This is a genomic window from Novosphingobium sp. BL-S-20 (genome assembly GCF_055521635.1).
The window spans coordinates 677,937-791,123 of sequence record NZ_CM145494.1; the positions used below are offsets into that span (position 1 = coordinate 677,937).

The 113,187-nt window shown below is 66.3% G+C and carries 95 protein-coding genes, 1 tRNA gene and 1 riboswitch (2 of these 97 running past the window's edge); of the genes, 48 read left to right on the top strand and 48 right to left on the bottom strand.

All coding sequences use genetic code 11. The features are described 5' to 3' along the window. Both ACZ1II_RS10900 and ACZ1II_RS10905 read left to right on the top strand, forming a co-directional pair. Positions 1-1,123, top strand: partial view of an NAD(P)/FAD-dependent oxidoreductase gene (locus tag ACZ1II_RS10900; RefSeq protein WP_465146451.1) — the 3' portion only. The gene continues 536 nt to the left of window position 1, outside the view; 1,123 of the gene's 1,659 nt are visible here — the last part of the coding sequence; the start codon falls outside the window, past its left edge; its stop codon occupies positions 1,121-1,123. Beyond that, positions 1,120-2,295 (top strand): BaiN/RdsA family NAD(P)/FAD-dependent oxidoreductase, encoded by a 1,176-nt coding sequence (locus ACZ1II_RS10905; protein WP_465146452.1) that lies wholly within the window; start codon positions 1,120-1,122, stop codon positions 2,293-2,295. The genes ACZ1II_RS10900 and ACZ1II_RS10905 overlap by 4 nt, the downstream gene beginning before the upstream one ends. Positions 2,296-2,299: 4 nt before the next feature. Here ACZ1II_RS10905 and ACZ1II_RS10910 read toward each other — a convergent pair whose 3' ends face one another. The 4 genes from ACZ1II_RS10910 to ACZ1II_RS10925 all read right to left on the bottom strand — a co-directional run bounded on the left by ACZ1II_RS10910 (position 2,300) and on the right by ACZ1II_RS10925 (position 8,384). After that, on the bottom strand, positions 2,300-4,018 hold the full coding sequence (locus tag ACZ1II_RS10910) for a hypothetical protein (RefSeq protein ID WP_465146453.1): 1,719 nt from the start codon (positions 4,016-4,018) through the stop codon (positions 2,300-2,302). Beyond that, a complete protein-coding gene (locus tag ACZ1II_RS10915) occupies positions 4,015-5,721 on the bottom strand; it encodes an Hsp70 family protein (protein WP_465146454.1) in 1,707 nt (568 codons plus the stop codon). Before ACZ1II_RS10915 ends, ACZ1II_RS10910 begins: the two co-directional genes overlap by 4 nt. Positions 5,722-5,871: 150 nt before the next feature. Further along, on the bottom strand, positions 5,872-6,963 hold the full coding sequence (locus tag ACZ1II_RS10920) for a LacI family DNA-binding transcriptional regulator (protein ID WP_465146455.1): 1,092 nt from the start codon (positions 6,961-6,963) through the stop codon (positions 5,872-5,874). Between the two features lie 62 nt (positions 6,964-7,025). Beyond that, a complete protein-coding gene (locus ACZ1II_RS10925) occupies positions 7,026-8,384 on the bottom strand; it encodes an MFS transporter (RefSeq protein ID WP_465146456.1) in 1,359 nt (452 codons plus the stop codon). Between the two features lie 249 nt (positions 8,385-8,633). Between ACZ1II_RS10925 and ACZ1II_RS10930 the strand changes: the two genes are divergently transcribed. Continuing rightward, the gene (locus tag ACZ1II_RS10930) at positions 8,634-9,794 is read left to right on the top strand and encodes a glycoside hydrolase family 68 protein (RefSeq protein ID WP_465146457.1); all 1,161 of its coding nucleotides are present in this window, start codon (positions 8,634-8,636) and stop codon (positions 9,792-9,794) included. A gap of 231 nt (positions 9,795-10,025) precedes the next feature. Next, complete coding sequence (locus tag ACZ1II_RS10935; protein ID WP_465146458.1) at positions 10,026-14,783, top strand: NAD-glutamate dehydrogenase domain-containing protein; 4,758 nt, start codon at positions 10,026-10,028, stop codon at positions 14,781-14,783. A gap of 373 nt (positions 14,784-15,156) precedes the next feature. Here ACZ1II_RS10935 and ACZ1II_RS10940 read toward each other — a convergent pair whose 3' ends face one another. After that, on the bottom strand, positions 15,157-15,618 hold the full coding sequence (locus ACZ1II_RS10940; protein WP_465146459.1) for an Lrp/AsnC family transcriptional regulator: 462 nt from the start codon (positions 15,616-15,618) through the stop codon (positions 15,157-15,159). Between the two features lie 107 nt (positions 15,619-15,725). On the opposite strand from ACZ1II_RS10940, the gene phhA reads away from it, so the two are divergent. The 4 genes from phhA (at position 15,726) to maiA (ending at position 18,945) form a co-directional block, all read left to right on the top strand. After that, positions 15,726-16,583, top strand: a complete 858-nt coding sequence (phhA, locus tag ACZ1II_RS10945) for a phenylalanine 4-monooxygenase (RefSeq protein ID WP_465146460.1) — start codon at positions 15,726-15,728, stop codon at positions 16,581-16,583. Then, a complete protein-coding gene (hppD, locus tag ACZ1II_RS10950; protein ID WP_465146461.1) occupies positions 16,580-17,680 on the top strand; it encodes a 4-hydroxyphenylpyruvate dioxygenase in 1,101 nt (366 codons plus the stop codon). Before phhA ends, hppD begins: the two co-directional genes overlap by 4 nt. Before the next feature lie 61 nt (positions 17,681-17,741). Next, positions 17,742-18,308, top strand: a complete 567-nt coding sequence (locus ACZ1II_RS10955) for a VOC family protein (RefSeq protein WP_465146462.1) — start codon at positions 17,742-17,744, stop codon at positions 18,306-18,308. Positions 18,309-18,312: 4 nt separating this feature from the next. Then, the gene (gene maiA / locus ACZ1II_RS10960) at positions 18,313-18,945 is read left to right on the top strand and encodes a maleylacetoacetate isomerase (protein ID WP_465146463.1); all 633 of its coding nucleotides are present in this window, start codon (positions 18,313-18,315) and stop codon (positions 18,943-18,945) included. 166 nt (positions 18,946-19,111) lie between these two features. On the opposite strand, the gene ACZ1II_RS10965 is transcribed toward maiA, so the two are convergent. The 6 genes from ACZ1II_RS10965 to ACZ1II_RS10990 form a co-directional block, all read right to left on the bottom strand. Continuing rightward, the gene (locus ACZ1II_RS10965) at positions 19,112-19,324 is read right to left on the bottom strand and encodes a hypothetical protein (protein WP_465146464.1); all 213 of its coding nucleotides are present in this window, start codon (positions 19,322-19,324) and stop codon (positions 19,112-19,114) included. Positions 19,325-19,394: 70 nt separating this feature from the next. Continuing rightward, complete coding sequence (locus ACZ1II_RS10970; protein WP_465146465.1) at positions 19,395-20,096, bottom strand: HAD family hydrolase; 702 nt, start codon at positions 20,094-20,096, stop codon at positions 19,395-19,397. A gap of 69 nt (positions 20,097-20,165) precedes the next feature. Continuing rightward, complete coding sequence (locus ACZ1II_RS10975; protein WP_465146466.1) at positions 20,166-21,185, bottom strand: arginine N-succinyltransferase; 1,020 nt, start codon at positions 21,183-21,185, stop codon at positions 20,166-20,168. Continuing rightward, complete coding sequence (locus ACZ1II_RS10980) at positions 21,182-22,405, bottom strand: hydrolase (RefSeq protein WP_465146467.1); 1,224 nt, start codon at positions 22,403-22,405, stop codon at positions 21,182-21,184. The genes ACZ1II_RS10975 and ACZ1II_RS10980 overlap by 4 nt, the downstream gene beginning before the upstream one ends. Further along, complete coding sequence (astD, locus tag ACZ1II_RS10985) at positions 22,402-23,835, bottom strand: succinylglutamate-semialdehyde dehydrogenase (protein ID WP_465146468.1); 1,434 nt, start codon at positions 23,833-23,835, stop codon at positions 22,402-22,404. The genes ACZ1II_RS10980 and astD overlap by 4 nt, the downstream gene beginning before the upstream one ends. Next, positions 23,832-24,863, bottom strand: coding sequence for a 2-oxoadipate dioxygenase/decarboxylase family protein (locus ACZ1II_RS10990; protein ID WP_465146469.1), 1,032 nt, complete (start codon positions 24,861-24,863; stop codon positions 23,832-23,834). The genes astD and ACZ1II_RS10990 overlap by 4 nt, the downstream gene beginning before the upstream one ends. Positions 24,864-25,169: 306 nt before the next feature. On the opposite strand from ACZ1II_RS10990, the gene ACZ1II_RS10995 reads away from it, so the two are divergent. Then, positions 25,170-27,557: a glycosyltransferase family 4 protein gene (locus ACZ1II_RS10995; RefSeq protein WP_465146470.1), complete on the top strand. Its 2,388-nt coding sequence runs from the start codon at positions 25,170-25,172 to the stop codon at positions 27,555-27,557. Next, on the top strand, positions 27,529-28,839 hold the full coding sequence (locus ACZ1II_RS11000; protein ID WP_465146471.1) for a glycoside hydrolase family 130 protein: 1,311 nt from the start codon (positions 27,529-27,531) through the stop codon (positions 28,837-28,839). Before ACZ1II_RS10995 ends, ACZ1II_RS11000 begins: the two co-directional genes overlap by 29 nt. A 242-nt stretch (positions 28,840-29,081) precedes the next feature. On the opposite strand, the gene ACZ1II_RS11005 is transcribed toward ACZ1II_RS11000, so the two are convergent. From ACZ1II_RS11005 to zwf, 5 genes are all read right to left on the bottom strand, one after another. Continuing rightward, a complete protein-coding gene (locus ACZ1II_RS11005) occupies positions 29,082-31,880 on the bottom strand; it encodes a phosphoenolpyruvate carboxylase (protein ID WP_465146472.1) in 2,799 nt (932 codons plus the stop codon). Beyond that, positions 31,877-32,503 carry a bifunctional 4-hydroxy-2-oxoglutarate aldolase/2-dehydro-3-deoxy-phosphogluconate aldolase gene (eda, locus tag ACZ1II_RS11010; protein WP_465146473.1) on the bottom strand — a complete coding sequence of 209 codons (627 nt, stop codon included), beginning with the start codon at positions 32,501-32,503 and terminating at the stop codon, positions 31,877-31,879. The genes ACZ1II_RS11005 and eda overlap by 4 nt, the downstream gene beginning before the upstream one ends. Beyond that, the gene (locus tag ACZ1II_RS11015; protein WP_465146474.1) at positions 32,500-33,504 is read right to left on the bottom strand and encodes a glucokinase; all 1,005 of its coding nucleotides are present in this window, start codon (positions 33,502-33,504) and stop codon (positions 32,500-32,502) included. The genes eda and ACZ1II_RS11015 overlap by 4 nt, the downstream gene beginning before the upstream one ends. Beyond that, positions 33,501-35,315 (bottom strand): phosphogluconate dehydratase, encoded by a 1,815-nt coding sequence (edd, locus tag ACZ1II_RS11020; RefSeq protein ID WP_465146475.1) that lies wholly within the window; start codon positions 35,313-35,315, stop codon positions 33,501-33,503. Before edd ends, ACZ1II_RS11015 begins: the two co-directional genes overlap by 4 nt. A gap of 220 nt (positions 35,316-35,535) precedes the next feature. After that, on the bottom strand, positions 35,536-36,993 hold the full coding sequence (zwf, locus tag ACZ1II_RS11025) for a glucose-6-phosphate dehydrogenase (protein ID WP_465146476.1): 1,458 nt from the start codon (positions 36,991-36,993) through the stop codon (positions 35,536-35,538). Positions 36,994-37,461: 468 nt separating this feature from the next. On the opposite strand from zwf, the gene ACZ1II_RS11030 reads away from it, so the two are divergent. Next, on the top strand, positions 37,462-38,505 hold the full coding sequence (locus tag ACZ1II_RS11030) for a sensor histidine kinase (protein WP_465146477.1): 1,044 nt from the start codon (positions 37,462-37,464) through the stop codon (positions 38,503-38,505). Positions 38,506-38,886: 381 nt separating this feature from the next. Here ACZ1II_RS11030 and ACZ1II_RS11035 read toward each other — a convergent pair whose 3' ends face one another. Then, on the bottom strand, positions 38,887-40,311 hold the full coding sequence (locus ACZ1II_RS11035) for an OprO/OprP family phosphate-selective porin (RefSeq protein ID WP_465146478.1): 1,425 nt from the start codon (positions 40,309-40,311) through the stop codon (positions 38,887-38,889). A gap of 627 nt (positions 40,312-40,938) precedes the next feature. On the opposite strand from ACZ1II_RS11035, the gene ACZ1II_RS11040 reads away from it, so the two are divergent. From ACZ1II_RS11040 to phoB, 6 genes are read left to right on the top strand one after another with little or no spacing between them, the layout of a single operon-like run. After that, on the top strand, positions 40,939-41,982 hold the full coding sequence (locus ACZ1II_RS11040; RefSeq protein WP_465146479.1) for a substrate-binding domain-containing protein: 1,044 nt from the start codon (positions 40,939-40,941) through the stop codon (positions 41,980-41,982). Between the two features lie 37 nt (positions 41,983-42,019). Next, positions 42,020-43,393 (top strand): phosphate ABC transporter permease subunit PstC, encoded by a 1,374-nt coding sequence (pstC, locus tag ACZ1II_RS11045; protein ID WP_465146480.1) that lies wholly within the window; start codon positions 42,020-42,022, stop codon positions 43,391-43,393. Next, positions 43,386-44,303 carry a phosphate ABC transporter permease PstA gene (pstA, locus tag ACZ1II_RS11050; protein ID WP_465146481.1) on the top strand — a complete coding sequence of 306 codons (918 nt, stop codon included), beginning with the start codon at positions 43,386-43,388 and terminating at the stop codon, positions 44,301-44,303. The genes pstC and pstA overlap by 8 nt, the downstream gene beginning before the upstream one ends. Before the next feature lie 4 nt (positions 44,304-44,307). Continuing rightward, positions 44,308-45,069 carry a phosphate ABC transporter ATP-binding protein PstB gene (pstB, locus tag ACZ1II_RS11055; RefSeq protein ID WP_147218531.1) on the top strand — a complete coding sequence of 254 codons (762 nt, stop codon included), beginning with the start codon at positions 44,308-44,310 and terminating at the stop codon, positions 45,067-45,069. Between the two features lie 48 nt (positions 45,070-45,117). Next, on the top strand, positions 45,118-45,813 hold the full coding sequence (gene phoU, locus ACZ1II_RS11060) for a phosphate signaling complex protein PhoU (RefSeq protein WP_465146482.1): 696 nt from the start codon (positions 45,118-45,120) through the stop codon (positions 45,811-45,813). Continuing rightward, positions 45,810-46,496, top strand: coding sequence for a phosphate regulon transcriptional regulator PhoB (phoB, locus tag ACZ1II_RS11065; RefSeq protein WP_465146483.1), 687 nt, complete (start codon positions 45,810-45,812; stop codon positions 46,494-46,496). The genes phoU and phoB overlap by 4 nt, the downstream gene beginning before the upstream one ends. Positions 46,497-46,646: 150 nt before the next feature. On the opposite strand, the gene ACZ1II_RS11070 is transcribed toward phoB, so the two are convergent. The 3 genes from ACZ1II_RS11070 to ACZ1II_RS11080 all read right to left on the bottom strand — a co-directional run bounded on the left by ACZ1II_RS11070 (position 46,647) and on the right by ACZ1II_RS11080 (position 49,222). Beyond that, positions 46,647-47,126 (bottom strand): outer membrane protein, encoded by a 480-nt coding sequence (locus tag ACZ1II_RS11070; protein ID WP_465146484.1) that lies wholly within the window; start codon positions 47,124-47,126, stop codon positions 46,647-46,649. 123 nt (positions 47,127-47,249) lie between these two features. After that, positions 47,250-48,320, bottom strand: coding sequence for a glycosyltransferase family 4 protein (locus tag ACZ1II_RS11075; protein ID WP_465146485.1), 1,071 nt, complete (start codon positions 48,318-48,320; stop codon positions 47,250-47,252). Next, positions 48,317-49,222: a UDP-2,3-diacylglucosamine diphosphatase gene (locus ACZ1II_RS11080; RefSeq protein ID WP_465146486.1), complete on the bottom strand. Its 906-nt coding sequence runs from the start codon at positions 49,220-49,222 to the stop codon at positions 48,317-48,319. The genes ACZ1II_RS11075 and ACZ1II_RS11080 overlap by 4 nt, the downstream gene beginning before the upstream one ends. 368 nt (positions 49,223-49,590) lie before the next feature. Between ACZ1II_RS11080 and ACZ1II_RS11085 the strand changes: the two genes are divergently transcribed. Continuing rightward, positions 49,591-50,265, top strand: coding sequence for a response regulator transcription factor (locus ACZ1II_RS11085; protein ID WP_465146487.1), 675 nt, complete (start codon positions 49,591-49,593; stop codon positions 50,263-50,265). 9 nt (positions 50,266-50,274) lie between these two features. On the opposite strand, the gene ACZ1II_RS11090 is transcribed toward ACZ1II_RS11085, so the two are convergent. From ACZ1II_RS11090 to ACZ1II_RS11105, 4 genes are all read right to left on the bottom strand, one after another. Beyond that, complete coding sequence (locus ACZ1II_RS11090; RefSeq protein ID WP_465146488.1) at positions 50,275-51,588, bottom strand: chloride channel protein; 1,314 nt, start codon at positions 51,586-51,588, stop codon at positions 50,275-50,277. Between the two features lie 262 nt (positions 51,589-51,850). Next, positions 51,851-52,441: a TMEM165/GDT1 family protein gene (locus tag ACZ1II_RS11095; protein ID WP_465146489.1), complete on the bottom strand. Its 591-nt coding sequence runs from the start codon at positions 52,439-52,441 to the stop codon at positions 51,851-51,853. 59 nt (positions 52,442-52,500) lie between these two features. After that, positions 52,501-52,661: riboswitch (yybP-ykoY riboswitch) on the bottom strand. A 110-nt stretch (positions 52,662-52,771) separates the two neighbouring features. Then, positions 52,772-55,474: a TonB-dependent receptor domain-containing protein gene (locus tag ACZ1II_RS11100; RefSeq protein WP_465146490.1), complete on the bottom strand. Its 2,703-nt coding sequence runs from the start codon at positions 55,472-55,474 to the stop codon at positions 52,772-52,774. 87 nt (positions 55,475-55,561) lie between these two features. Then, positions 55,562-57,166, bottom strand: coding sequence for a hypothetical protein (locus tag ACZ1II_RS11105; protein WP_465147282.1), 1,605 nt, complete (start codon positions 57,164-57,166; stop codon positions 55,562-55,564). Between the two features lie 305 nt (positions 57,167-57,471). Here ACZ1II_RS11105 and ACZ1II_RS11110 point away from each other — a divergent pair, with 305 nt between their 5' ends. The 8 genes from ACZ1II_RS11110 (at position 57,472) to virB11 (ending at position 65,444) form a co-directional block, all read left to right on the top strand. Next, positions 57,472-57,846: a hypothetical protein gene (locus tag ACZ1II_RS11110; RefSeq protein WP_465146491.1), complete on the top strand. Its 375-nt coding sequence runs from the start codon at positions 57,472-57,474 to the stop codon at positions 57,844-57,846. Between the two features lie 254 nt (positions 57,847-58,100). Continuing rightward, a complete protein-coding gene (locus tag ACZ1II_RS11115) occupies positions 58,101-58,454 on the top strand; it encodes a TrbC/VirB2 family protein (protein ID WP_465146492.1) in 354 nt (117 codons plus the stop codon). Positions 58,455-58,464: 10 nt separating this feature from the next. After that, positions 58,465-58,746, top strand: a complete 282-nt coding sequence (locus tag ACZ1II_RS11120; RefSeq protein ID WP_465146493.1) for a VirB3 family type IV secretion system protein — start codon at positions 58,465-58,467, stop codon at positions 58,744-58,746. Between the two features lie 25 nt (positions 58,747-58,771). Continuing rightward, positions 58,772-61,189, top strand: coding sequence for a VirB4 family type IV secretion/conjugal transfer ATPase (locus tag ACZ1II_RS11125; protein ID WP_465146494.1), 2,418 nt, complete (start codon positions 58,772-58,774; stop codon positions 61,187-61,189). Between the two features lie 5 nt (positions 61,190-61,194). Next, complete coding sequence (locus tag ACZ1II_RS11130; RefSeq protein ID WP_465146495.1) at positions 61,195-62,472, top strand: TrbL/VirB6 family protein; 1,278 nt, start codon at positions 61,195-61,197, stop codon at positions 62,470-62,472. Then, on the top strand, positions 62,469-63,314 hold the full coding sequence (locus ACZ1II_RS11135) for a TrbG/VirB9 family P-type conjugative transfer protein (protein WP_465146496.1): 846 nt from the start codon (positions 62,469-62,471) through the stop codon (positions 63,312-63,314). The genes ACZ1II_RS11130 and ACZ1II_RS11135 overlap by 4 nt, the downstream gene beginning before the upstream one ends. A gap of 3 nt (positions 63,315-63,317) precedes the next feature. Beyond that, a complete protein-coding gene (locus tag ACZ1II_RS11140) occupies positions 63,318-64,406 on the top strand; it encodes a TrbI/VirB10 family protein (protein ID WP_465146497.1) in 1,089 nt (362 codons plus the stop codon). A gap of 6 nt (positions 64,407-64,412) precedes the next feature. Then, positions 64,413-65,444 (top strand): P-type DNA transfer ATPase VirB11, encoded by a 1,032-nt coding sequence (gene virB11 / locus ACZ1II_RS11145; RefSeq protein ID WP_465146498.1) that lies wholly within the window; start codon positions 64,413-64,415, stop codon positions 65,442-65,444. Positions 65,445-65,744: 300 nt separating this feature from the next. Here virB11 and ACZ1II_RS11150 read toward each other — a convergent pair whose 3' ends face one another. Both ACZ1II_RS11150 and ACZ1II_RS11155 read right to left on the bottom strand, forming a co-directional pair. After that, positions 65,745-67,226, bottom strand: coding sequence for a Ppx/GppA phosphatase family protein (locus ACZ1II_RS11150; RefSeq protein ID WP_465146499.1), 1,482 nt, complete (start codon positions 67,224-67,226; stop codon positions 65,745-65,747). A gap of 47 nt (positions 67,227-67,273) precedes the next feature. Further along, on the bottom strand, positions 67,274-69,457 hold the full coding sequence (locus ACZ1II_RS11155; protein ID WP_465147283.1) for an RNA degradosome polyphosphate kinase: 2,184 nt from the start codon (positions 69,455-69,457) through the stop codon (positions 67,274-67,276). A 136-nt stretch (positions 69,458-69,593) separates the two neighbouring features. Between ACZ1II_RS11155 and ACZ1II_RS11160 the strand changes: the two genes are divergently transcribed. Continuing rightward, a complete protein-coding gene (locus ACZ1II_RS11160) occupies positions 69,594-69,872 on the top strand; it encodes a DUF1294 domain-containing protein (RefSeq protein WP_465146500.1) in 279 nt (92 codons plus the stop codon). Between the two features lie 147 nt (positions 69,873-70,019). Here ACZ1II_RS11160 and ACZ1II_RS11165 read toward each other — a convergent pair whose 3' ends face one another. From ACZ1II_RS11165 to ACZ1II_RS11185, 5 genes are all read right to left on the bottom strand, one after another. Continuing rightward, positions 70,020-71,600, bottom strand: a complete 1,581-nt coding sequence (locus ACZ1II_RS11165) for a carboxylesterase/lipase family protein (RefSeq protein WP_465146501.1) — start codon at positions 71,598-71,600, stop codon at positions 70,020-70,022. Further along, positions 71,563-72,573: a sugar kinase gene (locus ACZ1II_RS11170; RefSeq protein WP_465146502.1), complete on the bottom strand. Its 1,011-nt coding sequence runs from the start codon at positions 72,571-72,573 to the stop codon at positions 71,563-71,565. The genes ACZ1II_RS11165 and ACZ1II_RS11170 overlap by 38 nt, the downstream gene beginning before the upstream one ends. 10 nt (positions 72,574-72,583) lie before the next feature. Then, positions 72,584-73,339, bottom strand: a complete 756-nt coding sequence (gene kduD / locus ACZ1II_RS11175) for a 2-dehydro-3-deoxy-D-gluconate 5-dehydrogenase KduD (protein WP_465146503.1) — start codon at positions 73,337-73,339, stop codon at positions 72,584-72,586. A gap of 106 nt (positions 73,340-73,445) precedes the next feature. Further along, positions 73,446-74,282, bottom strand: coding sequence for a 5-dehydro-4-deoxy-D-glucuronate isomerase (gene kduI / locus ACZ1II_RS11180; protein WP_147218575.1), 837 nt, complete (start codon positions 74,280-74,282; stop codon positions 73,446-73,448). 135 nt (positions 74,283-74,417) lie between these two features. Beyond that, complete coding sequence (locus ACZ1II_RS11185) at positions 74,418-75,452, bottom strand: LacI family DNA-binding transcriptional regulator (protein WP_465146504.1); 1,035 nt, start codon at positions 75,450-75,452, stop codon at positions 74,418-74,420. Positions 75,453-75,745: 293 nt separating this feature from the next. On the opposite strand from ACZ1II_RS11185, the gene ACZ1II_RS11190 reads away from it, so the two are divergent. The 3 genes from ACZ1II_RS11190 (at position 75,746) to ACZ1II_RS11200 (ending at position 79,549) form a co-directional block, all read left to right on the top strand. Continuing rightward, positions 75,746-77,248 (top strand): UxaA family hydrolase, encoded by a 1,503-nt coding sequence (locus ACZ1II_RS11190; RefSeq protein ID WP_465146505.1) that lies wholly within the window; start codon positions 75,746-75,748, stop codon positions 77,246-77,248. Between the two features lie 86 nt (positions 77,249-77,334). Then, positions 77,335-78,150 carry a 2-keto-4-pentenoate hydratase gene (locus ACZ1II_RS11195; RefSeq protein WP_465146506.1) on the top strand — a complete coding sequence of 272 codons (816 nt, stop codon included), beginning with the start codon at positions 77,335-77,337 and terminating at the stop codon, positions 78,148-78,150. Between the two features lie 64 nt (positions 78,151-78,214). Next, positions 78,215-79,549, top strand: a complete 1,335-nt coding sequence (locus tag ACZ1II_RS11200; RefSeq protein WP_465146507.1) for an MFS transporter — start codon at positions 78,215-78,217, stop codon at positions 79,547-79,549. Between the two features lie 231 nt (positions 79,550-79,780). Here ACZ1II_RS11200 and ACZ1II_RS11205 read toward each other — a convergent pair whose 3' ends face one another. Beyond that, on the bottom strand, positions 79,781-80,470 hold the full coding sequence (locus ACZ1II_RS11205; protein ID WP_465146508.1) for an extensin-like domain-containing protein: 690 nt from the start codon (positions 80,468-80,470) through the stop codon (positions 79,781-79,783). A gap of 271 nt (positions 80,471-80,741) precedes the next feature. Between ACZ1II_RS11205 and ACZ1II_RS11210 the strand changes: the two genes are divergently transcribed. Together ACZ1II_RS11210 and serA are read left to right on the top strand one after the other, a co-directional pair. Then, a complete protein-coding gene (locus ACZ1II_RS11210) occupies positions 80,742-81,908 on the top strand; it encodes a phosphoserine transaminase (protein WP_465146509.1) in 1,167 nt (388 codons plus the stop codon). 106 nt (positions 81,909-82,014) lie between these two features. Next, a complete protein-coding gene (gene serA / locus ACZ1II_RS11215) occupies positions 82,015-83,601 on the top strand; it encodes a phosphoglycerate dehydrogenase (RefSeq protein WP_465146510.1) in 1,587 nt (528 codons plus the stop codon). A 255-nt stretch (positions 83,602-83,856) separates the two neighbouring features. Here serA and ACZ1II_RS11220 read toward each other — a convergent pair whose 3' ends face one another. After that, the gene (locus ACZ1II_RS11220; protein WP_465146511.1) at positions 83,857-84,594 is read right to left on the bottom strand and encodes an EF-hand domain-containing protein; all 738 of its coding nucleotides are present in this window, start codon (positions 84,592-84,594) and stop codon (positions 83,857-83,859) included. Between the two features lie 274 nt (positions 84,595-84,868). On the opposite strand from ACZ1II_RS11220, the gene ACZ1II_RS11225 reads away from it, so the two are divergent. The 4 genes from ACZ1II_RS11225 (at position 84,869) to ACZ1II_RS11240 (ending at position 89,229) form a co-directional block, all read left to right on the top strand. Then, positions 84,869-85,993: an ATP phosphoribosyltransferase regulatory subunit gene (locus tag ACZ1II_RS11225; RefSeq protein ID WP_465146512.1), complete on the top strand. Its 1,125-nt coding sequence runs from the start codon at positions 84,869-84,871 to the stop codon at positions 85,991-85,993. Between the two features lie 189 nt (positions 85,994-86,182). Then, positions 86,183-87,472 carry an adenylosuccinate synthase gene (locus ACZ1II_RS11230; protein WP_465146513.1) on the top strand — a complete coding sequence of 430 codons (1,290 nt, stop codon included), beginning with the start codon at positions 86,183-86,185 and terminating at the stop codon, positions 87,470-87,472. A gap of 4 nt (positions 87,473-87,476) precedes the next feature. Continuing rightward, on the top strand, positions 87,477-87,977 hold the full coding sequence (locus ACZ1II_RS11235) for a L,D-transpeptidase family protein (RefSeq protein ID WP_465146514.1): 501 nt from the start codon (positions 87,477-87,479) through the stop codon (positions 87,975-87,977). 424 nt (positions 87,978-88,401) lie between these two features. Continuing rightward, positions 88,402-89,229, top strand: coding sequence for a GGDEF domain-containing protein (locus ACZ1II_RS11240; RefSeq protein ID WP_465146515.1), 828 nt, complete (start codon positions 88,402-88,404; stop codon positions 89,227-89,229). A gap of 204 nt (positions 89,230-89,433) precedes the next feature. Here ACZ1II_RS11240 and ACZ1II_RS11245 read toward each other — a convergent pair whose 3' ends face one another. Next, positions 89,434-90,222, bottom strand: a complete 789-nt coding sequence (locus ACZ1II_RS11245; RefSeq protein ID WP_465146516.1) for a DODA-type extradiol aromatic ring-opening family dioxygenase — start codon at positions 90,220-90,222, stop codon at positions 89,434-89,436. A 27-nt stretch (positions 90,223-90,249) separates the two neighbouring features. Further along, complete coding sequence (locus ACZ1II_RS11250; RefSeq protein WP_465146517.1) at positions 90,250-90,678, bottom strand: DoxX family protein; 429 nt, start codon at positions 90,676-90,678, stop codon at positions 90,250-90,252. A gap of 92 nt (positions 90,679-90,770) precedes the next feature. Between ACZ1II_RS11250 and ACZ1II_RS11255 the strand changes: the two genes are divergently transcribed. Both ACZ1II_RS11255 and ACZ1II_RS11260 read left to right on the top strand, forming a co-directional pair. Beyond that, positions 90,771-91,676 carry a LysR family transcriptional regulator gene (locus tag ACZ1II_RS11255; RefSeq protein WP_465146518.1) on the top strand — a complete coding sequence of 302 codons (906 nt, stop codon included), beginning with the start codon at positions 90,771-90,773 and terminating at the stop codon, positions 91,674-91,676. A gap of 159 nt (positions 91,677-91,835) precedes the next feature. Beyond that, complete coding sequence (locus tag ACZ1II_RS11260) at positions 91,836-92,780, top strand: alpha/beta hydrolase (protein ID WP_465146519.1); 945 nt, start codon at positions 91,836-91,838, stop codon at positions 92,778-92,780. Between the two features lie 7 nt (positions 92,781-92,787). On the opposite strand, the gene ACZ1II_RS11265 is transcribed toward ACZ1II_RS11260, so the two are convergent. Next, positions 92,788-92,964, bottom strand: coding sequence for a DUF1674 domain-containing protein (locus ACZ1II_RS11265; protein WP_465147284.1), 177 nt, complete (start codon positions 92,962-92,964; stop codon positions 92,788-92,790). Between the two features lie 54 nt (positions 92,965-93,018). Here ACZ1II_RS11265 and ACZ1II_RS11270 point away from each other — a divergent pair, with 54 nt between their 5' ends. After that, a complete protein-coding gene (locus ACZ1II_RS11270) occupies positions 93,019-94,248 on the top strand; it encodes an RsmB/NOP family class I SAM-dependent RNA methyltransferase (RefSeq protein ID WP_465146520.1) in 1,230 nt (409 codons plus the stop codon). 193 nt (positions 94,249-94,441) lie between these two features. Here the strand turns inward: ACZ1II_RS11270 and ACZ1II_RS11275 are convergent, their stop codons facing one another. After that, positions 94,442-95,512: a choice-of-anchor A family protein gene (locus ACZ1II_RS11275; protein ID WP_465146521.1), complete on the bottom strand. Its 1,071-nt coding sequence runs from the start codon at positions 95,510-95,512 to the stop codon at positions 94,442-94,444. A gap of 176 nt (positions 95,513-95,688) precedes the next feature. Beyond that, on the bottom strand, positions 95,689-96,234 hold the full coding sequence (msrA, locus tag ACZ1II_RS11280) for a peptide-methionine (S)-S-oxide reductase MsrA (protein ID WP_465146522.1): 546 nt from the start codon (positions 96,232-96,234) through the stop codon (positions 95,689-95,691). A 118-nt stretch (positions 96,235-96,352) separates the two neighbouring features. Here msrA and ACZ1II_RS11285 point away from each other — a divergent pair, with 118 nt between their 5' ends. The 4 genes from ACZ1II_RS11285 (at position 96,353) to ACZ1II_RS11300 (ending at position 98,757) form a co-directional block, all read left to right on the top strand. Further along, positions 96,353-97,213: a class I SAM-dependent methyltransferase gene (locus ACZ1II_RS11285; RefSeq protein WP_465146523.1), complete on the top strand. Its 861-nt coding sequence runs from the start codon at positions 96,353-96,355 to the stop codon at positions 97,211-97,213. Positions 97,214-97,226: 13 nt separating this feature from the next. Continuing rightward, positions 97,227-98,090, top strand: coding sequence for an N-carbamoylputrescine amidase (gene aguB / locus ACZ1II_RS11290; RefSeq protein ID WP_465146524.1), 864 nt, complete (start codon positions 97,227-97,229; stop codon positions 98,088-98,090). A 41-nt stretch (positions 98,091-98,131) separates the two neighbouring features. Next, a complete protein-coding gene (gene folK / locus ACZ1II_RS11295; RefSeq protein WP_465146525.1) occupies positions 98,132-98,641 on the top strand; it encodes a 2-amino-4-hydroxy-6-hydroxymethyldihydropteridine diphosphokinase in 510 nt (169 codons plus the stop codon). A gap of 40 nt (positions 98,642-98,681) precedes the next feature. Further along, positions 98,682-98,757: transfer RNA gene (locus ACZ1II_RS11300), tRNA-Lys, on the top strand. A 128-nt stretch (positions 98,758-98,885) separates the two neighbouring features. Here the strand turns inward: ACZ1II_RS11300 and ACZ1II_RS11305 are convergent. Then, positions 98,886-99,185, bottom strand: a complete 300-nt coding sequence (locus ACZ1II_RS11305) for a YdaS family helix-turn-helix protein (RefSeq protein WP_465146526.1) — start codon at positions 99,183-99,185, stop codon at positions 98,886-98,888. A 50-nt stretch (positions 99,186-99,235) separates the two neighbouring features. After that, the gene (locus ACZ1II_RS11310) at positions 99,236-100,162 is read right to left on the bottom strand and encodes an EamA family transporter (RefSeq protein ID WP_465146527.1); all 927 of its coding nucleotides are present in this window, start codon (positions 100,160-100,162) and stop codon (positions 99,236-99,238) included. Positions 100,163-100,277: 115 nt separating this feature from the next. On the opposite strand from ACZ1II_RS11310, the gene ACZ1II_RS11315 reads away from it, so the two are divergent. Continuing rightward, positions 100,278-100,736, top strand: a complete 459-nt coding sequence (locus tag ACZ1II_RS11315) for an Lrp/AsnC family transcriptional regulator (protein ID WP_465146528.1) — start codon at positions 100,278-100,280, stop codon at positions 100,734-100,736. Positions 100,737-100,741: 5 nt separating this feature from the next. Here ACZ1II_RS11315 and map read toward each other — a convergent pair whose 3' ends face one another. Then, on the bottom strand, positions 100,742-101,512 hold the full coding sequence (map, locus tag ACZ1II_RS11320) for a type I methionyl aminopeptidase (protein WP_465146529.1): 771 nt from the start codon (positions 101,510-101,512) through the stop codon (positions 100,742-100,744). Continuing rightward, entirely contained in the window at positions 101,509-101,745 is a 237-nt protein-coding gene (locus ACZ1II_RS11325) for a ParD-like family protein (protein ID WP_465146530.1), read from the bottom strand. Before ACZ1II_RS11325 ends, map begins: the two co-directional genes overlap by 4 nt. Before the next feature lie 126 nt (positions 101,746-101,871). Between ACZ1II_RS11325 and ACZ1II_RS11330 the strand changes: the two genes are divergently transcribed. Beyond that, on the top strand, positions 101,872-102,294 hold the full coding sequence (locus ACZ1II_RS11330) for a Rap1a/Tai family immunity protein (RefSeq protein WP_465146531.1): 423 nt from the start codon (positions 101,872-101,874) through the stop codon (positions 102,292-102,294). Here the strand turns inward: ACZ1II_RS11330 and ACZ1II_RS11335 are convergent. From ACZ1II_RS11335 to ACZ1II_RS11360, 6 genes are all read right to left on the bottom strand, one after another. After that, on the bottom strand, positions 102,291-103,463 hold the full coding sequence (locus ACZ1II_RS11335; protein ID WP_465146532.1) for an acyltransferase family protein: 1,173 nt from the start codon (positions 103,461-103,463) through the stop codon (positions 102,291-102,293). The genes ACZ1II_RS11330 and ACZ1II_RS11335 overlap by 4 nt on opposite strands. Before the next feature lie 7 nt (positions 103,464-103,470). Next, entirely contained in the window at positions 103,471-104,514 is a 1,044-nt protein-coding gene (locus ACZ1II_RS11340) for a hypothetical protein (protein ID WP_465146533.1), read from the bottom strand. A gap of 260 nt (positions 104,515-104,774) precedes the next feature. Further along, positions 104,775-105,077, bottom strand: a complete 303-nt coding sequence (locus ACZ1II_RS11345; protein ID WP_465146534.1) for a hypothetical protein — start codon at positions 105,075-105,077, stop codon at positions 104,775-104,777. A gap of 115 nt (positions 105,078-105,192) precedes the next feature. Then, a complete protein-coding gene (locus ACZ1II_RS11350; RefSeq protein ID WP_465146535.1) occupies positions 105,193-106,284 on the bottom strand; it encodes an AI-2E family transporter in 1,092 nt (363 codons plus the stop codon). A gap of 93 nt (positions 106,285-106,377) precedes the next feature. Next, positions 106,378-107,013 (bottom strand): glutathione S-transferase family protein, encoded by a 636-nt coding sequence (locus ACZ1II_RS11355; RefSeq protein ID WP_465146536.1) that lies wholly within the window; start codon positions 107,011-107,013, stop codon positions 106,378-106,380. A gap of 229 nt (positions 107,014-107,242) precedes the next feature. Beyond that, positions 107,243-110,428, bottom strand: a complete 3,186-nt coding sequence (locus ACZ1II_RS11360) for an autotransporter outer membrane beta-barrel domain-containing protein (protein ID WP_465146537.1) — start codon at positions 110,426-110,428, stop codon at positions 107,243-107,245. Positions 110,429-110,971: 543 nt separating this feature from the next. On the opposite strand from ACZ1II_RS11360, the gene rpsL reads away from it, so the two are divergent. The 3 genes from rpsL to fusA all read left to right on the top strand — a co-directional run. Next, positions 110,972-111,343: a 30S ribosomal protein S12 gene (rpsL, locus tag ACZ1II_RS11365; RefSeq protein WP_007011879.1), complete on the top strand. Its 372-nt coding sequence runs from the start codon at positions 110,972-110,974 to the stop codon at positions 111,341-111,343. A gap of 92 nt (positions 111,344-111,435) precedes the next feature. Further along, positions 111,436-111,906 (top strand): 30S ribosomal protein S7, encoded by a 471-nt coding sequence (gene rpsG, locus ACZ1II_RS11370; protein WP_086490061.1) that lies wholly within the window; start codon positions 111,436-111,438, stop codon positions 111,904-111,906. 116 nt (positions 111,907-112,022) lie between these two features. Continuing rightward, a protein-coding gene (fusA, locus tag ACZ1II_RS11375) for an elongation factor G (protein ID WP_465146538.1) crosses the window boundary here: on the top strand, positions 112,023-113,187 show its 5' portion. The gene runs 908 nt beyond the window's last position; only the first 1,165 of its 2,073 coding nucleotides appear in the window; its start codon is at positions 112,023-112,025; its stop codon lies off the right edge, out of view.

Genomic DNA, 113,187 nt, shown 5'->3' on the forward strand with positions numbered 1-113,187 from the left:
CGGGCGCAAGGTCCTGACCGAATTCGTCAAGGCCGGCGCGCCCGACGACATCCTTACCGAGGCGCACCCGCATATCGGCACCTTCCGTCTGGTAACGATGGTGATGTCGATGCGCGAGACGATCGAGCAGCTCGGCGGCGAATACCGCTTCGGCACCCGCGTCGACGACTTCGAGATCGCCGCGAGCGATGACGGCGAGCGCCGGATCACCGGCCTGCACCTGTCGAACGGCGAGTACCTGCCTGCCAGCCACGTCATCATGGCGGTTGGCCACTCGGCGCGCGATACATTCGAGGTGCTGCACGAACGCGGTGTCTATATCGAAGCCAAGCCCTTCGCGATCGGCGTGCGCATCGAGCATCCCCAGAGCTGGATCGACACCGCGCGCTACGGCGACAATGCGGGCAACAAGATCCTCGGTGCGGCGGCCTATTCGATCGCGCACAAGGCCTCCAACGGGCGCACCGTCTACAGCTTCTGCATGTGCCCCGGCGGGCGCGTGGTGGCGGCGGCGAGCGAGCCGGGCCGGGTCGTCACCAACGGCATGAGCCAGTATTCGCGCGCCGAGTTCAACGCCAATTCCGGCCTTGTCGTCGATATCGATCCGGACAAGGACTACCCCGGCGATCCGCTGGCGGGCGTGGCCTTCCAGCGCAAGTTCGAGGAACTGGCCTACAAGGCGGGCGGCGAGAACTACAAGGCGCCGGGTCAGAAGCTGGGCGACTTCCTGGCCGACCGCCCCTCGACCGAGTTCGGCGAAGTGATCCCCAGCTATCAGCCGGGCGTCCACCTGACCGAACTCAAGCAGTGCCTGCCCGACTTCGTGGTCGATGCCATCCGCGAGGCGCTGCCGGTGTTCGGCCGTCAGGTGCCGGGCTACGACCATCCCGACGTTGTGATGACGGGCGTGGAGACGCGCACCTCCTCGCCGGTGCGGATCACCCGCGGGCGGGACCTGCAAAGCCTCAACACACGGGGGCTTTACCCCGCGGGCGAGGGTGCGGGCTATGCGGGCGGTATCCTCTCGGCGGCGGTGGACGGCATCCGCGTGGCCGAGGCGCTGGCGCTGGAACTGGCCCCGACCCCGACCTCGACACAAACCGGGATTGCATCCGACCAGTGACCGAGACTTACGACGCCATCGTCCTCGGCGCGGGCGCCGCCGGGCTGTTCTGCGCGGCGACCGCCGGGCAGCGCGGCAAGCGGGTGCTGCTGCTCGACCATGCCGACCAGCCGGGCAAGAAGATCCTGATCTCGGGCGGCGGGCGCTGCAACTTCACCAATATCCACACGGCGCCTGACCGCTACCTCTCGGGCAATGCCCATTTCGCCAAGTCGGCGCTGAGCCGCTACACCGCCGCCGATTTCATCGCGATGGTGGATGCCTACGGCATCGCCTGGCACGAGAAGACGCTGGGCCAGCTTTTCTGCGACGGCTCGGCGAAGCAGATCGTCGCCATGCTGCTGGAGGAATGCGCCAAGGGCGGCGTCGAGGTGAACTGCGGCGATGCCCTCGGTGAGATCGGGCATGGCGACGGCCTCTACCGCGTGGCTTTCGGTACACGGGTCGCCACGGCGCCGGCACTGGTGATCGCCACCGGCGGGCCGTCGATCCCCAAGATGGGCGCGACCGGGGTGGCCTATGACCTCGCGCGAAAGTTCGGCCTCAAGGTCGTCCAGCCGCGTCCGGCGCTGGTGCCGCTGACGCTGGCGGGCGAGGAGGCGCTGTTCCGCGATCTTTCCGGCGTCTCCACCGAAGTGGTGGCCCGGTGCGGCAAGGCAGCGTTCCGCGAGGCGGCGCTGTTCACCCACCGCGGGCTTTCCGGCCCGGCGATCCTCCAGATTTCGAGCTACTGGCAGCGCGGCCAGACGGTGACGACCCAGTTCCTGCCGGACCGCGCCGAAGGCTGGCTTCGGGAAGCCAAGCGCGAACGTCCGCGCATCAGCCTGCGCAAAGTGCTCGGCGAAGGCCTGCCGGAGCGACTGGTGGACGTGCTCTGCGAGAGGCTCGGCCTCTCCGGCGAACTTGGCGCGATGTCCGACAAGGCGCTGGCCGCCGCCGAAGCCCGGCTGGCGCGCTGGCCGTTCGTGCCGGACGGTTCCGAAGGTTTCGCCAAGGCGGAAGTGACGGCGGGTGGGATCGATACCGCCGGTCTTTCGTCGAAGACCATGGAAGCGCGCAAGGCTCCGGGGCTTTACGTGATCGGCGAGGCGGCGGACGTGACCGGCTGGCTCGGTGGTTACAACTTCCAGTGGGCCTGGGCCAGTGCGCGGGCGGCGGGACTGGCGCTCTGACGCCTTAGAGCGTCATCAAAATCTCGCGGCGGTTCTCGCCTTCCCAGACAAGCGTGCGGTCCAGTAGGGCGATCGTGACCGCGCAGCCGGCGGCATCGTCGCCCTTGCCCGACATCGCCTGTTGCACGGTATCGCGGCTGAGCCGGGTGGCGGCGACGACCTGATCGATCAGCTTGCCTGGCACCCTGGCCGAACGCTCGCCGTGGTCCTCGGGGCGGCCCAGCTTGCCGGTTTCCGCGAGATGCGCCGCGAAGGCGCGTTCCTGTCCGCGTAGTTCCTCTGAAAGCGGGATCGCGCCGTGGAGCACGCCGGTCTTGCGCACATCGATACAGGTGGCGGCGCTGCGGCTCTGTGCCGCCCTGAGCTGGGCGAGGCGCAGATGCATCGCGGTGTCGAGGTCGCCGCCCGCCAGTTCGCGTCCGTTGAAGAAGCTGCGCCCGCGCACGATCTCCACGACCTTGTCCACGACCGCCGCCTTGCTATCGCCGTTTTCCAGGAGGGTACGGGCCTGGGCGTTCAGCACGCCTGCCAGTTCCGGCTGCTTGTCCCAGAGCCAGGACGAATCGTGGCCTTCCCCGAAAGCCTCGGGAACGGCGGCCTGCATCGCCTGCCAGGTGTCGTGCTCCAGTGAACCGCCTCCGGAAGAGCTGTTGGCCAAGGCGATGACGACGCCGAGCGCGATCACCCCGAAGAAGATCAGCAGGCCCGAGGCGAAAGGATTTCCGCCCTCCCAGGAAGCGACACGTTCCGGTGCGAAATGGGTCTCCAGTTCGGGGAAGTTCTGCCGCACGCCGCGCAGCAGGCTATCGACTTCGCCCTGCGCCGGGCCGCGCAACAGGCGAAAGCGGCTGGCCCGGCCAGGGCGGACGAGTTCGTTCCACGCCTTGTGATAGCGATGGCCGGGCTGGAGCACGCTTTGCTGGAAGCGATAGCCGCGCAGGCGCGCGCCGAGGAAGGCGACACCGGCGCGCGCGTCGTGGGCGGCCCATTCGCGCTCCCAGCCGAAGGCGGCATTGGCGTCCTCCAGCAGCGGTGCCGAACGCGGCCAGCCGCGCGCGAGCACTTCGGCCAGCCAGTCCTCGATCTGCTGGGCGCGGGTGATCTGCGCCTGCGCGGCATCGTCCAGGATCTTGCGCAAGGCGCGGGTCGCCTGCCGGGCCTCGGCCTCGGTGAGCGGTTCGGCGGCGGTCTCACGCTCGGGATCGAGCAGGATCGCCAGTCGTTCCGCCGGAGTCTCGCCCGGACGCAGGCCCAGCGTGTCGTCGGCGGCGTGATTGCCATGCAGCAAGGGGGCGGTGAAGGGGTCGATCGTGGTGAGCGGAATGCCCGCGCCGCTCACGCCCTCGCGCACGGCGGCGGCGGCCCAGGCCATGCGGCCGAGCATCGTCGTGTCGTCCGGCTCGCCGGGGCGGGCGGCCAGATCGGCGCGGCTCCAGTCGCCGGAGAGCTGCGGCGCGGCATAAGTCCAGCGCGGCGGCGCATCGGGCGAGGGGCCGAATTCCGGTTCTTCCTCCGATTCCGGTTCCGGTTGGGCGGGCTCTTCCGTGGCGGCGAGGTTTCGCGCCAGCCGCAGAGCCTGGTCGCGGGCCTGACGCAGCTGCGCGAAGCCCTCGACATCTTTGTCCACGTCCATTGCTTTCAGCCGCACGGCATAGGCCTTGCGGATCGCGGCGGCGTCGGCGGTTCTGCCGATGCCGAGGATGGACCAGGGCGTCCCGCTCATAGCGGCGTCACGCTTTCCACTTCGTCGAGCCGGGCGACCAGCATCGCGCGGGCATCGGCGATGCGGCGCGGGTCCTGCGTGTCGAGCGCGCCTGCGAACAAGGTGATCCAGTGGCCGATCGCCTGCCGGACATCGCCGATATGGTCTTCGTAGCAGCGCTCGGCGCGGGTCATGACTGCGACGTTCCCGGCGTCCTCGCGCGGGTGGAACTTGAGCTTCGCCAGCGCGGCGCGGCGGCTATCCAGTTCCTTGCGGCCGGGACGGTCTTCCTCGTCGACGATCACGAGATTGCGCTCGACACCGCTCGCCGGGACATGAACGTCGATCTCCAGCAGGCCGGAACTGTCGTAGGAGAAGCGCACTTGCGCCGAGACTTCCCCCGCTGGACGCGGCGGCACCGGAATGGCGATATGGCCGAGCTTCACATTGCCGCGCACTTCGCGGGCCTCGCCCTGATAGATGCCGAATTCCAGCGTCTTCTGGTTGTCGCCCAGCGTGGAATACGTGTTCATCCGCGAGACCGGAACGGGGGTGTTGCGCTCGATCACCGGCGAGAACAGCCCGCGCTGGAGGCCGCCGTGGCCGTCCTGCTCGGCCACTTCGACGCCAAGGGTGAAGGGGCAGACGTCGGTGATGCGGATCTCGTCGAGCGCAGCGTCGCGTCCGACCAGCGCCGCCTGCATCGCCGCGCCGAGCGCCACCGCATGGTCGGGGTGGACCGAGGCATTGGGAAAGCGGCCGAACAGGCGGGTGATCGCGCGGCGTACCACCGGCATGCGGGTGGCGCCGCCGACGAGCACGATTTCGGACAGCTCCGAGGCATCGATCGCGCAGTCGCGCAGGGCACGCACCACGGGTTCGCGCAGGCGCCGCAGCAGCGGTTCGCAGGCGCTTTCGAATTCGGCTTCGGTGATGGTGGCGGCAAGGCGCTCCTCGCCGAGAACCAGGGCGAACTCCGCCTCGCCCGCGGTGCTGAGCGCGCGGCGGCAGGTTTCGGCGGCGCGCTTGAGCAGGGCCTCGCGCTGGGCTGCGGGCAGGGCGTCCAGACGGTGGCCTGGATCGATGCGCGGCCCGGCCATGGCGGCCAGCGCATGGTCGAAGTCGTCGCCGCCGAGCCGGTTGTCGCCCGCCGAGGCGCGGACTTCGACCACGCCGTCGAACATCTCGACCACGGAAACGTCGAAGGTGCCGCCGCCGAGGTCGAAGACCAGGAACGGCTCGCGGTCGCCCTTGTCCTGAAGGCCGAAGGCGAGCGCGGCGGCGGTCGGCTCGTTGATGAGGCGGCGGACGGTCAGACCTGCCAGTTCGCCCGCGCGGCGGGTGGCCTTGCGCTGGCGGTCGTTGAAATAGGCGGGCACGGTGACGACCGCTTCGGTGGGTCGCTCGCCGGTCAATGCCTCGACATCGCCGGCCAGCGCGCCGAGCACGAGGGCGGAGAGGTCCTCGGCCTTGTAGTCCTTACCGCCGAGGCGCGTGGCGCTGGCCGTGCCCATCAGGCGCTTGAAGCTGGTGGCGGTGTCCTGCGGGTGGGTGGCCAGCCGGTCCAGCGCGGGGCGGCCGATCCAGGCCTGCCCGTCCCGCGCGATCGAGACGGCGGAAGGGGTGAGGAAATCGCCGAGGGCATTGGGAACGAGAACGGCCTCGCCATCGCGCCAGATCGCCACGGCACTGTTGGTGGTGCCCAGATCGATACCGATCAGCATGGCGCCGCCCCGCTTACGTCCCCGAACACCGAAATTTCCCCCTCATCCTCGCCGTTACCGCCGATTCGGCCTAGCGATTCAGCCAGGCATTCGAAAGCGGGAAGTAGAGAGGACGGCGCGGTTTGCAAGTCCGCAGCGGGTGCGGCGCCTTCAGCTTCGGGTGGTCTGGCGCACGACGAGGCGGGGCGGCATCACCAGGCTTTGCACCGGCTGCCCCTCGATCCGGGCTTTCAGCCTGTCGACCAGAGCGCGGGCACCTTCGGCGATTTCCTGGCGGATGGTGGTGAGCGGCGGTGTCGTCTGGGCGGCGAGCGGGAGATCGTCGAAGCCGACGATGCGGACATCGCCGGGCACCGCGTGGCCCATGTCGTGCAGCACCCGCAGCGCCGACATGGCGAGCAGGTCCGAGGCGGCGACGATCCCGTCGATCGCCCGATCGCGCTGCGCCAGCGCCTGCTCGATCTGGGGACCCATCGCTTCGCTGGCCAGTTCGACCGCAAGGTGGGTAAACGGCGCCCCGGCGGCTTCGGCAGCCATGGCCGCGCCGCGATAGCGGGTAGCGATCTCGATTCCGCCGGTCTGGCCCAGGAACGCAAGATTGCGCGCGCCGGAGGCCAGCAGATGCTCGACGGCGATGCGGCCGCCTTCTTCGTTGTCGGTGCCGACCGCGCAGTGGGTCTGGCCGCTGCGGTAATGGCCCCAGACGACCATGGGGCGATAGCTCTGGGCCACGCTTTCTATGACGTGGAACTGGTCGGACTGGCCGATGACGATGATCCCATCCACCATGCCCGAGCCGCTGATCCGTTCCAGCCAGTCGGCAGACCCGTCGGGCAGGGCGCGGCTGAGCATCATGTCGTAGCCGCTTTCGGTCAGTTCGTCGGCGAGGTGACCGAGCAGAGTGAGGAAGAACGGGTCGGAAATCTGCTGGCGCTTTTCGTGGCCGAGCGGGATCACCACGCCGATCACCCCGGTGCGGCCGGTGCGCAGCTTGCTGGCCATCTGGTTCGGCTTGAAACCGTGGTGACGGGCGAGGGCCTGGATGCGGTCGCGCGTTTCGGCGTTGACGAGGGTCTTGCCGGCAAGGGCGCGGGAGACGGTTCCAGCCGAGACCCCGGCCAGGCGGGCGAGATCGGCGAGCGTGCGGACATGCCGTTCCGCCGCTGTGGAGGCGGTACCGGCTTTCTCCCGGCCGTCCTCAGTGCCTCTGGTAGTGACCGTCTGATCGTCGTTATCCGCCATCCCATCCTCTTTTTGTTTCCGGCCGCGGACGGTTTCAGTCTCGCGGCCCTATTCCCCCGGCCTCATGCCCCCGGCGGTGACGGGTGATCTGTTGAAAATACACGTTCTTCGCAATGCCGATGATGCGGATGCGTGACGAAAAGCATCGCACCGGCACCCGCCAGCATCAGGATTCCGCTCAGGGCCAAGGCATTGCGCGGATCCGAGGCCAGAAGCGATTCATAGAACAATGGCATCGTTACCGTCTCGATCAACATGGGGATCACGATTAAAATATTGAAAAGGCCGATGTAGAGGCCGGTGCGCTCGGGCGGCAGCGCGCTGGTCAGGATCACATAGGGATTGCCCATCATGGCGCCCCAGCCCAGACCTATACCGATCATCAACAGGGCCAGTTGCCCCATCGACCCTGCCGCCGGGATCAGCAGCATGGCCAGACCCGAAGCGCAGAGGCAGGCCAGGTGAACCCATGCCGCGCCCAGTCTGCGGACGAGCGGGATCATCGCCAGCGCGGCGATGAAGGCGACGACATTGTAGAGCGCGCCGAGCTGCTGTGCGGTCAAGGTCGCGGCCCGATAGGCGGGGCCGGAGGGGTCGGCATCGCTGTGCAGGGTGCGGGCGAGAGCGTCGGTGATGAACTGCCAGTAGACGAACATCGCATACCATTGGCAGAGCATGGCCGGCGCCAGTCGCCGCATCGTCGGCGGCATCGCGCGCAGCGCCGCGACGATTTCACCGAGCAGGGCGGCGGGCGCGAGCGGCCGCGCGGCCAGGGCGGTGCGCCGGCTTTCCGGCAGCGGCAGTTCGGGCACCCGCAGCAGCGACCAGATCGCCGTCGACAGCGAGAGCACCGCGCCGATCGCGAAGGCGGCGCGGATCACGATCGGCACGCCGTTGCCGCCCAGCAGATCGCGGTCGATCAGGATCGCGAGAAACGACGGCGTGAGGTACGAAAGGGTCTGGGCGAGGCCGGTGAATGCGCTCTGGGTCAGAAATCCGGTGGCGCGCTGGTCCGGTGCGAGTCGATCCGCCACATAGGCGCGGTAAGGCTCCATGGTCGCGTTGTTGCCTGCATCGAGCAGCCAGAGCAGGGCCGCGGCGGCCCAGAGCGCGGGCGAATGCGGGATCGCGAGCAGGCAGAGCGAGCAGATCACTGCGCCGATCAGCAGGTAGGGCACGCGCCGCCCGAAGCGCGAGACCGTAAGGTCGCTCATCGCCCCGATCACGGGCTGCACGATCAGCCCGGTCATCGGCCCCGCCAGCCAGAGCAGGGGAAGGTGGGCCTCGGACGCGCCGAGCATGCGATAGATCGGACTCATGTTCGCCTGTTGCAGGCCGAAGCTGAACTGCAGTCCGAAAAAGCCCAGATTCATCTCGCAGATGCGCAGCAGCGGCAGTTTTGGCTGACCTCCTCGATCCATGGGCATCCTTTCGAACTGGCCGAGTCCATTTGTGTCTGCCTGTGTTACGCTTTCGCGGAATGCTTCCCTTAAAACGGAACGAGCGCCGCCGGAATCCGGGAATACCCTGCCTTGCCGGCCTCTTGCGCGTGAGGGCTAAGGTATTGTGCGGACTTGACGAAGTTTCGCATTTCCCCTGCAATCCATTGCTAATCTTTTCCGGATATTCCCGTTCTCGACCAGTCCGTTCTCAAGCAGGGGGGATCGTTCATGTCTATCGCCGGACTTGCCCATGTGCCGCTGCGCTGGACCGCTGCCGACCTCGCCCGGTTGCAGGAAGGCGCTTTCGACCGGGCGCCGAGGATCGAGGCATCGGAGGTGCGCCGCATCGCGCCCGGTCTCGACGTCTGGGATGCCTGGCCGCTCGCCGATGTCGAGGGGCAGCCCTGCCGCTGGCGCAGCGGGGAACTGTGGTTCGCGCTTGCCGCGCCTGCCTTCGATGATCCGGAGATGCGCCACGACCATGCGCGCATTCACCACTTCCACCGCAAGGACGGGCGCTTCCGGCATCTCGGACCGACATTCCACGAGGGTTTCACGCCGGGCAGCCGCGAGTGGTCCGGCTCGGCCACGCTGGAGCGGGGCCTCGTCACCTTGCGCTTCACGGCAGCGGGGGAGCGCGGCGAGACAGGCCGCTCGTTCCGCCAGCGCATAATCGAGAGCACCGCGCGGCTGGAGGATGGCGAGGCGGTCTTCGCGGCATGGTCCGCGCCGCGTGAGATCGTCGCGCCGGCTGACCGTCATTACATGACCCGTCACGAGGGCGAGGGGCGAGGAGGCGCGATCAAAGCCTTCCGCGATCCTTCGCTGTTCCGCGCTGCGGACGGCGCGCGCTACCTGCTGTTCACGGCCTCTGCGGCGGCGGACCAGGGCGCCTTCAACGGCGTGATCGGGCTGGCGCGGGAGCAACCGGACGGGCATTTCCGGAAGCTTCCGCCGATCGTCGAGGCCGGCGGCGTGAGCAACGAGCTGGAGCGGCCTCACGCCGTCTTCCACCGGGGCCTGTGCTACTTGTTCTGGTCCACCCAGTCTTCCGTCTTCGCGCCGGGGATTACCGCGCCGACCGGGCTTTACGGTGCGGTGGCAGCCGGGATCGGCGGTCCCTGGCGGCTGCTCAACGGCCATGGGCTGGTTCTTGCCAATCCGTCGGAGGCGCCGTGGCAGGCCTATAGCTGGTGGGTCCTGCCCGATCTCCAAGTGGCCAGTTTCGTCGATTATCGCGGCGGCGCCGGGGTGGGAGCGTCGCCTGCGAAGCCGCGTGGCCGCAGCCTGTTCGGGGGCACTTTCGCGCCGTTCCTGCGGCTCGCCCTGGACGGCGACAGGGCCGGGCTGGACAGCTCGGTGCGGCATCGATGGTCAGGTGCAAATTAATCAATTTCGCGCGGTTAAACGAATGTTGCGCGGCAGAGAAATCCCGTTACAACCCCGCCGAACACCGAACGGACCGGTCGGTCGCTTCGGGGCGTAATGCCGTCCCGAGTGTCGCCGAAAAGGCACCATCGCTTCTTTTCACATTTCGTGACGGGTTGTGGGTGCCGGATCGCTCGACCGGTCCTATATCGTCTTGTGGCAGCAGGCGACCTGCGACGTCGACGCTGCCGCATGCCGTTGATTTGCGGGAGAATACAGTTGAGCGCAGACGATCTGACCGCCGCCCTTGGGACTTCCATCAAGCCGGGCGGGAAGACCTCGGCCCTTCAGCCCGCGATTGCCCGGCGCATTCGCGATTCGCTGCTGCCCGACGATGCTTCGGGCGAGGGCGCCTGGATCGATGAGGCCGCACAGGTTCTGCTCGCTGCCGCCGCGCGCCGCGAAGTCGGGGTGCCGGTGATCGACATGGCTTCCGAGAACGAGGAGCGCCGCTACCTGCGCATTGCCATCGTCAACGACGACATGCCGTTCCTGGTCGATTCGGTTGCCGCCGTGATCGCCGAGGCCGGTCTGGTGATCGATCGTCTGGCGCACCCGGTGCTCCCCGTGGAGCGCGATGCCGAAGGGCATCTCGTCGCGCTTCCGGAGACCGCCGACAAGAGCGTCCGCCGCGAATCGATGATCTATCTAGAGACCGACCGCGCCGATGCCCGCCAGCGCCGCGATCTTCAGGCTGCGCTCGAAACCGCGCTGGCCGATGTGCGCGTGGCCGTGGCCGACTGGCCGAAGATGGTCGCGGCGATGGATGCCGACGCCGACCGCACCGAGGATGCCGAGGGCGCGGAACTGCTGCGCTGGTTCGCCGGCGGCATGCTGACCCTGCTCGGCCATGTCACCCGTCGCCGCGACGGCGGCCATGATGAATTGCTGGGCATCTGCAAGCGCGATGCCCGCGACTTGCTGTCCGATGCCAGCTACGAACGCGCTTTCGCGGCCTTCGATGCGCAACTCGCCTCCGGGGAAGTCCGCGCGCCGATGGTCATCAAGGCCAATGTCATCGCCCGCGTCCATCGCCGCGTCCCGCTCGACCTGTTCCTCGTGCCGATGATCGAAGGCGGCAAGGTCATCGCGCTGTCGGTTCATGCCGGCCTGTGGACGAGCGCCGCGCTGGCCGTCGCGCCCGACCGCGTGCCGCGTCTGCGCCGCCTGCTTGCGGGCCTTGGCAGCAAGCTCGGCTTCGATCCGGGCGGCCATACCGGCAAGGCGCTGGCCCATGCCATGACCAGCCTGCCGCACGACCTCGTGCTCGGCTTCGGTGAGGCCGATGTCGAGCGTCTGGCGACGACGATGACGGCGCTGGTCGATCGCCCGCGCCCGCGCTTGGTGGTCACTGCCTCGCCGCTCTCGCGCCACTTGTTCGCCTTCGTGTGGATCGCCCGCGACACCCTTTCGACCCAGATGCGCAAGCGGATTCAGGCGATGATCGAGGAGGCCGCACAGGCCCCCACGCTCGACTGGTCGCTCAGCGTCGAAGCGGGCAATCTCGCCATGCTGCGCTACACCCTCGACATCCGCGAGGGCGGACACGCGCTCGACGAGGCCGCGCTGGACCACAGCCTCCAGGTCATGCTGCGCGGCTGGGGCGAGGCGGTCGAGGCCGGTCTGGCCCAGACGCTGGAGCCGGGCCGCGCCGCCGCCATCGCCGCGCGCTATGCCGAGGCTTTCCCGATCTCTTATCGCAGCGACTACGGCCCGGCCGAAGCCGCGATCGACATTTCCCACATGCGCAGCCTCGTCGTCGGCGATGCCGGGACGGACCTGCGCGGCAGCCGCGGCGTGCGCCTCTACCGGCATGAGAACGGCGATGCACCGGAGCTGCGGCTGAAGATCTATCAGGCGGAAGGCAGCCTGCCGCTGTCCGACGCCGTGCCCGCGCTGGAGAACTTCGGCTTCCGCGTCCTCGCGGAAATGCCGACCCCGCTCGACAAGGGGCGCATCGGTACGATCCACGACTTCACTCTCGCCCTGCCGACCGGCAGCGATGCGGGCGAAGTCCTGAAGCTCGCGCCGATGATCGAGGATGCGCTGGCGGGCGTGCTCAACAACCTCGGCGAGAACGACCCGTTCAACCGCCTCGTCCCCGGCCTCGGCCTGTCCAAGCGCGAGGCCGACTGGCTCCGCGCCTGGTATCGCTATCTGCGTCAGGCGGGCATGCACTTCGGCATCGATACCGTGGTGGACGCCCTGCTCGGGGCGCCTGCGGTGACCCTGGGCATCGTCGACTTGTTCCGCGGTATTCACGACCCCGCGTTCAAGGGCGACCGCGCGGCGGCCAAGGCGCAGGCGCAGGAAGCGATCCGCGCCGGTCTCGCCAATGTCAGCGCGATCAACGACGACCGCGTGCTGCGCGCCTTCCGCGATGTCGTGGCGGCGATGCTGCGCACCAATGCCTTCGCCCCCGCCGGGCAGACGGCACTGGCCTTCAAGTTCGATTCCGCGCTCGTCCCCGGCCTGCCCAAGCCGCTGCCCTGGCGCGAGATCTTCGTCTATTCGCGCCGGGTGGAGGGCATCCACTTGCGCGCAGGACCCGTCGCCCGCGGCGGCCTGCGCTGGTCCGACCGCCGCGACGACTACCGCACCGAGATTCTCGGCCTGATGAAGGCGCAGCGCGTGAAGAACGCGGTGATCGTGCCGACCGGCGCCAAGGGCGGCTTCTATCCCAAGCAGCTTCCCGACGCCGCGCTCGACCGCGCCGGTTGGGCCGCCGAAGGACAGGCGAGCTACGAGATCTTCATCGGCACCCTGCTGTCGATCACCGACAACATCGTGGCGGACAAGGTGGTCCACCCCGAAGCGGTGGTGATCCTCGACGGTGAGGACCCCTACTTCGTGGTCGCCGCCGACAAGGGCACTGCCAAGTTCTCTGACGTCGCCAACGGCATCGCCGAATCGCGCGACTTCTGGCTGGACGACGCTTTCGCCAGCGGTGGCTCCAACGGCTACGACCACAAGGCCATGGGTATCACCGCCAAGGGCGCCTGGCTCTCGGTGCAGCGCCACTTCCTCGAAATGGGCGTGGACGTGCAGAGCGACCCGGTCCGCGTGATCGGCTGCGGCGACATGTCGGGCGACGTCTTCGGCAACGGCATGCTGCTGTCGCAGTCGCTGAAGCTGGTGGCCGCCTTCGACCATCGCCATATCTTCCTCGACCCCGATCCCGACGCCGCCAAGAGCTGGGCCGAGCGCAGGCGCATGTTCGACTTGCCGCATTCGAGCTGGGACGATTACGACAAGGCGCTGATCTCCAAGGGCGGCGGCGTCTTCTCGCGCAAGTCCAAGTCGATCCCGCTGACCGACGAAGTGCGCGCGGCGCTCGGCATCGAGGCGAGTGAGCTCGATCCGGAATCGCTGATCTCGGCGATCCTCTGGGCGCCGGTGGACCTGCTGTGGTTCGGCGGCATCGGCACTTACGTGAAGTCTTCCGGCGAGAACAACGCCACCGTGGGCGATCCGGCCAACGACGCCCTGCGCGTCAGCGCCAACGAACTGCGCGTCCGCGTGATCGGCGAGGGCGCCAACCTCGGCGTCACCCAGGCCGCCCGCATCGAGTTCGCCTCACGCGGCGGGCGCATCAACACCGACTTCATCGACAACTCGGCGGGCGTCGACTGCTCGGATAACGAGGTCAACATCAAGATCGCGCTGGCCGCCGCCAAGCGGGCCGACAAGCTCACCGAGGAAGAGCGCGTCGAACTGCTGCGCGAGATGACCGACGAAGTGGCCGAGCTGGTGCTGGAGGACAACCGCCTCCAGGCCCTCGCGCTATCCATCGCCGAGCGCGGCGGGGCCAGCGCCATGCCCTCGCACGTCCGCCTGATCGAGACCCTGGAGGAAGGCGGCAACCTCGATCGCAAGACCGAGGGCCTTGCCGACAACGAGTCGCTGGGCCGCCGCGCGCAGGACGGTCGCGGGCTGACCCGCCCCGAACTCGCGGTGCTGCTCTCCAGCGGCAAGCTGGTGCTGCAGGCCGCGATCGAGGCGTCCGATCTCGCCACCGACGCCACGCTCCAGCCCATGCTGCTCGCCGCCTTCCCGCAGCCGATGCAGGCGAAGTATGCGCGCTTCATCGAAGGCCACCGTCTGGCGGGCGAGATCATCGCCACCAAGCTCGCCAACCGCATCGTCAACCGCCTCGGCATCGTCCATCCCTTCGAACTCGCCGAGGAAGAGGGCGCGGACCTCTCGCAGGTCGCCGCCGCCTTCGCGCTGGCGGTGCAGCTCTTCGATCTCGATGCGCTCTGGGAACGGCTCGAAGTCGCGCCGATGACCGAGGACGCGCGCATCGCCCTGTTCGACCGCACCGCGGGCGTCGTGCGCGGCCATATGGCCGACCTGCTGCGCGCCGGAGCCGGACAGGCGGCGCCTGCCGAAGTGCTCGCCCGGATCGGCAAGCCGGTCGCCGCGCTCTCGGTGGACACCCATGAACTGCTTGGCGAAAGCATCGCCGCGCATTCGCGCAAGCTGCGCAGCGGGCTGCTCGAACTCGGCGCGCCCGAGGCGGAAGCCGCCATGGTTGCCAACCTCTACGACCTCGACGGCGCTGTCGGCATCGCCGCACTCGCCGCCGATACCGGGATCGATCCGCGCCAGATGGTCGGGGCCTTCACCCGCATCGGCGCGGGCCTCGGCCTCGACTGGGCCCAGGCCAGCGCGACGATCATGAACCCCTCCGATCCGTGGGAACGCCTGCTTGTCGCCGGCCTCGCACGGGACTTCCAGCAGATGCGCCTAGACTTCCTGCGGCGCCTTGCCGGGACGAAATCGGGCAAGGCCGACCCGGCTGCGGCTGCCGAGGAATGGGGCCGCGCGCATCTCGCCGCGATCCAGACCTTCCGCGGAATGGTCCAGCGGGCGGAGAATACCGTGCCGCTCAGCCCAGCCATGCTGGCGCAGATCGCCAGCCAGGCGCGGAACTTGCTCGGGAGGTAAGAGGGCAGGGGAAGAGCAGGGGTTTACCACCCCTGCACCCCGTGTACTGGCGGCCTTGCGGGGGCCGGGGCCCTTGGGCGCTCTTGAGGGGTGTCTGAGGTCTCCCGGCGCAACCCTTGGCGCGATTACGCGGTCGCCCCACTACACCCGTCATCCTGAACTTGTTTCAGGATCCATTCCTCCGAACGACCGGCCGTTTCGGTGGCGAGATGGATCCTGAAACAAGTTCAGGATGACGAAGCGAAAGAGCGGGACAGTCCGTTCTTCGATCAACCTAAGCGCCAACACCCCCGTCGTCCCCGCGAAGGCGGGGACCCCGCTTGTTCTTCCGGCCTCCCGCGAGAACGCAGAAGAATGCGGAACCCCGCGCCCCTCACTCGAGCGGCAAAGCACGCGTTTCCTTGATCGCCTCCAGCACGATGCTGGACTTCACATCCCGCACGCCGGGAAGACGCACCAGCGTCTTCAGCGTGATCTGCGAGAGATGCTCCACATCCCGCGCGATGATGTGGACGATATAGTCCATGTCCCCCGTCACCGCATGGCAGGCGATCACATAGGGATTGTCGCGGATCGCCTGTTCGAAGCGCGTGATGTTCTCGTCGATATGGGCATTGAGGTTGATGAGGACATAGGCCTCCAGTTCAAACCCCAGCTTGCGAGGATCGAGCACCGGCGCATAGCCGAGGATCACCCCGTCGTCCTCCAGCCGCTTGATCCGGCGGCTGACCGGAGTCGCCGAGAGCGCCGTGCGTTCCGCCACTTGCGCCACCGGCATCCGCGCATCTTCCTGCAAAGATGCGATGATCTTGCGGTCGAATAGATCCAGCTGCATGAATCGCCTGCCCTGAGCATGGTTTCTGGTGAAAACCACTCTTATCGCGTCTCTAGGCGCGCGCAAATGCATGAATCTGGCGTGAGGCTTGTGATAATCTCGCGGGAATGAAGAAGCCGTCGACCGAGACATCATCGAGCGAGCTTCGGGGAGAGTACGAACTGGCCGCCGACGATTACACCGTCCGGCAGGACTGGCAGGCCTATACCCCGGAGATGCACGAACGCTGGCGCCGCCTCCATGCTCGGCAGTCGGCGCTGGTGGCGACCCATGCCTGCGCGGCCTTCCGCGAGGGGCTGGCCCGGCTCGACTGCGCCGGGGGCATTCCCCGTTTTGAAGATGCCAATGCGATCCTCGGCCCGGCGACCGGCTGGCGGCTCGTCGCGGTGCCGGGCTTCATCCCTGACGCGGTGTTCTTCGACCATCTCGCCCATCGCCGCTTCCCGGTAACACGCTGGCTGCGCGAGGAGCACGAACTCGACTATCTCGTCGAACCGGACGTGTTCCACGACTTCTTCGGCCATGTGCCGATGCTGCTGGACCCGACGATCGCCGATTTCCTGGAGCTTTACGGCCGGGCCGGGGCGCGGGCCATGGCGATGGACGCGCTCGACATGCTGGCGCGGATATACTGGTACACCATCGAGTTCGGCCTCGTGCGGGAGCAGGGCGGCCTGAAAGTCTTCGGCGCCGGTATCATCTCCTCCTCGGGCGAGACGCGCTTCTCGCTGGAGGACCCCAAGGTCCTGCGCCTGCCTTTCGAGGCCGTCCGCGTCATGCGCACCGGCTACATGATCGACTCCTTCCAGAAGACCTACTTCGTCCTCGAAAGCCTGCCCCAGCTGATCGAGGACCTCGTCTCGCGTGACTTCGGCCCGGTCTACGAATCCTGGCGCGCGGCGCCGCCCATTCCCGCCGGAGACCTGCTTCCCGGCGAAACCCCCTTCGGAGAACTGACTTCATGACCGATATCTTCGACAATCCCATCGGACTCGACGGTTTCGAATTCGTCGAATTTTCGGCGCCGGAAAAGGGCGTGCTGGAGCCGGTGTTCGAAGCCATGGGCTTCACGAAGATCGCCCGCCACCGCTCGAAGGACGTGGAACTCTGGCGCCAGGGCGGGATCAATTTCATCACCAATTATGAGCCGCACAGCCCGGCCTGGTTCTTCAGCCGCGAGCACGGCCCCTCGGCCTGCGGCATGGGTTTCCGGGTGAAGGACGCGCGCGCGGCCTATGCCGAACTGCTCGCCCGCTCGGCGGAGCCGGTGCAGGTCGCGACCGGCCCGATGGAACTCCACCTTCCCGGCATTCGCGGCATCGGCAATTCGATCATCTACCTGATCGACCGTTACGAGCGTGACGGGGATGGGGCGCTGTCGATCTACGACATCGACTTCGACTACCTGCCCGGCGTCGATCGCCATCCGGTGGGCGCGGGCTTCGACCTGATCGACCACCTGACCCACAACGTCTACGGCGGCCGCATGGCCTATTGGGCGGACTATTACGAGAAGCTCTTCAACTTCCGCGAGATCCGCTATTTCGACATCAAGGGCGAATATACCGGCCTCACCTCGAAGGCGCTCACCGCGCCGGACGGCAAGATCCGCATCCCGCTCAACGAGGAAGCCGAGGGCGGAAAGGGCCAGATCGACGAATTCCTGCGCGCCTTCAACGGCGAGGGCATCCAGCATATCGCCCTCATCTGCGACGATCTCATCGGTGCCTGGGACCGGCTGAAGTCGCTCGGCGTGCCGTTCATGACCGCGCCGCCGGAAACCTACTACGAGATGCTCGACGAACGCCTCCCCGGTCACGGCGAGCCTGCCGAGGAACTCAAGATGCGCGGCATCCTGCTCGACGGCACGGTGGATGGCGGGCAACCGCGCCTGCTCCTCCAGATATTCGCGGAAGCCCGCGTCGGGCCGGTGTTCTTCGAATTCATCCAGCGCAAGGGCGATGACGGCTTCGGTAACGGAAACTTCAAGGCCTTGTTCGAAAGCATGGAGCGTGACCAGATTCGCCGCGGCGTGTTGAAGGTGGATGAGCCCGCGGAGTAAACAGGTTGGGAGAGAGGGGCAGGCCCACGCAGGTCTGCCCCCAATTCCCGGGAGAGTGAAGATGACTGAAAAGACCCCCGTGGCGGTCCCGAAACTGGGTGGAATCCACCATGTCGCCTACCGCTGCCGCGACGCCAAGGAGACCGTGGAGTTCTACCGCGAGGTGATGGGCATGGATTTCATGCTCGCCATCGCCGAGGACAAGGTGCCCTCCACCGGCGCGCCCGATCCCTACATGCACGTCTTCCTCGACTGCGGCGGCGGCAATGTTCTGGCCTTCTTCGAACTGCCCAACGCACCGGAAATGGGCCGTGACGAGGCGACTCCGGCCTGGGTCCAGCACATCGCCTTCAAGGTCGAGAGCGAGGAAGGCCTGCTCGCGGCCAAGGAACGTGCCGAGGCGCGGGGACTGTCGGTGGTCGGCCCGGTGCACCACGGCGTGTTCAAGTCGATCTACTTCTTCGACCCCAACGGCCACCGTCTGGAACTGGCCTGGCAGTTCGGCACCTCGGGCCAGATGGCCCAGCTCAAGGCCGTGGCCGAGGAGATGCTGGAGGAATGGTCGCGCACCAAGAAGGCCCCGCGCCACGCGGCGTGGCTGCACGAGAAGATCGCGGCGGAGACGTAAGAGCGTGAAGCTCTACGGCTACTGGCGCAGCTCCACGAGTTATCGCCTGCGCATCGCGCTGGGTCTCAAAGGGCTTGAATACGAGCAGGTTGCGATCAACCTGCTCGACGGGGAGCAGCGCTCCGCGGAATATCGCCGCCTAAACCCCTACGGCGGTGTTCCGGCGCTGGAGATCGACGGGCGCGTCTACGCGCAGTCGATGGCGATCCTGGAATGGCTCGACGAGAGCTTTCCCGATCGGCCGCTGCTCCCCCGCGATGTCGAGGACCGCTTCGCCTCGCGCGAGCTGGCGATGGCGATCGCCACCGAACTCCATGCGCCGCTCAATCTGCCGGTGCTGAAGTACCTGAAGCACGATCTCGGCCATGGGCAGGAGGCGGTGGACGCCTGGTATCGCCACTGGATCGCCCGCACGTTCGAGGGCGTGGAGGCGCGGCTTGCTCAGCGAGGGGCAGGGGATTTCCTGTTCGATGCGCCCGGATTGTTCGAATGTGTGCTGGTGCCGCAGCTCTACAATGCGCGGCGATTTTCCTGCGATCTCGATGCCTATCCGCACCTGACCCGGATCGAGGCGGCTTGCCGGGAGCACCCGGCATTCGTCGCCGCCCATCCCGACCATCAGCTGGACCGGGTTTGACGAGCGACTGGGCGCCCCGTCGTCCCCGCGAAGGCGGGGACCCCGCTTGTTCTTCCGGCATAGCGCGAGGACGCATAAAAAAGCGCGGCCCCCGCCTTCGCGGGGGCGACGATGATAGGGCTGATAGGGCCGATAACGTAAGTAGGGCTCGGTAAGGCTCTACGCCTCAGGCTGCCGGATCAGCCTTGGGCGTAACCCAGACCTCGACCGGCGCCACGAACTTGCCCGGCGCGGGCTTGCCGACATGGACGCGGTCGGCGGTGACGAGTTCGCCGCTGGCGAGGTTGAAGCTGGCCCAGGGCTTGGGCATGCGGCCGAAAGTCATCTTCTGGATGGGCTGGCCGGTGGTCGAATTCATGATGGTGGCGATGATGCTCATCCGCCCGCCCGTAGCGAGATCGGGGAGATTCGGTCCAGCGTGCGAGCCGAGCTATGCCCCATCCAATTTTTCAGCCCTCTGCAGGCGCCAGCAGCAGGTCCCGCAGCGCGTGGAGGCTCGGCAGCACTTCCGCGCAGAGCAGGGTCTGCTCCTCGGTTGCGGGCAGCAGGTCGGGCACCATGACCGTGGCGATCCCCGCCGAAGTGGCTGAACGCACCCCTGCCGGACTGTCCTCGATGGCGACGCAGTGCGCCGGATCGACGCCGAGGCGGCTGGCGGCGAGCAGGTAGGGCTCCGGATGCGGCTTGGCCTGGGTCACGTCGTTGCGGGTGACGACGACATCGAAGTAGTGCAGCAGTCCTGCCTTCTCCAGTCGCTGCTGCGCATAAGGCGCTTCCGAGGAGGTGGCGATCGCCATCGGTATGCCCGCCTTGGCGAAATGGTCGAGAATGACCTCGGCGCCGGGCCGCAGCGGAATTCCGGCATCGAGCATGGCCGCGAAAGCCACGTCGCCCTCGTCGAAGAAACTGTCGAGCGGGAAGTCCGGCCCCATGTGCTCGGCGACGAGACGGCGCGAACCATCGCGGTGGACGCCGACCATCGCATTCTGAAGCTCCGCCGGGAGCGGATAGCCCAGCGCCTTGCCGGTCACCGCGAAAGCCTTGCCGTGCAGGGCTTCGGTATCGAGCAGGGTCCCGTCCATGTCGAAGATCGCCGCGCGGATCGGGTCGGGCAGCACGGCGGAGCGAAGCGTGTCGGGAAGCGAGGTCATGGGGTTAATATGCCCCCTGACCGTGGCGGAACCATTGCAAAACGGGAACGGGCAGTTGCGTGAAGCGCCTCAGGCGTTGACGTAAGTCACAGTATCCCCCGGCCCGACGCCCAGCAGCGCGGCGGCGGCGGCATCCAGCGTGACGCCGCCGTCCGCTGCGTCGATCTTGCCGAGGCAGGCGCGGAATTCGGCGAGGCGGCCGGTGGCGACGAGGTGGCTGGCTTCGGTGTCGTCCGCTGCGGCGATCGCGGTGATCGCGGCGGTGCGGGCTTCCTGCACGGTGCGGATCTGGTCGGTTCTGGCGATCATCGTCGGGCCGCCGTCGAAGATATCGACGTAGTTCTGGAACGCGAAGTTCTCGTTCTCCAGCATGCGCATGGCGGGCCGCCCGGAATAGTGCGGCTGGCCCATCACCTGGCGCGCCGCTTCGGAGAGCAGGGCGCAGTAGATCGGGTGCTTGGGCATGAGATCGGCGATGAACTGGTTGCCGTGCTTGGCGTTGAACTCGTCGGCATCGCGGAAGCTCATGTCGAAGAAGCGCCCGGCAAGGCCGTCCCAGAACGGCGAGTTGCCGGCATCATCGATGGCGCCGCGCAATTCGGCCAAAGTGGTATCGCCGAAGCGCGAACGGTGCGCCTTGATGAATAGATAGCGGCTGCGCGCGAGCAGCTTGCCGACACCCGCCGAACGCTCGGTGGCATCGAGATAGAGGCCGCCGACTTCGCTCGCCCCGTCGAGATCGGTGCAGAGTGTCAGCATCTCGGCGCGGAAGGTGCGGTCCAGTTCCTTGGAATGCTGGGTGATCCGCCCGAGGCGATAGGAGTAGAACGGAAACTCGGTGCCGACCTGCGAAAAGGCCTGGCAGGTGCCGCGCACTTTGCCGGTCTCGGTATCTTCGAGGATGAAGACGAAGAGGTCGTTGGCGATCTCGTCGCTGTCGCGGGCGAAGCTCTTGGCGGTGCGCTTCAGTTTGGCGTCCAGCGTCGGCTTGTCGGGCGGCAGGTTGGTGAAGCCGCCGCCGGTGCCCTTGGCCATGCGGTAGAGGGCTTCCAGGTCCTTTTCCTGTGCGGTGCGCAGGAGGAATGTCATGCGGGCAGAACTCCGTGGCGGTCCAGTCTGTGGAGGACGAGAGCGGTGAGGCGGGCGCGGGCGTCGAGTGAATCGGCCAGCAGGTACTCGTCCGGCGAATGAATCGATCCGCCGAGCGCGCCCATGGTATCGAGCACCGGCACCCCGCAGGCGGCGATATTGTTGCCGTCGCAGACGCCGCCGGTGTCCTTCCAGCTCATCGGCTGGCCGAGGTCGGCGGCGGCCTTGCTGACGAGGCCGTAGAGCGCCTCGGTCTTGTCCGAGATCGCCTTGGGCGGGCGCGAGACGTGGCCGTGGATGTGCATGTGCACTTCGTGCGCGGCCGAGACTTCGGCGACGGCGGCCTTGATAGCGGCCTGCGCCTTGGCGGCGAGTTCGGGCGTGGCCGGGCGCATGTTGAAGTGCAGCACGGCGAGGTCCGGCACGGTGTTGTTGGGCGCGCCGCCTTCGATCTTGGCGGGGTTCACCGAAAGTCCGGGGCGGCGCATCGCGGCAAGCCGCAGGGCAAGGTCGCTGGCGGCGAGGATAGCGTTGCGGCCTTCCTCGGGATTGCGACCGGCATGGGCGGAGCGGCCATGGACGACGACGGCGTAATTGCCCGAACCGGGCCGCGCGCGCGCCATCTGGCCGCCGGGGAGCGCCGGTTCGTAGGTCAGCGCGGCCAGCTTGCCTTGTGCCAGTTCCGCGATCAGCGGGGCGGAGGAGAGCGAGCCGGTTTCCTCGTCGCTGTTGATGAGGACGTCGTAGCCAAGCGTCGGACCGGCGCGCTCGTAAGCGGCCCTTTCGTATGCCTTTAGGCCCGCCAGCATGACGGCGAGGCCGCCCTTCATGTCCGCAGTGCCGGGGCCGTGGAGGGAGTTTTCGTCCAGCCAGTCGCAAGTCTGGAAGGGGTGATCGGCGGGATAGACGGTGTCCATATGACCGGTGAGGATCACCCGCCGCTCCGCTTCGGGCCGCACCGAGAGCACGAGGTGGCGTCCGTGGACGACCTCGCGCGTCTGGCCCTGGCTGTCGACTTTCTCGACCGGGGCGGGATCGATCAGCCGTATCTCGCCCGGCAGCGCCGCGAAGGCATCGGCAAGGCGGCTCGCCATCGCGGCCAGTCCCTCAAGGTTCGTGGTGCCGCTGTTGATCGCCGCCCAGTCGAGCGTGTGGGCAAGGATCGGCGCGCGCTCGACCGGGGCGAGCAGGTCCTGTTCGGCTCCGGTCAGGCCTGTCATCCGCTGAGCTTGCCCGCCAAGAGTTTACCAACCAGCGCGCCGCTGTTGCCGTCCACGCTCGCCGCCTCGAAGCTGGCGACCGGATAGGCGCAGTAGTCGGCGGCGTAATAGGCGCTGGGGCGGTGGTTGCCGCTCTCGCCAAGGCCGCCGAACGGCATCGAGCCTGCCGCGCCGGTGGTCGGGCGGTTGCGGTTGACCACGCCCGCGCGGCTTTCCAGCACGAAGCGGTCCCACAAGGCGTCGTCCGTGCTGACGAGGCCCGCCGAAAGGCCGAAGCGGGTGGCATTGGCGGCGGCGATGGCGGCGTCGAAGTCGGGCACGCGGGTGACTTGCACGATAGGGGCGAACACTTCCTCGTCGGGCACGTCCACGCCGGTCACGTCGAGAATGCCGGGGGTGACGAAGGCGCTGCTGCGGCCTTCCACGCCTTCGAACGCCCGGATCACCGTGGCGCCGCGCTCGACGAGGTCGGCAAAGCGCGCCTTGGCGGCCTCGGCGGCCTCGGCCGAGATCAGCGGGCCGAACCACGGCTCGGGCGTCTCGTGCCATTCGCCGATGGTGACGCGATCCGCCAGCGCGGCGACGGCATCGACCAGCGCGGAGCCGAAGTCGTTGTCCGGCACGATCAACCGACGCGCGCAGGAGCAGCGCTGGCCGGTGGTGATGAAGCTCGATTGCACGACGACCGAGGCGGCCTCGTCCACGTCGCCGTCCCACGCGACCAAGGGATTGTTGCCGCCGAGTTCGAGGGCGAGGATCACGTCGGGCCGGTCCGCGAAGATGCGCCGGAAATGCGCGCCCGCACCCGCCGAGCCGGTGAACAGCAGCCCGTCGATATGGCCCGCAACCAGTGCCTCGCCGGTGGCGCGTGCGCCGTGGACGATCTGGAACACGCCGTCCGGAAGGCCCGCTTCGGCCCATGCATCGGCCATGGCTTGCCCGGTTGCCGGGGTCATTTCGGAGGGCTTGAACACCACCGTATTGCCTGCCAGCAGCGCAGGGACGATATGGCCGTTGGGCAAGTGACCGGGGAAGTTGAACGGCCCGAGCACCGCCATCACCCCGTGCGGGCGGTGGCGCAATACGGCGGCACCGAAGGGCATGTCCTGCCGCTTCTCGCCCGCGCGCTCGGCCTGCGCGGCAATCGAGAGGCCGACCTTGCCGATCATCGAGGCGAGTTCGGTGCGCGTTTCCCAGAGCGGCTTGCCGGTCTCGCGGGAGATCACCTCGGCGATCGCGTCCTTGCGGGCTTCCAGCACCGCCTTGTAGCGCAAGGCCGCTTCGACCCGCGCGGTGACCGGCAGGGTGGCCCAGGCCGGAAACGCCGCGTGGGCGCGCTCCAGCGCGGCATCGACCGCGGCGCTATCTGCCACTTCGCCTTCCCAGACCAGCGCGCCGCTGGCCGGATCGAACGACTGGAGCAGGCTCATGAACCTCTCGTCACCGCGAAGATGCCGGTGGCATTGCCGGAATCGAACGTGAGATCGAGCTTGCCGGTCTCCGGATCGATATCGCGGGTGATGAATTCGTAGAACGAGCCGGGCACCGGCAGCGGCACTTCGCTGCCGTCGGCCTCGCGGAACGGGCGCACCACCTTGTCGGCGAGGATCGCGGTCTGGCGCACGCGGCCGTTCTGCGAGATCTCGACCGAGGGCTTCATCGGATAGCCGTCTTCCTTGAGTTCCTCGGCCAGCGCCGCGACATTGGCGGTGCGGGTGGTCGCGTGGTTGAAGGCATTGCCCTCGGTGGCGATCCAGGCGCCTTCCTTGGTCTCGGGCAGCAGGACTTCGTAGTCGGCCAGCGTCGGCGGCTCATGCTGACGCTCGAAGCAGGCGAGCGCGCCCTTGAGCGCGATCACGGCCTGGTCGAACGGGCAGCTGCCCTGTGCGGCCAGCGTATCGAGCGCGGCCCATTCAGCCTCGCCCAGCGGGTCGGTCGACGTGCCGAAAACATTGGCGCAGGCGGCCTGCGCGCCCTCGGAAAGCTGATGGACATGGAGTTCGGAAACGAAGAACTGCGGAATCGTCTCCGGCAGGTCGCGCTGGACATAGGCGCGGCCAGTCATGCGCAGCTTGGGCAGCGGATAGAGCCCGCCCACTTCGTAGCCGAGCGGCACCAGGAAGCGTCCGAAGGCCTCCTGACCGCGCGGCAGGTCGCCGGTCTCGCCGTCGATCGTGCGCAGGGCGCCGTGGTCGAAGGCGATCGTCTCGCCCGTCTCGCGTACGGACTGCACATAGCGCGCGGCGGTCGGCACGCGCTCCAGCAGATCGGCGAAGAGTGCGGCGTTGAGCGCCATCGCGACTTGCGCGCGGCTGACGGTCTCGCCGCTGCCCGAGAGCGCGGGATCGATGGTGAGGACGGTGAGGGCGGAACTCGCGGCATCGGCGCCGATCGCCGCCGAGACGAGGCGGAAGAGCGTCTGATCCTGATCTGCGAAAAGGCTGGAGGCGGAGGGCATCGTATTCCCGTCGTTTCTCTGTTGCGCGTAGATCGGACATAGGAAAGCCCCCGGTCCAAGTCCATGCCGCGCAGAAGCGGGCCTCGCTTTTTTGTCTATACTTTTAGGCGCGATCCGATGGCGCGGAGATGCGATTCGCAACTGCACAAATGTGAACGTAACGGATTTCTGCGCTCCGCACGGCTTCGAGGGCGGGCGTCCTGCCGCTTTATGACGAATATTTTGCAGTGCAGCGGGAAACTCATGGCACTCTAGGGCTTTAATCGAGCATTCTCCTCCCATCGATGCGGGGTGCGCATGAGCCTGATGCCTCGTGAACAAGCGCGTGACCTAGAACGTGAATCGGATTCCGATAAAGTTCGTTCGATCTTTGGCGCCATCCCTGCCGACAGCGAGCCGGTAGAGAAAGCCCCGAACAAGCCGCTCCACATCGCGCTGGTCGGCAATTTCGCGCCGCGAAAGTGTGGCATCGCCACTTTCACCACCGACATCTTCGAGAAGCTGGGTCAGTTTCATCCCGAGACGACTATCGACGTCTATGCACTCGACGATCCCGCGCAGCATCTGGACTATGGCGACCTCGCCGGAACCATCGCCTGCAACGATCCCGAAGACTACGCGCGCGCCGCCCGCCGGATCAACGAGGCGGGGGTGGATGCGGTCTGGCTCCAGCATGAGTACGGCATCTTCGGTGGCCCCGACGGTGAGATGGTGCTGGGCTTCGTGGACCGGCTTGCGGCGCCGCTGGTGCTGACCTTGCACACCGTTTTGTCCGACCCTTCGGAACGCCAGCGCGCGATCCTGCGCCACCTGATCGCGCGTGCGTCGCGGATCATGGTCATGTCCCGCCACTCGCGCGACCTCCTGGAAAGCGACTACGGCGCCCCCGCGCACGTGCTCGAAGTGATCGAGCACGGGGCGCCCGACCGTCCCTTCGGTCGCCATGACGAATTCAAGGAAAAGCTGGGGCTGGAAGGCCGCAAGGTGCTGATGACCTTCGGGCTGCTCAGCCGGGGCAAGGGGCTGGAGCATGCGATCCGCGCGCTGCCCGCGATCGTCGCCCGCCATCCGGAGGCGGTCTACCGCATCGTCGGCGCGACCCACCCCAACCTTGTCGCGCACGAGGGCGAGGCTTACCGCGAGGAGTTGCAGGCGCTTGCCGAAAGGCTCGGCGTCTCGGCGCATATCGCCTGGGAAAACCGCTTTCTGGAGACCGACGAACTGCTGGACCAGCTCGAAGCCTGCGATATCTATCTCACGCCCTATCTTGGCCTTCAGCAATCGACCTCGGGCACGCTCAGCTATGCAGTGGCGCTGGGCAAGGCGGTGGTCTCGACGCCTTATGTCCATGCCCGCGAACTGCTGGGTGAGGATATCGGCCGCCTGATTGAGCCGGGTTCGAGCGAGGCCATCGCCGAGGCCGTGAATGCCCTGTTCGACCGCCCGGCGGACCTCTCAGCCATGCAGCGCCGCGCCTGGGCGCGGGGTCGCGAGATGATCTGGCCGCGCTTTGCCGATGCCGGGCTGCGCCTCGTCGCGCGTGCCTGTGCTCCCGAGCCTGCGATCCCCCCGATCACCGCGACGCCCGGTCTCGCCGCGGTGCTGGCGATGAGCGACGGCACCGGCATGCTCCAGCACGGGGTCGGCGTCGTGCCGGACCGGCGCCACGGCTATTGCCTCGACGACAATGCCCGCGCGCTCATGCTGATGAATGTGGCGCGGGGCCTGCCGGTGGCCGAGCGGATGAAGTGGAGCCTCGTCTATGCCGCCTTCGTGCAGTCGGCGTGGAACCCGGAACTTGGCCGCTTCCGCAATTTCATGCGCTTCGACCGCAGCTGGTGCGAGGATGAGGGATCGGAGGACTCGAACGGCCGCGCGGTCTGGGCGCTGGGCCAGACGTGCGAGCGGGCGCCGGACCAGAGCCTGTCGGACTGGGCGCTCCAGCTGTTCGAGGACGTGCTGCCGACGCTCGCCGCGATCGAGTCGCCGCGCGCGCGCGCCTTTACGATGCTCGGCGCCTGCGCGGTGCTGCGCCGCGATCCGCGCCACGCGGCGGCGCTCGACTGCGTGCGGCAGGGCGGCGACTTCCTGATGCGCCTGCTCGGCCATGGTCGCCGTCCCGACTGGGCCTGGTTCGAGGCGGTGCTCGGCTACGACAATCCCCGCCTGCCGCAGGCGCTGATCGAGGCCGGACTGGCGCTCGGCGAAGAGGACTGGATCGCCGCCGGGCTGGAAACGCTGGAATGGATCTGCAAGCAGCAGGTTTCGGCGCGTGGGCAGTTCCGGCCGATCGGCTCGGAAAGCTTCGGAAAGCCCCATGCCTATCTGCCGTTCGACCAGCAGCCGCTGGAAGCGCAGGCGGCCATCGAGGCCGCCTGCAGCGCCTTTACCGCGACGCATAGTGCGTGTTGGGGCGAACATGCCCTGACCGCGTGGCACTGGTTCTTCGGCGGCAACGATCGCGGGGTAGTGCTCGCCGATATTGCGACGGGCCGTTGCCGGGATGGGGTCACACCGAGGGGCGCGAATGCCAATTGCGGTGCGGAATCCATTCTCGCCTTCCAACTTTCGCATTATGCTCTGGCCGAGCTTGCCGTTTCGGCACCGCTGGGACGTGGAAGTGGCCTAGGGGGCGGATCAGGCGGCGGATTCGGAGGAGGATTGCTTGAATCGGCCCGAGAACGTCTGGTCTGAACCGCTCCATATCTTCGAGACTCGCCTCTACGCCGATCCGGCGCGAGTCGTGCTGCGGCCCTTCCACCTCGGCTGGCAGGGCAAGAACGCGCCCGGCGACCGTGCCACCCGGCTGGTCGAGGATGTCGCTGGCCTCAGCGAGGAGCAGGTGGCGAGCGAGTACGAACGCGTGCTGCGCGACTTCAAGGAGCGACACTGGCAGACCGAGAAGATTTTCGCCGAGCGCTTCGACGAAGTGGCGAAGAACCTCGAACTCGATCCCGCCCAATTTTCCGAGACCCGCCAGCGGCTGATCGGCGCCTATTTCTGCCATGAGTACACTTTCGCGGCGGCGGCGCTGATGAATCCCTCGATCGTCCCAGCGCCCGACCAGTCGGGGATGCAGGGCGATTCGGTGCGCTTCATCATGAGCCTGCGTGCGGTGGGGGAAGGGCACATCAGCTCGATCGCCTTCCGCGAGGGCATCGCCGAGGCGGACGGCACCTTCTGCCTCTGGCCCCAGGCTTCGTTCGCGACGTCGGTAGAACTGGACCGGGAGGAGGAGGTCGATTGCGAGGAGACCGTCTGGGTCCATCGTCATGCCGAATCGAACCTGTCGAACACGGTGATCTTCCCGATCACCGAGCAGCAGCGCGGCGGGCTGGAGGACTTGCGGCTCGTGCGCTTCGATCACGGCGGCGGCGATTATGAGTGGATCGGGACTTATACCGCCTATTCGGGCACCTCGATCCGCTCCGAACTGCTGCGCACGCGCGATTTCCGCCGCTTCGAACTGGAGCCGATCCGGGGGCGCGCCGGGCGCAACAAGGGCATGGCGCTGTTTCCCGAGAAGATCGACGGCCGCTTCACGATGGTCGGGCGGCAGGACGGCAAGAACCTCTTCCTGCTGCGCTCCGACGCGCTCGACACCTGGGACGACGACGGCGTGCTGCTGATGGAGCCGAAATATCCCTGGGAGTTCATCCAGATCGGCAATTGCGGCAGCCCGATCCCGACCGAGCACGGCTGGCTGCTGTTCACCCACGGCGTCGGTGCGATGCGCAAATATGCGCTGGGCTGCGCGCTGCTCGACCTCAAGGACCCGTCGAAAGTGCTTGCCCGTACGGTGGAGCCGGTGCTGACGGCGGAGAACGCTGATCGCTCGGGTTATGTGCCGAACGTGGTCTATACCTGCGGCGCGCTGAAAGTGGGGGAGCGGTTGCTGCTGCCTTACGGCATTTCCGATAGCACCGTGGGTTTCGCGACTTGCGAGATCGAGAATTTACTGAAGCTGATGGTTTGAGGGGCTTTGAGAGAGGCCCATTCTCGTCGTCACCCTGAACTTGTTTCAGGGTCCTTCAGGCCGCAAGCGCAGTTTCATGATCGGCTAGCCGACGACGCGGCTTGCTTACGAGCCTGCGGGATGGATCCTGAAACAAGTTCAGGATGACGGAGTGGGTGGGGCAGGGGTGTGCTACCTATCGTTTCCGTCTGTAAGTCCGCGGCGGGGCGACGACCGATCTGGCCGCCGCCCTGCCAAGCCCGTCAGCCGTGGGCGCCGAACTCGTTCGCCAGCGCCGTGGTGATCCGCAAAGACAGCGCATAGCACCGCGCGATCGGGTCGATGAATTCGCGGTGGATCTGCGCATAGCCGGTCGCGCTCGAATCCGGATAGTCGCTGGGCTTGTCCACGGTGAAGTCGTCGATCGAGGGGAAGCTCGTCGGGAAGGCGCGGCGGAGCTGGGCGAGGCCGTCCTCGACGCGCAGGGTGAAGAACATCTCCAGCACGTCGTCGCGGCTGATGTCGTTCGCGCGGCTGAACTGCGGGACCATGACGGCGCGCAGGAACATGTGCTTGAACAGGGCGATACGCAGCGATTGCAGCACGCCGAGGCTGCGGCGGGTGTGCTCGCGGTCCGGCAGCGGGGTTTCGTCCGGCAGCAGGTCGAGCAGGAAGTGCAGCTTCATTGCATCGACGCGAAGGCGCGAGGCGAGGCGGCGATAGACGCCGGTGCGGTCGTCCTTGGTCAGGTATTCCGCCAGCTTGAGGCAGGCCCCGGCGATGTGCTTCTCGTCGCCGCGATAGGGGCGGCTGGCCCAGTAGGCTGAGTTGAACAGCTCGCCATAGGCCGCCACCGTCTTGATCGAGGCCAGCGCATTGGCGTGCCGGGCAAGGCGCATCAACTGCTGCCCGCGCTCGCTCTCGCGCAGCAGGCCCGCGATTTCCTCGCGGTTACCGTCGGACGCGGTGCCGATGCCCGCGATCACGTTCACCGGATAGCCGAGTTGCTGGAGGATCGCGTTGTGCGGGATCGCGCGAATCTGGCGCAGGCTCATCGAGCGGTCGGAGGCAAGGTCCGACTGGCGGCGCGACTTGCGGCTGCCGGTATCGTTGAGCAGGCCGAGGCCAAAGGCGGTGATCGCCCGGCTGTAGGTGGCCGATTCCAGATGCTCGTGCTGCACCCCGCGGATCGCGCGGTAGAAGTCGAGGCTGAGGTCGGTGCGGCGATAGAACAAGTCGGTCGGCGCATCGGCATCGGCGCCCCACAGCGGCATTTCGGCCATGCGGGTGAGCGTGGCCAGCGCCAGTTCGTCCGAGCCGAACCAGAGGTAGCCGTCGCCGCCCTGGAACGAGACTTCCGGCTCCAGCCGGATGCCCGCGCGCAGGAAGCGGCGGCGCGCCCAGGGGCTCATCGGCCACTGGAAGCGGTCCTCGAGGCTGGAGGGATGGGCGCCGCGGCCCATCGATTCGCCGTGGGTGTTGAAGATCAGCGCCGAAACGTCGGTCAGGCCATTGGCCACCATCGCTTCGGACAGGCGGCCTTGCAGACGCTCGATGGCGAGCGCGGCAGGCACTTGCCCGACGAAGCGGCCCGCGTCGGAAAAACCGGTCTGGATCGAGACGCGGCCGCGCTTGTGGGCGTAGTCGCGGTAGGCAGGCTCGGCCAAGACCGCATCGAGGAAGCGGCCGCCGTGTTCGAGCGCCGTCTCGGTCTCGAACAGCGGCGAGACGTCGACTTTCTCGTCGATCCCGAACATCCGCGCGAAGTAGAGCGCGGCGAGGATCGTGGTCGGTTCCTCGCATTCGGCCACCAGCATGCGGATCGGTGCGTCGGCATCGATATGGCCGAGGATCTGCGCCATTGCCAGGAACTGGCGGACGGCGGTGGAATTCTCGATGGCGAGGGCCGCGAAGTTGGACTTGAGCGGTGTGACTTCGGCCAGCAGCTCGCGCATGCGGACCAGCGCGGCCTGGCTGGCGAGGTTCAGCTTGCCTTCCGGATCGATGCGCAGGCGGATCGCGTTCTGCAGCTGCGATGCGTTCACGCGGAAGTGAATCCAGCCCATGCCGAGGCCGTCTGCGCGCATGGCGGCAGCGGCCACGAGCAGCGTGCGCGCCTGATCCTGATCGGCGTGGCGCGCCTCTTCTTCCAACCGGGCGATCACGCCTTCGAGGCTGACGAGGCGGTCGGGATGCTCGGCGGTCAGGGCATTGGCGGCTTCGGACAGGGCTTCGGGCGAGGACAGGTCGGCGGCGAAGCGGCGAACCATGTCCTGCGTCAGCGCGGCGGCGCGGGAGAGCTGCTGCGAAATTTCCGGCGCGGCCTGCGCGAGGCTTTTCGCATAGCGGCCAAGGCGCTCGGCCTTTTCCTCCAGCCGGTAGCGGATCGAGGTGGACCAGCCGATATCGGTGCGGCCGTCCATGTCGTAGCCGACCCACGAGGCGAAGCGCGCGGGCATCGGATTGAGGCCCTTCCAGCGCTTGGGCCAGCGGGCGGCGGCAATATCGAACAGGCGTTCGTTGATGCGGTCGCGGGCCTTCTGGCCCCGCGCGATGGCCTCCATCGCCTTGCCGTGCTCGTAGTCGAGCGTGATCGTGTCGCGGTCCGGCGAGGCGGCGCAGACGGTGGCCTCGCTGTGATCGCCGGTGGAGGCGGCGTGGGTCACGGCCTCGGTCTGGGCGGTGGAGAGCAGGAACGTCGGGTGCCCGGTGAAGACGACATGGGCGGCGGGGCGCTGCCAGCGCACGGCGAAGGCGGTGAAGTCTTCCCCCGTTTCGGTTGCACTGGCGGCGGCATCCAGCCGCTTTTCGTTTTCGGCCGGGGCGATGGGGGCGAGCATGCGGTCAAGCCGCGCGGCGCGGGCGCGCAGCCCTTCGCACTCCATCTCGGCGACGAGGGCCTCGATCTGGTCGAGGCCCATTTCGCCGTTTTCCAGCTGGCGCGACAGTTCGAGCCCAAGCTGGAAAACCGGATTGTAGAGCGGCGTCTGGGCGGTCAGGACATGGAGTTCCTGAAGCCTGCGGTCGAGATCGTCGACCGTGGTCAGCGCCGCCCGGCTCAACGTGCGAGTCCCGCAGCAGCGCGGGCTGCCGCCTCGATCCTGGCGACATCCGGCTTGCCCTTGGGGACCATCCAGCTTCCGCCGACGCAGAGCACGGCATCGAGACCGAGCCATTCCGGCGCGTTCTCGGGGGTGACGCCGCCGGTCGGGCAGAACTTGGCCTTGAACAGCGGCGCGGCGATGGCCTTCAGTGCCGGAGGTCCGCCCGCCGCCATGGCAGGGAAGAACTTCAGACGGTCGAACCCGCATTCGAGGGCAAACATCACGTCGCTGGCATTGGCGGTGCCGGGCAGGAACGGAATCTGCGACTTGTAGGCCGCTTCGGCGAGCATCGGGGTGAGGCCGGGCGAGACGATGAATTCGGCGCCTGCGTCGATCGAGCGCTTCAGGTCGTCGGGCGAGAGCACGGTGCCCGCGCCGACCACGGCGCCGGGAACCTGCTTCATCACCTTGATCGCCTCGATCGCGCATTCGGTGCGCAGCGTCACTTCGAGGGCGGGCAGGCCCCCTGCGACGAGCGCTTCGGCGATCGGCAGGGCGTGTTCGATATCCTCGATCACCAGCACCGGGATCACCGGGGCGAGACGCATGACCTTTTCGACGGCTTCAGACGGGCTGCTCATTGGACGTGCTCCCTGACATAGGCGGCAGCCGCGCCGAACAGGCCGGGCTGCGGATGGGTAATGAGCTTGACCGGCATCTGCGCCATCATGCCGGCAAAGCGGCCCTTGGCGCAGAATCGCTCGGCAAAGCCCGAGGACAGAATGGTTTCGCGGATACGGTAGCCGAGGCCTCCGGCGATCACGACGCCGCCGGCGCCATGGGACAGCGCGCAGTCGCCCGCCGCGCTGCCGAGCGCGAGGCAGAAGCGGTCGACGGCGGCGGCGGCCAGCGGGTCCGAATGGTTGGTGCCGGCGGTCCAGATTTCCACGTCGGTCACGTCGTGCACCGCGCGGTTCTCCATCGCGGCCAGCGTCTGGTAGATATCGACGATGGCCGGGCCGGAGACGACGCGCTCGGTGGAGACGCGGTTGTGGCGCTTGCGCAGGCGGGCGAGGATCGCGTCCTCGATCAGGTCGAGCGGGGCATAGTCGGTATGGCCGCCCTCGGTCGCCTGGACATGATAGAAGCCACCCTTGCCGTGGGGCAAGCCGTTGCGCCACAAGTGCGCGACGCCGAGGCCAGTGCCCGGCCCGAGCACGCTGAGCGTGCCCGCTGCGGGCAGCGGCACGTCCGGCCCGGCGAGGTGCAGGAACTGGTCTTCCGGCGCCAGCGCCACGGCATAGGCGACCGCCGCGAAGTCATTGACCACGGTGTAGCGTTCCACGCCCAGCTTTTCCTGGATCAGGCCGGGGCGGATGATCCAGGGGTTGTTGGTGAAGCGGATCACTTCGCCGCCGACCGGCCCGGCGATCGCGATCGATACGGCGGGGGGCAGGGTGCCGCCCATGCGCTCGCGGAAGGCCTGCCAGGCGAGCTGGAAGCTGCCGTGGTCGCTGGTGTGCAGGGTGACGGGTTCGCCCAGCGTGATCTGCCCCTCGGCGCTGACCGAAGCCAGCGCGAAGCGGGCGTGGGTGCCGCCGATATCGACGGCGACGAGCTGCGTGCTCCCGGAGTCGTTCACAATCCGGCGACCTCCAGCATCGACGAACCGCCCTGTTCGGCGCCGCCCGCATTGATGCGGAACATCGCGAAGAGTTCGCGGCCCATACCCTCAGCCGGAGCGGGCAGCGGGGCGGGGGTGCGGCCGGAGAGATTGGCGGTGGTCGAAAGCGTGCCGTCTTCAGCCGAGAGGCGCACGATGTCGCCGTCCTGGAGATAGGCGATCGGGCCATCGGCCAGCGCTTCCGGGGTGACGTGGATCGCCGCGGGCACCTTGCCCGAAGCGCCCGACATGCGGCCGTCGGTGACGAGCGCAACCTTGAAGCCGCGATCCTGCAGCACGCCGAGCGGCGGGGTCAGCTTGTGGAGTTCGGGCATACCGTTGGCGCGCGGGCCCTGATGGCGCACGACCACCACGACATCGCGGTCCAACTCGCCCGCCTTGAAGGCGTTGATGACGCCTTCCTGCGTCTCGAACACGCGGCACGGGGCCTCGATGGTCCAACGCTCCTGATCGACCGCGCTGGTCTTGAAGGTGGCGCGACCGACATTGCCGGAAACGAGGCGCATGCCGCCGTCGGGCAGGAAGGGCTTGGCCACCGTGCTCAGCATGGTGTCGTCGCCGCTGACCGCAGGCGCGGGCTTCCACTTGAGTTCGCCGTCATCCATCGTCGGCTCGGTCGCATAGTCGCGCATGCCGCCCTTCGAGACGGTGAGGATGTCCTCATGGGCAAGTCCCGCGTCGAGCAGTTCGCGCACGACCCAGCCCATGCCGCCCGCGGCGTGGAAGTGGTTCACGTCGCCCGAACCGTTGGGATAGACACGGGTGATGAGCGGGACGGCGGCGGAAAGCTCGTCGAAGTCCTGCCAGTCGATATGGATACCGGCGCAGCGGGCCATGGCGGGCAGGTGGATGGCGTGGTTGGTCGAGCCGCCGGTGGCCAGCAGGCCGACGATGGCGTTCACGATCGCCTTCTCGTCGACGACATGCGCCATCGGGCGGAAGTCGTCGCCCTTGCGGGTCATTTCGGTCACGCGGTGGACGGCGGCGCGGGTCACGGCCTGACGCAGCGAGGTGCCGGGCGGCACGAAAGCGGCGCCGGGCATGTGCAGGCCCATCATCTCCATCATCATCTGGTTGGAGTTGGCGGTGCCGTAGAAGGTGCAGGTGCCTGCCGAGTGATAGCTCGCGCTTTCGCTGGCCAGCAGTTCCTCACGCCCGACCTTGCCCTCGGCATAGAGCTGGCGGACCTTCTGCTTCTCCTTGTTGGAGATGCCGCTCGGCATCGGGCCGGAGGGGATGAACACGGCGGGCAGATGGCCGAAACGCAGTGCGCCCATGACGAGGCCGGGCACGATCTTGTCGCAGATGCCCAGCAGGGTCATGCCGTCGTACATCGCGTGGCTCAGCGAGACGGCGGTGGAAAGGGCGATGGTGTCGCGGCTGAACAGCGAGAGTTCCATGCCGTCGAAGCCCTGAGTCACCCCGTCGCACATGGCGGGCACGCCGCCTGCGACTTGCGCCGTCGCGCCCACTTCGCGGGCATAGAGCTTCATCTGTTCCGGATAGCGGCCATAAGGCTGATGCGCCGAGAGCATGTCGTTGTAGGCGGTGACGATGCCGACGTTGATCGCCTTGCCGGTGGCGATGGCGGACTTGTCCTCGCCGCTCGCCGCAAAACCGTGCGCGAGGTTGGAGCACGAAAGGAACGAGCGGTCGGAATGACGGCCGGCTTCACGCTCGACCATGGCGAGATAGCGTTCGCGGGTGGGCTTCGACCGCTCGATGATGCGATCGGTGACGCGGGCGACCACCGGGCTGAGATTGCTCATGGGGTTACTCCTGCACTTTCCGTCTGTCTTTTTTTGTCTCAGCCTCCCGAAGCCGCCGCCACGGGATCTCCCGAGCGAGGCTTGAAGGCGTTCAGGTAACCGGTGTCAACATCTATCTTCCACCGGTTTGCGGGGAATTTCGCGCGGCCGGGCATGAGGGGGCGCCCACGCACCCAAGTCATATAGGGTGCGTGATGCGTTCATGCCCGTTCCAGCCTGCTTATTCGTGCCACGTCACGCCGTCGCGCTCGGCGAGGGCGATGGCGGCGGAGGGACCCCAGCTTCCGGCGGTGTAGGTCTTCGGCTCCTGTGCCTGTTCCTCCCACCCGGCCCGGATCGCATCGATCCAGTCCCACTGCGCTTCCACTTCGTCGCGGCGGACGAACAGCGTCTGCTCGCCCTCGATCAGGTCGAGCAGAAGGCGCTCGTAGGCGATGCGGCGCTGCGGACCCGCGAAAGCGTCAGGCATGGCGATGTCGAGCGGGATCGAGCGCAGGCCGAAGCCGTTGCGATCGAGGCCCGGCACCTTGGCCATGAGCGAGAGCGTGATGTTCTCGCTCGGCTGGATGCCGATTACCAGGCGATTGGGCACGGTGCGCGCGCCGCGGCCATGGAAGATCGAGTGCGGCACGTCGCGGAACTGCACGACGATCTCGGTCGTGCGCTTGGGCAGGCGCTTGCCGGTGCGCAGATAGAAGGGCACGCCCTGCCAGCGCCAGTTGTCGATATGCGCCTTGATCGCAACGAACGTTTCGGTGTTCGAATCCTTGCCGAGTTCGTCGTCGTAGCCCGGCACGGCCTGTCCGCCGATGGCCCCGGCGCGGTACTGGCCGGTCACGGTCTCGTTGGCGGCGACCTTGCGCAGACTGCGCAGGATCTTCACCTTTTCGTCGCGGACGCTGGTGGCGTCGTAGCTGACCGGCGGCTCCATCGCGACGAGCGCGAGTAGCTGGAGCATGTGGTTCTGCACCATGTCGCGAAGCGCGCCCGAATCGTCGTAATAGGCGACGCGCGATTCGAGGCCGACGGTCTCGGCCACGGTGATCTGCACATGGTCGATATGCGCCGCGTTCCACAGCGGTTCGAACATCAGGTTGGCGAAGCGCAGCGCCAGCAGGTTCTGGACGGTTTCCTTGCCCAGATAGTGGTCGATGCGGTAAATCCGGTCTTCCGGGAAGGCGCGGGCGACGGCGTCGTTGATGACCTTGCTGGAGGCAAGATCCACGCCGAGCGGCTTTTCCAGGCCGATGCGCACATTGTCACCGGCAAGGCCACTGGCCTGAAGCCCGCGAATGGTCGGTTCGAACAGGCTGGGCGCGGTGGAGAGGAAGATCGAGAGGCCGTCCTTAGGCTCGCCAACTTTGGCCGCCAGTGCGTTGAAGCCTTCCATCTGGTTGGCGTCGAGCGTCTGGTACGTCAGGCGGTTGAGGAAGCGGGCCATGCCGCCGCGCCGTTCGGCGGGCAGGAACTGTTCGAGCGATGCCCGCGCGAAGTTGCGGAACTCGGCATCGTCATGCTCGGAGCGGGCGGTTCCGACGATCTCGATCTTGGGATCGAGCAGGCCTTCGGCATCGAGCGCGCAGAGCGAGGGAAGGAGCATGCGGCGCGAAAGATCGCCGGTGGCGCCGAACAGGAGCAGGCGGTCGGACGTGAATGGGGCCGAAATCGAATTGGTCACTGGGCGCAGTCCACCTTCTGGGGGTTATCCACCTATATGGTCATTTTCCGCCGGGGATCGACGGGCTCCTCCTCCTGTGCACTCCTGACATGCGCCCCGCGAGGAATAGATGCCTCTTCGCGGTTGCAGCATGACACGAACTGCGTGGGTCGTGCTAGGCGAGAGTGCGCGAAACCTCAACCTCGTTTGCACGGATTGAACGGGAGAAGTGGGTGCATACGTATTTAAAGATTGTTTGAAAAATGCCCGAAAGGCATTTTCTTGCGGCACCAGCCCACTCCCCCACCCTGCCACCCGCAGGATACTACCGTTGGGTGGCAGGGTGGGGGAGTGGGCTGGTGCCGCGAAATTCGCCTTCAGCGAATTTCCAAAACGGACTCTTTAGAACCGTAGAGAATGCGATTTTCCGCAAGTTCGTTGCGGCGGCGTCTTTGTCCTGTCGTCAGGTGCGGGCATGGAGAAGGATCGATGTCGCGCGAAACGGCGGCTCCGAAGGACAAGAAGGCGAAGATCATGGCCGGTGACGGCGTCCACCTCCTCGAACATCTCCAGACCCCCGCGATGATGGTCTCGCGCGGGCAGGTGCGCTTCGCCAACGGCGCGGCGCGGGCGCTGCTGGGCGCGCACATCGTCGGCCAGGACGTGCGCATCGCCATCCGCGAGCCGCGCGCGGTCGCCGCGATCCTCAGCGACGAAGGCGGGATCGCCCGCGTCACCGGGCTTTCGACCGGCGGCAGCGTCTGGGAAGTCGATTGCCGGGTGGTCTCGCCGGCCGACCGGCTGGTCAGCCTCTACGATCTGTCGGAGCGGGTCAGCGTGGCCAAGTCGCATGCCGATTTCGTCGCCAATGCCAGCCACGAGCTGCGCACGCCGCTGGCCAACGTGCTCGGCTATGTCGAGACCCTGCACAACCCCAAGGCGGGCGGTGACGAGAGCGTGCGCACGCGCTTCCTCGACACCATCCGCCACGAGGCGCAGCGGATGCAGGCGCTGATTTCCGACCTCATGTCGCTCTCTCGCATCGAGGCGGTGAAGCACGAAGTGCCCTCCGAGCGGGTCGAGATGGTCTCGCTGGCGCGCGAGATCGCGGGCGAGGCGCGTGGTGACGCGCAGATCGATGTCCAGTCGAACTGCGAGCAGGCGGTGGTGACCGGCGATCGCGGCCAGCTGGCGCAAGTGCTGCGCAACCTCATCGACAACTCGCTGAAGTACGGCAAGGCGGGCGGGCCGGTGGATGTCAGCCTGGAGGCGACCGCGACCGGCTGGGTGCTGGTGACGGTGCGCGACCACGGCGAGGGCATTGCGCCCGAACACCTGCCGCGCGTGACCGAGCGCTTCTACCGCGCCGATACCAGCCGCAGCCGCATGGTCGGCGGTACCGGGCTGGGGCTGTCGATCGTCAAGCACATCGTCGAGCGCCACCGGGGCCGTTTCGATATCGACAGCCGTCCGGGACAGGGCACCACCGCCTCGCTGATGCTGCCGCTGCGCAAGGAAGAGGCGGCGGGCTGAGGGAGGGGCGCTTTGGGTTGCTCTTCGGCTTCTGCGCGACCGTTCCCCAATACGCTTCGTCATCCTGAACTCGTTTCAGGATCCATTTCGCCTCCCCGCACCGTCGGGGCGTGCTGGGCAATGGATCCTGAAACGAGTTCAGGATGACGTGGGTGTTTGGAGGAGAGGACAGCTCGGGGCAGGAGAGGGCAGGACTGGCAAAACATGCCCGAGGCACCGCACCCCCCTCTCGTCGTCCCCGCGCAGGCGGGGACCCCGCTTTCTTCCTTGTCCCCGCGCAAGGCCGCAAGAACAAGCGGGGCCCCCGCCTGCGCGGGGGCGACGGGCTTGGTGGGGCAATTGGTAGTCTGACCGAGCGCTCTTGCCTGCTCGCCAGCGCCCTCAGAAGTCCAGCTCGAACCGGGTGCCGATCACTTGCGCGCTGTAGTCGGTCTTGCCCGAGGGCAGGGCCTTGGCGCCGGTGTAGTCCATCAGCGCATAGTTCACGTTGAAACGCAGGTTCTGGATCGGCTCCCACACGAGCGCGGCGATGTAGCCGTTCTGGGTGCCGCCGCGAATGTCGCGGTCGTTGAGGTCCAGCCAGTCGTAGCGCAAGGTGAACAGCAGCGAACCCATGCCGCCCTCGCCCATCGGATGGGCGGGCTTCTCGACGCGGAAGATGCCGTCCTTGTAGCCGCGATGGTCGCCCTTTGTCAGGAACAGGCCGGTTTCGGCATAGGCGCCGCGGAAGGTGACGGTGGAGGCATCGACGCGGTTGGCGGTGAGCGCGTGGTATTCCGCCGCCGCATGCCAGCGGCCGCGAATGGCGGCGAACTCGACGCCGTAGTGATCCTCTTCCGAGACGTTCATCACCGGTGTGCCGATCAGGCGGGTATTGGTGGAATGGATATAGGGGCGCTGGCGATAGCGGGTGTCGCTTTCCGCCAAGCGGCCGAGGCGGCGCCAGTGGGCCGAGCCGCCGAAGTGCAGCTGGAGATCGCCGAGCTTCGGCGCGAAGACGAGGCGGCCGTCGAGGCCGTAGCTGTTGTTCTCGTCGCCGCCGTCCACGCCGTCGCTGTCGTTGGCGAGGGCGCCGATATCGTCGGTGAACACGCCCGCCTGCGCCAGCCACGGTCCCTTGCCGTACTGGACGGCGAGGCCGAGGCGGCGCTCGAAGTTGAAGGCGTCGGTGAAGGCGGCGCGCTCCATCACGCTGCCGCTGGTGTCGCCGGTGAGTTCGTCGAGCGACTGGAACGAGTTCTGGTTGCCGAGCCGGACCTGCCACGGGCCATTATGGTAGCCGACATAAGTATCGACCAGATCCACCGCATTGTCGGAGAGTTCGAGTTCCAGCTTGTAGTCGAACCCGGCGCCCAGCGCGCCCTCGGCGCCGAGGCGGATGCGGCGCATCTCGTTGGAGAAGCCGAGGCCCTTGTCGTTGAGGCTGCCCGGACCCTTCACGTAGTTGGCGTCGGCCTGGATGCGACCCTTGACCTTGAACAGGCGGTCGCCCTGCGCGAATTGCGGGCTGCCCTTCCAGTCGATCGTGGTGTCGTCCTTGGCCTTTTCCTTGGTGACGGGAGCGGCGGTCCCGGCGGCAAGGGCGGGCGTTCCGGCCGGGGCAGGGGCCTGCGTCGAGGCGGCAGCCGCATCCGCAGCCGGAGCGGCGGCGTTGAGCCGGGCCTCCATCGCTTCCATCTGCGCCTTCATCGTGCGGATTTGCGCGCGCAGGGCTTCGGCCTCTTCCGCCGAGATCGCCTGTGCATGGGCGGCGGAAGCGGAAAGAACGACGGCGACGGCAGTTGCGCAGGCCATGACGAGGCGCATTCGGGCATTCTCCAGTGCGCAGTACCGACGGGCCGGGTGCGACGGGGGCCGACTATTGCCGTCCAATGACACTTTGATGACGAATGTGACTGTCGTTATGACAAATATGACGACGGGAGCGCGCCCTCCGGCGGGGCGTTGACGGCCGGGATCGGGACTGTCGGATCGTCCGGCGCGAGGTCCGCGCCATCGGTGCTTTCGGCTCGTCGTCCATGAGGCCATGCGTAAGCCTTTCTGACATATCGAAAACGACTGTCGCACGGAGCCGGGCGTCGTCCCGGAGCCGAGGAGGATGTGCCTACCCTCGGCAATGGGAACCGGGGCACGGGCACCTGCCCGAACCCGGCGCGCCGGACACGATATGCGGGTGTCTGTTCGCGACAGAATGCAGACGTAATGTTGCTGTCAGAAGACTCGTCGAAGGGAGTCGGGGAATCACGGCGGGCGATTCGCCGTTGTCGTATCACCGTCATGTTTGCCCGCCGCGAGGTCCTTCGCGGCATTGTCGGACACTGCCGAAAACCCAGCATTTGCGCGGCTTCGCGAGTTATGTCACTTCATTGTCATGGAAGTGTCATCCTACCCCAATAGGGGCGTCGCAGAGAGAAAACCCAAGGGGTTAAATTCATGCGTTCGACCAAGACCATCATCTTTGCTGCCGTATCCGTCCTCGCCCTGAGCGCCTGCGGCGGCTCGGGCGGTTCGAGCGCGGGTTCGCGCGACTTCGTGCGGGCCGTCGGCTCCTCCACCGTCTATCCCTTCGCCACCGCCGTCGCCGAGCAGACCGCGAAGGCGGGCGGCAAGTCGCCGGTCATCGAATCGACCGGCACGGGCGCGGGCATGAAGCTGTTCTGCGCGGGCGTCGGCGCCCAGCACCCGGACATCGAGGACGCCTCGCGCCGGATGAAGAAGTCCGAATATGACGAATGCGTGAAGAACGGCGTGACCGAGATCGTCGAGATCCAGGTCGGCATCGACGGCATCGCCTTCGCCGAGGGCAAGAACGGCCCCAATATGAAGCTGACGCCGCTCGACATCTACAAGGCGCTGGCCGCCAATCCCTTCGGCAAGCCGAACACCGCCAAGACCTGGAAGGACGTCAACCCGTCGCTCCCGGCCGAACCGATCCTCGTCTACGGTCCGCCCTCGACCTCTGGCACGCGTGACGCGCTGAAGGAACTGATCCTCGAAGCGGGCTGCAAGACCGACGCCGCCACCAAGGCGCTCAAGGACAGCGACAAGGACAAGTACGAGGCGATCTGCCACGATATCCGTGAGGACGGCCCTTATGTGGACGCCGGTGAGAACGACAACCTGATCGTCCAGAAGATCTCGCAGAACCCCAAGGCGATCGGCATCTTCGGCTTCTCGTTCCTCGAATCGAACGCGGGCACGATCAAGGGCATCCCGATGTCGGGCATCGAACCGACTTACGCCTCGATCTCGGACTTCTCGTACCCCGGCGCGCGCCCGCTCTACATCTATGTGAAGAAGCAGCACCTCGCGCCGATCAAGGGCCTCCAGGCCTATGTCGCCGAATGGGCCAAGTCGTGGGGTCCGGACGGATACCTCAAGGCCAAGGGCATGGTCATCTCGCCCGAGGACGTTCGCGCCAAGAGCGCCGACATCGTCGCCAAGATGACTCCGCTCGATCCCTCGGTTCTGAAGTAATCCCCTTCGCGGGCAGGGACGCAAAGGGCGGCCATACATGATTCTCACCGGAGTTCTTCTGGCCGTCCTCGGCCTCGGCCTCGTCGGCTGGTTTGCCGCGCGGGGCCGGGCCCGGCTGCTCCATACCGGCCGCGGCACGATGCATTCGATGCCGGGCTATCACGCCTGGCACGTCGCGCTGTGGATCGTCTTCCCGGCGCTGATCGCCTGGGGCGCATGGCAGGCGGCGATGCCGGGGCTGGTCGACGGGGCGGTCATGGCCGACCCCGTGGCGGCGCAGCTTCCCGCCGACGCGATGAGCCGCGCGGCGATCCTGGCCGAAGCCAAGACCATTGCCGACAATCCCGAGGCGGTCGCCTTCAACCCGCTGGCGAACACGCTGGCCGGGCCGGTGCGCGATGCCCATGGCCGCTTCGGCCTGATCGGCGCGCTGCTGGTGGCGGTTGTGGCCATCGCGGGCGGCGGCTGGGCCTTCACCCGAATCCGCGCGAACTATCCGGCGCGCACCCGCGTCGAGCGCGGCGTGCTCGGCCTGCTGCTGGCCGCCTCGCTGATGGCGATCCTGACCACCTTCGGCATCGTCGCCTCGCTGCTGTTCGAGGCGGGGATGTTCTTCAAGGACGTCTCGCCGATCGACTTCCTCACCGGCACCCACTGGTCGCCCGGCTCGGCACGCGGCGACAACCTGGGCGAGAGCTTCGGCGCCGTGCCGCTGTTCTGGGGCACGATCTACATCGGCGCGATCATCGCCATGATCGTGGCGATCCCGCTCGGCCTGATGAGCGCGGTCTACCTCACGCAATATGCCTCGCCGACGATCCGCAAGTGGCTGAAGCCCATGCTGGAAATCCTCGCGGGCATTCCCACCGTGGTCTACGGCTACTTCGCCGCCCTGACCGTGGCGCCGATCTTCCGCGACTTCGCCGCCTCGCTCGGCATGGCCAATCCCTCGACCGAGAGCGCGCTGGCTGCCGGTGTCGTCATGGGCGTGATGATCATTCCCTTCGTCTCCTCGATGGCCGACGACGCGCTCGCCGCCGTGCCCCGCGCGATGAGCGACGGTTCGCTGGCGCTGGGCGCCACCAAGTCGGAGACCATCAAGAAAGTGCTGCTCCCCGCCGCGCTCCCCGGTATCGTCGCGGGCGTGATGCTGGCGATCAGCCGCGCCATCGGCGAGACCATGATCGTGGTCATGGCAGCCGGTGCCGCCGCCAACCTTTCCGCGAACCCCTTCGCCTCGATGACCACCGTCACCTATCAGATCGTCCAGATGCTGACCGGCGACCAGGAGTTCAACAGCCCCAAGACGCTCTCCGCTTTTGCGCTGGGCCTGGTGCTGTTCATCGTCACCCTCATCCTCAACATCATCGCCCTTCGCGTGGTGAAGCGCTTCCGGGAAGCTTATGAGTAACGCATCTCTCAGTGCCGCGCGGGATGGCAATGCCCGCTGGCAGACGCCGGAGGCCCTGCGCCGGATTTCCCGCCGCAACGCCGCCGAACGCCGCTTCAAGCTGATCGGCCTCGGTGCGATCGTCCTCAGCCTCGCCTTCCTGGCGCTGCTGCTGGTCATCATGCTGAAGAACGGCCTCTCCGGGCTCGACTGGTCGTTCTTGACCGGCTCGGACTCGACCGATCCCGACCTCGCGGGCGTCTGGGGCGCCACCAAGGGCTCGCTGCTGACGATGCTCGTCACCCTGCTGCTCTCGTTCCCGATGGGCGTGCTGGCGGCGATCTACCTGGAGGAGTTCGCTCCCAGGGCGCGCTGGATCGAATGGGTCGAAGTTTCGATCAACAACCTGGCCGCGGTGCCCTCGATCATCTTCGGCCTGCTCGGCCTGGCGGTGTTCATCAACACGCTCGGCATGCCGCGCAGCTCGCCGCTGGTCGGCGGGTTGACGCTGGCGCTGATGACGATGCCGGTCATCGTCATCTCGGGCCGCAATGCGATCAAGGCGGTGCCGCCCTCGATCCGCGACGCAGCGCTGGCGATCGGCGCGAGCAAGATGCAGACCGTGTTCCACCACGTCCTGCCGCTGGCGCTGCCGGGCATCCTCACCGGCACCATCATCGGCATGGCCCGCGCGCTGGGCGAGACCGCGCCGCTGCTGATGATCGGCATGCGCGCCTTCGTCGTCACCCCGCCGGGCGGGATCACCGATCCCTCCAGCGTGCTGCCGATGCAGATCTTCCTGTGGTCCGACGAGATCAATTCCGGTTTCGTGCAGAACACTTCCGCCGCCATCATCGTGCTGCTGGTCTTCCTGCTGGCGATGAACGGCCTTGCAATCTACCTTCGAAACAAGTTCGAAGTGCGCTGGTAGGACTATGACAAACGCCAAACTAACCGCCCGCAACGTCGACGTTTTCTACGGCGCGAAGAAGGCCATCAACGATGTCTCGATCGAGATCGACAACGGCATCGTAACCGCCTTCATCGGTCCGTCGGGCTGCGGCAAGTCCACGTTCCTGCGGTCGCTCAACCGCATGAACGACACGATTGCCGACGCCCGCGTCACCGGCGAGATCCTGCTCGACGGCGAGAACATCTACTCGCCCGACATGGACCCGGTGGCCCTGCGCGCCCGCGTCGGCATGGTGTTCCAGAAGCCGAACCCGTTCCCCAAGTCGATCTACGAGAACATCGCCTATGGCCCGCGCATCCACGGCCTGGCGCCGTCGAAGGCGGACATGGACGGGATCATCGAAAGCTCGCTGACCAAGGCGGGCCTGTGGGACGAAGTGAAGGACCGCCTGAATGAGCCGGGCACCGCGCTGTCCGGCGGCCAGCAGCAGCGCCTGTGCATCGCCCGCGCCATTGCCGTCAGCCCCGAAGTGATCCTGATGGACGAGCCGTGCTCCGCGCTCGACCCGATCGCCACCGCCCGCATCGAGGAACTGATCGACGAGCTGAAGGAAAGCTTCGCCATCGTCATCGTCACCCACTCGATGCAGCAGGCCGCCCGCGTCTCGCAGCGCACCGCTTTCTTCCACCTCGGCAACCTGGTGGAATATGGCGATACCAGCCAGATCTTCACCACCCCGCGCGAGGAAAAGACCAAGGACTATATCACCGGCCGCTACGGATGATCCGTAGGCAGAAGGTGCTATAGAACAGGGAAATTCAGGGAACACCAAATGGTCGATCATACAGTCAAGGCCTTCGACAGCGAGATCGGGCAGCTTCGCGGCCTCGTCGCCGAAATGGGCGGTCTCGCCGAAGTCGCGATCCGCGACGCCATCGTCGCGCTGACCCAGCATGACGAGGAACTCGCCGCACAGGTCGTCGCCGCCGATGCGCGTCTCGATGCGCTGGAAGCCGAAGTGGACCGCCTCGCGGTGCGCACCATCGCCCTGCGCGCGCCGATGGCCGACGATCTGCGCGACGTGATCGCCGCGCTCAAGATTTCCGGCGTGATCGAGCGCATCGGCGACTATGCGAAGAACATCGCCAAGCGCGTCAATGCCCTCGAAAACCGGCTCAAGATCGAGCCGCTCGAACTCGTGCCGATGATGGCCGAGATCGCCGAGGGCATGGTCCGCGACGTGCTCAACGCCTATGGCTCGCGCGATGCCGCGCTGGCGCAGGAAGTGATCCGCCGCGACGAGAAGCTGGACCAGTTCTACAACACGCTGTTCCGCTCGCTGCTGACCCACATGATGGAGAACCCGGCGACGATCACCAGCGCCGCGCAGCTGCTGTTCATCGCCCGCAATCTCGAACGCATCGGCGACCACGCCACGAACGTCGCGGAAATGGTCTACTACGCCGCGACCGGCGAATACCACGCCGAGCGCGACAGCCAGACCGACGATACGAGGAACCTGCCGTGAACCCTTCCGTCCTCGTCGTCGAAGACGACCGCGCGCTCTGCGAACTGCTCACCTGGAACCTCAGCGCCGAAGGCTACAACGTGCGCAGCACGGGTGACGGCGAGGAAGCCCTGCTGATGGTGCAGGAACAGACGCCCGACGCCATCATCCTCGACTGGATGATCGAGCATGTCCCCGGCATCGAGGTCTGCCGCCAGCTCCGCAAGGACAAGGACACGGCGCAGATTCCGATCCTGATGCTGACGGCGCGCGGCGAGGAGGAGGACCGCATCCGCGGCCTCAAGACCGGCGCCGACGACTATGTGACCAAGCCGTTCTCTCCGCGCGAGCTGCTGGCCCGCATCGAGGCGCTGCTGCGCCGCGCGCGGCCTTCGCTGGCGGGCAACGTGCTCCAGTGGGGCGATATCGAGCTGGACGCCACCAGCCACCGCGTCCGCCGCTCGGGCGAGGCGCTGCACCTCGGCCCCACCGAGTTCCGCCTGCTGCGCTACTTCATGGAGCGCCCGAACCGCGTGGTCTCGCGCCAGCAGATACTCGACGGGGTCTGGGGCATGGACTCCGACATCGACGAGCGCACCGTGGACGTCCACATCCGCCGTCTGCGCAAGGCGATCAACCGCGACGGCGACACCGATCCCATCCGCACCGTCCGCGCGGCGGGCTATGCGATGGATGTGACTTGATTTGAAAATCCGCCGCAGGCGGATTTTAGCGGCACCGGCCCACGCCCCCACCCGACCTCCCATCTAGGATACACTGAGTGGGAGGTCGGGTGGGGGCGTGGGCCGGTGCCGCTCTGAAAATGCCCTTTTCGGGCATTTTCCAAGCAGACCTCAGAACTTGTAGCCGAGGCCGACCGCGATGATATCCGAATCCGGTTCGCTGTTGCTGACCAGAACGTGCTTGTACTCCAGCTTGGCGTAGACGTTCTCGTTGAGGTCCTGCTCCCAGCCGGTGCTGAGGCCGACCGCGTCGCTGCACTCGCGGCAGTCCTTCGACTGCCAGTTGGCAGCGGCATAGAGCTTGGCGCCCGGCAACACGCGCGCGCCGGCACGGCCGCCCACGCCCCAGACCACGCGGGTATCATCCGCCAGGACCTTTTCCGCGATGCCTTCCACGCCCACGAAGAAGCGCTCGTTCAGATCGACGTCGTGGCCGACCGTCACGGCGGCCACGGCATTGGTCTCGCGGTGGTTCCAGATCACGCCGCCAGTGCCTTCGATATAGGTTTCATCGGCCAGCGCGGGCGTTGCGGTGGCAGCGAGAGCGGCGGAAACCAGGACGACGGGCAGCAGGATAGGCAGAAGACGCATGACGGGACCTCGGATGGAAACAGCGCCACCCAGAGCAGGCAGCCCTTTGTGCCGCCGCCATAGTCCTGCCAATTATGTTATAACATTGCTGATCCGTGTCTCTAGGTTGCGATTTTTGCAACCTCAGGCCGCCACGCGGGCCGGGCGTTCGCTGGCTTCGAGGGCCATCCCGATCGTCGTCAGGAACTGGTCGGTGGCGCGCTGCCAGGAAAAGCGGGCGCCGAGCCGTGCCGCATCCTCGCGCCGCACGGTGAGTGCCGAAACGATGGCGCTTTCAAGCACCCGGTCCACCGCGCCGGCCGGGGCGTCCAGCCCTTCGTCCACCCCGCACCCGTCCGGGCCGAGGATGTCGATGGGACCCGTCACCGGAAAAGCCGCTACGGGCGTGCCGCAGGCCAGAGCCTCGATCACCACGAGGCCGAAAGTGTCGGTGAGGCTGGGGAACACGAAGCAGTCGGCGGCGCGATAGGCGCTCGCCAGCTTCTCGCCCGAGAGCGCGCCGAGGAACAGCACTTCCGGATAGCGCCGCTTCAGGCTTTCCAGCGCGGGACCGTCACCGACGACGACCTTGCTGCCCGGCACCTCGGCGTCGAGGAAGGCTTCGAGGTTCTTCTCCGGCGCCACCCGGCCGACGTTGAGCAGCACCGGGCCGGGCAGGGCGGCCATCGCCGGATGGCGCGCGCCTTCGGGCCTGAACTGGGCATGGTCGATGCCCCGGCTCCAGCGGCGGGTATGGGCGATGCCGCGCCCGGCGAGTTCCTCCGCAAGGCTGTCGGTGGAGACCAGCACCGCCTGGCTGGGCGCATGGAAGCGCTGCATGATCGGCCAGAAGCGCTCGGCGCTGAGGCCGGTGCGCACGGCGGCATATTCGGGAAAGCGCGTGTGGAAGGCCGAAGTGAACGGCACCCCGCGCGACAGGCACCAGCCGCGCGCCGCCCAGCCGATCGGGCCTTCGGTGGCGATATGGACGATCTCCGGCCGTGCCCTGTCGAGCATCCGCCGCACTCCGAAGCGCGGCGCCATGGCCAGCCGGATCGAGGCATAGCCCGGCATCGGCACGGTGAAGAAGCGGTCGGGGGTGAGCGTCTCCACTTCGTGCCCGCGCCGGGTCAGCTCGTCGAGCGTGGCCGAGAGCGAGCGGACGACACCGTTCACCTGGGGCAGCCAGGCGTCGGTCGCCAGGGTAAGCCTCACTCGGCTGCCTCGGCGTGATGGGCAGGAACCCCTTCCGCTGTATGGCCGCCGGTCTCGGCGATCCAGTCGATGATCGCGATATGGCCCTGAAGGTCCTCGACCAGCGCGGTGCAGCTCTCCACCCAGTCGCCGTCGTTGTAGTAGGTGATGCCGCTGAACTGGCGGATCTCGGCGCAGTGGATGTGGCCGCAGACGACCCCGTCGTAGCCGCGCGAGATGGCCTCGTTGGCGACGGCCTCCTCGTAGCTGCACACGTACTGGACGGCGTTCTTGACCTTCTTCTTCATATAGGCCGAGAGCGACCAGTAGGGCATCTTCAGCTTGCGGCGCACTGCGTTGAACACGATGTTCGCCCGCAGCAGCGCGCCGTAGGCCTTGTCGCCGAGGAAGGCGAGCCACCTGGCGTAGAGCACCACGCCGTCGAAGGCATCGCCGTGCGTGACCAGCAGGCGGCGGCCGTCGAGCGTCTCGTGCACCGCTTCCAGCACCAGTTCCACGCCGCCGAAAGTCAGCCCGGCATAGTCGCGCAGCATCTCGTCATGGTTGCCTGCCACGAAGACGACGCGGGTGCCCCGGTGCGCCATCTTGAGGATGCGGCGGATCACTTCGTTGTGGGCGTCGGGCCAGTACCAGCCCTTGCGCAGGCGCCAGCCATCGACGATGTCGCCGACGAGATAGAGCGTCTTGCATTCCACCGAGCGCAGAAAATCGACCAGCATCTCGGCATTGCAGCCGCGCGTGCCGAGGTGGACGTCGGAAATCCAGATCGTCTCGTACTTGCGCTTGGGGCGGAAGCCCTTGGGATCGGGCAAGTCGAGCCAGGCGGGAATGTTGGTTCCGGCAAATCCGGCACTGTTGCCGCCGGTGGTCCGTTCGAGAAGGGTGTCCAGATCTTTACGCATCGTTGCGCCCCCGTTCCAGTTATGGCCCGTTCCAGTTTCGCGGAGAATCGCATTTCCGCGTTGCGCGCCCGTGACGGTTGCGGGTCACTTCGATGACAGGGTTGTTTGAAAATCCGCCGCAGGCGGATTTTGGCGGCACCGGCCCTCTTCCCCACCCGACCTCCCACTCAGTGTATCCTTGATGGGAGGTCGGGTGGGGGAGAGGGCCGTGCCGCAAGCCTTCGAGGGATGTCGAAGGCGCACCCAACAAAGACTTCATCGGAGCGGCTTTTCTTGGCGCGATCTTTTCATCCGCAAGTCATCGATATGTCACTTGTTCGTCACACTGGCACGGCAAGTAGCCGCGCGTAGTAACCGCGCAGGGGGCCATGCGACGTATCGATATCCTGCTGGCTAGCGAGCTTTCCGGTGGCCTTGCGGCCTTCCGGCACGACGATTTCGACGTGGTGCTCCATCGCTGGACCGACTTTGCCGAACTGCCGCTGATCGAAGGCGCGCTCTGGGTCTTCATCGACTGGGTGCTGCCCGAGATGTCCGGTCTCGAACTCTGCCGCCGCCTGCGCGCCGACAGCCTGACCAGCCATGCCCATGTCACGATCGTCCTCGAAGAGGACAATATCGACGACCGCAAGCGGGCGCTGCGCATGGGTGCCGACGATTACATCGTCGGCCCGCTGACCCGCTCGGCCCTGCTGGACCGGGTGCTCGGCGCCAATATCAGCGAGCAGGACGTCGCCAATGGCCGTCTGCTGGCCCAAGGCGACCTCTCGGTGGACGTCGCCGCGTTCCAGGCGCGCTGGCAGGGACGTCCGATCTCGCTGATGCCGAACGAACTGCGCCTGCTGCGCTATTTCATCGAGCATCCGGGCCGCGTCTTCACCCGCACCCAGCTGATCGCCGCGCTCGGCAAGCAGGAACCGGCGGTGGACGAGCGCACCGTGGACGTCTGGATCGGTCGCCTGCGCCGCGCGCTCAAGGGCGTGGGCGCGGGTAATCCGCTGCGCACCGTGCGCTCGCTGGGCTACGTGTTCGACGCGATCTGAGCGGGAGCCTCAGGTCGCCTTTTCGGCCTGTCCGCGCAGGAAGCGCTGGGACAGCCCGTGATAGAGCTTCTCCTTGCAGACGGACTGAGCGGCGAAATCGCCGATCAGGGCCGAGGCGAGGAGCGGCATCATCAGTCCGCGCCCGGCGGTCGTTTCCGAGATGATGATGACCGCCGTCAGCGGCGCCCGCACGACGCCGGTGAAATAGGCGACCATGCCGAGCAGCACGACGGCGCCGGGCGAATAGCCGGGAAACAGGCTGCGCAGCAGGTCGCCGATGCCCGCGCCGATGGCCAGCGAGGGCGCGAAGATCCCGCCGGGGATGCCGGAAACCGCCGTCGCCAGCGTTGCCGTGAACTTGGCGGCGCCGAACCAGATGGGCACGTCCTCTCCGGCGATGATGCCGTGGGCGGTGTCGTAGCCGGTGCCCCAGGTCAGGCCGGTAACCGTGCCGAGCACGGCGACGACCGTGCCGCAGGCCGTTGCCAGCATGATCGGACGGGCGCGCAGCCAGGCCATCGGCCGCAGCGGCGTGGTTCCGGCTGCCAGCATCAGCCGCGAGAACAGCCCGCCGATCACCCCGCCGAGGATTCCGGCGACCGGCGTGACGAGAAGCGCTTCCTGGAAGCCCAGGGTCTGGCGCATGGCGCCGAAATAGATGTAGTCGCCCGCAATGCCGAGGCTGACCATGCCCGCGATCAGCACGGCGGCCATGACCAGCAAGGTCAGGCGCTGCTCATAGGCGGCGGCCAGTTCCTCGATCGCGAAGGCGACACCGGCCAGCGGGGTGTTGAATGCCGCTGCCACGCCCGCGGCGCCGCCCGCGATATAGACCGAAGAGCGGATCGGGATGCGCATGAGCCGGTGCATCCGGCCCATGACCGCGGCGGCGATCTGCACCGTCGGCCCCTCGCGCCCGACCGAGGCGCCGATCAGCAGGCCGCCGATGGTGAGGAAGAACTTGGCGATGGCGGCCCTTGCCGAGACCAGCGTGGACAGCGCGGCCTCCGGATTCTTGGTTGCCGCCATGACTTGCGGGATGCCGGAGCCTTTGGCCAGCGGCGCAAAGCGCACCGTGAGCCAGGCGATCGCGGCGAAGCCTGCCGGGGTGGCGATCAGCGGCGCCCACCACCAGCGGCCCACGAACTGGTGGAACAGCGCATTCGCCCGGTCGGCGAGTTCCGCGAAGGCCAGCGCGATCAGACCGACCAGCACGGCGCCGCCGAAGATCGCGACCCGTCGCCGCCAGACCAGCGCTTCGGGTCCATGGCGGCGCAGGGCCACGCGGGCGCGTCGGGGCAGCAGACGGCTCGGCAGGATCACGGCGGGCGACTCTCGATTGGCGGCGGAGCGGGGACAGGTGCCTATTGCAGCCGATTGTTCGGCCTGTCCACCGCGCAGGAACCGGGAATTTCGGATTTTCCTACAGGTTGCGGGGCCGGTAAAATCGCGCTCATGACCTGCTTCCGCCGCCTTTCGTCCCAGCCGGGCACCGTGCTTTGCGCAAGGCGCAAGGTGACACTTTTTTCCTCTCAGGACCGTGTCAACTGTGTCAACCTGAGTGTCACCTTGCGCCGATGGAGGATCAGCCGAGCCAGCCTGCGGTCTGGGCGACCAGCCAGAGGCCGATCACCAGGAACAGCAGCGCGGCGATCGTGCGCACGACGCTGAGCGGCACGCGCTTGATGAGTTCGTTACCGAGGAACACCGCGGGCACGTTGGCCAGCATCATGCCGATAGTGGTGCCCACCATGACCGGAACCACGCTCTGGAAGCGGGCGCCGAGCGCGATCGTGGCGAGCTGGGTCTTGTCGCCCATCTCGACCAGGAAGAAGGCGATGGCGGTGGCGACGAAAGGCCCGAAGCGGCTGGGCTTGGGCTCGTCGTCCTCGTCGAACTTGTCGGGGATCAGCGTCCAGGCGGCCATGGCGATGAAGCTGGCGGCGATGAGGTAGCGGAACCACAGGCCGTCGAGGAAGGCCGAGGCCTGCTCGCCCACCAGCGCGGCGAGGAAGTGGTTGGCAAGCGTCGCCACGAAGATGCCGCCGACGATCGGCCAGGGCCGCTTGAAGCGCGTGGCAAGGACGATGGCGAGGAGCTGGGTCTTGTCGCCGATCTCGGCAAGCGCCACCACGGCAGTGGAGGTGAGCAGGGCCGATGAAAACAGAACTGGCAACGTAATTCTCCGGGGCCGGGCGACAGACAAGACAATAGCGCGGCAGAACCCGCCCGGCCGGACGGAACTGCAACGCCATTGGTCTCGCCCGGACGGTCTCTTCCGTCCTCCTGTGCGCCATGGTCTCTCGACCAAGTGTGTTGACGACAGGTCCTGCTGGTCTTGTCCGGCGGTGCCGGGACAAGGGGGCGCAGGCGGCTACTCCCCAGATGACCCGGCGCCTTTAGCGTGGGCGGGGCGGGATGGCAAAGGCAAAAAAAGGCCGGCCGCATTGCTGCGACCGGCCGTGAGTTGCCGTCGGGAGGGCAGGGCGCCTCCCTGGTGAGATCGTCAGAACTTGGCCGTCGCCGAAAGCGAGAAGACGCGGCCGAGGGCATAAGTGTTGAAGTCCACGCGGCCGTCCTCGAAGGTCTGGTATTCGAGGTGCTTGCGGCCGGTAAGGTTGCGGCCTTCGGCCTTCAGCTCGATTTCCTTGCCCGCGACCTGGATGCCCTGGCGCAGCACCAGGTCGATGCGCAGGCCCGGATATTCGATCACGTCCGGCTGGCGCACGCTTCCGACCAGACCGCGGCTGACCGAGCGCTTGCTGGCATAGCTGAGCAGGATCGTCTGCTGCGACAGCTTCTCGGTGTCTTCCATGCCGAGTTGCAGGTTGACCAGATGCTCCGACTGGCCGGTCAGCGGCGCGCCGTTGCGGAAATAGTCCCGCGCGAACTGGGTGGTGCTGGCGCCGTAGATGTCGGTGGTGTCGGTGTCGTTCACCTTCAGCTTCGACTTGGTGTAGGTGTAGTTGCCGATGACCACCAGGCGGCGGTTCTCGAAGAACGAACCGCCCAGGCTGTCGAGATAGACGTGCTTCTGCAGTTCCAGCTCGGCGCCGTAGAGGTTGGCCGCAGGTGCGTTGGCATAAGTGGTGATGAAGCTTTCCGAACCGGCCAGGATCGATTCGATCGGGTTCTTGATGTGCTTGAAGAAGCCGCCGAGCGACACCCGCTCGTCACGCGCGAAGTACCACTCGAAGCGGGCCTCGGCATTGGTGAGCTGGCTGTCCTTGAGGAACGGGTTGCCACGATAGGTGCGGTTGCTGTCCGGGTCGTAGAAGTTCTGGTAGACCAGCTCGCGGAACTGCGGGCGGGCGATCGTCTTCGAACCGTTCACGCGGACCTGCATGCTCGGCTGGATCTCGTAAGTGAGGGTCAGCGCAGGCAGGAAATACTCGTTCTTGAGGTCGGTCGTAGGCATCGCTGCGGCACCGACCGGGCGCAGGACCGTCGATTCCTTTGCATATTCCCAGCGCACGCCGGCATCGATCGAGAGACTGTCGGTGATCTGGCCGTCGACCTTGCCGTAGAAGGCATGGTTGAGCAGGCGGGCGTCGAACAGGCCGACGTTCGCCGTCAGGTCGCGCAGTTCGAGGTTGTAGTTCACCCCGCCGACCTCATTCAGATACCACATGCCCGATTGCAGCAGCACGTCGGGGCGCAGCAGGCCGAACGACTGGATCAGGTTCTGGTCGCCGCTGGCATAGACGCCGAACTGGCGGTTGGAGTTGGTGCGGCGGTTGAGCTGGTAGGCATAGCCCACCGTTCCGCGCCAGCCGTCGAAGAACTGGTGGCCCACGTCGGCCCCGGCGGACCAGACGTCCTCGCTGAGGCGCGAGAAGCTGATCGTGGTGGGATCGACCGCGCCGGTGCCCAGGGTGTTGACGAAGTTCTCGCCGAACTGGGTGCCGTCGTTGGTGCGGATATATTCGGCATCGATCTCGAACGGGGCGAGGCGCTTGGAGTTCGCGAAGCCGCCGCGCAGGTCGATCGTGGTCTTGTCGTCCAGCTTGAACTCACCCGTCAGCTGGCTGTCGAGCAGAGCGCGTTCGTACCAGGCGGTCTTCTGCGAGATGTAGTCGACCGCCGGGTTGCTTTCCTGATGGCCGAAGCGCAGGCGGGTGAACTTGCTGGTGTCGTGGATGTAGACATTGGTCCAGCGGATCGAATTCTCGCCCCACTCCAGCCCGACGCCGAGCATGCCGTTGACGATGATCCGGTTGTCGGTGCTGACCGTCTGGTAGTCTTCCCAGAGATTGTTCGGGTTGGCGCTGAGGCCCTGGGTCAGCTGCTGGACGGCGTCGCGGGTCTGGGTCTTGTTCGAATAGCCCGCCGCGGCGATCACGCCGAGCGTGGCCTCGCCCATCTCGAACTTCGTGCCCGCCGAGATGTCGGCCGAGAAGTTCGGCTGCATCTTGTCGACCTTCTGGACCACCGCGTTGCGACCGCGGAACAGCACGCTGCCGATTTCCTTGGCCTGGTCGCTGGTGGAACCCATCACCGTATCGCTGCCGAGGTAGGCTTTCAGCGCAGGCGGGATCGAGCGGTTGCCGTTGTCGTAGCCGGTCCAGTCGGTCTGGCTGCCGTAATAGGTATAGCCCAGCTTGTTGGTAGACTCGGTATCCCAGCCGATGCCGCCGCCGATGGTCAGGAAGCTTTCTTCCGGGATCGACTTGGTGGTCAGGTTGATGACGCCGCCGCCGAACTCGCCGGGGAAGTTCACCGAATAGCTCTTCTGGACCAGCGAGGAGGCGATGATGCTGGTGGGGAAGAGGTCCAGCGGAACCACGCGCTTGAGCGGCTCGGGGCTGGGCAGCGGCGAGCCGTTGAGCAGTGCCAGCGAATAGCGATCGCCGAGGCCGCGCACGTAGACATAGCCGTTGCCGACCACCGAAAGGCCGGTGACGCGGCCGAGCGCGCCGGCTATGTCGCCTTCGCCGGTGCGGGCGATCTGTTCCGTGGAGAGAACCGAGACGACCTGCGGCGCCACGCGCTCGATATTGCGGTTGCGCTGGCCGGTGACGATGATCGCGCCGCCGGGGATCGAGACGTCGGGCATGGCCTCCTCGCCTGCGGCTTCTTCTGCTGGCGAGACGGAAACGGCGCCTGCGGTGCCGGAGGCGGGAGCGGAAGTGCTGTCCTGCGCCCAGGCCGAAGTCGGCGCAAGGATCGCAGTGGAGAGCAGCAGCGTGACGAGCCGCGGCTTGGTCATGGTATGTCCCCCTGGAACATCTATCTGATGCGAGCAGGGGGCGGCCCGTCTGGACCGCCCCCCGTCGTTAGGCTGCGGGCGGTCGGATCAGGTCGTGGGCAGCGCGGTGCAGGCGCTGTTCGATCCGAGGTTCGCGTTGGTGGTGTCGCAGGTCCAGCCGCGATACCAGGTGTCCGCCGCATCCTTCACCGCGCCGATGTAGGTCTGGTTGGTGAAGAAGCTGGAGAGCGTCGCCAGGCTGGCATAGGCGGCAATCGCGGTTTCACCGGCGCCGTTGACGAAAGTGTTCGTCAGCGTCGAGGTGAAGGCCGAATTGTTGTTGTTCGAACCGGAGCCGAAAGCTGCCGCTGCGGAGGCATCGGTGTAGCTGCCGGTGCCGAGCACGGGCGTGGTGCCGCCGCAGGTCATCACCACCGAATAGGCGGCGAGCGAGGCTGCAGCCGAACCGGCTGCCGAGGTGCCGTTCAGGCGAAGGCACTCGTTGGTCGGGGTGTAGACGACGCCGTTGGCGAGCGTCACGTCGGCATTGCCGCGGAACAGGGCCGAGGCCTGGTTGCCGCTGTTGCCCGAACCGACGCTGGTCTGCACGGCGGTGAAGTTCGCGATGGCGATCTTCGTGCGCGGGGCGTCGGCTTCGTTGCCGTTGCTGTCGAATTCGAAGAACGAGTCGCCCGCCGTCGGCTTCTGGACGATCAGGGCGTACTGGACGTTCGCCTGAACGCCGGTGTCGAGGTCGAGGCTATCGTCGTCGGCATTGATCGCGACGTAGTGCTTCATGTTGAGCGCGCCGCCGAAGAACTCCGAACCGTCGTCCGAGCTGTTGACCGACTGGATATACTCAAGCTGGGTGCCGGTGCCGATGCCGCCGCCGGTCAGCGACTGGAGTTCGTTGCCCGGTGCGAGCGAGTAGCCCGAGAAGCGGATCTGCACGTACTTCATGCTGCCCGCGTTGTAGGTGTTGTCGCGTCCGCCGAAGTTGGCCGGATCGGCCGCGCCTTCGGTGACGCGCTCGCAGTTGTTGCCTGCAGTCGTGCCCATGCCGGTCGAGCAGTCGGTCACGATGCCGCGGCCGAGCAGCACGACGCCGCCCCACTGGCCCATCGAATCGTTGTTGTTGGTGCCGCGCACGTTCTGGAGGCTGGTGAAGATGATCGGACGGGCGGCGGTGCCTTCGGCGATCAGCTTGTTGCCGCGGTTGACCGCGAGCCAGGCCGGGGCCGAGGTGCTGTCGCCATAGACGATCACGCCGGGTTCCACGGTCAGGGTGACGTTGGTGTCGGCGGTCAGCGAGCGGTTGCCGCAGGCGACCGTCGTCGTGGTGAAGGCAGCCGTCGGTGCCGAGAAGCCGCCGTCGCAGCCCACGTCGACGCGGCCGTTGAGGCGGTAGATCACGCCGTCCTGCTTGGGCAGGGTCGAGCTGACATTGACCAGCGCGGGCAGGGTGCAGACACGCCAGGTGCCTTCAGGGCCGGAGATGATGCCGTCGTTGGTGAGCGCGAGACCGCCGGTGGCCGCCGAGCCGGGGCATTCCGTGGCCGCGACGACGGTACCCGAAGTCGGGGTGGGCGTCGGCGCGGGCGTCGGCGTGGGGTTGGTGATTTCGATGCTGCCGGCACCCGGCGAGGAGATGTCGTCGGCGCCGCAGCCGGCGAGAGCGAGAGCACTGCAACCGATCAGCAGCGCGCCATGCATGGTCTTCACGTGAATTCCCCCGTTTGTCAGGTCGAGCCGAGGCGGCGAGTCCGCCGTCGCTGAGCGCGGGGTCTAGGGAGGGGGGGTGACAGTTTGTTGGCGTTATCGTGACAGTAATCTGCGAATATAAGACGATGATATGACCAAAGCGGCCAGTCTTCGGACAAACCTTTGCGCGACTCGCGGATTTCCTGTCGCTTCAGATCATGATTTCAGTTTTATGACACTCACGTCATTTTCTTGTCGGCGCCGAATTTTGCGCGGATGTTGCATTTACCAACGGATCGAAACGACGGGAGAATGCCATGTCCCTCTCTGCCCTTGCCGCCACTCTCCTGCTCAGCCAGACCGCCGTCACCGCCGCGCCCGCGACGCCGTTGAACGACCGGATCGACGTGGCCTACAGCGAACTTTCGAGCGGCAATGCCGATGCCGCCGTCCGCAAGCTCGAAGCGAACGGCGCTGCGAAGTCGGAAGATCCTGCCACGCTCATCAACCTTGGCGCGGCTTATGTCGCCAACGGGCAGACGGAAAAGGCGCTCGCCAGCTACCGCGCGGCAGTGGCCAGCCAGGATCGCTACGATCTGCAACTGGCCGATGGAACGTGGGTCGATTCGCGCGCTGCCGCACGTCTTGCGCTGAACAACCTGCTGCGCACGACGGCGCGCGCTTCCCGCTGAGCAAGGCGGGTTGGTCCAAGTTCCTGTAATGCGGGCAGGGTTGTTTCCTGCTCCGCAAAAACAGGACAAGCTGGCCTTTCGGGACGCATCTGAAGTATAAGTTTGTCTGTACAAGAGGGTGTGGTGAGGGTTGCGGCGCCCCGTCTGGACGGCCCGAGTTCTCGACGATGAATTGCAACAAGATTGCCAGATTGGCCGTCTTGTCGTCACATTGCTGTCATCCAGATGGAGCACTGCGCCCTCATACGGAGGGCATGGTGATTCGATACACTCAGCTTCAGACCCGCAAAGTACGGGGATATTTCTCACATTTCGCGGCCGTGGTTGCCGCCGTGTGCGGGCTTGTTCCGGGTATCGCCCAGGCACAGCAGGCGACGCGCGCCGATCCGGCCGGTTCCGGTCCGATCGTGGCGGCGCTCGGCTGGCTTCAGGGCACGCTGCTCGGCAATGTCGCCACTGCCGTTGCGGTGATGGCGGTTGCTGCGGTCGGCTTCATGATGCTCACCGGCCGGATGAACTGGCGTTTCGGCGCGACCGTCATCATCGGCTGCTTCGTGCTGTTCGGTGCCGGGGCGATCGTCTCCGGCATCCAGTCGGCGGCCGGGTAAGGGCGGGCTGATGAGCCTCGCGCGCTTCCCGGTCCATCGCGCGCTCACCCGCCCGCAGATGTTCGCGGGGGTGACGTACAGCTTCTTCATCATCAACGCGGCGGTGACGACGGAGATATTCCTCATCACCAAGAGCTTCTGGGCGCTGCCAGCGGCGCTCGCGATCCACGGTACCGGATACCTCGCATGTCTTCGCGAACCCCGGGTATTCGACCTGTGGATCGCCAAGGTCAGCAAATGCCCGCGCGTGCCGAACTGGCAGCGCTGGGGCTGCAACAGCTACGCGCCCTGATTTGCGGGGGGCGGGGGAAACGAAGATGGCGAAGAACGGAAAATCGGTCCTGAAGGGCTGGAGCGCCAAGGAAACGCTGGTCGGCGACCGGCTGCCCTATCAGGCACTGGTGGACGAAAACGTCGTGCTGCTGCGCGACGGTTCGGTCATGCTGTCGCTGATGGTGCCGGGCCTCGCCTTCGAGACCGCCGACAGCGAGGAACTCAACGTCCACGTCGCCACCCGCGAAGTGCTGCTGCGCTCCGCGCTCGATGCGCGCTTCGTGCTCTATCATCATGTGATCCGCCGCCGCGTGCAGATCGCCATGGAGGGCCGGTTCGAGGACCCGCTGGCCGCCCATATCGACGCCCGTTGGCGTGCGCGCACCGGTTCGGGTGCACTCTTCGTCAATGACCAGTTCATTACCCTGGTGCGCCGTCCCGCGCGCGGCAAGGCAGGCTGGCCGGACAAGCTCTCGCGCCTGCTGCGCAACAAGGGCCATGCTCCCGCCGAAGCCGACCCCGCCGATGTCCGCGCCTTGCGCGCTGCCGCCTCGGCCATGGTCGCATCGCTCGGTGCCTATGGCGCGCGTCTGCTTGGCGACTACGAGGGACAGGCGGGCCAGTGCTCGGAAGTGCTGGAACTGCTCTCGGCGCTCTACAACGGCGAGATGCGCCCGGTGCGCAGGCCGGTGGAGGGCACCGATGTGGGCCATATGCTGCCCTATCGCCGCATCAACTTCGGCATGGACGCGCTCGAACTGCGCGGCGCGGCGGGCGCCTCGTTCGGCTCGGTGGTCAGTCTCAAGGACTACCCTGACAGCACCGCGCCGGGCCTGACCGACGCGCTGCTGCGCCTGCCCTGCGAACTCGTGCTGACCGAGAGCTACGCGCCTTCGGACCGCCAGATCGCCCGCGAGCGCATTGACCTCGCCATCCGCCGCCTGCGTTCGGCCGACGAGGAAGCCATGGCTGAGCGTCGTGAAATGTCTGCCGCGCGCGATTCGCTGGGCACTGGCGCGGTCGGTTTCGGAGACCACCATCTCTCGGTGCTGGTGCGGGCCGATACGCTCGACGCGCTCGACGAAGTGACGGCGATGTGCGCCGCCTCGCTGGCCGATGCCGGTGCGGTGGCGGTGCGCGAGGACGTCAACATGGAACCGGCGTTCTGGGGGCAGCTCCCCGGCAACGAGGCTTTCATCGTGCGGCGCGCGCTGATTTCCAGCGCCAACATGGCCTGCTTCGGCTCGCTCCACGGTTTCGCGATGGGGCAGGCGAGCGGCAATCACTGGGGCGATGCGGTTACGCTGCTCTCCACCACCAGCTCGACGCCGTTCTTCTTCAACTTCCATCAGGGCGATCTCGGCAATTTCACCGTCATCGGGCCATCGGGTTCCGGCAAGACGGTGGTCATGAACTTCCTCGCCGCCCAAGCGCAGAAGTTCAGCCCCCGCACCGTGCTGTTCGACAAGGACCGCGGCGCCGAGGTGTTCCTGCGCGGCATCGGCGGCACTTACAGCCGCGTCGCCGCCGGACATCCTACCGGGTTCAACCCGCTTTCGCTGCCGGACACCGCCGCCAACCGGGCCTTCCTGCGCGACTGGCTGGGCGTGCTGCTCGAAGCGAAGGGACCGGAAGAGCTTGCGACGATCGCCGGTGCGGTCGATGCGGCCTATCACAACGACCCCACGCTGCGCCGCCTCTCGCACTTCCGCGAACTGCTGGCAGGCGCGCGCCGTCCGGAACCGGGCGACCTCGCCAGCCGCCTCGACGCCTGGATTCAGGGTGGCGAGCATGGCTGGCTGTTCGACAACCAGTACGACCGGCTCGACCTTTCGGCTCGCGTGCTCGGCTTCGACATGACCGCGCTGCTGGAAAGCCCGCGCCTGCGCACGCCGGTCATGATGTACCTGTTCCACCGCATCGACGAGCGCCTCGACGGCGAACCGACGATGATCCTCATCGACGAGGGCTGGAAGGCGCTCGACGACGAAGTCTTCGCCGCGCGCATCCGCGACTGGCTCAAGACCCTGCGCAAGCGCAACGCGCTGGTCGGCTTCGCGACCCAGTCGGCACGCGATGCTTTGGACAGCAAGATCGCCACCGCGCTGGTCGAGCAGACCGCGACAATGGTGTTCATGCCCAACGCCCGCGCCCGCTACGAGGATTACTGCGAGGGCTTCGGCCTCTCGCAGCACGAGCTTGACGTCATCAAGACCCTGCCCGCGCAGTCGCGCTGCTTCCTGGTGCGCCAGTCCGATGCCTCGGCCGTCGTAAGGCTCGACCTTTCGGGCATGCCCGAGGTCTTGACGGTACTGTCCGGCCGCGAGAGCACTGTGCGCAAACTCGACCAGCTGCGCGAGCGCTACGGCGACGATCCCTCGGCCTGGTATCCGGTGCTCACCGGGTTCCAGTGGCCCGGAGAGGGTGACGAAGACGCCGCCTGGATCGAGGCGGCGGAGTAGGCGCCATGAGCAGTGCCTGCGAACAGCTTACCGAAGTCGCCAGCGCCGGGGTCGCCCCGGCACTGCGCGCGGTCGATTGCGTGGCCAACGAAATGGCCTCCGCCGCCTTCGGCCGCCTGTTCGGCGCCGAGGGGGCGATGGCCCCGGTGCTGACCATCCTGCTCACGCTCTATATCGCCTTCTTCGCGATTTCGCTGCTGACCGGGCGTTCCAGCCTCGGCATCTCGGCACTGACGCCGCGTATGCTGACGCTCGGCCTCGTGCTCACGTTCGCCACGAGCTGGATTGCCTATCAGGGCGTGGTCTGGAACCTCGCGGTGGGCGGGCCGGACTGGATCGCCTCGCAGCTGATGGGCGCGAAAGGATCGGCGACGCAGATCTTTGGCGACCGCATCGACGTGGTCTTCAACGCCATTGCCGAGGCCTCGCAGAACGCCGGACCGAGTGGCGGCGAAGCGGCGCAAGGTGCGGCCGAGGGCGCTGCACCGGCAAAGGCAGCAGCAGCGGGCGGCGGCGCGGCCGGACTGTTCTCGCCCGACAGCGTCATGTGGATGGGTGCACTTATGCTCCTGCTCGGCACTGTGGGTGTGCTGCTGACGGCGCGCATTGCGCTTGCCATCCTGCTCGCGCTCGGGCCGATCTTCGTGGTCATGGCACTGTTCGGCGGTACCCGCGGCCTGACTGCGGGCTGGCTGCGCGGCGTGGTGCTCACCGCGACGACGCCGCTTTTCGTCGTGCTCGGCGGGGGCATCACGCTCGAACTGCTGGTGCCGATCGTCTCGGCGCTGGTGCAGGGCGCACAACTGGGCGAGATCGACGGGCGCGCCGCCATGGCGCTGTTCGTGGTCGCGGCGGTCCACCTCGCGCTGATGGGCATGGTGCTCAAGGTCGCCGGCGCGCTGGTGTCTGGCTGGCAGGTCTTCGGTCTTGCCCGCAGCGAGACTTCGCGCGGTGGACGCGACAACGTGGCGCCTCCGGCTCCGGCCATGGCCGCCAGCGGACAGGTCCAGCCTTTCGTGCCTGCGGCTACGGCCTCGCGGACTCCGGCAGTGTCGGCTGCCAGTGCCGCCGCCATGGCTGCCGCACCCGCGCCGGAACAGGCTATCGCATCGGCGGGCGACCGGCGCACCGTCATTACCCAGGTCTCGGGCGGCGGGATCGAGCCGCTCGGCGCGAGCCAGACTTCCCGCGCGCGCGGCATCGGCAGTCGCTTCCGCGCCTCCAACGACGTGGCTTCAAAAAATCATATGGGCCGTGCTGCGGCCAAGGAGACGTTCAAATGATTCGCGCCCTGGCCGCGACGGCTGGTCTGGCCCTGAGCCTTGCGGCGGCTCCCGCCCTGGCCGACGAGCGCCTCGTCCAGCATGCCTATGCCGAGAACGAGGTCGTGCGGATCGACGGTCGCACCGGCGTTCAGGCGACCATCGCCTTCGGCAGGAACGAGGCGATCGAGAACGTCGCGGTCGGCGATTCGCAGACCTGGCAGATCACCCCGAACAAGCGCGCCGACCTGCTCTTCGTGAAGCCGCTGGCGGCCGGTGCGCGCACGAACATGACGGTCGTGACCAACCGCCACACCTATTTCTTCGATCTCGTCGCTTCGCCCAAGTCGCGCCCGCTCTACATGCTGCGCTTCACCTACAAGGACGAACCGGCGGAAACCGTACCCGGCGCCCCGCAGACCGCAGGCCTCGATCCGGACGAGCAGGCGCTGGCCGCTGGGGACCCGGCCTCGCTGCCGACCGATCCGGCGGCGCTCAATTTCGAATGGAAGCGCGTCGGCGCGGCCAAGCTGCTGCCCGCCCGCATCTATGACGACGGCAATTCGACCTATCTGCTCTGGCCCGAGAAATCCTCGGTTCCGGCGATTCTCGTGACCAACGAGAAGGGCGACGAAGGCCCGGTGAACTACGCCGTGCGCGGCGCCATGATCGTGATCGACGAAGTGCCGGACAACATCATCCTGCGCTCGGGCAAGGCCAGCGCCGAACTGGTCAATACGCGACCCGTGGCCTCGCGCCCGGCCCCGGCACCTGCTGCAACTACCACACCGAGTACCGGAATGACCGCCGTCGCCACCGCTGCGTCTGCTTCGACCGGCGCAACGAACTCTCAGGGGAACTGATCCATGGCGCCCAATTCCACTCTGAACGAGAGGTTCGACAAAGCCGCTGCCACCGATCCGCGAGACGGCGAGGGCGCGCAGGTCATCGATCTGGCCACGCGCAACGTCATGCCGCAGGTCAGCCAGCGCAAGAAGGCCGACGGCCTCGGTCTTGCCGCCGGTGTGCTGATTGTCGCGGCGCTGGGCGGACTGACGCTCTGGTCGATGGATTCGGTGCGCAACGGACCGACCGCGCAGCCGCAGCCTCTCGCCCCGGTGCCGGGGGTGATTACCCCCGCAGCGCCTACGCCTGCCGCCGCCGCACCCCAGCCCGAAGCGACGCCCGCCGCGTTGCCCGCTCCGGCCCCGGGGCCGGTCCTCGCCGTCGCCCCCGGCGCCGATCTCGCGCCTGAAGCCAATCCTTACGCCAACCCCACCGTCGTCTTCGACGCAGGCGGCAACGCGGTGACGATCCCCGCCGTTGCCCCCGCGGGTGAAGCCAAGGCGGGCGGCAATGGCAACGACGATTTCGCCGCCCGCATCGGCGGCACCGGCAGCACAGCCTCCGCTTCGCGCACATTCGACCCCGCCACCACGGTGACGCAGGGCACGCTGATTCCCGCCGTGCTGGAAACCGCGATCGACACCGACGTGCCCGGCTACGTTCGCGCCATCGTCTCGGCCGACGTGCGCAGCTTCGACGGCAAGCGCACTCTGATCCCGCGCTCCTCGCGCCTGATCGGCCAGTACAAGAGCGGCCTCACCGCCGGGCAGAAGCGCGCCTACGTGATCTGGAGCCGCCTGATCCGCCCTGACGGCGTTTCGGTGAACCTCGGTTCGCCCGCCATCGCCTTCGGCGGCGAGACCGGCCTTCCCGGCAAGGTCAATACCCACTTCTTCGAGCGTTTCGGCTCGGCCATGTTGCTTTCGGTCGTCGGCGGACTTTCGACGCTTGCCACCAGCGGCTCCAGCGTCGTGATCGGCGGCGGCCAGTCGGCGGCGGCAGCGGCGGTCCAGCAGAGCGGCACAGTCGGCCCGACGATCCGCGTCCGCCAGGGTGAGCCGATCCGGGTCTTCACCGCCAAGGACCTCGATTTCAGTCAGGCCCAGTGACGCACGATGGCCGATATCCTGACCCTCCAGGGCGCGCCGCAAGTGGCTGACGCGCAGGCCCCGCAAGCGGCTGCTCGCTCGGTCTATCTCGACGCCTATCTCGCGCCGCTGCGGCCCTGGCTGGACCGCGAGACCGTCACCGAAATCCTCGTCAACCGCCCCGGCGAAATCTGGGTGGAAGACGCCGCGCACCCCGGCATGCAGCACATCGTCTTGCCGGAAATGGACAACCGCCTGCTCCAGCGCCTCGCTGAGCAAGTCGCGCGGATCAGCCACCAGGGCATCAACCGCGAGCACCCGCTACTCTCCGCCACGCTGCCCGGCTATGGCAACCAGAGCGGCGCCCGCATCCAACTCGTCGGCCCGCCCGCAACCCGCGCCAACTGGGCCATGGCGATCCGCCGCCACCGCCTGCTCGAGCTGCCGCTTGACGCCTACGACCGAGGCCCGATCGCCGCGCCGGTGGAAGCGCCGACGCCGGACCCCATGGCACAGCCCATCGCCTTCCTGCGCGACGCCATCCGCCGCCGCCGTACGATCCTGATCTCCGGCGGCACCTCGACCGGCAAGACCACCTTCCTCAACGCCATGCTCTCCGAAATCCCCGAGCATGAGCGCGTGGTTTTGGTGGAGGATACCGCCGAACTGCGCCTGCCGGGGGCCAACGGGGTCGGCCTGATCGCGGTGAAAGGCGAACTCGGCGAGGCCAAGGTCTCGGCGAACGACCTGCTCCAGGCGGCCCTGCGCCTCCGCCCCGACCGCATCGTGCTGGGCGAACTGCGCGGCGGCGAGACCGTCTCGTTCCTGCGGGCGATCAATACCGGGCACCCCGGCTCGTTCTCGACCGTCCACGCGAATACCCCGCGCGGTGCGCTCGAACAGATCGCGCTGATGTCGATGCAGACGGGGATTGGGCTCACGCGGGCGGAGACGCTGGAATATGCGGCCTCGGTGATCGATATCGTCGTGCAGCTCGACCGGCAGGGGGGGAAGCGCGGGATTTCGGCGATTGCCGAGAGTGCCAGTCTTGTAGGTTAGGAAAAGGGAAGAGCAGGGGCCATCGCCCCTGCACCCCGGTACTGTCGACGTTCGGCCTCGCCTAGCGGTATTGCGCTCCTTGCCGGGTTTCGGGCCTCCCGGCGCGAATGAGGCGCATGGACTGGCTCTTGTGTTGGGCTTCACCGTTTATGGAGATCAGGCGATCGGCCACGTTCCGGCGCGCCCTCTCGCCGGGAGACCCGAAAACCCCGCAATGCGCGCAGCACTGATAGGCAAGGCACAAGCTAGCCAGTACCGGGGGTGCAGGGGGCGATGGCCCCCTGCTTTCACCTTAAACCTTCAATCGACCAGAGCCATCCCACTGGGATCCCGCACTTCGCACTCCAGCCCGAGCCAGTCGGCCAGAGCCTTGTGGTCCTTGGCCACGCCCGGACTGTAGAGCGGGCGCATCGAGGGATCGAGCGTGAGGACCAGCTTGCCGTCCTCGCCCCGGACTGAACTGCGGGCGAGGCCGTGTGCGGTACATCCGGTCAGGCGGCGGCAGAGACGCACCGCTAGGCCCCATCCGATCGCGCGGTCGAGGTCTTCCTGCGAGGCGAGGCGGGTGAACTGTTCGGGTACCTCGGTCTTGCCGGAGTTGGCGAAGACGGTCATCGCCATCATCCCGCGTCCGTGCATGTCGAGGCCGATCCAGCGCTTGCGCAGCGCCCAGGTCATGGCTTCCTCGGTGCGCAGGTTCGGTTCGGTGCGCATCGCGGCGAGGGCGAGCAGGCCCGAGGCCTGGCGAAGCTGGCGGTCCTGTGGTTCCTCGCGGCAGACCGGGGCGGTCCAGCGGGCGAGGGCCATGGCGTCCTCGGCGGTGACGCGGGCCGAGGCGGAGAACCCGGCGACGCTGGCCAGCATCGGGTCCTGCGCCTGGATTTCGGCGGGAAGCTGGGCGTGGAGCAGGCCTTCGCGCAGGCCCCAGGAGGAGAACACCAGCTTGGACGGCTTGAGCCGGGCGATCACTTCCACCATCAGCGCCGCGGCGTCGGGAAGGGTGGCGAGGCGGCTTGCGGAGATGCGCGGGTCGACGTCGTTGAGCTTGCCCTTGGCGAAAATCCGCGCGAGGCGCAGGGCTTCGGAGGCAGGCAGTTCGAAACCGTGGGGGTCGTCCACCGGGAAGTCGAGCGCGCGCATGGCTTGCAGCGCGAGCGCGCGCCAGGAGCCGCCGACGATGTAGAGCGGCTGCCCGCGTCCGCGATCCCAGCCTGCCTTGTCGAGACCTTTCTTCACGGTCTCGGCGAACTTCTCTTCGCCCGCTGCGCGCAAGTCCGGTAGGCGCAGGGTGCCGAGCGGCAGGGTGATGCCGCCGGTGCTGCGTCCGTCCGCGATCTCGACGAGTTCGAGGCTACCGCCGCCGAGGTCAGCAGCGATGCCGTGGGCGCCGGGGAAAGCCGCAATCACGCCGGTGGCGCTGGCGCGGGCCTCTTCCTCACCCGAGAGCAGGCGGGGCGAGAGGCCGAATTCGCGCACCGCATCGAGGAAGGCCTTGCCGTTGGAGGCATCGCGCGCGGCAGCGGTGGCCACGCACTCCACGTCCTTGACGTCGAGCAGGCGCAGCATTCCCGCGAAGCGGGAAAGCGCCACCAGCGCGGTCTTCATCGACTTCTCGTTGATCGCCCCGGTCTTGCCCAGATCGCGGCCGAGCCGGGCATTGACCTTCTCGTTCAGGATGACGACCGGAGCGCGCTGCGGCCCGTTGTAGACGACCATGCGCACGGTGTTCGAACCGATGTCGATGATTGCGCGCTTTTCGCTGCTTTGGCTAATGCCGATCATTCCGTTCAGACGAATCGCCCGAGAGCGGGCTGCCTGCGCTCCCTATGTCAGATGTTGCCGCGTCTTAGCGAGAGCTTTGGCACCTTTCGTCCACTGGCAAGCGATGCACCGCGCCCCGAAAGCGACGGGTTGGTCATGAAATAGCGGTGGAGATTGAACGGGTTGTCGCTCTCGCCCACGCGTTCCGAAGTGCCGTCCGGATGGAGAATCCAGGACTGTTCGGTGTCCAGCAGATTGGCCAGCATGACCTGGTCGAGCACCTGGTCGTGCACTGTCTTGTTGGTGATCGGCACCATGACTTCGACACGGCGGTCGAGATTGCGGCTCATGCCGTCGGCCGAAGTGATGAAGACGCGGGCGCGGCGGTTGGGCATTTCCTCACCGTTGGCAAAGGCCCAGATGCGGCAGTGTTCGAGGAAGCGACCGATCACGGATTTTACCGTGATATTCTCCGACAGGCCCTCGATCCCCGGACGCAGGCAGCAGATGCCGCGAACGACCAGTTCGATGTCCACTCCGGCCTTGCTGGCGGCGTAGAGGCGGTCGATCAGGTCGGCGTCGGTCAGCGAGTTGAGCTTGGCCCAGATCGCTGCGGGCTTGCCGGCGCGGGCATTCTCGATCTCGGCATCGATGCAATCGTTGAGCGTGCTGCGCAGCGAGATCGGCGAGATCGACAGGCATTCGGTGACTTTGGGTTCGACGTAGCCGGTGATGAAGTTGAACAGGCGGCCGACGTCGCGCCCGATCGCCGGATCGGCGGTGAAGTACGAGAGGTCGGTATAGATGCGCGCGGTGATCGGGTGATAGTTGCCGGTGCCGAAGTGGCAATAAGTACGGTAGCCACCGCCATTGCTCATATCGCCTTCGCGGCGCACGATCATCGAGGTCTTGGCGTGGGTTTTCCAGTCCACGAAGCCGTAGATCACCTGGACGCCCGCGCGCTCAAGTTGGCTGGCCCAGAGCAGGTTCTGCTCCTCGTCGAAGCGGGCCTTCAGCTCGACCACGGCGGTTACCGACTTGCCCTGTTCGGCGGCATAGATCAGCGCCGAGATGATGGCGGACTGCTTGCCGGCGCGGTAGAGCGTCTGCTTGATCGCGATCACATCCGGATCGCGCGCGGCCTGGCGCAGGAAGTCGATCACCACCTCGAAGCTCTCGTAGGGGTGCTGAACGACGATGTCCTTCTCGCGGATCGCCGCGAAGATGTCGCCGTCATGCTCCAGAATGCGTTCGGGGTAGCGCGGGGTATAAGGCTCGAACTTCAGCTCGGGCCGGTCCTCGTCGCAGATCGCGGAGAGGCCGGAGAAACCGATCAGCCCTTCGGTCTTCATGATGAGGGCCTTGTCGAGGCCGAGCTGGTTGCGCAACACTCCCTCCGCCGAAGGGTCGAAGGCACCCTGGAGCTGGAGCACGATGACGATGCCGCGGCGGCGACGCTGGATCGCGGTGCGATAGTAACGCACCAGGTCCTCGGCATCTTCCTCGATCTCGATGTCGCTGTCGCGCAGGATGCGGAACACGCCGTGTCCGTTCACCGCGAAACCGGGGAACAGCTCGCCGGCATTGCGGCAGATCAGGTCCTCGATCGAAATCCATGCCGCTTCCTCGCCCGGAATGCGCACGAAGCGCGGCAGGGGGGCGGGGATCAGGACCATTTCCATGACCGGGGCATCGTCGGCCAGGCGAGTCAGCGCGAACATCACGCCGATGCCCTGGTTGGCGACGAAGGGGAAGGGATGGGCCGGGTCGATCGCCTGGGGGGTGATGACCGGCATGACCTGTTCGAGGAAGTAGCTGCGCAGCCAGGTTTCGCGCTCGGGATCGAGACGTTCGTCGCCGATCACGCGGATGCCGGCTTCGGCCAGTTGCAGCTTGAGACCCGCCCAGGTGTCCTGCTGGATCTGTTCGAGTTCGAGCACTTTCTCGTGCGTGGAGGCGAGCGCCTGCGAGGGGGTGAGGCCATCTGTCGAGATTTCCTCGATCTGGCGGCGCACCTGTCCGGCGAGACCGGCGACGCGGACCATCAGGAATTCGTCGATATTGCTGCCGGAGATCGACAGGAAGCGCAGCCGTTCGAGCAGGGGATAGTTCGGATTGGTGGCTTCGGCGAGAACGCGCTCGTTGAACGCGAGCCAGCTTTTCTCGCGGTTGAAGAACCGCGCGGGCTGGGTGGAAAGATCTTCGGCGGTGCCGCTTTCCTGTTCTTCGACGGTTTCGCGAATTTCGAGCATATCCTGGGTCTTCACATCTGCTCCGTAACAGCGATTGCCCCTTGCATGCCATGATGACAGTTTGGGGGCAATCCGGCCAGTCTTGCGAATAGCTTTGGGCTGGACGCGGTGGCGCCGGGCTGGAATGGCGCCGGGCATGACCATCAATGCGCTGCTTGCGGGCTATCTCGGCCTTGTGAATTTCATGACCTTCTTCGCCTTCGCCTTCGACAAAGGGCGGGCGATGGCGGGCGGCAGGCGCGTGCCCGAGCGGCGGTTGCTGACTTTCGCAGCGGTCGGCGGCTCGCCGGGGGCGCTACTGGCGCGCCATGTCCTGCGGCACAAGACGCGCAAGCAGCCTTTCGTCAATCGCCTGCGTGCGATCGTGGCGGTGCAGGTGGTCGGGTGTGGCGCGGTGGTATGGCTGATGATCTAGCTTCCTCCCCGGCACGGGGAGGGGGACCATGCGCAGCATGGTGGAGGGGCAGGTTCGGGCAAGGCGCTCGGTCTCGATCGTTGCGGCATCGGCCTGTGCCCCTCCACCACCCTTCGGGCGGTCCCCCTCCCCGTGCCGGGGAGGAAGTCAGGTGCCGGGCTGGACGTAGGGCGCTTTGGCCCAGAGTTCGCGCTGCCAGCCGCGAGGGTCGTTCTCCATGCGGACCCTATCGCCGAACACCATCGTCGCGCGGGAGGGGAGGGCGTAGTTCGTCCAGTCCGCCAGTCCCGGACGTCCGGTCTTCGCTAGGCCGGTGAAGGCGTCCATCATTGCCTTGCTCAGCGCCTTGGCCTTGGCATCCGTCCCCGAAAAGCTTCCCGGTGCATTGAGCGTGCCGAAGGCATAGGGGATGTCGTCGGTATGCGCCGCGCCGCGCAGGGGATCGACCGGGGAGGGGCGTTCCAGCTGATAGACCCATGTGGCCTTTGCCCCGGCCTTGGCGCGTTCGTCGGCCTCGATCACTTGTCCCGGCCAGGAGCGGCCTGCCGTGGTCGCGGCAAAGAACACCTGTTCCACGCTCCAGCCCGGTTCGCGGGCGCGATACTGGTCGATTACCCATTGCGGGTCGAGGTCGATCTTCACCTCGCGGCCCATGCGCTCGGCTACGTTGCTCCAATCGAGGCCCTTGAGCTTGGCCCCGCGCGGATCGAGGAAGGCGCGGGTTTCCTCATGCGTGTTGCCGAGGATCATCGGCACCGCCAGCGACTGCCCCGCGGCATTGGGCCAGAACGGGTGGCGCGGCAGGTTGGTCATGTCGAGCACCGGGCCGAAGTAGACCGGGCCGCTGCCCATCACCGGATCGGTGGCGGTCAGCCCCTCGATCAGCCGTTCGATGGGGAGGGTGCGCAGTCCCTCGACATCGCCGGGTGCGAGTTTGAGTGCGCTCATCAGCGCCTGCGTGCGCGCCCAGGCGTGCATCGGGCCGCTGGCCTGCACTTGCTGCCCGCTCATCGTTGCGGCGGAGTGGAACAGGCCTTTGGCCGCTGGCATGGCCATGAGCGTGGCGATCTTGGCGCCGCCGCCGGACTGGCCGAACACCATGACCCGCGCCGGATCGCCGCCGAACGCGGCGATATGCGCGCGCACCCATTGCAGCGCGAGGATCAGGTCGAGCTGGCCGAGATTGCCGCTGTCCGAGTATCTGGCGCCGAAGGGCTTCAGCCAGGCATAGCCCAGCGCATTGAGCCGGTGGTTGACGGTGACGACCACCACGTCGCCGTCGGCCGCCAGCTTCGCGCCTTGCGTCAGCGGATCGGTGACCGAGCCGGTGGTATAGGCGCCGCCGTGGAAATAGACCATGACCGCGCGCTTCGCGGCAGGGTTCGCCTCGGGCGTCCAGACGTTAAGGAACAGGCAGTCTTCGGACTGGGGCTGGTCGTCTAGTCCACGCTGCGGGCAGATCGGGCCGAAGCGCGAGGCTTCCAGAGGTGGGCCATCCCACGGTTCGGCCACGGCGCCGGCAAAGCGGGCCGCGCGACCGTAGCGGATGCCCCTGAACTGGCTGATTCCGTTATCGACCACGCCACGATAGCGGCCTGCGACCGCCATTTTCGGCGGCGTGGCGCGAAGGGGCGCAGCACCGGCGGCGAGCGCGATAGCTCCGCCGACCAGCACAGCGCGCCGCGTGGCTTCAGCGCCTGACGTCGCCTCCTGAAGCGGAAAAGGCATCGAGTTCTCCCGGTCCGATCAGGCACATGTCTCCGGGCAGGGAGTGCTTCAGCACCGTATAGGCCAGCCCGGCCTGTGCCATTTTCTGAATATCCGCCCCATTCAGCCAGCCATGAAGCACGCCCGCGGCAAAGGCGTCTCCGGTGCCGATGCGGTCGACGATCTGGGTCACTTCGACCTCGTCGGTCTGGTATCCGCTCTCGCGCGCGTCGATCCGCGCGGCGATGCGGTGGTGTGCGGCGTTGACCACATGGCGCGCGGTGGAGGCGATGATCTGGAGGTTCGGGAAGGCGGCGAAGGCAGCCTCGGCAGCCTCACGGCGGCGGTCCTCGCCGTCACCGGAGAAAGCCTTGCCCAGCAGCAGCGAGATGTCGCGGTGGTTGCCGATCATCACCGTGGCGGCGGAGACCAGTTCGGTCAGGACCTCGCGCGGATTGCTGTCCCAGCTTTCCCAGAGCAGCGCGCGGTAATTGCCGTCGAAGCAGATCGGTACGCCGGCTTCCTGCGCCGCGCGCACCGCCGCCTTGGCAAGGGCTACACCGCCGGGGCCGAGCGCCGGGGTGATGCCGGAAAGGTGCAGCAGCCGCGCGCCGTCAAGCGCAGAGGCAAAGTCGAAGTCCTGCGGCGCGCTTGTCGCAAAAGTGCTGCCCGTGCGGTCATAAGTGATCGCGGAAGGACGAAGACCTGCGCCGCTTTCGAGGAAGTAAAGCCCCATGCGGCCCGCGCCGCCGGTGACGTGGCGTGTATCCACGCCCGCCGCGCCCAACGCTGCGCGGGCCTTGTCGCCCAGCGGGCTGGCTGGCAGGCGCGTGACCATGCGCACCGCATGGCCCAGAGAGGAGAGGCCGGAAGCGACATTCGCCTCGGCCCCGCCCACTACCATGTCGAGCGAATCACACTGCACCATCAGGCGGTGCGCGGGGGTGGCGAAGCGCAGCAGGACTTCGCCGAAGCAGGTCACATGTCCGGTCATGGAATCGGTCTTAGCGAGCCAGCCAGCCGCCGTCGACGGCTAGAATGTGACCGCTAACATAATCCGAGGCCGGGGAGGCGAGGAACACCGCCGCGCCTGCGATATCCTTGGGGTCGCCCCAGCGTCCGGTGGGGATGCGCTCCAGAATCTGGCGGTTGCGCGTCTCGTCGCCTTGGAGGGCTGCGGTGTTGTTGGTGGAGATGTAGCCCGGCGCGATGGCGTTCACCTGCACGCCCTTGGCAGCAAGCTCATTGGCCATGGCCTTGGTAACCCCGCCTACGCCAGACTTCGCCGCCGCATAGCTGGGCACGCGGATGCCGCCCTGGAACGTGAGCAGCGAGGCGATGTTGACGATCTTGCCCGTTCCTCGCTCCACCATGCCTTTCGCCGCCGCCTGGCTGAGGAAGAACAGGGTCTTGAGGTTGGTGTCCATCACCGCGTCCCAGTCCTCTTCGGAGAACTGGAGCAGGTCGTCACGGCGGATGATCCCGGCATTGTTGACGAGGATATCCACTTTGCCGAGGCCCGCGACTGCCTCGTCGATCACCCGGCCCACGGGCTCGATCGAGGAGAGGTCGGCCTTGATGTTCACCGCCTTGCGGCCGGTCGCCGCGATCAGGGCGAGGGTTTCGGTTGGTTCGCTGCGGCCCGCGACGGCCACGTCGGCGCCCGCTTCGGCGAGCGCCACGGCAATGGCCTGCCCGATCCCGGTATTGGCGCCCGTCACGAGCGCGGCCTTGCCTTCGAGGCTGAAGGAAATCGCCATAAATTCCGTCCTGTCCCAAATCCCGTCATTGCGAGCGTGGCGAAGCCGTCTGCAGACCGCTTCGCCGACGCGCTCCCCGTGCTGTCGGGGGAGCAGGGCCAGCCCTTTACTGGAGCTGGCAGATATCCAGCACGTTGAGGTCGGTATAGTCGAGGTTCTCGCCGCCCATGGCCCAGATGAAGGCGTACTTCTTGGTGCCCGAACCCATGTGGATCGACCAGGGCGGGCTGATGACGGCCTCCTCGTTGGCGATCACGATGTGGCGCATCTGGTCCGGCTCGCCCATGTAGTGGAAGATGCGGTCGTTCTCTTCGGGCAGGTCGAAGTAGAGGTAGATTTCGCTGCGGCGGTCGTGGAGGTGCGGCGGCATGGTGTTCCAGACCGAACCTTCCTCCAGCACGGTGAGGCCGAGCAGCAGCTGCGCGCTCTCGCAGACGCCGGGGATCACGAGCTGGTAGATCGTGCGCTGGTTCGAATTGGCGAGGTCGCCGCGGGCGAGCGGATTGGCCTGTTCCAGCGTGATGTGCTTGATCGGGCAGGCCTTGTGGGCGGGAACCGAGGCGATGTAGTAGCGCGCGGTCTCGCCTTCGAAGATCACCTCGTCGGTGCCCATCGGCAGGTAGAGGCATTCCTTGTTCTGCATCTCGAAGCGCTGGCCGTCGACCGTGATCGCGCCGGGGCCGCCGATGTTGATGATGCCCGCTTCGCGGCGTTCGAGGAAGGGATGACCCTCGGCGCTTTTCGGTTCGGTCTGCGCGGGCAGCTTGAGCGGGCCCTGCGAGGGCACCGCGCCGCCGATCACGAAGCGCTCGTTGTGCGAATAGTTGAGGTTGACCTTGCCGTCCTCGAACATGCCGCCGACGAGGTAGCGATCGCGCAGTTCCTCGTTGGAGACGCACTCCATCATGTCGGGATGGGTGGCGTGGTAGGTCTTGCAGAACACGGGGTCTCTCCCTTGTGGAATTCGGTTCCGTATAGTGGGACGCTATTGCGTTTCAGGTCAAGTCTTATCCGGTCTTGGTAACCGGTGTCAATGATGCGAAGGGCGCGATTGTCCCCATGTCCGCCCGTAAGGTGTTCAGGATGTGCGTTCGGGCGGTGCCACGGAGGCGCGGCGCACGAGGTCCGACAGGAACAGCGAGGGTTGCTCGGAAGCACCGCCGGGATCGATCAGCTTGTGCGCGGCGGCGGTGGCCATCGGCAGGATCGGCCAGCGCACGGTGGTCAGCGGCGGCCAGATATGCGCGGCGATGGCGGTATCGTCGAAGCCGATGATCGAGAGTTGCTCGGGCACGGAAATGCCCTTGGCGCGGGCGGCGTGAAGCACGCCTGCCGCCATCTCGTCGTTGCTGGAAAAGATCGCGGTGGGGCGCGGCTCGGCGGAGAGCAGCCTTTCTCCGGCGAGGCGCCCCGATTCGAAGCGGTAGTTGCCGCGTTCGGACAGGGCGGGGTCGAGTTTGAGACCCGCCGAGGCGAGGCCGTCGATGAAGCCCAGTTCGCGCTCGTGGGCGGAGCGGAAACCCTCCGGCCCGGCGATGAAGCCGATGCGGCGATGACCGAGGCTGGTCAGCCAGGACACGGCTTCCTTCACCGCATGGCGGTCGTTCGAGGCGACGAGGTGGTTGTCGTCGTCGAGCCGGGCCGAACCCATGCGGACCAGCGTACAGCCCAGATCGCGGCAGACTTCTGCGAGTCCGTCGTTTTCGGAAATCGGCGGCAGCAGCAGCACGCCGTAGAGCCGCTGCTGTTCGATGAAGCGGCGGATATCGTCGAGCATCGTCGGCGAATGGCGATCGACCGGGCGGACGACGAGCGCGAACTCGGTGTCGCGAATGGCTTCGAGAATGCCCTCCTGCACGCCGAGCACCATTTGCGCGTTCGGGTTGTCATGGATCAGCCCGATCAGGAAGTTGCGGCGCAGGGCAAGCGCGCGGGCCTGCAGATTGGGCACGTAGCCGATTTCGGCGATAACCGCCTCGACCTTCTCGCGCGTGGCTTGGCCCAGCAGGGGAGACTTGTTGATGACGCGGCTGACGGTCTTCTTGGACACGCCGGAAAGGCGCGCGACATCGTTGATGGTCGGCTTGGTGTCGCGTTTGGTTTCGTCCGGCATCCTTGCCCCTTTTGACGGCCCCGCCACGCGGTTTCGCCCGATATGTTCTGGCTGTCTGAAATCCGCATTAGGCGGATTTGGGCGGCACCGGCCCGCGCCCCCGCCCGACCTCCCAACGATAGTACCCTATGGGAGGTCGGGCGGGGGCGCGGGCCGGTGCCGCCCCTAAATGCCCGGAATGGGCATTTTCGGACAATTGCTCTTCCGCTTGCCTTCCTGCGTGCGGAAAGGCAAGATGACACCGGTTTCCATATGATGGAAGTCCTCAATTTCTCCCTAGCTCCGGTCAGACGATGTCCTTCGAAATCCCCGCCTCGATTCGTATCCATCCCCGCGACACCGTAGCCGTCGCCTTGCGTCCGCTCGCTGCCGGTGAGATCGCGGAAGGCGTGACCTTGCGGGATGAAGTGGGGCAGGGGCACAAGTTCGCGCTCGCCGATATTGCCGAGGGCGATACGGTGGTTAAGTACGGCCAGCCGATCGGCCGCGCGACCCGCGCGATCCCGGCGGGAAGCCATGTCCACACCCACAATGTCGCGACCGCGCTGGCAGGGGAACTCGCCTATTCTCCGCAACTCGGTGCGGGGGAGAGTCATGCTGCAAGGCCGGATACCGACCTGACCTGGCGCGGCTATCTGCGGGCCGATGGACGCGCGGCGACTCGCAACGAGATCTGGATTCTGCCAACGGTCGGCTGCGTCGGCATGACCGCCGAACAGGTCGCGCGCGAGGCGCAGGCGCGCCATGCGGAGTTGATTGCCGCCGGAAAGATCGACGGTGTCCATGCTTTCGCCCATCCTCACGGTTGCTCTCAGCTAGGCGACGATCTCGACGGTACTCGCGCGCTGCTGGCTGGCCTTGCGGCCAGCCCCAATGCGGCTGGCGTATTGCTATTGGGCCTCGGCTGCGAATCGAACCAACTGGATGCCCTGGTCGCGGCAGTGCCGGTCTGGGCGCGCTCCAAGCTGCGGCTGCTTTCCAGCCAGTCGGCGGGCAACGAGATCGAGGAGGCGGGCGCGCTCGTCGACGAACTCGTGGCGGAAGCGGCGAAGGCTGAGCGTAGCGAATTGCCGTTGTCAGCGCTCACCATTGGTCTCAAATGCGGCGGTTCGGACGGGTTTTCCGGCCTCACCGCCAATCCCCTGCTCGGGCGCTTGTCCGAGACGATGGCGGAAGCGGGCGGCAAGGCCATTCTCACCGAAATTCCCGAGATATTCGGCGCCGAACAAGCCCTGCTCGACCGCGCGACCTCGCGCGAGGTGTTCGAGGCGGCGGCAGGACTGGTGAACCGTTTCAAGCGTTATTACCTCGACCAGGGTCTGCCAGTTTCGGAAAACCCCTCGCCGGGCAATCTTGCGGGCGGGATCACCACGCTGGAAGAAAAGTCGCTCGGCGCAGTGCAGAAGGCAGGCTCGGCGCCGCTGGCCGATGTCATCGATTATGGCGGGCAGGCGAGCGTCCCCGGCGTGACCTTGCTGGAAGCACCGGGCAACGATGCGGTATCCTCCACCGCACTGGCGGCCTCGGGTGCTACGCTCGTGCTGTTCACCACCGGACGGGGCACGCCTTTGGGCTTCCCGGTGCCGACCGTGAAAGTGGCGTCCAACCGCCGCCTGTCCGAGGCCAAGCCGCACTGGATCGATTTCGACGCCTCGATCGCGCTGGAGGAGGGGCAGGAGGTGGCCGATGCCGCATTCCTGCGGAAAATCTGCGCGATAGCCAGCGGCGAACCGACCGCTTCGGAACGCGGCGGTCAGCGCGCCATCGCTGTCTGGAAGCGCGGCGTAACGCTCTGATAGTGCTGGATGGCGAGCGATCCGTCCGCTTTTGATTTGCCAATGACACCGGTTTCCTTTAACCACACGACAAGAACAATGAAGGGATGGGGATGAGCTTCAACGAACAGGCGTTTCACGAAAAGGCGCGCACGGTTGCGGGTGCTTTCGTGGCGGCGCGGCGCGAAAAACGCGCCCTGACCACATACCCCGGCGAAGCGCCTTCCGACCTCGCCGCGGCCTATGCCATCCAGGACCTGGCCATCGGGATCGACGGGCGCAAGGTCGCGGGCTGGAAGGTGGGCAGGATCAACGTGCCCGAAGATGCGCGTCTCGGTGCCGATCGTCTGGCGGGGCCGATCTTTGCGGATAGCGTGGTCACTGCGGCGGTGGGCGAAGTGCCCGAAATGCCGGTTTTCGCCAAGGGCTTCGCGGCGGCGGAAGCGGAATTCCTGCTTCATGTCGCATCCGGCTGGGACGGCGTGATTCCGGCCGACGACGCAGCGACCCGCAAGCTGCTCGATGCCGTTCACATTGGTATCGAAGTGGCCAGTTCGCCTTATCCCGGCATCAATGCCGACGGGCCGCCGGTGACCATATCCGACTTCGGCAACAATGCCGGGCTAGTGGTCGGCCCGGTGCTGGAGGGCTGGGAAAACGCTGCCTTCGAGACGATCACCGTCCGCTTCGAGATCGAGGGCGTGGAGATCGCCTCGGCGACGACCGCGACCATGCTGGACGGTCCGCTGGGCGCAGTGCGTTTCCTCCTGGCAAATCTGTCCGCCCGCGGCATCGATTGCAGCGGCGGCGCCTGGATCTCGACCGGCGCGGTTACCGGAGTTCATCCGGTAGTGCCGGGGCAGGAAGTGCTGGCCCGTTTCGAAGGGCATGGCAGCGCCGGTTGCAGGATCGTGGCGGCATAGACCGCCTGGGAGAGATCGATCGGCAGGCCCGAAAACGGTGCCGCCGAAAAGGGAGCAGGATCAGATGAACGCAGGTGCCGGGGAAATCACCGAAAGCCCTCCGATTGAAGGCGCAGGGATCGAAACGACGGTAACCCAACCCACTGCCATTCATTCCACGGCCGGGCGCTACCGCTGGGTGATCGTCGCGCTGCTCTTCGCGGCGACGGCGATCAACTACGTCGACCGGCAGATGATCGGCGTACTCAAGCCCACGCTGGAAGCCGAGTTCCGCTGGACCGAATCCGACTTTGCCGGAATCGTCTTCTGGTTCCAGCTCGCCTATGCCATCGGCTATCTCTCGTTCGGCAAAGTGGTGGACGTGCTGGGCGCGCGGGTAGGCTATGCCGTCGCGCTGGTGATCTGGACCGTCAGCCACATGGCGCATGGTTTCGCCAGCGGCGTGACTTCTTTCGCGATGGCGCGCTTTGGCTTGGGCATCGGCGAATCGGGCAATTTCCCTGCGGGCATCCGCGCCGTGACCGACTGGTTCCCGCAGAAGGAACGCGCCTTCGCGATCGGCCTGTTCAACGCGGGCGCCAATGTCGGTGCGATCCTGACGCCGCTGATCGTGCCGCTGCTGGTGCTCTGGTTCGACTGGCGCATGGCCTTCTTCGTCACCGGCATTTTCGGCATTCTCTGGCTCGTCGCCTGGTGGGCGATGTACCGCCACCCGACCGAGCACGCCCGCGTCACCCGCGGCGAACTCGCCTGGATTCAGCAGGACCCCGCCGACCCGGTCGAGAAGATCGGCTGGGGCAAGCTGCTCACGGTCAGGGAAACCTGGGCGTTCGCGCTTGGTAAATTCCTGATCGATCCGATCTGGTGGTTCTTCCTGTTCTGGCTGCCCGGCTACCTGTTCGAGCGCTATGACCTCGACCTCAAGACCTTCGGCCTGCCGCTGGCGGGAATCTACCTGATCTCCGATCTCGGCAGCGTGGGCGGCGGCTGGCTTTCCTCGAAGCTCATCAAGGCGGGCAAGACCCCCAACTTCGCCCGCAAGATCACGATGCTGATCTGCGCCTTCTGCGTCCTGCCGATCTGGTTTGCGCAGAGCATCGACAGCGTCTGGTCGGCGGTGCTCGTCATCGGCCTGGCCACGGCGGCGCACCAGGCGTTCTCGGCGAACCTCTACACGCTGCCCTCGGACGTATTCCCGCGCGGTGCGGTCGGTTCGGTGGTCGGGATCGGTGGTACGGTAGGCGCGTTCGGCGGCATGGGCATGGCGCTCTTCGCGGGCTACATCCTCGATGCGACGCATAGCTATGAGGTGCTCTTCGCGATTTGCGCGAGCGCCTATCTGGTGGCGCTGGCCGTCGTGCATGTGCTGAGTCCGAAGTTGGAGCAGGCTAAGGTTTGAAGAAGAGGAAGTCCTGGGGGATGATCCCCCAGACCCTCGGAATGTCTGCGCCGCGCGCCGCCTATCCGTAGTGCGCTCCTTGCGGCGCAGCCAATAAGTCTCCCGACGCTACCATGGGCGCACGACGGATAGGCTGGGCATGACCTAGACGGTATTGGGGGTGCAGGGGGTCTATGATCCCCTGCTTTTCTCTTTCACTTCAAGCCAGAAAGTAGTGCCCAAGCTGCCGCGTTAACGGCAGAAACTCGAACCGTTCGCTTCCAGGTGGAAGTGGTTCCGGTGGGCTTCGTTGTAGTCGGGGCCTAGCGTCGTGCCGAAGCGTTTGCAGGCGCTTTCGTGGACGACGCGCAGGAAGCGGCGCTCGGCAGGGGTGCCGTTGCTCCAGTCGTTCAGCACGCTGATGCGGCGGCCGTCGGCGAGCACGAAGCCGGAAACGTCGATGGCATTGGCGGTGGCATGGCCCGAGCGCCGTGCCGTGCCCGCGATGTTGCGGCAATTGTAGCTGCCGTAAGTCTCGATCGAGAGGATGCGGCTGCCGAGAATCTGCTGCGCGGCCCTGTCTACACCGTAGCGCGCCCAGGCGGCGAAGGGCGTTGCCGTCGTGCAGGTTACCGGGCCGAGGTTGGTGACGGATACCGTGGCGCGATCGGTGTTGAGTGCCGAGAGCTTCACTGTGCCCAGCGTCGAGCAGCCGTTTCCATAATACTTGTCGGTCACCGGCGTGAACACGGCGTTCTGCGCGTCGAGCGTCGCCATGCACTGGCGCAAATCCCGCGATACCGGCGGCGCGGCGGGGCGCGACTGGGTGGAGGGCCGAGAACCGCGTCCGCGCGGATGCTCGGGGCGATCGATGCAACCGTTCAGAACGGCGATGAACGGCAGGGCGAACAGCAGTCGGTGCAGACGGGGGCTGGGTTTCATCATCCGGCTCAAGCATCCGGGCCTTGGGTGAACCGGACCTTACCCATGGCAGGACCAGGCTGGAATCGCGCGAGCGCAGTTTTCCACCGGATATCGAACGCGCGGAATTCCGGGCGTTTTGCGCAGCGAACGGCTGCGAAACGACGAAATCGGGAAACGATCTGTCGCAAGGGTCCGGAGAATCGTTTGACAAATTTCCCGCCCTCTTTAGATGCGGCTCCGGGCCACGCGGTCCCAACGCCGCGCGTGCTCTCTGTAAGGAGAGTCAGAAATGACTGATGGTACTACGCTTCCCCAAGGCGCGGAAGCGCCTATTGCTGTTCCGACCCGCAAGCCTGCGCGTCCGCACTTCTCGTCCGGTCCCTGCGCCAAGCCGCCCGGATATGCCCCCGAAAAACTGAACACCGAAGCTCTCGGCCGCTCGCACCGCGCCAAGATCGGCAAGACGCGCCTTGCGTATTGCATCGATCTGATGCGCGAAGTTCTGCAGCTGCCCGACACGCATCGCATCGGTATCGTCCCCGGTTCGGACACCGGCGCCTTCGAGATGGCCATGTGGACCATGCTCGGTGCCCGCGGCGTGACCGCGCTGGCCTGGGAAAGCTTCGGTGAGGGCTGGGTTACCGACGCCGTCAAGCAGCTCAAGCTGGAACCCACCGTGTTCCGCGCCGACTACGGCCAGTTGCCCGACCTCGACAAGATCGACTGGTCCGACGACGTGCTTTTCACCTGGAACGGCACCACTTCGGGCGTGCGCGTTCCGGACGCCAACTGGATCCCGGCAGACCGTGAAGGTCTGTCCTTCGCAGACGCCACTTCGGCAGTCTTCGCCTACGACATCGACTGGTCCAAGATCGACGTTGCCACCTTCTCCTGGCAGAAGGTTCTGGGCGGCGAGGGCGGCCACGGCGTCCTGATCCTCGGCCCCCGCGCGGTCGAGCGTCTGGAAAACTACACCCCGGCATGGCCGCTTCCCAAGGTATTCCGCCTTGTGTCGAAGGGCAAGCTGGCAGAAGGCGTGTTCAAGGGCGAAACCATCAACACACCTTCGATGCTCGCCGTCGAGGATGCGATCTTCGCTCTGGAATGGGCCAAGGGTCTGGGCGGTCTCGAAGGTCTGAAGGCGCGTTCGAACGCCAATGCCCACGCGCTGGACAAGATCGTCGCCGAGCGTGACTGGCTGGGCCACCTTGCGGTTGATTCCGGCACGCGGTCGAAGACTTCGGTCTGCCTTACGGTCGAAGGCGCGGATGCAGACTTCATCAAGAAGTTCGCCGCCGTCCTCGAAAAGGAAGGCGCGGCCTACGACGTCGCCGGATACCGCGATGCCCCTGCGGGCCTGCGCATCTGGTGCGGCGCGACGGTCGACACCGCCGACATCGAGGCGCTGGGACCGTGGCTCGACTGGGCCTACGCCACCGTCAAGGCTGCTGCCTGATTTTCAACGTCGTCCCAGCGAAAGCTGGGACCGCTTTCAACCGAGCGCCGCGCTTGCGGCCTGCGATCCCAGCGTGCGCTGGGATGACGAGTGAAGGAATAATTCCATGACCAAGCCCCGCGTCCTCATTTCGGACAAGATGGACCCCAATGCCGCCCGTATCTTCGAGATTCGTGGCTGCGACGTAGACGTCATCACCGGCGAAACCCCCGAGCAGCTGATCGCCCGCATCGGCGATTATGACGGCCTCGCGATCCGTTCGTCGACCAAGGTCACCAAGGAAATCCTCGCCGCTGCGAAGAACCTGAAGGTGATCGGCCGCGCCGGTATCGGCGTCGACAACGTCGATATCCCGGCCGCTTCGGCCCAAGGCGTCGTCGTTATGAACACGCCGTTCGGCAACTCGATCACCACTGCCGAACACGCCATCGCCATGATCTTCGCGCTGGCCCGCCAGATCCCCGAAGCCAACGCCCAGACCCAGCAGGGCCTGTGGCCGAAGAACGGCTTCATGGGCGTTGAAGTCACCGGCAAGACGCTGGGCCTGATCGGCGCCGGCAACATCGGCTCGATCGTCGCCAGCCGCGCGCTCGGCCTGAAGATGAAGGTCGTTGCGTTCGACCCGTTCCTCACCCCGGAACGCGCCGTCGAAATGGGCGTGGAGAAGGCCGATCTCGACACCCTGCTCGAAAAGGCGGACTTCATCACGCTGCACACGCCGCTGACCGACCAGACCCGCAACATCCTCTCGGCCGAGAACCTGGCCAAGACCAAGAAGGGCGTGCGCATCGTCAACTGCGCGCGTGGCGGCCTGATCGACGAAGCCGCACTGAAGACCATGCTCGACAACGGCCATGTTGCCGGTGCCGCGCTCGACGTGTTCCAGACCGAGCCCGCCAAGGACTCGCCGCTGTTCGGCACGCCGAACTTCATCTGCACCCCACACCTTGGCGCCTCGACCACCGAAGCGCAGGTCAACGTGGCGCTTCAGGTTGCCGAGCAGCTGGCCGACTTCCTGGTCAACGGCGGCGTCACCAACGCGCTCAACATGCCCTCGCTTTCGGCCGAGGAAGCGCCGAAGCTGAAGCCCTACATGAAGCTCGCCGAAATGCTGGGCTCGATGGTCGGCCAGCTGACCCGCGATTCGGTTCCCCGCATCTCGATCCACGTTGAGGGCGCGGCTGCCGAACTGAACCAGAAGCCGATCACCGCTGCCGTGCTGGCCGGTTTCATGCGCGTCCAGTCGGACACCGTGAACATGGTCAACGCGCCGTTCCTCGCCAAGGAGCGCGGCCTTGAAGTGCGCGAAGTGAAGACCGAGCGCGAAGGCGACTACCACACGCTGGTGCGCGTTTCGGTGAAGACCGAAGCGGGCGAGCGTTCGGTGGCCGGCACGCTGTTCAACAACCGCGAGCCGCGTCTGGTCGAGATGTTCGGCATCAAGGTCGAAGCCGAGCTGGCTGGCGACATGATGTACATCGTCAACGAGGACGCGCCGGGCTTCATCGGCCGCATCGGCACCCTGCTGGGCGAGAACGAGATCAACATCGGCACCTTCAACCTCGGTCGCCGCGATACCGGCGGTGAAGCCGTGCTGCTGCTTTCGGTCGACAATGCCGTGTCGGAAGACGTGCTCAAGGCGGCCAATTCGCTTCCGGGCGTGAAGACGGTCAAGGCGCTCAAGTTCGTCTGATCTGACGGATTTAAAGCTCCCAACGGAAGGGGCCGGTGTCTTCGGATGCCGGCCCCTTTTCCGTTCTTGGGGTGGCAGGCCTTCGACAAGCTCAGGCTGAGCGGGGTTTGGGTTGGATTTTGATCAAGGTCTAGGTCCAGGTTCAGTCTGAACCTGCCAACCCCGCTCAGCCTGAGCTTGTCGAAGGCCCCGCAGGCGAAGCGCGAGGCCAGTATCCTTCGACAGGCTCAGGATGAGCGGAGTGCGGGACCTCTCCTATTGCCCCGAAGGCGGCGGTCCCATCGGGCGCATGCCGCCACGACCGGGCATCCCCTCGCGACTTCCGTTCTTCGGGCGCAGTTCCTGCATCGAGAGATAGCCGTCCTTGTCCGCATCGGCGGCCTCGAACTTCGCGCCTTCGTAGGCGAGCAGCTCCTCCAGCGAGACACCGGCGTCATAGTTGGTATTGGCCTTGGCGATGAGCGTGCCGGAGATCGGTTCGATCAGGTCGGCCAACATGCGGTCGTCATCATCCTTGCCGAAATCGGGTGCGACTACTTCCAGAACCTGACCGCTGCGATCGCCCAGGGCGCCGCGCTCGTCGATGGCGACCGAACCCATCTGCTGCTGCCAGGCGGTGAATTCGGCGATCGAAATGGTGCCGTCGCCGTTTGCATCGACTTTGGCGAAGCGCGCCTTGATCGCCGCGTCGCGCCGGGCGTTCACGAGGGCGTGGAATTCCTGCAGCGTCACCAGCCCGTCGCGATTGGTATCGGCATCGCGGAACATGGCGGTGACGATCTTGTCGTAATGTGCGCGGGAGATCGGCTTGGGCATGCGGGGCTTGCCGCCACCACCGCCGCCCGGAGGGCCGCCGCCACCGGGTCCGCCCATGCCTCCACCACCCATGCCGCCCCCACCCATTCCTCCCATATCGTCGCCGCCGCCCATCTGGGCGTGGGCGGGTGTCTGGAGCAGTAGCAGGGGCAGAAGAAGCAGGGAAAACTTGGGCATGGACCTCGACCGTATGTTCGCAGGGGCAGGGCGCAAGGCGGCTGCGGCTTTCGGCGCGGCGCATGCCTGGCGGTCCGGCCCATGCAGGAAATGGGCTGTAACAGGTTGTCTCGTCCCGCCAGACGATCAGGGCGGGATAGCCTGATGCCGGACGGTTGTTGACAGGAAATTTCACGCAAATTGTCGCAGGCTTTCGATTTCGCGCGATGGAGGCCCGGACAGACGCAGGTGCCGTTCGACATTTGCCGCCCGTGCGGTTAAGGGCGCCACCATCATGCAGGACAACGACCGCGATCTCTTGCCCGAAGGACTGGGCGACCGTCTTCCTCAGCAGGCCTGGGCCTCCCAGCAGGTGCGCCGCATGGCGCATGACGTGCTGGCGAGCCATGGCTACGAGCGCGTCGAAACGCCGCTTATCGAGTTCGAGAAGGCGCTCGCGCATCGCATGGCAGGCGTGCAGGTGCGCCGCATGTTCCGCTTCGTCGATCCCGTTTCCATGCGGATGCTGGCGCTGCGTTCGGACATGACCGCTCAGGTCGCCCGCATCGCTGCTACGGGTCTGGCCGAGGCGCCGCGTCCGTTGCGGCTGTCCTATTCGGGTCAGGTCTGCACCATCAAGGGTGACGGCCTCGACCCGCGCCGCGAGCGGCTTCAGCTTGGTGCCGAGCTGATCGGCACCGATTCGGTCGCTGCCGCCGCCGAGATCGTCGAACTGGCGATCGAGGCGCTGCGTGCTGCCGGGGCGACCGGGATTTCGGTGGACTTCACCATGCCTGATCTCGTCGATACGCTGTCGGAACAGGCGCTGCCGCTGCCGGAAGGCCGGATCGAGGCCGTGCGCCAGATGCTCGACGCCAAAGACGCGGGCGGGCTGGTGGACGTGGGCGGCGAGGCCTACCTGCCGCTGCTCTACGCTGTCGGCCCCTTCGCCAGCGCCATCGAGCGGCTTGCCGCCTTCGACGTTGGCGGGGCGCTCGCCAGCCGCATCGCGGGCCTTCGCGAGATCGCCGCGCGCGTGGGCTACAAGGCGCGCATCACGCTCGATCCCTCCGAACGTCATGGCTTCGAATACCAGTCGTGGTTCGGCTTCACGATCTATGCCGAGGGTATCTCGGGCAGTCTCGGGCGTGGCGGTACCTATCGTATTCTCGGCCAGACCGGGCACCATCCGGAATCGGCGACCGGCTTCTCGCTCTATCCCGACCCGCTGGTGGACCTGCTCGGCGCCGAGCCGCAGGCGCAGCGCAAGCTGTTCCTGCCGCTGGGTCACGATCCGCGCATTGCCGGTCAGCAGCGCGCGATCGGTTGGACCACCGTGGCCGCGCTCTCCGAAAGCGACGATCCGGTTGCGCTGGGCTGTTCGCACAAGCTGGTGAACGGCGAGGCCGTCGCGCTCTGATAATCCATTTGTGTCGTCCCGGCTGCGATCCGGGGCGACGGAGTGGGTCTACCCTTGACTAGCCATGCGCCTTGCCACTAGGGCGCGGGCGAAAAGCCGGGGCACTTCTGCCCCAACGCAAATCCATATCGCCGAGTCCTGTCGAAGGGCGTTATTGGATCCACCGTGGCAGGGTGGAGGAGTATATCCATGGCCAACGTAACCGTGATCGGCGCCCAGTGGGGCGATGAGGGTAAGGGCAAGATCGTCGACTGGCTCGCCAGCCGCGCGGATGCCGTCGTCCGTTTCCAGGGCGGCCATAATGCCGGCCACACGCTGGTCGTCGGCGACCAGGTCTACAAGCTGAGCCTGCTGCCTTCGGGCATCGTCACCGGCACGCTGTCGATCGTCGGCAATGGCGTGGTGCTCGATCCGTGGCACCTCAAGGCCGAAGTCGAGAAGCTGCGCGGCCAGGGTGTCGAGATCAATCCCGAGAACTTCGCGATTGCCGACAACTGCCCGCTGATCCTGCCGCTCCACCGCGACCTCGACGGTCTGCGCGAAGCGGCTGCCGGTTCGGGCAAGATCGGCACCACCGGCCGCGGCATCGGCCCGGCCTATGAAGACAAGGTCGGCCGCCGTGCGATCCGCGTCTGCGATCTCGCCCACCTCGATGCGCTGGAGCCGCAGCTCGACCGTCTCTGCGCCCACCACGACGCGCTGCGCGCCGGTTTCAACCAGCCGCCGGTCGATCGTGAAGCTCTGATCAACGAACTGCGCGAGATCGCGCCTTTCGTGCTCCAGTTCGCCCAGCCCGTGTGGAAGCGCCTGAACAAGGTCCGCAAGGCCGGCGCCCGCATCCTGTTCGAAGGCGCGCAGGGCGTGCTGCTCGACGTCGATCACGGCACCTATCCCTTCGTCACCAGCTCGAACACGGTTTCGGGCACGGCGGCTTCGGGTTCGGGCCTCGGTCCTTCGGCTACCGGCTTCGTGCTGGGTATCGTCAAGGCCTATACCACCCGCGTCGGTTCGGGGCCGTTCCCGACCGAGCTGGAAGACGAGACCGGCCAGCGCCTTGGCGAACGCGGTCATGAATTCGGCACCGTCACCGGCCGCAAGCGCCGCTGTGGCTGGTTCGACGCCGTGCTCACCCGCCAGTCCTGCGCGATCTCGGGCGTGACCGGCATTGCGCTGACCAAGCTCGACGTTCTCGATGGTTTCGAGAAGGTGAAGATCTGCACCGGCTACCGCCTCCACGGCAAAGTGCTGGACTACTTCCCCAGCCACGCCGCCGATCAGGCCAGTGTCGAGCCGATCTACGAAGAAATGGACGGCTGGCAGGGCACCACCGCCGGCGCCCGTTCCTGGGCCGACCTCCCGGCGCAGGCGATCAAGTACATCCAGCGCGTGCAGGAACTGATCGAAACCCCGGTGGCACTGGTTTCGACCAGCCCCGAGCGCGAGGACACTATCCTCGTGCGCGATCCTTTCCAGGACTGAGCGGATGCGGTGCGGGCTGAAACTCGCGCCGCTCCTGCTGTTGTTGGGGGTGGGTGCCGCTCAGGCGGAACCGCCCCTCAAGCTTCCCCAGATCGACCTGATCCGTGTGCAGAAAGCGGCGCGGACGATGGAACTCTGGTCGGACGGTCGGCTCGTCCACATCATCCCGCATATTCAGCTGGGTGACGAGCCTACCGGCCCCAAGCGCTTCGAAGGCGACGAGCGCACGCCCGAAGGTCGTTATGAGATCGACTGGGGCAATCCGAAAAGCGCCTATCACCTCTCGCTCCATATCTCTTACCCCAATGCGCAGGACCGCGCCTATGCACAGGCGCGCGGGCGGTCCGCAGGCGGGATGATCATGATCCATGGTCAGCCCAATGCCCTGCCGATAGGCCGTGTCCCCGGCGACTGGACCGATGGCTGCATCGCCGTTGCCAATGCCGAGATCGAGGCACTCTACGAGTCGGTGCCGGACGGCACCCCGATCGAGATAAGTCCCTGATACTCCGGATTGCCCGATCATCGAGCGGCAGAATTTGATGCAGATTGCATGTCTCGCACGACGACAGGCGTTTTCAGGAATTTAATCCTGCTTTAGGGATGTCTACGTGGATAGGGAGCCGCAGCCGGGAATCGGCATGATCGCCTTGCATGCGGCCCATGCTCACGCTTGCGATCGGAGTTCGGGCCGGGTCGAACCGCCGGGCTGTCCGGTCATTGGATCAACTTTGCCGCGTCCTTGGAGATGCGGCGCGGTCGGAACGTCGCGATGCTGTCCTCAACCATCCTCAATGACGAGCAGGGCCGCCTTGCCGCACTGCGCAATCTCGAAGTGTTGGATACCGAGCCGGAGCAGGCCTTCGATCACGTCGTCTCGCTGGTCCGCGCCGTGTTGGGCGTGCCGATGGCGGCGGTCACGCTGGTCGATGCCGACCGCCAGTGGTTCAAGGCCCGCAGCGGGCTGGACGTGGCCGAGACCCCCGCGCAACGTCTCTTTCTGCACCCATGCCATCCAGCAGACCGCGCCGTTCCTCATTTCCGACGCGCGGCTCGACGCCCGCTTCGCCAATAATCCCTTCGTCGTCACCGATCCCGGCGTGCGCAGCTACGCAGGCATCCCGCTGCTGACGCCCGAGGGCTATAACGTCGGCGTTCTCTGCGCGATCGACGACAAGGTGCGCGATTTCAACGAGGCCGAAGTCGCCATCCTCGGCAATTTTGCCCGCATCGTCATGAACGAACTGGAACTGCGTCGCATCGCCGAGCGCGACCAGTTGACCGGAGCGCTCACCCGGCGCGGCTTCGTGGATAAGGCGAAGCTGGAGATGGACCGCTTTCGCCGCTACGGCCGCCCAAGCTGCCTGGTGCTGATCGATCTCGACCACTTCAAACAGGTCAACGACACCCATGGCCACCCGGCCGGGGACGCGGTGCTGCGCGAGATGGCGGCCACCGTGGTCGGCTCGACCCGCCCGGTCGATTTCCTCGGCAGGCTGGGCGGCGAGGAATTCGCTGTGCTCTTGCCGGAAACCGAGGCTGCCGATGCGCTGGTGGCGGTGGAGCGGTTCCGCGCGACGCTGGCGGAGCACGATATCGCACTCCCCGGCGGTGCGAGCATTCGTGTAACGGCGAGTTTCGGAATTCCGCCGCTGAGCGAAAGGATCGCCAGTGTCGAGGACTGGCTCGCTGCGGCGGATGGGCCACTTTACGCTGCCAAGCGAGGTGGGCGGAATCGGTGTGAACTGTTGCATTGAAAGGCAACAGAGAAGTCCTGGGGGATGATCCCCCAGACCCTCGAAATGTCGATGTTACGTCCGACCTATCCGTAGTGCACTCCTTGCGGCGCAGCCAATAAGTCTCCCGACGCAGCCATGGGCGCGCAACGGTGTTGGTCCGCGTGACCTAGACGGTATTGGGGGTGCAGGGGGGCTTTGCTTCCCTGCTTTTCCCCTTGTTCTTCAATCGAACCGAAACGCCGAAATCGCCGTCCTGAGCACGAGGTCCGAATAGACCTTCTCTCCCGCCCCTTGCGCCGTCCCCGCCACCACCATCAGCGGCAACAGGTGTTCCTCGCGCGGGTGGGAGAAGCGTCCGCCGGGGGCCTCGGCCCAGTGCGAGAGCGCTTCGGCGCGGGTTTCGGCATCGGCTTCGGCGGCACTGGTCAACCATGCGTCGAAGGCCAGCGAGGGTTCCGTCGAGGCCGGATTGCCGTAGCCGCGCATGTTGTGGAAGCTCATGCCCGACCCCAGGATCAGCACGCCTTCCTCGCGCAGCTGGGCAAGGGCCTGTCCGGCGGCGAGGTGGAGGGCCGGGTCGAGCGAGCGGTCGAGCGACATCTCCACGACGGGGACTTCCGCCTCGGGCCATGCCACCTTGAGCGGGACGAACACCCCGTGGTCGTAGCCGCGCTGTGGGTCCGGCGCGGCGGCGAAGCCGGCCTCGCGCAGGAGGTGGCTGGCGCGGGCTGCCAGCGCGGGAGAGCCGGGGGCGTCGAAGCGCAGTTCGTAGGTGTGTTGCGGGAAGCCGTAGTAATCGAACAGCAAGTCCGGATGCTCGGCGCCGGTGAAGGCGAAGCCCTGGGTTTCCCAGTGGCCCGAGACGATCAGGATCGCCTTGGGCGGTTCGGGCAGGCGCTCCGGCAGGCTGCGCAGGAACTCGGCCATGGAGGTCCAGTTGCCTTGGGGGTCCGGCATGAAGAAGCAGGGACCGCCGCCGTGGGGGATGAAGAAGCTGGGTTGGCGGGTCATGGCGTGTGTTCCTTGCGCAAGTTCGTTTCAGGGGCGCCGGGTCGGGACGAGCGCGTGGGCGCCGTCGCCGATCAGGGCGAGGACGAGGAGGGCGACCGACCAGAAGGCGGGATATTCCCAGCCGCCGCCCTTGGAATCGAAGAAGAAGCCGTTGGCGCCGTGGACCATGACGATGGTGCCGAGCAGCAGCGGGATCAAGGCCAGTGCGACCGCGCGGGCATAGATACCAAGAATCAGCGCAAGGCCACCGAGCAGTTCCGCTGCCATCGTCACATAGGCCAGCGCCGGGAGCAGGCCGAGGCTGCCGAAGAAACCGGCCGCTCCGGCAGGTGTGAAGACGAACAGCTTGAGCGCGAAGTGGGCGAGGAACAGCACGCCGAGCGCGACGCGCAGGACGAAAACGCCATAGGGCGCGGTGGAGGCGATGCCGGAATTCGTGGGGTTCGTCGAAGTCATGGGGAGATTTCCTTTCGAAAACCCATCTAGACCTTCACCTATTCGGTGATAATCATGCCATTCGTTGAATGACTTTATACTTAAGGTGTTGAATGGACCGGCTCAAGGGCATTGAGGTCTTCGTGAAGGCCATACGGCTTGGCGGACTTTCGGCGGCGGCGCGCGATCTCTCGATGTCGCCTGCGATGGCAGCAAAGCACCTCAATGCGCTGGAGCAACGCCTTGGCGCCACTTTGGTGAACCGCACGACGCGGCGGCTGGCGCTGACCGAAGTGGGTGCGGCCTATCTCGACAAGGCCGAGCGGGTGCTGGCCGAACTGGAGGACGCCGATGCCGAGGTGATGGCCCAGTCTGCGGCGGTGGAAGGGCTGCTGCGCGTTTCCGGCCCGGCGGCATTCGGGAGCGCCTATCTCGTCGATCTGGTGACCGAGTTCCACGCGCGCCATCCTGCCGTGACGGTCGAACTCGGCCTCAACGACCGCGTGGTCGATCTGCTGGAAGAGCGCTGGGACGTGGCGGTGCGGATCGGCAGGCTGGCGGACAGCAACCTTGTCGCGCGCAAGTTGGCGCCGGTGCGCATGGCGATCTGCGCCTCGCCAGACTACCTCGCCCGGCGCGGCACGCCGCATTCGATCGACGATCTCGGGCAGCACGATTGCCTCGGCTATACGCTGGGCAACGAGACCGGGGCGACGCGCTGGGGTTTCGGCCGCGACGGCAGCCGGGCGGTGGCGGTGCGCGGTACGCTCCATGCCAACAACGGCCAGGTCCTGGCGCAGGCGGCGGTGGCGGGGATGGGGCTTGTCTACGGCCCGCGCTTCTTCGTGGACCGCGCGATTGCGGAGGGGCGACTGGTGGAACTCGATCTCGGCGCCGAACTGCTCGATCTCGGCGCGGTCCATGCGGTGACCCACCGCACCCGTCGACCTGCTGCCAAGACGAGGGCATGGATCGACTTCCTGGTTCAGCGTCTGCCTGCCATGGCGCGGGAGTGGTGAACTCGCTCTTGCGGTTCAATAAGCTGAAATGTCTCGATTTTACGGCGATCGGAAGGCGTTTCCCGAAGCCGCGCGGACAGGGCGTGCTAGGCTTCCGAAAGCACCGGGTTCCGCGCCGCAAGGCGTGAGGGAACGCCGGTCTTTCTGGAAGGGGGCTTCATGATCCGGCACGTTTTTCTCGCCAGCCTGGCGGGGGTATTCATCGCAGGCTGCACCGATAGCGCGACCGGACAGGCGGGGCAGGCGGCTTCGGGTGTCGTGTCCAGCGGCGCGCAGCGAGGTGGCGGGCATCCTTACGAGGTCTCCGGCAGCGAGGTATGGGACGTACCCGATCCGGTGTCGGGCCGCGCCTATCAGCTCTTCGTTGCCTTGCCCGCGTCCTACGGTTCGGAACCGGGACGCCGCTATCCAGTGCTTTACGTCACCGATGCCGATTATGCCTTTCCGATAATCAAGCAGATCGCCCGACGTCTCAATGTTGAAAAACCGGCCATCGAGGAGTTCATCCTTGTCGGCCTGTCTTATGCCAAGGGAGAGGGCGGCATGCAGAGCCGGAGGCGAGACTATACGCCGACGAGCGCGGGGACCACGGATTCGCCCAGAGATGCCGTGCATGGTCAGGCCGATGCCTATGCGGCCTACATTCGCGATCAGGCCCTGCCGTTCGTCGCTGCGCACTATCGCTCGGATGAGGGGCGGCGCTTCTTCCTCGGTCACTCCTATGGCGCACTGCTTGGCGCACATATCTTACTGCGCGAGCCGGACCTCTTCCGTGGCTATGTCCTCGGCAGTCCTTCGTTCTGGTACGACCATCATTACATGACGGCGCAAGAAGCGGCCTATTCCGCCAAACATCATGACTTGCCAGCCCAGGTCTACATGTATGTCGGCGAGTACGAGGGAAGGCGGCCCGGCGATCCGCGCTTTTCAACGTCGGTGGACATGGTTGCGGACATGAAGGCCATGGATCGAACGCTACGGTCGCGGAATTTTCCGTCGCTGCGGATGCAGTCGGAGGTCCTCAATGACGAGGATCACGTCAGCGTTGCCCCGCGTGGCTTCACCCATGGCTTGAAGTACCTGCTCCCTGCGAAGGCGAATTGACCGCTCGTCAGAAGTCGATGGCGATACCGTTGCGTACCCAGTCGCCGTAACGGGTGGGCGAGATTCCGTCCGGGTCCTGTTCGTCCTGCTCGGCCGGGGCTTTCTTGGCCTCGGGCGCGGGGTCGTTGGTCCAGTGGGCGGGCTTGGTGAAGCCCTCGGGCCGCTTGGTGGCGCGCTGTGTCATGGAACCCATGTGGTGGAGGTGGCGTCAAAACGCAATCCGCTATAGGGGCGGGGCATGGACATTCCCGGCCTTCCCGCGCGCCGTGCCGCGCTCAACCTTATCGATGCCGTGCTGCGGCGGGGCGAAACGCTTGACCAGGCGGGCGGCTCCGCCCTCGCGCGGGTCAGCGGAGACGCCGACCGGGCGCTCGCCCGCGCCATTGCCGGCGAAGTGCTGCGCTGGCGCACCGATCTCGACGAACTGATCGACAGCGCCACCCGCCTGCCGCTCGCCCCCGACGCCAAGGCTCGCGCAGTGCTGCAGATCATGCTCGCGCAGGTCCTGCGGCTGGAGACCCCTGCGCACGCGGTGATCGCCACCGGCCTGCCGCTGCTGATGGGCGGCCCGCGCCGCCTCGCGCACGGGGTGTTCTCCACCCTGACCAAGCGCGAAGTCGCGCTCCCCGAAGTGCCCAGCCTGCCCGAGGACGTGGCGGGTCGCTGGGGTGCGCGCGCCGAGGCGATCGCCGCCGGTCTCGCCGAGCCGCCGCCGCTCGACCTTGCCCTGCGCGATCCGGCGCAGACCGCCGAATGGGCCGAGCGCCTCGGCGGCACTTCGCTGATGCCGGGCCATGTCCGCCTATCGCGCGGCATCGCGGTCGAGCATCTCGAAGGCTTCCGCGACGGCGCCTGGTGGGTGCAGGATCTCGCCGCCAGCCTGCCCGCGCGGCTGCTCGGCGCAGGCGAGGGCAGGCGCGTGCTCGATCTCTGCGCTGCGCCGGGCGGCAAGACGCTGCAACTGGCGGCGGCGGGCTGGCAGGTCACGGCGCTCGACAATTCCAAGCGTCGTCTCGAACGTCTGCGCGAGAACCTCAAGCGCGTCGGTGTCGAAGCCGAGGTCGTGCAAGCCGATGCCCTCACCTGGGAACCTGAGGAAAAGTTCGACGCGATCCTGCTCGACGCGCCCTGCACGGCCACGGGCACCGCGCGCCGCCATCCCGATGTGCTCCACCGCATCGGTCCGCGCCAGATCGAGGAGATGACCGCGATCCAGGAAAAGATGCTCGAACGGGCTTCGGGTTGGCTCAAGCCGGGCGGGCAGCTGGTCTACGCGGTCTGCTCGCTGGAAGTGGAAGAGGGCGAGGAGCAGGCGGACAAGGTCTCGCTGACGGCCGTGCCGGTTGCGGCTTCGGAACTGCCGGAGGGGCTGGAGCCGAGCGCCGAGGGCTGGGTGCGGACCGATCCGGGGATGCTGGCTGACGTCGGCGGGCTGGACGGGTTCTTCGTTGGAAGATGGCAGAAGTAGGAAGGGGAAGTCCTGGGGGATGATCCCCCAGACCCTCGGAATGTCGACCTTGCGCGCGCCCTATCGGTAGTGCGCTCCCTGCGGCGCAGCCAATAGGTCTCCCGACGCCGCCGTGGGTGCGCAACGGCGTTGGCCCGCGTGACCTAGACGTATTGGGGTGCAGGGGCGATGGCCCCTGCTTCTACCCTTATCCTTAAACCGCCACGGGGCGGCGGCGGCGCCAGAACACCAGCGCGCCAAGCCCCAGCGCGAAGAGACCGACCATGCCCGGTTCCGGAACGTCGGTCGGGCCGCCGGAAGAGCCACCCGAGCTGGTCGAGCTGCCCGGATCGCCCGGCGTATAGCCGCCGGTGTAGGTGCCAACGTGCATCTCGCCGTTCTGCACGAGATTGCCGAACACTGCCGAACCCTGGATGTAGTTGGAGGTCGTCGCATCGGCGCTCGGTGCGAGGACCGAGCCGCCCCAGGCCGTGCTCAGAGAGAGGTCTTCGGCCTCGTGGAAGTTCCAGACGACGTGTTCGCCGAGGTTGGCGGTGCCGCCCAGGAAGTTGTCGTCCAGCTTGATCGACTTGCCCGAGACGTTGACGATCGCCGTGTCCGCGCCGTTGAGGTTGAACTGGATCTCGCCGATCTTGTCGAGGTCGGCGGCGGAGATGTTGAACACCGCCACGCCGTTCGCGCCGGGCTGGGCGTTGAAGGTGCCGCGATTGCCGCTGATGGTCAGCTGGCTGTTGGCGGTCTCGGTGCTCATCGAATGGCTGAGGCCTTCCATCGAGGTTTCGATGAGGCTCTTCTGCTGCGAGAGGTTCTGCGAAAACTGCGGGTTGCTGGCGGCGAGGCCCGAGGTCACGGTGTTGTTGTTGACGTTGGTGTTGCTGATCGTCCCGCCGACCTGCACCGTCTGTGCCGCTCCGTTGAGGTTGAGGCCGCTGTTGACGTTGCCGCCGACGATCGCGCCCGAGCCGTTGTTGAGATTCTTGTGGCCGCCGTTGACGTCGCCCACCACGGTCAGCCCCGGCGTTCCGGTGCTGGAAGCGGGCAGGGCGGTGATCTGGTAGTTCGAGGAATTGCCGTCGAGATTTCCGCCCACGAACGTGCGGCCCTCGACTTCGGACGAGGAGGTCAGATCGCCCAGCACCACGAGGTTCCAGGTCTTCAGCACGTCGATCCCGGCGATCATGCCCGAGGATGCAAGCACGGGGCTGGCCGCGAAGGCAACGGCGGCGACAGCGACGGAAAGCGACAGCTTGCGGAGAGAGGACATGAAAGGGACTCGCCAATGAAACGGATCGTTAGGCGAGCTAAGTACTTGTCTTAAGTCGTTTGGATATGGCCCGTTTCGGCGTGTCTCACCATGAGACACGCCGAAAGCGAATGCCTTACGCGGAGTTAACGGCGCGCTCTTGCACCGTCGTCTCGCACGGGAGGCGGTTTTTCAGGTCAGGCCTTGACCTTGTTCTGGAAGCTCTTGCGCAGCTTCATCAGCTTGGGCGGGATTACCGCCAGGCAGTAGGGGTTACGCTGGCCTTCGCCATCCCAGTATTCCTGATGGTAGTCTTCGGCCGGATACCATTCGTCGTTCTGCCTGCCGTCTGCAAAGCCCTCGATCGTGGTGACGACCTTGCCGCCATTGTCCTCGTTCGAGCGGGCCAGGGCTGCTTCGGCTTCGGCGGCCTGAGCCTCGTTCAGTGGGAAGATCGCCGAGCGGTACTGAGTGCCCACGTCGTTGCCCTGGCGGTTGAGCTGCGTCGGGTCATGGGTGCCCATGAACACGTCGAGCAGGTCGCCGTAGGACAGCACCGAAGGATCGTAGTTCACCCGGATAGCTTCGGCATGACCGGTGTCGCCGCCGCAGACCTGCTTGTAGGTGGGGCTGGGCACGGTGCCGCCGATATAGCCGCTTTCCACGGAGTCCACGCCGATGACGTCGCGGAACACCGCTTCGGTGCACCAGAAGCACCCGCCTGCAACGATTGCCGTTTCCATTGTCTTGAATGTCCTCATGAGGGGGATTTTGTCGCTAGATAGGTACACTTGAGCGGCTTGTCATTGGGCGGGCGCAAACTAGGTTCAGTGCCGACCAGAGTTCCACGGGAGAATCGATATGCGCCGCGCCCTGATCGCCCTTTCGTCCCTACTTGGCATGATCGCCATGCCCGCCGCCGCGACGGCTGCGGAGGAGACCACCGAAGCGGAAGCCTGCAAGGGCTGCGAGGCACTGCTCGAACTGGCCGCCTCCAATCCCTCGCGCAAGGAGGACCGCGCGCGCGACCAGTATCGCCATCCGGTGGAGACCCTGAGCTTCTTCCGCGTCGCTCCGACCATGAAAGTTGGCGAATATGCGCCGGGCGGCGAGTGGTATTCGCGCCTGCTCGGCCTCTATCTCGGCCAGCAGGGCCATCTCGTCGGGCTTTACTTCAATCCCGAGGCGCCCGCCTTCAAGCCCGAGACGAAGGACGGCATCCGCAAGGGTGCGGCCAGCTATCCGGCCAGCGTCGCCAAGTTTACCGGCCTGCCCGCCGACCGCTTCGCCGCCTATACCCTTGGCGCGATTCCCGAAGGCGAGAAGGGCACTTTCGACGTCATCATCGTACCCCGCATGATGCACAACCTGCTGCGCTGGAACATCGCGGGTAGCGAGTTCGCGGCCATGCGCGATCTCCTCAAGCCCGGTGGCTATATCGGCATCGAACAGCACCGCGCCCGTCCGGACGCCCCCGCTGACTATGCCGACGGCTCGAAAGGCTACTTGCGCGAGGCTGACGTGATCCGCTTCATGAAGGATAATGGCTTCGATCTCGTCGCCCAGTCCGAGATCAGCGCCAATCCCAAGGACACCGCGAACTGGCCGGACGGCGTCTGGACCCTGCCGCCCACCCTGGCGCTCAAGGACAAGGACCGCGAGAAGTATCTCACCATCGGCGAGAGCGACCGGATGACCCTTCTGTTCCGCAAGCGAGGCTGATAGAGGCCGTCGCATGACCGAAATCACCGTTGCCGCGCTCCAGCTCGCCCTCAACTCCGCCGACGAGCACGAGAACATCGCCGCCGTCTCCTCGCTGGTCGAGGAAGCCGCGGCCAAAGGCGCGCAGATCGTCCTGCCGCCCGAGCTGTTCTCCGGCCCCTACTTCTGCAAGACCGAGGAGGAGGAACTCTTCGCCATCGCCCGCCCGACCGCCGAGCACCCCTCGGTGATCGCGATGAAGGCGCTGGCGAAGGCGCTGAAGATCGTCATCCCCACCAGCTTCTTCGAGCGCGACGGCCACCACTACTACAATACGCTGGCGATGATCGGCACCGACGGCGAGATTATCGGCACCTACCGCAAGAGCCACATTCCCGACGGCCCTGGTTATGAGGAAAAGTACTACTTCCGCCCCGGCAACGACGGGTTCAAGGTCTGGGACGTGCTGGGCACCAAGGTCGGCATCGGCGTCTGCTGGGACCAGTGGTATCCCGAATGCGCGCGCGTGATGGCGCTGATGGGCGCGGAACTGCTGTTCTACCCTACTGCCATCGGCTCCGAGCCTTATGACGCCACGCTCGACACCAGCCGGATGTGGCGCCGGGCGATGGTGGGACACTCGGTGTCGAATTGCATGCCGGTGATCGCCGCCAATCGCATCGGCGTCGAATCGGAATGCGGCACCGAGCAGACCTTCTACGGCCACTCGTTCATCACCGACGAATGGGGCGACTACGTTGCTGAATTCGGCCGGGACGAGACCGGCGTGCTGGTCTCCACGCTCGACCTCGCCCGCGCTGCGAAGCACCGCGCGGGCATGGGCTTCTTCCGCGATCGCCGCCCGCAACTCTACACGCGCATCGCCCAGGATATCTGATACAAGCCTCGGTAGTTACGGCATAATCGGGGGCAGTGGTCTTGGCCAAGCATCAGTATCTCGTCGCGCTCGGCTCCAACATGCGCCACCCGCGCCATGGCGGCCCCCGCAACGTGCTCGCCGCGGCGCTGCGGGCGCTCGACAGCGGCAAGTACGAGGTTCTGGCCGCTTCGCCGGTGATCGAAAGTGCTCCGCTCGGTCCCTCGCGCCGACGCTATGCCAACGGCGTGGCGCTTGTGCGCAGCAAGCGCGAACCCGACGAGATGCTGCACAAACTGCACAAGATCGAACACAAGTTCGGTCGCCGCCGCCAGGGACAGGCCTGGGGCTCGCGGGTGCTGGATCTCGACCTCGTGCTGTGGAGCGGCGGCCCCTGGGCGGGCGGCGAGGGCGAGGAAAGCCTGATCCTGCCGCATCCCTCGTTTCGCGAGCGGGATTTCGTGCTCGGCCCGGCGCGGCGGATTGCGGGCCTTTGGCGTGACCCTTTGACAGGTCTTACGATTAATCAGCTTCATGCCCGCTTGACCAAGCCGCGCCCTGCCCCTAGGTGACGCCTTCCGCAGCCGCTTCACCGGCTGATCCCGGCAACGGGGGCCCTTAGCTCAGTCGGTAGAGCAACTGACTTTTAATCAGTAGGTCGCTGGTTCGAACCCAGCAGGGCTCACCACCTTTTCCGCCCGTACGGAACGACATAGAGTCTGTCGTTCGGGGCAAAATGCCGGTTCGGATTCTCGCGCGGTATCAGTATTCCCGGATAGTCGCGCGCGGTACATTTCCCGCGATTGCCGCTTTGCCTCAACCCGCGTTGGGGCGCTTGCCTTCCGGGGTTCCCAGACCTGCGAGTTGCACTTCCGTGAGGTTTTCGCTGAAGGCAGGCGAGAGCTTGCGTTCGAGGCGGCGGCACATGTCCGAATGGGTGATAAGCGCCCGGGCAGTTTCGCGCAGGGTGGCGTAGTCAAGCGGGACATCGCCTGAGATCCAGTCGCGCACCTCGCGTTCGGCAATGCCGAGGTGACGCGCCAGCGCGCGCTGGCCGCCGAGAGCGTCTACGGCCTGGGAGAAGATGGCGAGCTGGATGTCGGAAGCTTGCGGCATGTGGGACGCATGGGCGCAATCGTCTCGGGGCGCAAGTCAAGCAGGCAGGATCAGGACCCGCTAACTACAGGTTTCGTATCGACGTCACTTTTGTCGGCCCCTTTGCCCGACGGTCGGGCCGTAAGTGTCGTGCCGATCGTCGCACCGACGATCGCGGCGATGCCCAGCCACTTCGCGAAGGGCAGCATCTCGCCCAGCAGCAGCGCGCCCGCCAGTGCGCCGACCGCCGGTTCGCCGCTGGTGAGGATACCGAAGCTCTTGGTCGGCAGGCGGCGCAGCGCGAACATCTCCAGCGAATAGGGAATCGCGCTGGAGAAGATCGCGACGATGAGGGCAATGGTCAGGACATGCGGCTGGAGCAGGGTCGTTCCCGCCTGCGCCACGCCGAAAGGCAGGGCGACGAGCGCGGCGATGGTCATGCCGTAGGCGGGCGCGGCGGCGCCCAGAGTCTCGCCCGCGCGTTTGCCGAGCAGGATGTAGGCGCCCCAGAACACGCCTGCCCCCAGTGCCAGCAGCACGCCCAGCGGATCGACCGCGTCGCGGGAGAGGTCCAGCGGCAGGAGTAGGGAGAGCCCCGCTACCGCCAATGCGATCCAGGCGAGGTCCACGCGGCGGCGCGAGGCGAACGTCGCGACTGCAAGCGGTCCGGTGAATTCGACCGCCAGTGCGATGCCTAGCGGAATGCGCTGGATCGCGAAGTAGAACAGCAGGTTCATGCTCCCCAGCGCGACACCGTAAGGCAGCGCCGCGCGGAGCATGCGCCGGTCGAACGGTCTCTGCCACACGCGGAATACGCCGCAAAGGATGGCCGCGGCCAGCGACAGACGCAGCGCCGTGGTGCCCGCCGGGCCGATCACCGGGAACAGCGTCTTGGCCACCGAAGCGCCCCAGCAGATCGACACCATGGCGGCGCCCACTGCAGCGAGCGGTGCAAAATCGCTGGATGTGGAGCGTGCAGCAATGCGGCGAAAGACCATGGAACCCTCGGTTGGAGACGCCGCAGCTTTTATCGCTAGGCTGCGATAAAAGTGTTCTATGATTGCGGCGTGGCGATAATATTTATCGCCGCTATTCGATGAGAGACCGATCCCGATGCCCGACGCGTTCGACTTGCGCATTTTGACCGAGCTTCAGCGCGACGCACGGATTTCGATGCCCGACTTGTCCGAGATCGTCGGGCTGTCGGCTCCGGCCTGCTACCGGCGCGTAAGAGCTTTGCGAGAGCAGGGGGCGATCGAGCGCGAGATGGCTATCGTGGCGCCGCGGACCATGGGCTGGCTGGTGACGATGATGGTGCTGGTCTCGCTGGATACCGACAAGGGCCGGGTGGTGGACGGTCTCGTCGCGCGGCTGAGGGAGGCGCGGGAGGTGATCGACGTTTGGTACGTCACCGGCGATCACGACCTGGTATTGCAGGTCGCGGCGCAGGACATGGAGCATTACGATGCCTTTTCCCGCCGGGTACTCCACGGCGAAGAGCATGTCCGTGCGTTCAAGACGCTGGTAGTGATGCAGCATCCCAAGCGCTCGGCGGCCCTACCTCCTGCCTGAGAAGGTCAGGCGCGGGCGGCTTTTTCTTCCGGGCGCAGGGTCAGCACGCGGACACCGTCCGCCGTTACCGCGACGGTATGTTCGAACTGGGCCGAGAGCTTGCCATCGGTGGTGACGACGGTCCAGCCGTCGTCCTCGGTGCGGACGGTCCGGCGGCCCTGGTTCAGCATCGGCTCGATGGTGAAGACCATGCCCTCGCGCAGCGGCAGGCCGGTGCCGGGGCGTCCAAAATGCAGGACTTCGGGCTTCTCGTGCATTTCCCGGCCGATGCCGTGGCCGCAATAGTCGTGCACCACGGAATAGCCGGCGCGCTTGGCGTGGCGTTCGACGGCGTGGCCGATGTCGCCCAGCCGGGCGCCGGGGCGCACTGCGCGGATGCCTTTCCACATGGCCTCGTAGGTGGTCTGGACCAGCCGTCTAGCGGCGGGGGAGACGTCACCGATCAGGTAGGTCTTGCTGGAATCGGCGATGAAGCCGTTCTTCTCTAGGGTGATGTCGAAATTGACGATATCGCCCTCTTTCAGCACGTCCCCGGTGGAGGGGACGCCGTGGCAGACGACTTCGTTGCGCGAGCAGTTCAGCACGAAGCCGTAACCGTACTGACCCTTGCTGGCGGGCCGCGCGGCGAGATCGTTCACGATGAACGCCTCGACGAGGTCGTTGATCTCCATCGTCGTGCGCCCGGCGAGCGGCTGGCCGTCCAGCCAGGTGAACACGGAGGCGAGCAGGCGGCCGGATTCGGCCATGAGTTCGACTTCGGCAGGCGACTTGATCATTGCGTTGCTGCTCCGGTTTCGACCGGCCTTCTGCCGGGTTCGTTTCCGGGATCGACTCCGGCCTCACGCAGTTCGCGCACGACGATTTCCTGGAACGTCAGTCCGGGATTCATTTCGCAGAGCATGCCGATCCGGATCCAGAAAGCCGCCTGGGCATTGATCGACCGGTACGAGGCCTTGCTGGCCTTGCGCAGTTGCTCGTGGAGTTCATCCTCGATGTTGACGATACCCAATTGAACCATCCTGAATATACGAATCGTATATGTTCCATATTGCCGTTGCGGGCATACGGCAAGCGTGGCGATTGACGAGGGGCGGCTTTGCCCCAAGGGTCCGGCCTTGTTTGGAGAGATTCGACTATGAATTCCGGAAAGCTGGCTTGCATCGCGCTGATCGCTCCGCTCGGGCTGGTTCCCGTGGCGGCCCAGGCCGGGTTCTACACCGGGGACGAGCTTTACGCGATCTGCACGAGCGAGCGCGGCAGCAGCGACTATGTCGAGAAGACCTATGAATGCATCGCCTATATCACCGGTGCCGTCGATGCCTTCAACACCACGCGCAAGGTCAACAAACTGGACAGCTGCATTCCCGCCGATGTGACGATCAGCCAGCTCAAGACCGAGACGGTCGATTACCTGCGGAACAATCCTAAGGATCGGCAAGGCCCGGCGTCCGAGCAGGTCTTCGCAGCCACCCGCAAGGCCTGGCCCTGTGCCGCGCCGAAAGCGCCCCAGAAAAAAGCGCCCGCGAAGAAGAAGAGCGCACCGAGGAAAAAGCGCTAGGCCTTTCCTTCCGCGGTGCGGCGGTGGAATATCCGCTCGTGGAAGTACCACTGGTAAGGGTAGCGTTCCAGCAGGCGGTAGACGATCCGGGTGAAGAGCAGGGTTATCGGGATGACGGCTGTAAGGAACAATAGCAGCGACAGCGGCCAGTCGGAACGGAACAGGCCCAGGCTCACGAAGAGATGCCGGGTGACGAAATAGGTATAGGGGTGGGCGAGGTAGAGGCTGTAGCTCACCGTGCCGAGATAGAGCACGGCGGGCCGGTCGAGCAGGCGTCCGGTCAGGCTGCCGGGGGCGATCGCCAGGAAGAAATAGACCGAGGTGAAGGCCAGCGTCGCATAGGCGTTCGGGTTGCCCATGTTCTTCAGCATGAAGTCGTAGTGCTGGATCGAGCCGAAATAGAGGCAGCCGCCGAAGGCCAGCAGTTCCAGCACCGGGTTCCAGGCGCGGGGCGGGCGCAGGCCGCGCTCGTCGAGCAGCCGCGCGCCGATGCCCGCGAGGAAGAAGAGCATCGCCGGGAAGCGGTAGACGAGTCCGGCGCAGGCGAGCGCCAGCAGCATCGTCAGCAGCCGGTCCTTGCGGCGCATCGCGGCGTGGACGGTCAGGCAGGCCATGGCATAGAACAGGACTTCGTAGCTCAGGCTCCAGGCATTCGGGGTGAGCTGCTCGGTATGGGTCAGCAGGTTGAGCAGCAGCAGCGCAGACACGATCGAGCCGAAGTCGTTCAGCTCGGGAAAGGCATCGCTCCAGGCATTCACCGCGATGAACAGCAGCGAGAAGGCCAGGAACAGCGGATAGAGCCGGAAAAAGCGGCGCATCGCGAACTCGCGCGGGGAATAGCGCCGGACGCTGGGCAGGATCACATAGCCGCTGATCACGAAGAACAGCCAGACTCCCCAGCGGCCGAAGTTCCAGGGGGCCTCGATCACGGCGAAGTAGCTCGAATCGTGCGGGTAGACATTGAGGCCGACCCCGCCGAGGACGTGGGCGAGGAATACCATGGTCGCCGCCACCCCGCGCAGGGCATGGACGGTGGGATTGAAGGCGCCGCTTCCGCGCAGGCCTGCATTCTCCTTCGCCCTTTCGCGGGGGGGATTCTCGGGCGCCGTCAAGGCCGATCCGGCAACCTCATGGCCCTGCGGCAGGGCCGAAGCCGTATTGTCGATCATGGCCGTGTCACGCCACGCGGTTGGGCGTGCGGAGGGCGGGGCGCGGCTGTCTCGGCGACGGGGCGGTCGAACCGAAATTCGCCGGTTCGCCGAGCGGGGATTCGGCACTGGGCAGGCTGTAACCGAGGCGGCGCAAATCGTAGCCGGTCAGGCGCTGGAGTTGCTGGTTGCTCTCGGCATAGCGTTCGCCCACCGCGCGTTCGATCTGGCCCATCAGGCGGCGGCGCAGCGCCCCGTCGAACACGCGGCTGAAGGCGAACAGCGGTCGCAGCTTGCGGTAATAGCGGTCGAAGCGCGGGAACAGGATCGGGGCCTCGGGCGAAAGCTGGTTGCGGTTGAGCAGGGCATTGAGCGGGCGGCGCAGCGCCTGCATCAGGATCGGCAGGCCCTCGTTGGCGGGGGCGCCGAAGATATCGTGTGGGATCAGCGAGGCATCCTGTCTGCAGAACTGGGCGATCTCGCGGGCGACCCGGCACGCGTCGTCACGCAGCGCCTCGTAGGGCAGCACCAGCACGTTTTCCGCGCCGAACAGGCGGCGATAATACTCGATGCACTGGACATAGGCGAAGGAGCGGAAGTCAAACTCAGGCTTGCGGGAAAGCGTCCATTGCAGCGGCGTGGTCAGGCGGCGGAACGAGAGCGAGCCGCCGTCACTGATATATTGCAGGTAGTAGGAGAAGATCATCGAGCGCTGTTCACGCACGAAGATCAGGATGCGGGCATCGGGCAGGCAGTTCTTCAGGCGATCGGCGATCAATTTGGCATCGTATCCGCCCGAGGCGGGATAGCCCGAGAGCCGTTCGTGAGAGACGACCAGGGTATTGCCGCGTGCCTGCGCCTCACGGCTGCGGCGGCGATAGCTCTGGATACGGCCGGGGGATAGATCGTCGAAGGCGCCCTGTTTCACGAAGTCGACCTGGACGTGATAGCGGTCGTTCTCCAGCCGCTCGAAGCCTAGGTCGCTGCGGGCGAAGAGTGCGTTCTGCAACAGCGTGGAGGCGGTCTTGTGGAATCCGATATGGACAAGTGGTCTTGTACCCGGCTCCTGCACGTCGCGCTCCCTGGCTGTTCCGCCTGCGCATGTCGGTAAGGGTCAGGCAGTGCGGACATCGTTTGTCACGTTCAGGACAAGACCTTGAACACAAACGAGAGACCATGGCGGACGGGGGTGGGTCAATTGCCATGAATCGCCCGGAGTATCCCCCGAAAGTCTAGGCATAAGCGTGTCGGGAGGGGCGGGCGGGGAAATTCGCCTGGAAGCATCGCTGCCGAACGAGGTGACCCCGACTTTCCGGCCGGGGTCGCGAAAGATCAGCGGCAGACGCGGACGCGGCGATGATGGTGCCATTCGGTCCAGCAGCGGCGCGGATTCCTGTAGGCGTGGTGACGGCGGGCCTCGTGGCGGCGCCAGGACCTGTCACGACGGTCGTTGTAGCGGTGCCTGTCGTAACGGGGCCGATCGTAACGGCGGTGATCGCGGCGATAGTCGTCGCGGTGCGCCACGCGTTCCACGCGGTCGTGGCGGCCGTCGTAGGGATGGGCGCTGGTCGTGGAAGCCAGTCCGAGGCTGCCGGCCAGCAAGGCGAGAGCGGCGGAAATCTTGAAAATGCGCATCGGCTTCTCCTGGGCAATTGCGGGGGAAGGAAACCCTGCCGAAGCAGGGCTTCCGGTGTGCTCAGGAATAAGTCGGGGCGCTGAACAGCCGCTGAAAGCGCAAGCAGGCTCCCGTTCAGGAGGCTTGGGGTTCCTGCTCTGCGTCCGGGGAGCGATCGAAGCGCTGCTCGGTCATGATCGTCCAGCCGGTCATGAACAGGGCGCCTGCCAGCGGCCCGAGGACGATGCCGCTGAGGCCGACGAGTTCGATGCCGCCCAGCGTCGTTACCAGCACTAGCCAGTCGGGAATGCCGGTGTCGCGGCCGACCAGCATCGGGCGCAGGACATTGTCGGCCATACCGATGACCAGCACGCCCGATCCGATCACGACCGCGCCCTGCCAGACCGCGCCGGTCGCCAGCAGGTAGACCGCGACCGGTGCCCAGATAATGGCCGGGCCGATGGCGGGCAGCAGCGCGGCAATGGCCATGAGCAGGCCCCAGAGCAGGGCAGCGGGAACGCCGACGATCGCAAAGGTGATCGCCCCCAGCGCGCCCTGGGCCAGTGCCACGAGGCCGGAGCCTTTGATCGTCGCCCGAACGACGGTGACGAAGCGCTCGGCCAGACGCCGTGCCACGCTTTCTTCGAGCGGCAGGGCGCGAACGACGGCAGGGCCGATCCGCTCGCCGTCGCGCAGCAGGAAGAAGGTGACATAGAGGCCGACGCCGAAGGCCAGCATGAAGGAGGCCGCATTGGCGCCGATGGCGAGGGCACGGCTGGCGATCACGCTGACGCTGTTGCTCACCGCTTCGCTGATGCGGGCCTGGGCGCGTTCGAAACTGTTGAAGCCGAAGGAGTCGAGCTGGTGCTGGACGCGCAGGGGCAGGGCGTCATGCACTTTCTGGAAGTATTCCGCGAAGTTGATCTGGCCGTCGCGCATCTGCGCATAGACCCCGGCAGCCTGCTCGACGACGAGGCTGGTGATGACCAGCGCCGGGATCACCACCGCGACCGAGATCACCAGCAGGGCCAAGGCGGCGGCAAGGTTGCGGCGCTCCGGCCAGCGAGCCAGCAGCCGCTGGAACAGCGGTTGGAACAGCAGCGCCGCAAGGGCCGCCCAGAGCAGCGCGCCGATGAAGCTCGACACGACAAGGGTGAGGGCGACGGTGATCGCGGCAAGGAAGAGGATCAGCCCTCCGTTTTCCAGGCGCGCCCGGTTCATGGTCATGTCTGCAATTGCCCCTTCGGAAATGGTCGCGCCTCGAAACGCACAGGCCCGGGCTTTGCTCCGCGGCATGGCAGGAAGTCAATTCCCGTGATTTCAGGCGTACTTGTAAGGTCCGCCGCTGGCGAGCGCGGCCTGATAGGCGGGCCTTGCGTGAATCTTGTCCAGCCACGCCAGGGTTGCCGGTCGCGAAGAATCGAGTCCGGCGCGGCTATGGGCGGCTTCGAGCGGAAAGCTCATCATCACGTCGGCGGCGGTGAAGGTCTCGCCCGCGAACCACTCCCGGCTCGCCAGTTCCTGTTCGACGAAATCGAGGTGGACGTCGATCATCGGCTGGATGCGTTTCTGCGCCAGGCGGCCGAGCAGGGGAATGCGGCCGAGCACGAGCTTGAGCAGCAGCGGCGGCATCAGCGATCCTTCCGCATAGTGCAGGAAGTGGCGGTAGCGCAGGTCCTCCTCGCGGGTGGGTGGAGGTCCCAGCCTGCCGCCTGCCTTTTCCGTGAGGTATTCGACGATGGCGCCGGTCTCCGCGATCGTGAGCGGCGCGTCACCCTCGTCGTCGACGATCACCGGGGACTTGCCGAGCGGATGGACCGCGCGGAGCTGGGGCGGGGCGAGCATGGTCTTCTCGTCCCGTTCGTATCGCCGCAATCCGTAGGGCAGGCCCAGCTCTTCCAGCAGCCAGAGGACACGCTGGGAGCGCGAGTTTTCAAGATGGTGGACGACGATCATGCGGAACGGAACGCAGGAACCGCCGGGAAGGTCCAAAGGAAATACTGGGGGTAAAAAGGGTCCGGCCCCGGTCGCTTTCGGGACGACCGGGGCCGGAGGCTGGGCGAAGGATGCGCCGAGCGCCTGAAAGGCGCGGGGTTGGGGTGGGGGAGGCGCTTCCTTGCGGCCACCGGCCCGGCTGGGGCGCCGGAGCCGGTGGCTTCTTCCAGCCTTTCTCAAAGGTGGGCGATCACCAGCCGATGGTGACCGAACCGCGCAGGGCGAGATCCACGCGGCCGTGGCGATCCTCGGCGGCGAGTTCGCCGCCCATCGTCAGGCCCAGCGTGCCGCCGACGGCGCGCAGGCGGGCGAACCAGCCGCTCGTCGCCTCGTCGCCGTCCAGCGTGAAGTTCTGGCCGCCCGCGAAGTGCGCGGTGGTCGAACCGATGCCGCCGCTGACGATCTCGCGCCAGCCGCCTTCGGTTTCCACGCGGAACCAGTTCTCGTCGCGGCGCTGCATGCCCATGAAGTCGATGCCCAAGGTCATGCCGCCGTTGACGCCCAGCTCGTCGCTGGTGCGGGAGGCGACCGTGAGGTCGAGCGCCTTGCCGCCGCCGTTTTCGGTGTAGCCGTCTTCCTTCAGGCGCACGTAGTCCACCGTGACCGCCGGGCGGTAGAAGAAGTGGCTGCCGCCGCCCTCATAGGAGGCGCCGCCCGAAGCGGTGACGAACGTGCCGTTCCACTTGCCCTTGATCGTGCGGCTGACGTTCTCGGTGCCGATCGCGCCGATGAACTGGCGCTCGCTGTCGTAGTTCGAGCGGCCGACCGAGGCGCGGCCGTAGCTCTGCACCGCGCCGAACTGCCCGCGCCAGTGACCGGCGAGTTCGAAGGAGTTCGACTTGATCTCGCTACTGCCGCCGCTCGTGTGGCGGTTCCACAGGTAGGAGAAGGTGCCGCCGAACCGGCCGATGCCGGTCAGGTACTCGGCGCCGAGCGACATGGCGTAGCCGTTGAGGTTGTAGGCGGCATTGGCACCGGCCTTCTTGTCGCTGCCCCAGAACGAGAGGTTCATCGTCGTGCTGAAGCGGCCTTCGCCCCAGACCGGGTTGATCGGGTCCATCAGCTGGCGGGCGACGGTGCGGGTGCCGAGGCTGATGCCCTCGAACGATCCGCCGGCATGGTCGGGCAGCATCTGGCCGACGGCCTGGCGGAACTGGTCGCCGTTGGTGATGCCGAGGAACACGTCCTCGATCTTCTCGTCCTGGCTGAGGGCGGTGAAGATCGCGTTGTAGGCGGTGGCCTGCGACCGGTTGAGGCCGAGTTCGGCTACAGTGCGGCGGGCGACATCGACGACAATGGTGTTCGCGGCGGCCTTGTCGTCCAGCGTGGCCTTGAACATGTAGGGCACGAGGTCGGTCGCGGCTTCGAGGTTGTCGCGGCCCTGGATCGTGCCGGCGGTCAGCACCTGATAGCTGCCCTCGGCGGTGGAGACGTCGGCGAGCTTGATGGCGAGCTTGGAGCCGTCCGCGAAGGAGGCGGTGCCCGCGACGGTATAGGCCGAGCCCTGGCCCGCCGCCTTGTTCAGCGTCACGGCTACGATGCCGTCCTTGCCGACATCGAGCGAGCCGATCGCGGTGGGCTTGTTCACGTCGAGCATGCCGCCCGTGACCTTGACCGCAAGGTTTCCGGCATTCGCCAGCGAACCGGAGAAGACCGACGTGCCGGTAAGGGTCAGCGTATCGGCGCCGCCGCCGAAGTCCGCCGTGCCGACGAAGCGTGAGGTGCCCGCCAGCGTCATCGTGTCCGAACCGGTGCCGAAGGTGACATTGCCGGTCTGCACTGCGTCGCCCGAAAGCGCGAGGGTGTTGTTGCCGCCGCCGAAGGCGACGTTGCCGGTCACGGTGCCGTCGGCGATGTCCACTATGTCATTGCCGCCGCCGAGCAGGATGTCGCCGACGATCGAGGGGGCGGTGAAGCCTGCGCCGACCTGGGTCTGCTTCACGGTCACGCTACCGGCGGCGTTGGTAAGGTCGATGGCGATGTTCTTGCCCGAACCGGCCTTGGCGCCGGTGGCCGAGATCGTGCCGCTGTTCTCGATGAGGTTCAGGGTGCCGCTGGCATCGCTGATCGCGGTGGCTGCGCCGTTTTCGTTGACCGCGGCGGCCTTGATCGTGCCGGAGTTGCGCAGGGTGGGCAGGCTGGCGCCCGCATCGATGCGCACCGCGACGGCCCGCGCGCCCGAGGCGCTGATGGTGCCCGCGTTCTGGATCAGCGGCGTGCTGGCGCCCGCGCCAAGGCGCAGGGCGGTGGCGGTCGCGTCCTTGGAGGTCGCGGCGATACCGCCGGTGATGCCGATGCCGTTGGCGATCGTCACTTTGCCGCCGAGGCCGCCGATGGCCACGCCGTTGCCGTCGATCCCGGTGTAGAGGCCGTGGCCTTCAACGGTGCCGTCGATCTGGAGGCCGTACTTGCTGGCGGTGCTGGCGACCGGGCCGATGGCGATGTCCTTGGTCGCGGAGCCGATCACGATGGCCGGGGCCTTGCCGTAAGTGGCGACCTTGGCGGCGCCCTCGGTGGCGTCGGGGATGCCGTCGCCGTCTTCGTCGGCATTGTTGGGATCGCTGTCCTTCGGGGCGACGGCGAGGACGATGCCGCCGGTCACATTACCTTCGACCACGATGGCCGAGCCGCCCTGGAGCAGATCGTCGGCATCGAGCTTCGACGGGTCAGCGGGCGGGGTGGTATAGCGGTAGCCGGTCGAGACGATCGCGCCCTGCACGACCAAGGCGCCGTTCACATCGCCGCCGAACTGCGCGCCGATCGCGTTCTTGCCCTGCGCCAGCACCGAACCGGCGAGGCGGACGTTGCCGTCGATCTGGCCGGTCTTCACGCCGATGGCATTGTCACCCAGTACATTTGTCTTGCCGTCATGGGTGAAATTGCCGGTCAGCTTGCCGCCCAGCGAGATGCCGGCGGAATCGTTGCCCTTGATGGTGATCGTGCCGCTCTGGGTGATCTTGCCGGTGTGGTCGCCCTCGGTGCGGATGCCGATCTTGTTGGAGCCGAGCGCGAAGGGACCGTCGAGGTCGCCGTCCTTGTCGTCGTCGGTCGGGGTATAGGGCTCGTCGAGGGTGATCGTGCCGGTGTTGACGATGTCGCCGGTGGTTCCGGCATTGGCGACGATGCCGCGCACGCCATTGGCATTGGTGATCGTGATCGCACCGGCATTGGCGACGTTGTTGTTGCTGTCCATCGTCACCGCGGTGCCGGACGTCAGCACGACGGAGCCGTCCTTGGTGATGTTGATCGCGTCGGCGGCGCCGTTCTTGATCGTCGAGGTGAGGAGCGGCGTGGTCTTCTTGGTGGCCACGTCCTCAGCATGAGCGGCGGTCGCCATGGCGAGAAGCGCGGTGGAGGCAAGCAGGTAGCGAGGCATCTTCGTCCCTTCAGATCGATATCGAGAGCTGAGACGGAGACCTTCGCGGGACGCCTTGAAAAATATTCGCAGGCCGGAGATGTCGCTCTGGCTCGGCCTGTGTGTGGTGCCGGTAAATCTTGACCCTTGGGCGCAAATCTCCTAAGGGCGCGCATCTCCTGCGGGTATTCCCGAAGGAAACGACATAGAGCTGAACATTGCCATGTCAGCATTTCCGGGCCTTTCGGCGCAGTCCTGCGAGCGAAAGGCGGTAAGGTTTCCGCGAATCGCGGACCTTCCGGCGGAACGGCGCATGGCAAAGTAATCCGGTGCATTGGCCGGGTGGAGTGTTTTTCGGCTCACGTGTGCAGCGAGCGTAGCGCTTGCGGCCAGCGGTCCCAGCTTTCGCTGGGATGACGGGCGCAAGCAGGCAGGCTTGGTGTGATGCGTGATCTCACTCTTCCCTTTCAGATGTACCGGCCCGGAACCTTCCGGGGTGCGACGGGTCGATGCCGATGGTTTCGGCGGCGATCCATCGCACTCCCATTTGAAAGAAGAGTATAGATGCCCACTATCAACCAGCTGGTCCGCAAGGGCCGCGAGCCGCAGAAGGCCAAGTCGAAGGTTCCTGCCATGGAGCAGAACCCGCAGAAGCGCGGCGTCTGCACCCGCGTTTACACCACGACCCCGAAGAAGCCGAACTCGGCTCTCCGCAAGGTCGCCAAGGTGCGCCTGACCAACAGCCGCGAAGTCATTTCGTACATCCCCGGTGAAGGCCACAACCTTCAGGAGCACTCGGTCGTGCTCATCCGCGGCGGCCGCGTCCGCGACCTTCCCGGCGTGCGCTACCACATCCTGCGCGGCGTGCTCGACACGCAGGGCGTCAAGGATCGCAAGCAGTCGCGCTCGAAGTACGGCGCCAAGCGTCCGAAGTAAGCCGGTGCGCGGGGTCTCACGCCTCGCACGGTACACGATTTACCGGCCGGTGATGCTCACGCTCCCGCCCGAAAGAACAAGGAATACCAACGATGTCACGTCGTCGTCGTCCCGAGAAGCGGGAAATCCTGCCTGATCCGAAGTTCGGTGATCAGGTCCTGTCGAAGTTCATGAACAACCTCATGCTCGACGGCAAGAAGTCGGTCGCCGAATCGATCGTCTACGGTGCCATGGAAACCATGGAAACCCGCGCCAAGTCGGACCCGGTCCAGCTGTTCCACGATGCCCTGAACAACGTGAAGCCGCAGATCGAAGTTCGCAGCCGCCGCGTCGGTGGTGCGACCTACCAGGTCCCGGTCGAAGTTCGTCCGGAGCGCGCCCAGGCCCTCGCCATCCGCTGGCTGATCACGGCTGCCCGCAACCGTCCCGAGACCACCATGTCGGCGCGTCTCTCGGGCGAGCTGCTCGACGCTGCCAACAACCGCGGCAATGCCGTGAAGAAGCGCGAAGACACGCACCGCATGGCGGACGCGAACCGCGCCTTCTCGCACTACCGCTGGTAATGTGAGCGTGTGGCCCCGGATGAGAAGTCATCCGGGCGTCACACTTTTATTTCAGGGGGCGAGGTCTTATCTGAAGGCCGCCTCGCTCCCGAAACACTCCTGGTAAGGAAATCACCATGGCACGCAGCCATCCGCTCAATATGTACCGTAACATCGGTATTATGGCGCACATCGACGCCGGTAAGACCACCACTACCGAGCGTATCCTCTACTACACCGGCAAGTCCTACAAGATCGGCGAAGTCCACGACGGCGCTGCTACCATGGACTGGATGGAGCAGGAGCAGGAACGCGGCATCACCATCACCTCGGCTGCGACCACCTGCTTCTGGGGCGACTACCGCATCAACATCATCGACACCCCCGGCCACGTCGACTTCACCATCGAAGTCGAACGTTCGCTGCGCGTGCTCGACGGTGCGGTTGCATGCTTCGACGGCGTTGCCGGTGTTGAGCCGCAGTCGGAAACCGTGTGGCGTCAGGCTGACAAGTACGGCGTTCCGCGCATGTGCTTCATCAACAAGCTCGACCGTACCGGCGCGAACTTCAAGTACTGCGTGCAGTCGATCATCGACCGCCTCGGTGCGACGCCTGCCGTGCTCTACATCCCGATCGGTCTCGAAGCCGATCTGAAGGGCCTGGTCGACCTGGTTCACAACCGCGCGATCATCTGGAAGGACGAATCGCTCGGCGCCGAGTTCTTCTACGAAGAAATCCCGGCCGAACTCGCTGACGAAGCTGCCGAATATCGTGAAAAGCTGCTCGAACTCGCTGTCGAGCAGGACGATGCGGTCATGGAAGCCTACCTCGAAGGCACCGAGCCCGACGTCGACACGCTGAAGGCGCTGATCCGCAAGGGCACGCTGAACCACAAGTTCGTTCCGGTCGTCTGCGGCTCGGCGTTCAAGAACAAGGGCGTCCAGCCCCTGCTCGACGCCGTTGTCGACTACCTGCCTTCGCCGCTCGACATCGAAGACGTCCAGGGCGTCAAGGTCGACAGCGACGAGCCCGACAGCCGTCCGCCGTCGGACGAAGCTCCGTTCTCGGCGCTTGCGTTCAAGGTCATGAACGATCCGTTCGTCGGCTCGCTCACCTTCTGCCGCATCTACTCCGGCACGCTCTCGAAGGGTTCGTACCTGAACTCGGTGAAGCAGAAGAAGGAAAAGGTCGGCCGCATTCTCGAAATGCACGCCAACGACCGTAAGGACATCGACGAGGCCTACGCGGGCGACATCGTCGCGCTGGCCGGCATGAAGGAAACCACCACGGGCGACACGCTCT

What these genes read in the sequence shown, in the direction of transcription:
- ACZ1II_RS10910 (WP_465146453.1), bottom strand. Translation starts at nt 4,018, where the DNA reads ATGAGCGGGACGCCCTGGTCCATCCTCGGCATCGGCAGAACCGCCGAC.
- ACZ1II_RS10915 (WP_465146454.1), bottom strand. Translation starts at nt 5,721, where the DNA reads ATGCTGATCGGTATCGATCTGGGCACCACCAACAGTGCCGTGGCGATC.
- ACZ1II_RS10920 (WP_465146455.1), bottom strand. Translation starts at nt 6,963, where the DNA reads ATGGCGGATAACGACGATCAGACGGTCACTACCAGAGGCACTGAGGAC.
- ACZ1II_RS10925 (WP_465146456.1), bottom strand. Translation starts at nt 8,384, where the DNA reads ATGGATCGAGGAGGTCAGCCAAAACTGCCGCTGCTGCGCATCTGCGAG.
- ACZ1II_RS10930 (WP_465146457.1), top strand. Translation starts at nt 8,634, where the DNA reads ATGTCTATCGCCGGACTTGCCCATGTGCCGCTGCGCTGGACCGCTGCC.
- ACZ1II_RS10935 (WP_465146458.1), top strand. Translation starts at nt 10,026, where the DNA reads ATGCCGTTGATTTGCGGGAGAATACAGTTGAGCGCAGACGATCTGACC.
- ACZ1II_RS10940 (WP_465146459.1), bottom strand. Translation starts at nt 15,618, where the DNA reads ATGCAGCTGGATCTATTCGACCGCAAGATCATCGCATCTTTGCAGGAA.
- phhA (WP_465146460.1), top strand. Translation starts at nt 15,726, where the DNA reads ATGAAGAAGCCGTCGACCGAGACATCATCGAGCGAGCTTCGGGGAGAG.
- hppD (WP_465146461.1), top strand. Translation starts at nt 16,580, where the DNA reads ATGACCGATATCTTCGACAATCCCATCGGACTCGACGGTTTCGAATTC.
- ACZ1II_RS10955 (WP_465146462.1), top strand. Translation starts at nt 17,742, where the DNA reads ATGACTGAAAAGACCCCCGTGGCGGTCCCGAAACTGGGTGGAATCCAC.
- ACZ1II_RS10965 (WP_465146464.1), bottom strand. Translation starts at nt 19,324, where the DNA reads ATGAGCATCATCGCCACCATCATGAATTCGACCACCGGCCAGCCCATC.
- ACZ1II_RS10970 (WP_465146465.1), bottom strand. Translation starts at nt 20,096, where the DNA reads ATGACCTCGCTTCCCGACACGCTTCGCTCCGCCGTGCTGCCCGACCCG.
- ACZ1II_RS10975 (WP_465146466.1), bottom strand. Translation starts at nt 21,185, where the DNA reads ATGACATTCCTCCTGCGCACCGCACAGGAAAAGGACCTGGAAGCCCTC.
- ACZ1II_RS10980 (WP_465146467.1), bottom strand. Translation starts at nt 22,405, where the DNA reads ATGACAGGCCTGACCGGAGCCGAACAGGACCTGCTCGCCCCGGTCGAG.
- astD (WP_465146468.1), bottom strand. Translation starts at nt 23,835, where the DNA reads ATGAGCCTGCTCCAGTCGTTCGATCCGGCCAGCGGCGCGCTGGTCTGG.
- ACZ1II_RS10990 (WP_465146469.1), bottom strand. Translation starts at nt 24,863, where the DNA reads ATGCCCTCCGCCTCCAGCCTTTTCGCAGATCAGGATCAGACGCTCTTC.
- ACZ1II_RS10995 (WP_465146470.1), top strand. Translation starts at nt 25,170, where the DNA reads ATGCCTCGTGAACAAGCGCGTGACCTAGAACGTGAATCGGATTCCGAT.
- eda (WP_465146473.1), bottom strand. Translation starts at nt 32,503, where the DNA reads ATGAGCAGCCCGTCTGAAGCCGTCGAAAAGGTCATGCGTCTCGCCCCG.
- edd (WP_465146475.1), bottom strand. Translation starts at nt 35,315, where the DNA reads ATGAGCAATCTCAGCCCGGTGGTCGCCCGCGTCACCGATCGCATCATC.
- ACZ1II_RS11030 (WP_465146477.1), top strand. Translation starts at nt 37,462, where the DNA reads ATGTCGCGCGAAACGGCGGCTCCGAAGGACAAGAAGGCGAAGATCATG.
- ACZ1II_RS11035 (WP_465146478.1), bottom strand. Translation starts at nt 40,311, where the DNA reads ATGCGCCTCGTCATGGCCTGCGCAACTGCCGTCGCCGTCGTTCTTTCC.
- ACZ1II_RS11040 (WP_465146479.1), top strand. Translation starts at nt 40,939, where the DNA reads ATGCGTTCGACCAAGACCATCATCTTTGCTGCCGTATCCGTCCTCGCC.
- pstC (WP_465146480.1), top strand. Translation starts at nt 42,020, where the DNA reads ATGATTCTCACCGGAGTTCTTCTGGCCGTCCTCGGCCTCGGCCTCGTC.
- pstA (WP_465146481.1), top strand. Translation starts at nt 43,386, where the DNA reads ATGAGTAACGCATCTCTCAGTGCCGCGCGGGATGGCAATGCCCGCTGG.
- pstB (WP_147218531.1), top strand. Translation starts at nt 44,308, where the DNA reads ATGACAAACGCCAAACTAACCGCCCGCAACGTCGACGTTTTCTACGGC.
- phoU (WP_465146482.1), top strand. Translation starts at nt 45,118, where the DNA reads ATGGTCGATCATACAGTCAAGGCCTTCGACAGCGAGATCGGGCAGCTT.
- ACZ1II_RS11070 (WP_465146484.1), bottom strand. Translation starts at nt 47,126, where the DNA reads ATGCGTCTTCTGCCTATCCTGCTGCCCGTCGTCCTGGTTTCCGCCGCT.
- ACZ1II_RS11080 (WP_465146486.1), bottom strand. Translation starts at nt 49,222, where the DNA reads ATGCGTAAAGATCTGGACACCCTTCTCGAACGGACCACCGGCGGCAAC.
- ACZ1II_RS11085 (WP_465146487.1), top strand. Translation starts at nt 49,591, where the DNA reads ATGCGACGTATCGATATCCTGCTGGCTAGCGAGCTTTCCGGTGGCCTT.
- ACZ1II_RS11100 (WP_465146490.1), bottom strand. Translation starts at nt 55,474, where the DNA reads ATGACCAAGCCGCGGCTCGTCACGCTGCTGCTCTCCACTGCGATCCTT.
- ACZ1II_RS11105 (WP_465147282.1), bottom strand. Translation starts at nt 57,166, where the DNA reads ATGCATGGCGCGCTGCTGATCGGTTGCAGTGCTCTCGCTCTCGCCGGC.
- ACZ1II_RS11110 (WP_465146491.1), top strand. Translation starts at nt 57,472, where the DNA reads ATGTCCCTCTCTGCCCTTGCCGCCACTCTCCTGCTCAGCCAGACCGCC.
- ACZ1II_RS11115 (WP_465146492.1), top strand. Translation starts at nt 58,101, where the DNA reads ATGGTGATTCGATACACTCAGCTTCAGACCCGCAAAGTACGGGGATAT.
- ACZ1II_RS11120 (WP_465146493.1), top strand. Translation starts at nt 58,465, where the DNA reads ATGAGCCTCGCGCGCTTCCCGGTCCATCGCGCGCTCACCCGCCCGCAG.
- ACZ1II_RS11125 (WP_465146494.1), top strand. Translation starts at nt 58,772, where the DNA reads ATGGCGAAGAACGGAAAATCGGTCCTGAAGGGCTGGAGCGCCAAGGAA.
- ACZ1II_RS11130 (WP_465146495.1), top strand. Translation starts at nt 61,195, where the DNA reads ATGAGCAGTGCCTGCGAACAGCTTACCGAAGTCGCCAGCGCCGGGGTC.
- ACZ1II_RS11135 (WP_465146496.1), top strand. Translation starts at nt 62,469, where the DNA reads ATGATTCGCGCCCTGGCCGCGACGGCTGGTCTGGCCCTGAGCCTTGCG.
- ACZ1II_RS11140 (WP_465146497.1), top strand. Translation starts at nt 63,318, where the DNA reads ATGGCGCCCAATTCCACTCTGAACGAGAGGTTCGACAAAGCCGCTGCC.
- virB11 (WP_465146498.1), top strand. Translation starts at nt 64,413, where the DNA reads ATGGCCGATATCCTGACCCTCCAGGGCGCGCCGCAAGTGGCTGACGCG.
- ACZ1II_RS11150 (WP_465146499.1), bottom strand. Translation starts at nt 67,226, where the DNA reads ATGATCGGCATTAGCCAAAGCAGCGAAAAGCGCGCAATCATCGACATC.
- ACZ1II_RS11155 (WP_465147283.1), bottom strand. Translation starts at nt 69,457, where the DNA reads ATGCTCGAAATTCGCGAAACCGTCGAAGAACAGGAAAGCGGCACCGCC.
- ACZ1II_RS11160 (WP_465146500.1), top strand. Translation starts at nt 69,594, where the DNA reads ATGACCATCAATGCGCTGCTTGCGGGCTATCTCGGCCTTGTGAATTTC.
- ACZ1II_RS11165 (WP_465146501.1), bottom strand. Translation starts at nt 71,600, where the DNA reads ATGCCTTTTCCGCTTCAGGAGGCGACGTCAGGCGCTGAAGCCACGCGG.
- ACZ1II_RS11170 (WP_465146502.1), bottom strand. Translation starts at nt 72,573, where the DNA reads ATGACCGGACATGTGACCTGCTTCGGCGAAGTCCTGCTGCGCTTCGCC.
- kduD (WP_465146503.1), bottom strand. Translation starts at nt 73,339, where the DNA reads ATGGCGATTTCCTTCAGCCTCGAAGGCAAGGCCGCGCTCGTGACGGGC.
- ACZ1II_RS11185 (WP_465146504.1), bottom strand. Translation starts at nt 75,452, where the DNA reads ATGCCGGACGAAACCAAACGCGACACCAAGCCGACCATCAACGATGTC.
- ACZ1II_RS11190 (WP_465146505.1), top strand. Translation starts at nt 75,746, where the DNA reads ATGTCCTTCGAAATCCCCGCCTCGATTCGTATCCATCCCCGCGACACC.
- ACZ1II_RS11195 (WP_465146506.1), top strand. Translation starts at nt 77,335, where the DNA reads ATGGGGATGAGCTTCAACGAACAGGCGTTTCACGAAAAGGCGCGCACG.
- ACZ1II_RS11200 (WP_465146507.1), top strand. Translation starts at nt 78,215, where the DNA reads ATGAACGCAGGTGCCGGGGAAATCACCGAAAGCCCTCCGATTGAAGGC.
- ACZ1II_RS11205 (WP_465146508.1), bottom strand. Translation starts at nt 80,470, where the DNA reads ATGAAACCCAGCCCCCGTCTGCACCGACTGCTGTTCGCCCTGCCGTTC.
- ACZ1II_RS11210 (WP_465146509.1), top strand. Translation starts at nt 80,742, where the DNA reads ATGACTGATGGTACTACGCTTCCCCAAGGCGCGGAAGCGCCTATTGCT.
- serA (WP_465146510.1), top strand. Translation starts at nt 82,015, where the DNA reads ATGACCAAGCCCCGCGTCCTCATTTCGGACAAGATGGACCCCAATGCC.
- ACZ1II_RS11220 (WP_465146511.1), bottom strand. Translation starts at nt 84,594, where the DNA reads ATGCCCAAGTTTTCCCTGCTTCTTCTGCCCCTGCTACTGCTCCAGACA.
- ACZ1II_RS11225 (WP_465146512.1), top strand. Translation starts at nt 84,869, where the DNA reads ATGCAGGACAACGACCGCGATCTCTTGCCCGAAGGACTGGGCGACCGT.
- ACZ1II_RS11230 (WP_465146513.1), top strand. Translation starts at nt 86,183, where the DNA reads ATGGCCAACGTAACCGTGATCGGCGCCCAGTGGGGCGATGAGGGTAAG.
- ACZ1II_RS11235 (WP_465146514.1), top strand. Translation starts at nt 87,477, where the DNA reads ATGCGGTGCGGGCTGAAACTCGCGCCGCTCCTGCTGTTGTTGGGGGTG.
- ACZ1II_RS11240 (WP_465146515.1), top strand. Translation starts at nt 88,402, where the DNA reads ATGCCGACCGCCAGTGGTTCAAGGCCCGCAGCGGGCTGGACGTGGCCG.
- ACZ1II_RS11245 (WP_465146516.1), bottom strand. Translation starts at nt 90,222, where the DNA reads ATGACCCGCCAACCCAGCTTCTTCATCCCCCACGGCGGCGGTCCCTGC.
- ACZ1II_RS11250 (WP_465146517.1), bottom strand. Translation starts at nt 90,678, where the DNA reads ATGACTTCGACGAACCCCACGAATTCCGGCATCGCCTCCACCGCGCCC.
- ACZ1II_RS11255 (WP_465146518.1), top strand. Translation starts at nt 90,771, where the DNA reads ATGGACCGGCTCAAGGGCATTGAGGTCTTCGTGAAGGCCATACGGCTT.
- ACZ1II_RS11260 (WP_465146519.1), top strand. Translation starts at nt 91,836, where the DNA reads ATGATCCGGCACGTTTTTCTCGCCAGCCTGGCGGGGGTATTCATCGCA.
- ACZ1II_RS11265 (WP_465147284.1), bottom strand. Translation starts at nt 92,964, where the DNA reads ATGACACAGCGCGCCACCAAGCGGCCCGAGGGCTTCACCAAGCCCGCC.
- ACZ1II_RS11270 (WP_465146520.1), top strand. Translation starts at nt 93,019, where the DNA reads ATGGACATTCCCGGCCTTCCCGCGCGCCGTGCCGCGCTCAACCTTATC.
- ACZ1II_RS11275 (WP_465146521.1), bottom strand. Translation starts at nt 95,512, where the DNA reads ATGTCCTCTCTCCGCAAGCTGTCGCTTTCCGTCGCTGTCGCCGCCGTT.
- msrA (WP_465146522.1), bottom strand. Translation starts at nt 96,234, where the DNA reads ATGGAAACGGCAATCGTTGCAGGCGGGTGCTTCTGGTGCACCGAAGCG.
- ACZ1II_RS11285 (WP_465146523.1), top strand. Translation starts at nt 96,353, where the DNA reads ATGCGCCGCGCCCTGATCGCCCTTTCGTCCCTACTTGGCATGATCGCC.
- aguB (WP_465146524.1), top strand. Translation starts at nt 97,227, where the DNA reads ATGACCGAAATCACCGTTGCCGCGCTCCAGCTCGCCCTCAACTCCGCC.
- ACZ1II_RS11305 (WP_465146526.1), bottom strand. Translation starts at nt 99,185, where the DNA reads ATGCCGCAAGCTTCCGACATCCAGCTCGCCATCTTCTCCCAGGCCGTA.
- ACZ1II_RS11310 (WP_465146527.1), bottom strand. Translation starts at nt 100,162, where the DNA reads ATGGTCTTTCGCCGCATTGCTGCACGCTCCACATCCAGCGATTTTGCA.
- ACZ1II_RS11315 (WP_465146528.1), top strand. Translation starts at nt 100,278, where the DNA reads ATGCCCGACGCGTTCGACTTGCGCATTTTGACCGAGCTTCAGCGCGAC.
- map (WP_465146529.1), bottom strand. Translation starts at nt 101,512, where the DNA reads ATGATCAAGTCGCCTGCCGAAGTCGAACTCATGGCCGAATCCGGCCGC.
- ACZ1II_RS11330 (WP_465146531.1), top strand. Translation starts at nt 101,872, where the DNA reads ATGAATTCCGGAAAGCTGGCTTGCATCGCGCTGATCGCTCCGCTCGGG.
- ACZ1II_RS11335 (WP_465146532.1), bottom strand. Translation starts at nt 103,463, where the DNA reads ATGATCGACAATACGGCTTCGGCCCTGCCGCAGGGCCATGAGGTTGCC.
- ACZ1II_RS11345 (WP_465146534.1), bottom strand. Translation starts at nt 105,077, where the DNA reads ATGCGCATTTTCAAGATTTCCGCCGCTCTCGCCTTGCTGGCCGGCAGC.
- ACZ1II_RS11350 (WP_465146535.1), bottom strand. Translation starts at nt 106,284, where the DNA reads ATGACCATGAACCGGGCGCGCCTGGAAAACGGAGGGCTGATCCTCTTC.
- ACZ1II_RS11355 (WP_465146536.1), bottom strand. Translation starts at nt 107,013, where the DNA reads ATGATCGTCGTCCACCATCTTGAAAACTCGCGCTCCCAGCGTGTCCTC.
- ACZ1II_RS11360 (WP_465146537.1), bottom strand. Translation starts at nt 110,428, where the DNA reads ATGCCTCGCTACCTGCTTGCCTCCACCGCGCTTCTCGCCATGGCGACC.
- rpsL (WP_007011879.1), top strand. Translation starts at nt 110,972, where the DNA reads ATGCCCACTATCAACCAGCTGGTCCGCAAGGGCCGCGAGCCGCAGAAG.
- rpsG (WP_086490061.1), top strand. Translation starts at nt 111,436, where the DNA reads ATGTCACGTCGTCGTCGTCCCGAGAAGCGGGAAATCCTGCCTGATCCG.